The 87,997-nt window shown below is 70.6% G+C and carries 79 protein-coding genes, 1 tRNA gene and 1 pseudogene; 46 read left to right on the forward strand and 35 right to left on the reverse strand.

Features of this window, described 5'->3' with window-relative positions; translation table 11 throughout:
• Positions 1–119: 119 nt before the first annotated feature.
• The 5 genes and pseudogenes from ACZ61C_RS02750 to ACZ61C_RS02770 form a co-directional block, all read right to left on the reverse strand.
• Positions 120–947 (reverse strand): annotated as a pseudogene (locus ACZ61C_RS02750) (5-oxoprolinase subunit C family protein); the annotation flags it as partial.
• Complete coding sequence (locus tag ACZ61C_RS02755) at positions 944–1,555, reverse strand: 5-oxoprolinase subunit B family protein (RefSeq protein WP_465302082.1); 612 nt, start codon at positions 1,553–1,555, stop codon at positions 944–946. The gene ACZ61C_RS02755 and the pseudogene ACZ61C_RS02750, both read right to left, overlap by 4 nt.
• Positions 1,552–2,304, reverse strand: a complete 753-nt coding sequence (locus ACZ61C_RS02760; protein WP_465302084.1) for a LamB/YcsF family protein — start codon at positions 2,302–2,304, stop codon at positions 1,552–1,554. The genes ACZ61C_RS02755 and ACZ61C_RS02760 overlap by 4 nt, the downstream gene beginning before the upstream one ends.
• A gap of 1 nt (position 2,305) precedes the next feature.
• The gene (locus tag ACZ61C_RS02765; protein WP_465302086.1) at positions 2,306–3,100 is read right to left on the reverse strand and encodes a putative hydro-lyase; all 795 of its coding nucleotides are present in this window, start codon (positions 3,098–3,100) and stop codon (positions 2,306–2,308) included.
• Positions 3,101–3,176: 76 nt separating this feature from the next.
• A complete protein-coding gene (locus ACZ61C_RS02770) occupies positions 3,177–4,418 on the reverse strand; it encodes an MFS transporter (protein ID WP_465302088.1) in 1,242 nt (413 codons plus the stop codon).
• Positions 4,419–4,535: 117 nt separating this feature from the next.
• On the opposite strand from ACZ61C_RS02770, the gene ACZ61C_RS02775 reads away from it, so the two are divergent.
• On the forward strand, positions 4,536–5,255 hold the full coding sequence (locus ACZ61C_RS02775; protein WP_465302090.1) for a GntR family transcriptional regulator: 720 nt from the start codon (positions 4,536–4,538) through the stop codon (positions 5,253–5,255).
• 292 nt (positions 5,256–5,547) lie between these two features.
• On the forward strand, positions 5,548–5,976 hold the full coding sequence (locus ACZ61C_RS02780) for a hypothetical protein (protein WP_465302092.1): 429 nt from the start codon (positions 5,548–5,550) through the stop codon (positions 5,974–5,976).
• 10 nt (positions 5,977–5,986) lie between these two features.
• Here the strand turns inward: ACZ61C_RS02780 and ACZ61C_RS02785 are convergent, their stop codons facing one another.
• The 4 genes from ACZ61C_RS02785 to ACZ61C_RS02800 all read right to left on the reverse strand — a co-directional run bounded on the left by ACZ61C_RS02785 (position 5,987) and on the right by ACZ61C_RS02800 (position 11,578).
• Entirely contained in the window at positions 5,987–7,351 is a 1,365-nt protein-coding gene (locus tag ACZ61C_RS02785; protein ID WP_465302094.1) for a ricin-type beta-trefoil lectin domain protein, read from the reverse strand.
• Positions 7,348–9,207, reverse strand: a complete 1,860-nt coding sequence (locus ACZ61C_RS02790; protein WP_465302096.1) for a ricin-type beta-trefoil lectin domain protein — start codon at positions 9,205–9,207, stop codon at positions 7,348–7,350. Before ACZ61C_RS02790 ends, ACZ61C_RS02785 begins: the two co-directional genes overlap by 4 nt.
• Entirely contained in the window at positions 9,204–10,247 is a 1,044-nt protein-coding gene (locus ACZ61C_RS02795; RefSeq protein ID WP_465302098.1) for an RICIN domain-containing protein, read from the reverse strand. The genes ACZ61C_RS02790 and ACZ61C_RS02795 overlap by 4 nt, the downstream gene beginning before the upstream one ends.
• A gap of 104 nt (positions 10,248–10,351) precedes the next feature.
• Positions 10,352–11,578: a family 16 glycosylhydrolase gene (locus ACZ61C_RS02800; protein ID WP_465302100.1), complete on the reverse strand. Its 1,227-nt coding sequence runs from the start codon at positions 11,576–11,578 to the stop codon at positions 10,352–10,354.
• Positions 11,579–11,869: 291 nt separating this feature from the next.
• On the opposite strand from ACZ61C_RS02800, the gene ACZ61C_RS02805 reads away from it, so the two are divergent.
• Positions 11,870–12,070 carry a hypothetical protein gene (locus tag ACZ61C_RS02805; protein ID WP_465302101.1) on the forward strand — a complete coding sequence of 67 codons (201 nt, stop codon included), beginning with the start codon at positions 11,870–11,872 and terminating at the stop codon, positions 12,068–12,070.
• Here ACZ61C_RS02805 and ACZ61C_RS02810 read toward each other — a convergent pair whose 3' ends face one another.
• Positions 12,071–13,300, reverse strand: a complete 1,230-nt coding sequence (locus ACZ61C_RS02810; protein WP_465302103.1) for an ROK family transcriptional regulator — start codon at positions 13,298–13,300, stop codon at positions 12,071–12,073.
• Between the two features lie 132 nt (positions 13,301–13,432).
• On the opposite strand from ACZ61C_RS02810, the gene ACZ61C_RS02815 reads away from it, so the two are divergent.
• The 8 genes from ACZ61C_RS02815 (at position 13,433) to ACZ61C_RS02850 (ending at position 22,909) form a co-directional block, all read left to right on the forward strand.
• Positions 13,433–14,665, forward strand: coding sequence for an ROK family transcriptional regulator (locus ACZ61C_RS02815; RefSeq protein WP_465302105.1), 1,233 nt, complete (start codon positions 13,433–13,435; stop codon positions 14,663–14,665).
• A 206-nt stretch (positions 14,666–14,871) separates the two neighbouring features.
• Complete coding sequence (locus ACZ61C_RS02820; protein WP_465302107.1) at positions 14,872–16,542, forward strand: ABC transporter substrate-binding protein; 1,671 nt, start codon at positions 14,872–14,874, stop codon at positions 16,540–16,542.
• Positions 16,543–16,556: 14 nt separating this feature from the next.
• On the forward strand, positions 16,557–17,666 hold the full coding sequence (locus tag ACZ61C_RS02825) for an ABC transporter ATP-binding protein (protein WP_465302109.1): 1,110 nt from the start codon (positions 16,557–16,559) through the stop codon (positions 17,664–17,666).
• Positions 17,663–18,643, forward strand: coding sequence for an ABC transporter permease (locus ACZ61C_RS02830; protein WP_465302111.1), 981 nt, complete (start codon positions 17,663–17,665; stop codon positions 18,641–18,643). The genes ACZ61C_RS02825 and ACZ61C_RS02830 overlap by 4 nt, the downstream gene beginning before the upstream one ends.
• A 1-nt stretch (position 18,644) precedes the next feature.
• Positions 18,645–19,628 (forward strand): ABC transporter permease, encoded by a 984-nt coding sequence (locus ACZ61C_RS02835; protein ID WP_465302113.1) that lies wholly within the window; start codon positions 18,645–18,647, stop codon positions 19,626–19,628.
• Positions 19,625–20,620 carry an ABC transporter ATP-binding protein gene (locus ACZ61C_RS02840; RefSeq protein WP_465302115.1) on the forward strand — a complete coding sequence of 332 codons (996 nt, stop codon included), beginning with the start codon at positions 19,625–19,627 and terminating at the stop codon, positions 20,618–20,620. The genes ACZ61C_RS02835 and ACZ61C_RS02840 overlap by 4 nt, the downstream gene beginning before the upstream one ends.
• 41 nt (positions 20,621–20,661) lie before the next feature.
• Positions 20,662–22,065, forward strand: a complete 1,404-nt coding sequence (locus ACZ61C_RS02845) for a GH1 family beta-glucosidase (protein WP_465302117.1) — start codon at positions 20,662–20,664, stop codon at positions 22,063–22,065.
• Between the two features lie 154 nt (positions 22,066–22,219).
• A complete protein-coding gene (locus tag ACZ61C_RS02850; protein ID WP_465302119.1) occupies positions 22,220–22,909 on the forward strand; it encodes a DUF2306 domain-containing protein in 690 nt (229 codons plus the stop codon).
• On the opposite strand, the gene ACZ61C_RS02855 is transcribed toward ACZ61C_RS02850, so the two are convergent.
• Together ACZ61C_RS02855 and ACZ61C_RS02860 are read right to left on the reverse strand one after the other, a co-directional pair.
• Positions 22,860–24,023 carry an acyl-CoA dehydrogenase family protein gene (locus ACZ61C_RS02855; RefSeq protein WP_465302121.1) on the reverse strand — a complete coding sequence of 388 codons (1,164 nt, stop codon included), beginning with the start codon at positions 24,021–24,023 and terminating at the stop codon, positions 22,860–22,862. The two genes, ACZ61C_RS02850 and ACZ61C_RS02855, sit on opposite strands and share 50 nt — an antisense overlap.
• Complete coding sequence (locus tag ACZ61C_RS02860) at positions 24,020–26,362, reverse strand: bifunctional salicylyl-CoA 5-hydroxylase/oxidoreductase (RefSeq protein ID WP_465302123.1); 2,343 nt, start codon at positions 26,360–26,362, stop codon at positions 24,020–24,022. The genes ACZ61C_RS02855 and ACZ61C_RS02860 overlap by 4 nt, the downstream gene beginning before the upstream one ends.
• A 67-nt stretch (positions 26,363–26,429) precedes the next feature.
• On the opposite strand from ACZ61C_RS02860, the gene ACZ61C_RS02865 reads away from it, so the two are divergent.
• Entirely contained in the window at positions 26,430–26,825 is a 396-nt protein-coding gene (locus ACZ61C_RS02865) for a RidA family protein (protein WP_465302125.1), read from the forward strand.
• Here ACZ61C_RS02865 and ACZ61C_RS02870 read toward each other — a convergent pair.
• The 3 genes from ACZ61C_RS02870 to ACZ61C_RS02880 form a co-directional block, all read right to left on the reverse strand.
• Complete coding sequence (locus ACZ61C_RS02870) at positions 26,812–27,666, reverse strand: PaaX family transcriptional regulator (protein WP_465302127.1); 855 nt, start codon at positions 27,664–27,666, stop codon at positions 26,812–26,814. The two genes, ACZ61C_RS02865 and ACZ61C_RS02870, sit on opposite strands and share 14 nt — an antisense overlap.
• Positions 27,667–27,757: 91 nt before the next feature.
• Complete coding sequence (locus ACZ61C_RS02875) at positions 27,758–28,033, reverse strand: DUF2510 domain-containing protein (RefSeq protein ID WP_465302129.1); 276 nt, start codon at positions 28,031–28,033, stop codon at positions 27,758–27,760.
• Between the two features lie 95 nt (positions 28,034–28,128).
• Entirely contained in the window at positions 28,129–28,563 is a 435-nt protein-coding gene (locus ACZ61C_RS02880; RefSeq protein ID WP_465302131.1) for a nitroreductase family deazaflavin-dependent oxidoreductase, read from the reverse strand.
• A gap of 106 nt (positions 28,564–28,669) precedes the next feature.
• On the opposite strand from ACZ61C_RS02880, the gene ACZ61C_RS02885 reads away from it, so the two are divergent.
• On the forward strand, positions 28,670–29,134 hold the full coding sequence (locus ACZ61C_RS02885) for a MarR family winged helix-turn-helix transcriptional regulator (protein WP_465302133.1): 465 nt from the start codon (positions 28,670–28,672) through the stop codon (positions 29,132–29,134).
• 1 nt (position 29,135) lies between these two features.
• Here ACZ61C_RS02885 and ACZ61C_RS02890 read toward each other — a convergent pair whose 3' ends face one another.
• The 5 genes from ACZ61C_RS02890 to ACZ61C_RS02910 form a co-directional block, all read right to left on the reverse strand.
• A complete protein-coding gene (locus tag ACZ61C_RS02890) occupies positions 29,136–29,495 on the reverse strand; it encodes a PLDc N-terminal domain-containing protein (protein ID WP_465302135.1) in 360 nt (119 codons plus the stop codon).
• 36 nt (positions 29,496–29,531) lie between these two features.
• A complete protein-coding gene (locus tag ACZ61C_RS02895; RefSeq protein WP_465302137.1) occupies positions 29,532–30,212 on the reverse strand; it encodes a cytochrome P450 family protein in 681 nt (226 codons plus the stop codon).
• Between the two features lie 43 nt (positions 30,213–30,255).
• Positions 30,256–30,933, reverse strand: a complete 678-nt coding sequence (locus ACZ61C_RS02900; RefSeq protein WP_465302139.1) for a GNAT family N-acetyltransferase — start codon at positions 30,931–30,933, stop codon at positions 30,256–30,258.
• A gap of 151 nt (positions 30,934–31,084) precedes the next feature.
• Positions 31,085–32,254 carry an acyltransferase family protein gene (locus ACZ61C_RS02905; protein WP_465302141.1) on the reverse strand — a complete coding sequence of 390 codons (1,170 nt, stop codon included), beginning with the start codon at positions 32,252–32,254 and terminating at the stop codon, positions 31,085–31,087.
• Between the two features lie 89 nt (positions 32,255–32,343).
• Positions 32,344–33,663 (reverse strand): FAD-binding oxidoreductase, encoded by a 1,320-nt coding sequence (locus ACZ61C_RS02910; protein ID WP_465302143.1) that lies wholly within the window; start codon positions 33,661–33,663, stop codon positions 32,344–32,346.
• An 87-nt stretch (positions 33,664–33,750) separates the two neighbouring features.
• Here ACZ61C_RS02910 and ACZ61C_RS02915 point away from each other — a divergent pair, with 87 nt between their 5' ends.
• The 3 genes from ACZ61C_RS02915 to ligD all read left to right on the forward strand — a co-directional run bounded on the left by ACZ61C_RS02915 (position 33,751) and on the right by ligD (position 37,482).
• On the forward strand, positions 33,751–34,635 hold the full coding sequence (locus ACZ61C_RS02915) for a LysR family transcriptional regulator (protein WP_465302145.1): 885 nt from the start codon (positions 33,751–33,753) through the stop codon (positions 34,633–34,635).
• Positions 34,636–34,912: 277 nt separating this feature from the next.
• The gene (locus ACZ61C_RS02920) at positions 34,913–36,487 is read left to right on the forward strand and encodes a hypothetical protein (RefSeq protein WP_465302147.1); all 1,575 of its coding nucleotides are present in this window, start codon (positions 34,913–34,915) and stop codon (positions 36,485–36,487) included.
• Between the two features lie 38 nt (positions 36,488–36,525).
• A complete protein-coding gene (gene ligD, locus ACZ61C_RS02925; RefSeq protein ID WP_465302149.1) occupies positions 36,526–37,482 on the forward strand; it encodes a non-homologous end-joining DNA ligase in 957 nt (318 codons plus the stop codon).
• Between the two features lie 105 nt (positions 37,483–37,587).
• Here the strand turns inward: ligD and ACZ61C_RS02930 are convergent, their stop codons facing one another.
• Positions 37,588–38,352 carry a CDP-alcohol phosphatidyltransferase family protein gene (locus ACZ61C_RS02930; RefSeq protein WP_465302151.1) on the reverse strand — a complete coding sequence of 255 codons (765 nt, stop codon included), beginning with the start codon at positions 38,350–38,352 and terminating at the stop codon, positions 37,588–37,590.
• 77 nt (positions 38,353–38,429) lie between these two features.
• On the opposite strand from ACZ61C_RS02930, the gene ACZ61C_RS02935 reads away from it, so the two are divergent.
• From ACZ61C_RS02935 to ribA, 6 genes are read left to right on the forward strand one after another with little or no spacing between them, the layout of a single operon-like run.
• A complete protein-coding gene (locus tag ACZ61C_RS02935; protein WP_465302153.1) occupies positions 38,430–39,392 on the forward strand; it encodes a zinc-dependent alcohol dehydrogenase in 963 nt (320 codons plus the stop codon).
• Between the two features lie 31 nt (positions 39,393–39,423).
• Positions 39,424–39,822 (forward strand): 6-pyruvoyl trahydropterin synthase family protein, encoded by a 399-nt coding sequence (locus ACZ61C_RS02940; protein ID WP_465302155.1) that lies wholly within the window; start codon positions 39,424–39,426, stop codon positions 39,820–39,822.
• Positions 39,819–40,886, forward strand: a complete 1,068-nt coding sequence (locus tag ACZ61C_RS02945; RefSeq protein ID WP_465302157.1) for a glycosyltransferase family 4 protein — start codon at positions 39,819–39,821, stop codon at positions 40,884–40,886. The genes ACZ61C_RS02940 and ACZ61C_RS02945 overlap by 4 nt, the downstream gene beginning before the upstream one ends.
• Complete coding sequence (locus ACZ61C_RS02950) at positions 40,883–41,707, forward strand: methyltransferase domain-containing protein (RefSeq protein ID WP_465302159.1); 825 nt, start codon at positions 40,883–40,885, stop codon at positions 41,705–41,707. Before ACZ61C_RS02945 ends, ACZ61C_RS02950 begins: the two co-directional genes overlap by 4 nt.
• Positions 41,704–42,702: a lysylphosphatidylglycerol synthase transmembrane domain-containing protein gene (locus ACZ61C_RS02955; RefSeq protein ID WP_465302161.1), complete on the forward strand. Its 999-nt coding sequence runs from the start codon at positions 41,704–41,706 to the stop codon at positions 42,700–42,702. The genes ACZ61C_RS02950 and ACZ61C_RS02955 overlap by 4 nt, the downstream gene beginning before the upstream one ends.
• A 13-nt stretch (positions 42,703–42,715) precedes the next feature.
• Positions 42,716–43,354 carry a GTP cyclohydrolase II gene (gene ribA / locus ACZ61C_RS02960; RefSeq protein WP_465302163.1) on the forward strand — a complete coding sequence of 213 codons (639 nt, stop codon included), beginning with the start codon at positions 42,716–42,718 and terminating at the stop codon, positions 43,352–43,354.
• Here the strand turns inward: ribA and ACZ61C_RS02965 are convergent.
• A complete protein-coding gene (locus ACZ61C_RS02965) occupies positions 43,340–44,041 on the reverse strand; it encodes a creatininase family protein (RefSeq protein ID WP_465302165.1) in 702 nt (233 codons plus the stop codon). The genes ribA and ACZ61C_RS02965 overlap by 15 nt on opposite strands.
• Before the next feature lie 29 nt (positions 44,042–44,070).
• Between ACZ61C_RS02965 and ACZ61C_RS02970 the strand changes: the two genes are divergently transcribed.
• The 5 genes from ACZ61C_RS02970 to ACZ61C_RS02990 all read left to right on the forward strand — a co-directional run bounded on the left by ACZ61C_RS02970 (position 44,071) and on the right by ACZ61C_RS02990 (position 49,195).
• Entirely contained in the window at positions 44,071–44,871 is an 801-nt protein-coding gene (locus ACZ61C_RS02970) for an inositol monophosphatase family protein (protein WP_465302167.1), read from the forward strand.
• A gap of 135 nt (positions 44,872–45,006) precedes the next feature.
• Complete coding sequence (locus ACZ61C_RS02975) at positions 45,007–46,482, forward strand: serine/threonine-protein kinase (RefSeq protein WP_465302169.1); 1,476 nt, start codon at positions 45,007–45,009, stop codon at positions 46,480–46,482.
• Between the two features lie 118 nt (positions 46,483–46,600).
• Complete coding sequence (locus tag ACZ61C_RS02980; RefSeq protein WP_465302762.1) at positions 46,601–47,659, forward strand: glycosyltransferase; 1,059 nt, start codon at positions 46,601–46,603, stop codon at positions 47,657–47,659.
• 39 nt (positions 47,660–47,698) lie between these two features.
• The gene (locus ACZ61C_RS02985; protein WP_465302171.1) at positions 47,699–48,247 is read left to right on the forward strand and encodes a DUF4231 domain-containing protein; all 549 of its coding nucleotides are present in this window, start codon (positions 47,699–47,701) and stop codon (positions 48,245–48,247) included.
• Positions 48,248–48,250: 3 nt separating this feature from the next.
• Positions 48,251–49,195: an RNA polymerase subunit sigma-70 gene (locus ACZ61C_RS02990; protein WP_465302764.1), complete on the forward strand. Its 945-nt coding sequence runs from the start codon at positions 48,251–48,253 to the stop codon at positions 49,193–49,195.
• A gap of 335 nt (positions 49,196–49,530) precedes the next feature.
• On the opposite strand, the gene ACZ61C_RS02995 is transcribed toward ACZ61C_RS02990, so the two are convergent.
• Positions 49,531–52,770, reverse strand: a complete 3,240-nt coding sequence (locus ACZ61C_RS02995; protein ID WP_465302173.1) for a GH92 family glycosyl hydrolase — start codon at positions 52,768–52,770, stop codon at positions 49,531–49,533.
• 103 nt (positions 52,771–52,873) lie between these two features.
• Positions 52,874–54,193, reverse strand: a complete 1,320-nt coding sequence (gene pdxR / locus ACZ61C_RS03000; RefSeq protein ID WP_465302175.1) for a MocR-like pyridoxine biosynthesis transcription factor PdxR — start codon at positions 54,191–54,193, stop codon at positions 52,874–52,876.
• A gap of 47 nt (positions 54,194–54,240) precedes the next feature.
• On the opposite strand from pdxR, the gene ACZ61C_RS03005 reads away from it, so the two are divergent.
• Complete coding sequence (locus ACZ61C_RS03005) at positions 54,241–55,236, forward strand: aldo/keto reductase (RefSeq protein WP_465302177.1); 996 nt, start codon at positions 54,241–54,243, stop codon at positions 55,234–55,236.
• Here ACZ61C_RS03005 and ACZ61C_RS03010 read toward each other — a convergent pair.
• A complete protein-coding gene (locus ACZ61C_RS03010) occupies positions 55,164–56,072 on the reverse strand; it encodes a LysR family transcriptional regulator (RefSeq protein ID WP_465302179.1) in 909 nt (302 codons plus the stop codon). The two genes, ACZ61C_RS03005 and ACZ61C_RS03010, sit on opposite strands and share 73 nt — an antisense overlap.
• 70 nt (positions 56,073–56,142) lie before the next feature.
• On the opposite strand from ACZ61C_RS03010, the gene ACZ61C_RS03015 reads away from it, so the two are divergent.
• The 7 genes from ACZ61C_RS03015 to ACZ61C_RS03045 all read left to right on the forward strand — a co-directional run bounded on the left by ACZ61C_RS03015 (position 56,143) and on the right by ACZ61C_RS03045 (position 65,164).
• The gene (locus tag ACZ61C_RS03015) at positions 56,143–57,360 is read left to right on the forward strand and encodes an MFS transporter (RefSeq protein WP_465302181.1); all 1,218 of its coding nucleotides are present in this window, start codon (positions 56,143–56,145) and stop codon (positions 57,358–57,360) included.
• Between the two features lie 81 nt (positions 57,361–57,441).
• Entirely contained in the window at positions 57,442–58,038 is a 597-nt protein-coding gene (locus ACZ61C_RS03020; protein WP_465302183.1) for a toll/interleukin-1 receptor domain-containing protein, read from the forward strand.
• On the forward strand, positions 58,035–59,657 hold the full coding sequence (locus ACZ61C_RS03025; RefSeq protein WP_465302185.1) for a CATRA system-associated protein: 1,623 nt from the start codon (positions 58,035–58,037) through the stop codon (positions 59,655–59,657). The genes ACZ61C_RS03020 and ACZ61C_RS03025 overlap by 4 nt, the downstream gene beginning before the upstream one ends.
• Before the next feature lie 10 nt (positions 59,658–59,667).
• Entirely contained in the window at positions 59,668–60,315 is a 648-nt protein-coding gene (locus ACZ61C_RS03030; RefSeq protein WP_465302187.1) for a hypothetical protein, read from the forward strand.
• Positions 60,312–63,404, forward strand: coding sequence for an ATP-binding protein (locus tag ACZ61C_RS03035; protein WP_465302189.1), 3,093 nt, complete (start codon positions 60,312–60,314; stop codon positions 63,402–63,404). Before ACZ61C_RS03030 ends, ACZ61C_RS03035 begins: the two co-directional genes overlap by 4 nt.
• 176 nt (positions 63,405–63,580) lie before the next feature.
• Entirely contained in the window at positions 63,581–63,757 is a 177-nt protein-coding gene (locus tag ACZ61C_RS03040) for a hypothetical protein (RefSeq protein ID WP_465302191.1), read from the forward strand.
• Between the two features lie 201 nt (positions 63,758–63,958).
• Positions 63,959–65,164 carry a helix-turn-helix domain-containing protein gene (locus ACZ61C_RS03045; protein WP_465302193.1) on the forward strand — a complete coding sequence of 402 codons (1,206 nt, stop codon included), beginning with the start codon at positions 63,959–63,961 and terminating at the stop codon, positions 65,162–65,164.
• A gap of 45 nt (positions 65,165–65,209) precedes the next feature.
• Here ACZ61C_RS03045 and ACZ61C_RS03050 read toward each other — a convergent pair whose 3' ends face one another.
• A complete protein-coding gene (locus tag ACZ61C_RS03050; protein ID WP_465302195.1) occupies positions 65,210–68,140 on the reverse strand; it encodes an AfsR/SARP family transcriptional regulator in 2,931 nt (976 codons plus the stop codon).
• 149 nt (positions 68,141–68,289) lie between these two features.
• Here ACZ61C_RS03050 and ACZ61C_RS03055 point away from each other — a divergent pair, with 149 nt between their 5' ends.
• Positions 68,290–68,940 carry a vWA domain-containing protein gene (locus ACZ61C_RS03055; protein WP_465302197.1) on the forward strand — a complete coding sequence of 217 codons (651 nt, stop codon included), beginning with the start codon at positions 68,290–68,292 and terminating at the stop codon, positions 68,938–68,940.
• Positions 68,927–69,838, forward strand: a complete 912-nt coding sequence (locus tag ACZ61C_RS03060) for a hypothetical protein (RefSeq protein ID WP_465302199.1) — start codon at positions 68,927–68,929, stop codon at positions 69,836–69,838. The genes ACZ61C_RS03055 and ACZ61C_RS03060 overlap by 14 nt, the downstream gene beginning before the upstream one ends.
• Here ACZ61C_RS03060 and ACZ61C_RS03065 read toward each other — a convergent pair whose 3' ends face one another.
• Both ACZ61C_RS03065 and ACZ61C_RS03070 read right to left on the reverse strand, forming a co-directional pair.
• The gene (locus tag ACZ61C_RS03065) at positions 69,839–70,462 is read right to left on the reverse strand and encodes a response regulator (protein WP_465302201.1); all 624 of its coding nucleotides are present in this window, start codon (positions 70,460–70,462) and stop codon (positions 69,839–69,841) included.
• Entirely contained in the window at positions 70,459–71,541 is a 1,083-nt protein-coding gene (locus tag ACZ61C_RS03070; protein ID WP_465302203.1) for a sensor histidine kinase, read from the reverse strand. Before ACZ61C_RS03070 ends, ACZ61C_RS03065 begins: the two co-directional genes overlap by 4 nt.
• Before the next feature lie 157 nt (positions 71,542–71,698).
• On the opposite strand from ACZ61C_RS03070, the gene ACZ61C_RS03075 reads away from it, so the two are divergent.
• Together ACZ61C_RS03075 and ACZ61C_RS03080 are read left to right on the forward strand one after the other, a co-directional pair.
• Positions 71,699–72,199, forward strand: a complete 501-nt coding sequence (locus ACZ61C_RS03075) for a GlcG/HbpS family heme-binding protein (protein ID WP_465302205.1) — start codon at positions 71,699–71,701, stop codon at positions 72,197–72,199.
• A gap of 10 nt (positions 72,200–72,209) precedes the next feature.
• Positions 72,210–73,415, forward strand: a complete 1,206-nt coding sequence (locus ACZ61C_RS03080; RefSeq protein ID WP_465302207.1) for an amidohydrolase family protein — start codon at positions 72,210–72,212, stop codon at positions 73,413–73,415.
• Positions 73,416–73,435: 20 nt separating this feature from the next.
• Here ACZ61C_RS03080 and ACZ61C_RS03085 read toward each other — a convergent pair whose 3' ends face one another.
• The 3 genes from ACZ61C_RS03085 to ACZ61C_RS03095 all read right to left on the reverse strand — a co-directional run bounded on the left by ACZ61C_RS03085 (position 73,436) and on the right by ACZ61C_RS03095 (position 76,454).
• Positions 73,436–74,323, reverse strand: a complete 888-nt coding sequence (locus ACZ61C_RS03085) for a hypothetical protein (RefSeq protein ID WP_465302209.1) — start codon at positions 74,321–74,323, stop codon at positions 73,436–73,438.
• Positions 74,324–74,387: 64 nt separating this feature from the next.
• Complete coding sequence (locus tag ACZ61C_RS03090; RefSeq protein ID WP_465302211.1) at positions 74,388–76,049, reverse strand: N-6 DNA methylase; 1,662 nt, start codon at positions 76,047–76,049, stop codon at positions 74,388–74,390.
• Between the two features lie 329 nt (positions 76,050–76,378).
• Positions 76,379–76,454: transfer RNA gene (locus tag ACZ61C_RS03095), tRNA-Arg, on the reverse strand.
• Between the two features lie 273 nt (positions 76,455–76,727).
• Here ACZ61C_RS03095 and ACZ61C_RS03100 point away from each other — a divergent pair.
• From ACZ61C_RS03100 to ACZ61C_RS03130, 7 genes are all read left to right on the forward strand, one after another.
• Complete coding sequence (locus ACZ61C_RS03100) at positions 76,728–77,381, forward strand: response regulator (protein WP_013230063.1); 654 nt, start codon at positions 76,728–76,730, stop codon at positions 77,379–77,381.
• Positions 77,382–77,990 (forward strand): trimeric intracellular cation channel family protein, encoded by a 609-nt coding sequence (locus ACZ61C_RS03105; RefSeq protein WP_465302214.1) that lies wholly within the window; start codon positions 77,382–77,384, stop codon positions 77,988–77,990.
• Positions 77,991–78,058: 68 nt separating this feature from the next.
• Positions 78,059–78,751 (forward strand): response regulator transcription factor, encoded by a 693-nt coding sequence (locus ACZ61C_RS03110; RefSeq protein WP_465302216.1) that lies wholly within the window; start codon positions 78,059–78,061, stop codon positions 78,749–78,751.
• Complete coding sequence (locus ACZ61C_RS03115) at positions 78,748–80,157, forward strand: ATP-binding protein (protein ID WP_465302218.1); 1,410 nt, start codon at positions 78,748–78,750, stop codon at positions 80,155–80,157. The genes ACZ61C_RS03110 and ACZ61C_RS03115 overlap by 4 nt, the downstream gene beginning before the upstream one ends.
• A gap of 158 nt (positions 80,158–80,315) precedes the next feature.
• A complete protein-coding gene (locus ACZ61C_RS03120) occupies positions 80,316–81,116 on the forward strand; it encodes a DeoR/GlpR family DNA-binding transcription regulator (RefSeq protein ID WP_465302220.1) in 801 nt (266 codons plus the stop codon).
• Complete coding sequence (gene galT / locus ACZ61C_RS03125; protein WP_465302222.1) at positions 81,113–82,195, forward strand: galactose-1-phosphate uridylyltransferase; 1,083 nt, start codon at positions 81,113–81,115, stop codon at positions 82,193–82,195. Before ACZ61C_RS03120 ends, galT begins: the two co-directional genes overlap by 4 nt.
• 71 nt (positions 82,196–82,266) lie before the next feature.
• Positions 82,267–83,703 (forward strand): S1C family serine protease, encoded by a 1,437-nt coding sequence (locus ACZ61C_RS03130; RefSeq protein ID WP_465302224.1) that lies wholly within the window; start codon positions 82,267–82,269, stop codon positions 83,701–83,703.
• A gap of 827 nt (positions 83,704–84,530) precedes the next feature.
• On the opposite strand, the gene ACZ61C_RS03135 is transcribed toward ACZ61C_RS03130, so the two are convergent.
• Genes ACZ61C_RS03135 through ACZ61C_RS03150 form a run of 4 tightly spaced genes read right to left on the reverse strand, consistent with a single transcriptional unit; the run spans position 84,531 to position 87,617 of the window.
• Positions 84,531–85,664 (reverse strand): molybdopterin-dependent oxidoreductase, encoded by a 1,134-nt coding sequence (locus ACZ61C_RS03135; RefSeq protein WP_465302226.1) that lies wholly within the window; start codon positions 85,662–85,664, stop codon positions 84,531–84,533.
• Positions 85,661–86,293, reverse strand: a complete 633-nt coding sequence (locus ACZ61C_RS03140) for a class I SAM-dependent methyltransferase (RefSeq protein ID WP_465302228.1) — start codon at positions 86,291–86,293, stop codon at positions 85,661–85,663. The genes ACZ61C_RS03135 and ACZ61C_RS03140 overlap by 4 nt, the downstream gene beginning before the upstream one ends.
• On the reverse strand, positions 86,293–86,976 hold the full coding sequence (locus ACZ61C_RS03145) for a TIGR04282 family arsenosugar biosynthesis glycosyltransferase (RefSeq protein WP_465302230.1): 684 nt from the start codon (positions 86,974–86,976) through the stop codon (positions 86,293–86,295). The genes ACZ61C_RS03140 and ACZ61C_RS03145 overlap by 1 nt, the downstream gene beginning before the upstream one ends.
• Entirely contained in the window at positions 86,973–87,617 is a 645-nt protein-coding gene (locus tag ACZ61C_RS03150) for a glycosyltransferase family 2 protein (RefSeq protein WP_465302766.1), read from the reverse strand. Before ACZ61C_RS03150 ends, ACZ61C_RS03145 begins: the two co-directional genes overlap by 4 nt.
• Positions 87,618–87,997: the final 380 nt, after the last annotated feature.

Consider the following 87,997-nt stretch of genomic DNA (forward strand, 5'->3'; position numbering starts at 1 on the left):
GCCAAAGGAGGGAGGGGGAGGGGCCGTTGATTTTGTTTTTTTGGGGTGGCGCCTTCCCCCGGGGGGGTTGTGGGGGGGGGGGGGGGGGGCCACCCCCCCCCCCCCCCCCCCCCCCACGACGCTGGGCGGAAGCGCACGGTCTGGCCCGGGCGCAGCTGCGCCGCGAGGTCCAGATCTTCCTCTTCGACCACCGCGATCACCGGGTAGCCGCCGGTGGTCGGGTGGTCGGCGTGGAACAGGATCGGGCGGCCCGACGGCGGCACCTGCAGCGACCCGGGCACACACGCCTCGGACGGCAGCTCGTCCGTGCGGGTCCGCGAGAGCGGCGGCCCGGTGAGCCGGATGCCGACGCGGTCCGACTCCGGCGACACCGTGTACACAGTGGACAGCAGCTCGTCCGGGGACACGAACCAGTCGCGACGCGGTCCCGGTGTCACCCGCAGGACCGGCGCGTCAGGCAACGCCGCCCGCGGCGCCAGGTCGACCACCGGGAACGCGCCGGGGGTGCCCACCGGCAGCAGCATCCCGGCGGCGAGCGGCGGCGGGCCCAGCTTGCCGAGCGTGTCGGTCGACCGGGAACCCAGCACCGGCGCGACGTCGATCCCGCCGCGGACCGCGACGTAACACCGCAGACCCGAGGAAGCCGTGCCCAGCGCGAGTTCTTCGCCCGGCCACAGCGTGATCGGCGCGTTCAGCCCGCCCTTCGACAGCGGGCACGGCGCGCCCGTCACCGCCACCGTTGTCACGCTCGACGCGCGCAGCACCAGCCCGCCGAGCGTCACCTCCAGGGCCGCGGCGCCGGGCGGGTTGCCGACGAGCCGGTTGGCCAGCTGGAACGACCCCCGGTCCGCGGCGCCCGAGCGGCCGACGCCGAGCGCGGCGTGCCCCGGCCGGCCGAGGTCCTGGACCGTGGTCGCGAAGCCCGGCCGGACGACTTCGAGCTTCACGACGGCACCGCCGTGAACCGGACCCGCGTGCCGGGTGGCAGCAGGTTCGGTGGGTCGCGGTCGACGTCCCACACCGGCACGTCCGTCCGGCCGAGCAATCGCCAGCCGCCAGGAGACGCGCTCGGGTAGACCGCGCTGTACTCGCCGGCGATCGCCACCGAACCCGGCGGGATGCGCGTCCGGGGTGACGACCGGCGCGACACGTGCAACGCCGGGTCCAAACCGGACAGATACGCGAACCCCGGCGCGAAACCGCAGAACGCCGAGACGTACGAACCCGAGCTGTGCCGGGCGATCACCGACGCGACGGAGACATCCGCCTCGGCCGCGACGTCGGCCAGGTCCTCGCCGTCGTACACCACCGGGATCACCACCTCGGCCGAAGCGGACACCGCACTGTCCACAGGGGACACCTCACGCAGCACCGCGCCCAAGCGGTCCGCGTCCGTCACCTTCGGGTCGAAGCGCACCAGCAACGTCCGTGCCGCCGGGACCAGCTCTTCGACGCCGGGCAGTTCCAACGACGTCACGGCGGCCTGGAACCCCAGCACGTCCTCCAGCTCCACCAGCACCGCGCGCCGCCCGCACGGCAGCAGCCGGACGGTCATCCGGTGAACGCGCCGAGCGGGACGTCCGCGGCGGCCAGGCCGTCGCGAATGCGCCGGGCCAGCTCCACCGCGCCCGGCGTGTCCCCGTGCACGCACAGGGAATCCGGGCGGAGGTCGAGCTTGCCGCCGTCGGCCGTGACCACCCCGCCGCCCGACGCCATCGTCACCGCGCGCTCGGCGACGGCGGCCGCGTCGTTCAGGACGGCGCCCGGCTGCTTGCGCGACACGAGCCGCCCTTCCGGGGTGTAGGCACGGTCGGCGAACGCCTCCGCGTACGCCACCACACCCGCTTTTTCCGCCTGCCGCTGCATTTCCGAGTCCGGCAGGCAGAGCAGCGCGAGCGCCGGGTCGTACCGGCGCAGGCCGTCGACGATCGCCGCGGCCTGCTCGACGTCCACCGCCGCGGTGTTGTACAGCGCGCCATGCGGCTTCACGTACGTCACGCGGCTGCCCGCCGCGCGGGCGAACGCGTCGAGCGCGCCGATCTGGTAGAGCACCTCGTCCGCCAGGTCGGCCGGCGCGATGTCGAGCGCGCGCCGGCCGAACCCGGCCAGGTCGCGGTACCCGACGTGCGCCCCGATCGCGACGCCGCGCTCGGCCGCGAGGTCGCACACCCGCCGCATCACCGACGGGTCGCCGGCGTGGAAGCCGCAGGCGACGTTCGCGCTGGTCACGATGTCGAGCATGGCTTCGTCGTCGCCCATCTTCCAGGCGCCGAAACCCTCACCGAGATCGCTGTTCAGATCCATCTCAACCCACCCGGTATTCGCTGTCGCGGGAGTCGGTGATGAACATGTACCCCGGCGCGTGGGTGATCGCGAACGGGGGACGCGACGCCATCAGCGCCGCCTGCGGGGTGACCCCGCAGGCCCAGAACACCGGGACGTCACCGGGGCGCGCGTCCACCGGATCACCGAAGTCCGGCCGGGAAAGGTCTTCGATCCCCAGCGTACGCGGATCGCCGATGTGCACCGGAGCTCCGTGCACGGCCGGCATCGCGCGGGTGATGCGGATGGCGTCGTCGACGCGCTCCTCGGGGATCTGCCGCATCGAGACCACCATCGGGCCGAAGAGCCGCCCGGCGGGCTCGCACTGCCGGTTCGTCACGTACATCGCGACGTTGCGGCCCTGCTCGACGTGCCGCAGCGGAACACCTTCGGCGGCCAACGCCGTCTCGAAGGTGAAGCTGCAGCCAATGGAGAAGGCGACCATGTCGCTGCGCCACAGGCCGGTCGCGTCCGACACCTCGCCGGCCAGCACGCCGTTCTGCCAGATCCGGTACCGCGGCAGGTCGGTGCGCAGGTCCGCGCCCTCGGCGAGCCGCGTGGCCGGGTCGCCGGGGTCGGTGACGTCGAGCAGCGGGCACGGCTGCGGGTTGCGGGTGCAGAACAGCAGGACGTCGTAGGCCCAGTCCTGGGGCACGGCGATCAGGTTGGTCTGGGTGAAGCCGTCGGCCCAGCCCGTGGTGGGGCGGGCGTTGCCGCGGCGGAACACCGAGCGCGCCTGCGCCGGGCTGAACGTCGCGGGTTCGTCGAAAGTCGTCACGAGCTCCCCCTTGGGAGGTTTCCGGGTCCGGGGGCGGGCCCCCGGGCGGGGTGTGGGGGTTGCACCCCCACAAAAATCAGTCGACAAGTTCGATGCCCCGGGTTTCCGGGAGCCCCAGCAGAGCGAGCACGGCGATGCCGTACCCCAGCGCGCCGAACACGATCGCGCCGCCCGCGCCGAGGAAGCCGACGACGGTCGGGAAGATCGCGCCGACCGCGCGGCCGAAGTTGTAGGTGAAGCCCTGGCCCGTCCCGCGCAACGTCGTCGGGTACAGCTCGGCGAGGTACGCGCCGAAACCGCTGAAGATCGCGGACATCGAGAAGCCGAGCGGGAAGCCGAGCACGAGGATCAGGCCGTTGGCGCCCTTGGGGATCTGCGTGTACGCGACGATCAGCCCGGCCGAGAGGATCGCGAAGGTCAGGAAGGTCTTCTTGCGCCCCATCAGGTCCGTGAGGTACCCGCCGCAGACGTACCCGACAAACGCCCCGGTGATCAGGAAGGCGAGGTAACCGCCGGTGCCGATCACGGTCAGCTCGCGTGTCTTCTTCAGGTAGGACGGCAGCCACGTCGAGATCGTGTAGTAGCCGCCCTGGACGCCGGTGGCCAGCAGCGCGGCGAAGAACGTCGTGCGCAGGAGGTCACCCTTGAAGATCTGGACGAGCGTGCCCTTCGGGCGTTCGGTCTTCAGCCGCTCCTCGGCGCGCGGCGCGTCCTTGACGCTCTTGCGCACCCACAGCACGAGCAGCGCGGGGATGACACCGGTCCAGAACATGATGCGCCAGGCGACGTCGTCACTCGCGACGCTGAACACGACGGTGTAGACGATCACCGACAGGCCCCAGCCGACCGCCCACGCGCTCTGCACGAACGCCACGGTCCGGCCGCGGTAGCGGGCCGAGGAGTACTCCGCGACCAGCGCCGCGCCGGCCGCCCACTCACCACCGAAGCCCAGGCCCTGCAGGGCGCGGAAGATCAGCAGCGTCTCGAAGTTGGGCGCGAACCCGCAGAGCACGGTGAAGATCGTGTACATCGCGATGGTGATCTGGAGCGTGCGGACACGGCCGATCCGGTCGGCCAGCATGCCGGCCCCGACCCCGCCGATGGCCGACACGACCAGCGTCGTGGTGCCGAGCAGGCCGGCTTCGCCGCTCGATATGCCGAAGTACGCGGTGATCGCGGCGAGGCCGAGCGGCAGGGTCTGGTAGTCGAACGAGTCCAGGCCATAGCCGCCGAACGCGCCCGCGAAGGCGCGGCGTCCGCGTTTGCCGAGTGTGCGAAACCAGTCGAACGGCCGGGCCTCGGTTGCTGTGGCAGTCATGTCGGGCACCTCCTGGCCAGTGTCTCATCGTGGCGTGCCTCACACAGTAGGGATTGTTGAACAATTCCACAAGATGGCAATTACATCGTCCTCAGTGTGACGGGTACCATCCGTGACGTGGTCATCGAAGACAGCGTGGTTCCGGGCCTGGAGGCCGATCGTGGCCTGGTCAGCCGCAAGAGCACGGCCGAGCGGGTCGCCGGCGTCCTCCGCAAGCGCATCGCGGAGGGCTTCTTCCTGCCCGGCGGCCGGCTCTCGGAGCAGGACATCGGCAACGCGCTCGGCGTCTCGCGCAACACGCTGCGGGAGGCGTTCCGGCTGCTCACGCACGAGCGGCTGCTGGCCCACGAGCTCAACCGCGGGGTCTTCGTCCGCATCCCGAGCGTCGAGGACGTCGTCGACATCTACCGGGTGCGCAAGATCATCGAGTGCGCGGCGGTCCGCGGGGTGACGGCGAAGCCGGCGTCGTTCGCGAAGATCCGCGAGAAGGTCGAGATCGGCGACGAGGCGGCGCGCAGCGGCAACTGGAAGGACCTCGGGACGGCGAACGTCTGGTTCCACCAGGAGCTCGCCGCGCTGTCGGGCAGCGAGCGCGTCAACGAGCTGGTCGGCCGGCTGACCGCCGAACTGAGGCTGGTCTTCCACATCATGGCCGAGCCCCGGCGGTTCCACGAGCGCTACCTGCCGCGCAACCACGAGATTCTCGATCGCATCGAGGCCGGGGACGGCCCGGGCGCCGAGCAGCTGCTGATGAAGTACCTCGAAGACGCCGAAGAACAGCTGGTCGGGGCCTACGCCGACCGCGCCGCGGTGGCCCGGGCGGCGATGTCGGAGTAGTGGCAAGCGCCCCAAGGCCACATTGGGTGCGTCTAACGCACCGAAGGCCGCCTTGGGTGCGTTAGACGCACCGAAGGCCACATTGGGGCGTTTGGGGCCGGGGGTGGGAGTGGCCGTTCGGGCACCGTCCCCGTCCGGACGGGCCGAGTGCTCGTCTTCGCCGGGCCCGGCTGGATAACCTCGATGCGGTTTCGCGGCCGGAGTACCCCCAGCGGTTGCGGACCGTCCGGCTGCCGGGTCGCGGCCTCCCCAGTGTTGCGGCCCGGCAGCTCCGGGCTGGGACACTGACCGGGTGCGGATGAACTCGCGAGCGTGGCCGGGCCGGTTCGACGAGGTCCCCTGGGCGGAGATCGTCGACCGGTTCCGAGACCTGGTCGCGAAGCACCCCGAGCTCCGCGCGATGGCGGACATCGCCGACAGCGTGGCCGCCAGTGGCGGCGACCGGCTGGCCGGGCTCACCTCGATGCACGACCTCGTGGTCACGCCTCGGCCGGTGCCGGACTACCGGCCGATCGAGGTGGTGGTCGTCCGGTCGCCTTCGTCCGGTTTGGTCGGTCCCGGCGGGGTTCTGGTCGAGCACCGGTCCGTGACCGGGCACGACGACCGGATCCACCGCCCCGCCGCCGAGGCCGTGCCGCTGTTCTGGCGGTTCGTGATCGAGAAGTTCGGGGTGACGCCGGAAGGGCCCGGCCGGGAGTCCCGGCCGGGCCCTTCGGCTTGAAGAAACGCCGTCAGCCGGCGTAGCGGGCGAAGATCCTCGTGAAGTCCCACGCCTGCTGGGAAACACCCGAACACGTGTCGTCGTTCGGGTAGCCGCCCGGGCAGGGGCGGTCGCGGTTGGCCGACCAGAACGTCAACCGGGCCAGGTGGTGCTGGTTCGCGTAGGCCAGGATGGTGGTGAAGTCGTTCAGCGTGACCGTCTCGCTGTTGTCCGTGATGCCGTTCATCGACGAGATGCCCATGTGCCGGTAGGCCGCGTCGTCGTCGTAGCCGTAAGCCGACTTGACGACGTTCTTGAGGCCTTCCGCCGCGCGCTGGGTGAGCGTGCCCATGTTCTGGCCCGCGCCGCCGAAGTCGAACGGCATGATCACCCAGCCGTCGACCGTGAGGCCGGACTGGGCCGCGCGGTTGACCAGGCTGTTGTCCGGACCGGACTGTCCGGTGCCGAACGTGACGTACAGCTTGATGCCCGGGTTGTTCGCCCGGACCGTCTTCAGCGCGTCGACCGTGCGCTGCTGCACCGTCGGGTTGCTGTAGGCGTCGGCCTCGATGTCGATGTCGATCGCCTTGAGGCCGTAGGCGCTGATCACCTTCTGGTAGCCCGCCGCCAGCTCACCCGCGCTGCCGCACGACGACTCCAGCTTGTTGCCGGAGTACCCGCCGAACGACGGGATGACGTCGCCGCCGCCCGCGCGGACCGCGTTGATCGTGTTCTGGTCGACCCCGCCGGTCAGCGCGCGCCCGCCGTCCCACATCGGGTTGCAGTAGCCGTTGGACAGGATGAACGCCAGCGTGAACCACTTGACGCCGGTGGCGTTCTGGATCGTCTGCGGGCTCGGCGGGTTGCCCCAGCCGTTGTAGAGGTACGGCGCCACGGCCATCACGCCCGGGCCGGACGGCGGCGGGGTCGTGCCGCCGGACGGGAGCGTCCACTGCTGGTTGGCGCTGGTGGCGCACGTCCAGATCTGCAGCCGCGTGCCGTTCGCGCTCGAGTTGCCGGTGGCGTCGAGGCACTTGCCCGACCCGGTGTTCACGAGGTTCTTCGCCGCGTTGGCCGTCCACTTCTGGGCGGTGGAGCCGTTGCAGTCCCAGAGCTGGATCGTGGTGCCGTTGGCCGTGCCGGCGCTCGTGACGTCGAGGCACTTGCCCAGCGCCTGCAGGGATCCGTCGGACCCGACCGTCCACTGTTGAGCGCCGGAGCCGTTGCAGTCGTACAGCTGGACGGCCGTGCCGTTCGCGGTGCTCGCCGCGTTGACGTCGACGCACTTGCCGGCGAGGCCGGTGATCGGACCGGTCGCCGCCTGCGCGACACCGGGCGCGAGCACCAGGGCCGACGCGGCCGCTACGAGAGCAGCGAATGCTGCGAGCTTCTTCATGCGGGCACGTTCCACTTCTGGTTGGCGGCGCCGGTGCAGGTCCAGATCTGCAGCCGGGTGCCGTTCGCGCTGGAGTTGCCGGTCGCGTCGAGGCACTTGTTCGAAGCCGCCCCGACGATGTCCTTGGCTGCGGTCGCCGACCATCTCTGGTTGGCCGTCCCGCCGCAGTCCCACAGCTGCAGCAACGCGCCGTCCGCTGTGGACTGTCCGGTCACGTCGAGGCACTTGCCCAGCGCACGGAGCGTGCCGTCGGTGCCGACCGTCCACTGTTGAGCGCCGGAGCCGTTGCAGTCGTAGAGCTGGACCGCGGTGCCGTTGGCGCTGTTCGCGCCCGCGACGTCGAGGCACTTGCCGCCGAGGCCGGTGATCGCGCCGGTCTTGCCGCCGCCACCGCCCGTGCCCTGGTTGCCGGCCCAGGTGAACGTCGCCGACGTGTGGCCGGGCAGCGTGTAGGTGAACGACGAGTTGCCCCAGTTCACGCGCACGCTCTGGTTGCCGGTGCCGCTGTTGTACGCGATCAGCGCCTTCGAGCCGTCCGGGTTCTTCCACGCGACGTTGCGGACGGTCGAGTTGTCGTTCGAGTCGATCCGGTACGCGCCCGGCTTCACGAACTTCGTCAGGTGCCCCATCGTGTAGTACTCGACGGTGTAGTCGACCTGCCCGCTGCGCGAGTCTCCGTTGTGGACGGTGATCAGGCCGGTGCAGGTGCCGCAGCCGCCGTTGTGCGGGCCCATGTTCTGGTCGACGGCGAGGCTCCACTTGGTGACGCTCTTCGACCAGTTGCGCGTGTAGTCGACGATGTTGTTCATGTCTTCGGCCTGCTGGTTCGAGATCCAGGTGCCCCCGGAGTGCTCGGTCGAGTAGGCGTTGACGTTCGGGTACTGGTTGTGGGTGGTCGTCTGCTGGGCGATGTTCCCGCCGTACCCGTGCCAGGCGACACCGCCGAAGTTCGGGTGGTTGCGGATGGCCGAGTCGTCCAGCGTCGGCGCGCCGTAGGACGCGTAGGTGTCCCAGTTCCAGTCGAGCGCGAGGACCTTTGTGGACAGTCCGGCGCCCTGCAGGGCCGGCAGCAGGTTGTTCTTCGCGAAGTAGGCCAGGCCCGCGCCGTTCCAGTTGGTCGACGGGTAGCTCGCGCAGCACGTCGGCTCGTTCTGCATCGAGACGTAGTCGATCGGCACGCCGGCGGCCTGGTAGGCCTGGAGGTACTTGACGAAGTACTGCGCGTACGCCGGGTAGTACTGCGACTCGACCCAGCCCAGCAGGTAGCTGTCGTTGTCCTTCATCCACGGCGGCGCGCTCCACGGCGACGCCATCACCTTGGCCTGCGGGTTGAGCTGCTTGGCCTGCTTGGTCAGCGGCAGCACGTCGGCCTGGTCGTGCGCGATCGAGAAGTGCGTCAGGTTCGGGTCGGTCTGGCCGGCCGGCATGTCGTCGAAGGTGTAGCTGTAGCGGGCCAGGTCGGACGCGCCGAGCGGGTTGCGGATGAAGCTCAGCCCGATGCCGCTGTTCGGGTCGAACAGCTTGCGCATCGTGTCGTCGCGGGTGGCCTGCGACAGCGCGCCGCTGGAGTTCATCAGCCAGGCCGCGGTGTCCGTGAAGGACGCTCCGCCGCCTTCGAACTGCTGGTAGGTGGTGTTTTCGTTGACGTTGATGGTCACCCCGCCGGTGCCGGTGCCCGACGTGAAGGTGACCGGCGTCTGCTGCTGGAGACCGCGGGTGACCGTCCGGCCGCCGGAGTCGCTGGTCGTGGTCAGCCAGACGTTGACGGTCTCGCCCGCGGCCTGCGCGGGTACGGCGAAGGTGGCCGCGGCGAGCGCGGTCACGCCGAGGAGGGCGAGGAGAGAGCGTTTTCTCATGGCAGCGTCCACTTCTGGTTCGCACCGGACCCGCAGGTCCAGATCTGGAGCCGGGTGCCGTTGGCACTCGAGTTGCCGGTGGCGTCGAGGCACTTGCCGGACCCGGTGTTCACGAGGTTCTGCGAGCCGTTCGACGTCCACTTCTGGGCGTTGGAACCGTTGCAGTCCCACAGCTGGATGGGCGTGCCGTTCGTCGTGCCCGCGCTGGTGACGTCGAGGCACTTGCCGAGCGCGCGGACCGTGCCGTCGGCGCCGACCGTCCACTGTTGAGCGGTCGAGCCGTTGCAGTCGTACAGCTGCACGGCGGTGCCGTTGGCGTTGCTGGCCGCGTTCACGTCGACGCACTTGCCGCCGATGCCGGTGATCCGCCCGCCGCCGCCGGTGGGCGGGGTGGTGGTGCCGCCGGCGAACTGCGTGGCGACCTGCTCACCGAGGCTGGTGGCGTTGTTGTGGTTCTCGATCGGGTTGACGTGCGTGTTCGGGAACACGATGTAGGTCACCGGGCCCTCGGTGCCGCCGTTGGACGGGTCCGGGTTGATGCCGAGGTTGACGGCCGTCGCGTAGGACGCCTCACCGATGATGCTCGTCGGACCGGTGTCGCCGACCACGGCGTAGGTGACCTGGTTGTTGTAGATCACCGCCACGACCGAACCGCCGTCGATGCCGTAGTTGCGGTAGTCCCAGGTGGACGTCGGCTGCGGCAGCACGATGTACGGCAGCTGCGCGGCGTTGAGCGGTTGGTCCGTCGAGGTGTGGAACGCGGTGTCGGGGTAGAAGCAGCAGTCGGTCTGCTCGTTGCACTGGCTGGTCCGGACACCGTCGCAGTCGATGTCCATGTCGGCCTTGAAGAAGACCGCGCCGTTGGCCTGGCAGACGGGCACGGTGGCCGCGCCGCCTTCGTCGAAGGAGTACTTGCCGTTCGAGATCTGCTGGCAGGACGTGGTCTTGGCGAGCAGCTGGCTCGCGGACGGTCCCGCCTCGACCGCCGCTTGGGCGGAGGTGGACGTGAGGAGAGAAAGCGCTAACAGGGCACACCCCATTAGCGCGACGATGATTCGCCGCACTGGGTTTCTCCTATGGGGAAAGGGGTCGTGAGTGGTAATTCGGGTTAGAACCCGAATTACCACTCACGAGGGGGAGCGGGTCAGAGAGTGGTCCACTTCTGGTTCGCGCCGCCGCCGCAGGTCCAGATCTGCAGCCGGGTGCCGTTCGCGCTCGAGTTCCCGGTGGCGTCCAGGCACTTGTTCGCGTTGGGGTTCACGATGTCCTTGGCCCCGCTGACGACCCACTTCTGGGCCACGGTCCCGTTGCAGTCGTAGAGCTGCACCGCCGTGCCGTCCGCGGTGCCCGCGGCGTTGACGTCCATGCACTTGCCCAGCGCGCGGATCGTGCCGTCACCGGCGATCGTCCAGTTCTGCGCGGCGTTGCCGTTGCAGTCGGTGATCTGGATCGGCGTGAGGTTGGCGGTGCTGGCGCCCGCGACGTCGACGCACTTGCCGCCGATGCCGGTGATCCGCCCGGTGCGCCCGCTCGGCGGGGTGCCGCCGCCGGTGTCGTTGGTGACGTGGACGTAGTCGACGACCAGCTGCTGCGGGAACTGCGTGCTGCTGTTGGGGTCGCCCGGCCAGTACCCGCCGACGGCGAGGTTCATGATGATGAAGAAGTTGTGGTCGTAGACCCAGCGGTTGCCGTTCAGGTCGGACGGCGTGCGCGTCTGGTAGAGGTTCCCGTCGACGTACCACTTGATCTGGTTCGGGGACCAGTCGATGGCGTAGGTGTGGAAGTCGTCGGAGAAGTTGGGGCCGCTGTACCCGGCGCCGATGCCGCCGGAGCCGGAGTAGCCCGGGCCGTGGATCGTGCCGTGGACGGTGTTCGGCTCGAACCCGACGTTCTCCATGATGTCGATCTCGCCGTCGGTCGGCCAGTTGCCGCCGCCGAGCATCCAGAAGGCCGGCCACATGCCCTGGCCGCGCGGGAGCTTCATGCGCGTCTCGAAGTGGCCGTAGGCCTGGGTGAACTTGCCGGCCGTGTTCAGCCGCGCGGAGGTGTACTCGCAGCGGCCGTACCAGCAGTTGTAGTTGCCGGGGTTCTCGCGCTTGGCCGTGATCACGAGGTGGCCCTGGCCGTCGAGCTGGGCGTTGTTGGTGCCCGACGTGTAGTACTGGCGTTCGTGGTTGTTGACGTTGTCGCCGGTTTCGAGCTGCCACTTCGAGCCGTCGACGGCGGCGCCCGCGGGGCCGTTGAAGTCGTCGGTGAAGGTGGCCGCGGCTTCGGCCGCGGGGGCGGTCAGCGCCTGCTGCCCGAGCAGCAGCAGGGAGCAGGTGGCCAGGAGCGCCGCTGCTCTTCGGAACTTGCGGAACGAGGTGGACATCGTTGTCGCCTCTCTCACCGTGGGGACCGGCGTTCCGCGCGCAGCGCGAAGCGCCGGGGAGGGGGAGGTGGCCTCGCATGCCGGGGCGGCGGCAGGCGCGACCGGCTTCGCGGCCCGGGGGCGGGGGAAGGGCCGCGAGGTGGTTCAGACCTTTGTTGTGCTTGGCAACAAAGTATGCATGGTCCAGACAAGCCGGGCAACCGTCGGGCGGTCATTTTTTTTCAACCCGAATTAAGGGTGATGTGCTGACGGCCCTGGTACCGGGGAGCAGCCGCCACCGGAAGGGGAGCCGTGACCGAGGAGAAGCCGCCGTTGCCGCCGGGATCGCTCGCGGTCGCGCTGTTCATGCTGCTCGGGTCCGCCGGAGGAGCGTGGATGGCACTGGCGCACGTCAGCACGCTGTACCTGGTGCTGGGGATCCTGCTGTTCCTGGGCAGCGGGTTCCTCGGGGTGATGTTCCTGTGGGCCTGGTTCAGGAGCCGCCGCGCGTAGTCACGCCGCGTCGGAGTCGGAAGCGCTCGGCTTCACGATCCTTGTCGTCGCGCCCTGGTCCAGCAGGTCCGCCACCGGCAGTGTCGCCGCGCCGGTGGCCACCGCGTCCAGGCCCAGCGACCCCAGCTGGATCGACGTCTGGCTGAACGGGTGCCGCAGCGCGTGCTCGCTCGCCGCCTCGCGGATTCGGGGTAGCAGCTGCTCGCCCAGGGCCAGGCCGGCCCAGCCGCCGATCACTATCCGCTCGGGGTTGAACAGGTTGATCAGGTTCGCGATCCCCGCGCCGAGGTAGCCTGCCGTCTCGTCCAGCACCCGGGCCGCCGTTTTGGACTTCGCCGCCGCCTCCAGCAACGCGGAAAACTGGGCCTGCTCGTCCTCGCCGGGGACGTCCTTGCCCCGCGCGCGCCGGTACCGGGACAGCACGCCGCCCGCGCCGACGTACGCCTCCAAGCACCCCAGGGCTCCGCAGCGGCAGGGATGCCCGCCGTACGCGATCGTCGTGTGGCCCCATTCGCCCGCGCTGCTCGTCGAGCCGCGGTACGTCGTTCCGTCCGTCACCACCGCCGCGCCCACGCCTGAGCCGATCAGCGCTATCACCGCGTGCCGTGCGCCGCGCCCGGCGCCGAACCACATCTCGGCCTGGCCCTGGGTCTTCGCGCCGTTGTCCACGAACAACGGGAGGGAAACCCCGGCTTCCTGCAGCAGCGACACCAGCGGCACCGCGTCCCAGCCGACCGTCGGCGCGTGGACCAGGACCCGGGCGCCCTGCTCGACCGTGCCCGGGACGCCGATGCCCACCCCGAGCACGTTCGCGTCTTCGAAGGTCGCGAACACCTCACGCAGTCCGGATGTCACCTGCTCGACCGCCGTTGCCGGGTCCGGGGCCTTCGGGAGCGGGTGCTCGACCGTGGCCAGGCGGTTCATCGCCAGGTCGAACAGCTCGACCTTGACGCCGGTTTCGCCGATGTCCACCCCCGCGACGTGCCCGTACGCCGGGTCGACGCGGAGGAGCACCCGTGGCCGGCCGCCGTCCGACTCGACCTGGCCCGCTTCCGTGATCAGGCGTTCTTCGCCCAGTTCGGCGGTCACGTTGCTGACCGTCGCCGCACTCAATCCGGTGAGCTGGCTGAGTTCGTGCCGCGACAGCGGGCCGTCGAAGTACAGTTTCGACAGCAGCAGGGAACGGTTGTGCCGCCGCAGATCGCGGACGGTGGTGCGCTTGCTCGCCATGGGCAACCCATCTGAACTCTTACCGGCTCACTGACAGGATGCCTGATCACCGTAAGTTGTGGCTATGTATTAAGTAGTGAACTAAGTCCCGAACTGATGGTCGCACGGTCAGTCTCTGGCACAATCCCCCAGGTGACCCAGGTGGTACGCCAGACGACCCGAGACCTCCGACGGCACAACCGCGCGGCCCTCCTGTCTTCCCTCTACCTCCGCGGCCCCGTCAGCAGACTGGAACTAGTAGCTGAATCGGGACTGTCGGCCGCCACCGTTACGAACGTCGTCTCCGAGCTCATCGCGGACGGCGTCGTCGCGGAGGCCGGATCGGTCGAATCGGACGGCGGACGACCCCGGACGCTGCTGGCCGTGCGGCCGGACTTCGGGCACGTCGTCGGCGTCGACGTCAGTGAGACGCACGTCGAAGTCGGCCTGTTCGACTGCGCTCTCGGGACCCTCGGCACAGTACGGCACCCGCTCGTCGGCACCCGGCTCGATCCGGACGAAGTGGCCGGACTGGTGCGAACCGGCATCGCCGAAGTGCTCGAAGGCGGCGAACCGGGCGCGGTGTTCGGGGTCGGCATCGGGGTGCCCGGCGCGGTCCGCGACGGCGGGATCGTGCACGCGCCCACCCTCGGCTGGCGCGGGGTCGCCTTCGCCGGCCTGATCCGGCCGCACATCGACGCGCTGTTCCCGCCGGGGCCCGGGCCGCGGCCGGGGCGCGAGCTCATGGCGCTCCACCTCGACAACCGCGCGCGCACGCTCGGCCAGGCCGAGACCTGGCGCGGCGCCGGCCGGGGCGCCGAACGCGCCATCGTCGCGCTGCTCGGCGTCGGGGTCGGCGCCGCCGTCGCGACAGCCGGGCCGTCGCACCCCGGCATCACCACCAGCGAGTGGGGCCACACCGTCGTCAAGGCGGCCGGCGCGGCCTGCCGGTGCGGCTCGCGCGGCTGCCTGGAGGCCTACGTCGGCACGGAGGCGGTCGTCCGGCGCTACGCCGACCGGGTCGGCCAGGAACCGGTCATCGGGGACGAAAGCGACGCCGAGCTGGCCCGGATCGTCGCCGAGGCCGAGCGCGGCGGAGCCGCCGCCGACGTGCTCGCCGAGACCGGCGAGTACCTGGGCATCGGCATCGCGAACCTGATCAACCTGCTCAGCCCCGACCGGGTGGTGCTTTCCGGCTCCGCGGGGGCGATCATGGGACCGGCGATCCTGCCCGCGGTCCGCGGCGCGGTGGGCCGGCACGCCCTGGACTACCTCGCCGAGCGCACCGAGGTCGTCCTCGGCCGGCTCGGGCCGGAGGCGGTCGCGCTCGGCGCGGCGACGCTGCCCGTCGCGCAGCTGCTCGCGACGGGTGGCCGGACCGGCTGAATCCCTTGCGTCGCAAGGAGTAGCACCGCCAAGTGGTCCAACCATCCAGTTCTTTTAGTACTTAAACTTAGGCACAAAACGTTACCCGCGTGTTATTGACGTGACCCGAGTCACCCGGGTTGACTTCGGAACGTCGTTCGGTCGCCGGCGGTCGGGGCTCGCTACCAGTCGACATCACGCACGTCGTCGATCGCCAGGAGGAACCGATGCGAGTCAAGCGCTCCATCGTCGCAGCGCTAGTGGGACTGATGGCCGTCACCGGCCTGACCGCGTGCGGGGGAGGCAGCTCGAGCGCCGGGCAGGGCAACCCCGACGCGGTCCTCAACGTCGGCAAGCCCGACGGCCCGCAGTCGGAGAACAACAACCCGTTCCTCGAGACGTCCGCCCTGTCGAACATGGGCTACCGGTGGATGATCTACGAGCCCCTGGTCATGCTCAACCGCGTCAAGCCGCAGGAGCCCGGCAAGCCGTGGCTGGCGACGAAGTGGGACTGGTCGGACAACTACAAGAAGCTCGTCCTCACCGTCCGTGACGGCGTCAAGTTCTCCGACGGCCAGCCGATGACCGCCGAGGACGTCGCCTACACGTTCCAGCTGCTGCGCGACAACAAGGCGCTGAACGTCGACGCCGTGCCGTACAAGGACATCACCCCGGCCGGCAACCAGGTCACCCTGGCCTTCGACGGCTCCCAGTTCGTCAACCAGGTCAAGATCCTGCAGACGCTCGTCGTGCCGAAGCACGTCTGGCAGTCCATCAAGGACCCGGCGCTCGACACGGTGAAGAACCCGATCGGCACCGGCCCGTACACGCTGAAGTCGGCGACGCCGCAGACGATGATCGTCACCCGGCGCGACACCGGTTACTGGCAGGAAGCGCCGAAGGTCAAGGAGATCCGCTACACCTCCTACACCGACAACAACGCGCAGGTCAACGCGCTGGTGAGCGGGGCGTCGGAGTGGAGCTTCGTCTTCATCCCGAACTACAAGGCCGTCTACACCAACAAGGACCCGCAGCACTACAAGCTGTGGTTCCCGGCGCAGCTGGCCGTGCACGGCCTGTGGTTCAACACCGAGAAGGCGCCGTGGAACGACGCGAAGCTGCGTCAGGCCGTCAACAAGGTCATCAACCGCGACGACATCTTCAACCAGGGTGAGGCCGGGTACTTCTACCCGAAGAACGACCAGGTCACCGGCATTCCGACGCCGGCGGGCGACCCGTTCATCGCGCCGCAGTACAAGGGCCAGTCGGTCCAGGTCGACGTCCCGGGCGCGAAGTCGCTGCTCACGGGCGCGGGCTACAAGTTCAACGGCGACAAGCTGGCCGACCCGAGCGGGAAGCCGGTCACGCTGAAGCTCACCGTCCCGTCGGGCTGGTCGGACTACATCACCGACCTGGAGATCATCAAGGACAACCTGGCGCAGATCGGCATCACCGCCACGGTCGAGAAGATGAACCAGGACGCGTGGATCAAGTCGGTCGACACCGGTGACTTCGAGGGTCTGATGCACTGGACCAACGACGGCGCGACGCCGTACGACATGTACCGCGACGTGATGGACGGCTCGCGCTACAAGCCGACCGGTCAGGGTGGCATCAACGGCAACTACGGCCGGTACAAGAACGACGAGGCGACCCAGGCCCTGGCGACCTACGCCAACGCCGAGGACGACGCGTCCCGCACCGCCGCGATGGCCACGCTGCAGAAGATCATGATGGAGCAGCAGCCGATGATCCCGACGTCGGCGGCGAACTCCGGCGGCGAGTACAGCACGAAGAACTGGGTCGGCTGGCCGGACGAGGCCAACCCGTACGGCCCGGCGCAGCCCACGCTGCGCAACGCGCTGGACATCGTCCTCCACCTGAAGCCCGCGGCCTGATGGCGGATTCGGTCATGACGGAACACGGGGACGGCCGCGGCGACGCGGCCGCCCCCGCCCCCTCCGACCCCGTCGCCGTCGGGTCGGAGGGGGACCTCCCCGTCGTTCTGGAAGCGGCGGGGCTCACGAAGCACTTCCCGGTGCGGCGCAAGGGCCGCGCGGCGCTCACCGGCCCGCGGCGCGCCGTGCAGGCCGTCGACGACGTGACCCTCACACTGCGGCGGGGCCGGGTCACCGCGCTGGTCGGCGAGTCCGGCTCGGGCAAGTCGACCGTCGCGCGGCTGCTCGCGGGGCTCTACCCGCGCACCGGCGGGGACATCCGGCTGCACGGCGAGACGGTGAACGTCAAGCACGGCCGGGCGTTCCGGGCCTACTGCCGCCGGGTCCAGATGATCTTCCAGGACCCGTTCGCGTCGCTGAACCCGGTGCACACCGTGCGCTACCACCTGACGCGGGCGCTGAAGATCCACGGCCGCGCGGGTGACGACCTCGAGAAGTCGCTTCACGAGCTGCTCGCGCGGGTCCAGATGACGCCGCCGGAGCGGTACATCGACAAGTTCCCGCACGAGCTGTCCGGCGGGCAGCGCCAGCGCGTTGCGATCGCGCGGGCGCTCGGCGCGGATCCCGAGGCGCTGCTGGCCGACGAGCCGGTGTCCATGTTGGACGTCTCGATCCGGCTCGGCGTCCTGAACCTGTTGCGGGACCTCAAGGAGCGCCTGCACCTGGCGATCCTCTACATCACCCACGACATCGCGTCGGCGCGGTACTTCGCCGACGAGACGATGGTGATGTACGCGGGCCGCATGGTCGAAGGCGGCGACAGCGAGACCATCACGCAGAACCCGGCGCACCCGTACACCCGGCTGCTCATCAACTCCGCCCCCGACCCCGACCGGCTCCAGGTCGGCGCCGTGGACACCGAGCTCGCGCCCGGTGAGGTGCCGGCCGAGCGCGGGGCCGGCGAGCCGCCGAGCCTGATCGACCCGCCGCCGGGCTGCCGGTTCCACCCTCGCTGCCCGGTGGCGATGGAACGCTGCAAGACCGAGCTGCCGCCGCGGTTCGAGGTCGACGACGCGCCCGGCCACTGGGCCGCGTGCTGGCTCTACGACGGGGCCGCCCGATGAGGTTCCTGCTGCAACGGCTGGTCTTCTACGTCTTCACCGCGTGGGCCGCCGTCACCATCAACTTCTTCATCCCGCGGATGATCCCGGGTGACCCGGTGCAGTCGCTGATCGCGAAGAACCAGGGCATGATCAGCCAGGACGCCGTCCAGTCGCTGTACGTCCTCTTCGGACTCGACAAGAACGAAAGCCTGATCTCCCAGTACTTCGACTACTGGGGCCAGCTCTTCCGGGGTGACCTGGGGATCTCGTTCACGTTCTTCCCGACGCCGGTGTCCGAGCTGCTCGGCGACAGTCTGCCGTGGACGATCATCCTGGTCGGCATCACCACGATCGTCGGCTTCGCGATCGGCACCGGGCTCGGCGTGTTCGCCGGCTGGAAGCGCGGCTCCTGGGTCGACGGCCTGCTGCCGGTGACGACGTTCCTCTCGTCGATCCCGTACTTCTGGCTCGGCCTGATCGCGCTGACGCTGCTGGCCGGCCCGGGCAGCTTCTTCCCGTCGTCCGGCGGGTACGACCCGGGCACGGTGCCCGGCTGGGACGGCACGTTCATCGGCAGCGCGATCCAGCACAGCCTGCTGCCCGCGCTGACCATCCTGATCAGCTCGATGGGCAGCTGGATCCTGGGCATGCGCAACATGATGGTCACCGTCGCGTCGGAGGACTACGTCACCGTCGCGCACGCCAAGGGCCTGCCCGAACGCCGGGTGATGGTCGGGTACGCCGCCCGCAACGCGCTGCTGCCGAGCGTGTCCGGTTTCGCGCTGGCGCTCGGGTTCATCGTCGGCGGCACGCTGCTGGTGGAGATCGTCTTCTCCTACCCCGGCGTCGGTTACCAGCTGTTCCAGGCGGTCGGCTCGCAGGACTACCCGCTGATGCAGGGCATCTTCCTGATCATCACGCTGTCGGTGCTGGTGGCGAACCTGTTCGCCGACGTCGCGTACCTCGCACTCGACCCGCGCACCCGGAAGGAGGGCTGACATGGCTGTGCCCGCAGCGGACGTCAAGGCCGTGCAGGCCCTGCCGGTCGGCGCGCCGGCCCGCCGGCGCCGGTTCCGGTTCCTCACCGGCGGCAAGACGGTCACCGGCCTCGCCGTCATCGTCTTCTTCCTGGTGCTCGCGATCATCGGCGAGTGGATCGCGCCGTACGACCCGTCGGCCCGCAGCAGCGACCTGCTGGAGGCGCCGTCGGCCCGGCACTGGTTCGGCACCACCCACCTCGGCCAGGACATCTTCAGCCAGGTGGTGGTCGGCACGCGCAGCGTCATGCTGGTCGGCCTGGCCGCCGGGGTGGTGGCGACGATCCTCGCGGTGGTCGTCGGCGTGACCTCCGGCTACCTCGGCGGCACGCCGGGTGAAGGTCTTTCCGCGCTGTCCAACGTGTTCCTGGTGATCCCGGCGCTGCCGCTGATCATCATCATCGGCAGCGCGGTGCCCACCGGCGGTGACTTCCTGGTGGCGGTGATCATCGGGTTCACGTCGTGGGCGTGGGGCGCGCGGGTGCTCAGAGCGCAGACGCTTTCGTTGCGTGGCCGGGAATACGTCGAAGCGGCCCGCGCGACCGGCGAGTCGACGTGGCGGCTGATCTTCTTCGAGATCCTGCCGAACCTGACCGCGGTGATCGCGTCGAGCTTCGTCGGCACGGTGATCTTCGCCGTGATGTCGGAGATCACGCTCGCGTTCGTCGGCGTCTCGGGACTGTCCAACTGGAACTGGGGCACGATCCTGTTCTGGGCGCAGAGCCAGCAGGCCCTCGCGCAGGGCGCGTGGTGGTGGTTCGTGCCGGCCGGGCTGGCGATCGCGATCCTCGGCACCGCGTTGTCCCTGCTCAACTTCGGCATCGACGAGTTCGTCAGCCCGCGGCTGCGCGGCAGCGGCAAGGCGCGCGTCAAGGGCGCCGACGGGCGGACGCATCGCATGCGCGTGGGCTTCACGCCCGTGCTCGGGCGGGAGGAACAGCCATGATGGACCCGGTCCTGGAGATCAAGGGCCTGGACGTCGACTACGGCGTCGGCGACGAGGCCGTGCGCGCGGTCCGGGACGTGCACCTGACGCTGCACCGCGGCGAAGTCCTCGGCCTGGCCGGGGAAAGCGGCAGCGGAAAGTCCACTTTGGCCTACGGGCTGACGCGGCTGCTGGCGCCGCCGGGCGTGATCCGCGGTGGTGAGGTGATCTACCACCCCGGCGACGGCGATCCCTACGACGTGCTGAAGCTGACGGACAAGCAGCTGCGGGACTTCCGGTGGGCGGAGACGTCGATCGTGTTCCAGGGCGCGATGAACTCGCTGAACCCGGTGCACAAGGTCGTCACCCAGCTCGTCGACGTCATCAAGGCGCACGAGCCGCGGTCGACGAAGGCCGGCCGCCTGGCGCGGGCCCGGGACCTGCTCAAGCTGGTCGGGATCTCGGCCGACCGGCTGGAGGCATACCCGCACCAGCTGTCGGGCGGCATGCGGCAGCGCGTGATGATCGCGATGGCGCTGGCGCTCGAACCGCGGGTGGTCATCATGGACGAGCCGACCACCGCGCTCGACGTCGTGATGCAGCGCCAGATCCTCGGCCAGCTCGTGGAACTGCGGGAGCGGCTGGGCTTTTCGGTCCTGTTCATCACGCACGACCTTTCGCTGCTGGTCGAGTTCTCGGACCGGATCGCGATCATGTACGGCGGCCGGATCGTCGAGCAGGCGCCGGCGTCGGACCTCTACCGGGACGCGCTGCACCCGTACAGCCACGGCTTGCTGAACTCGTTCCCGGCCTTGCGCGGTCCGCGCCGCGAGCTGGCCGGGATCCCGGGCTCACCGCCGGACACGCGGGGCATGCCGGCCGGCTGCGCGTTCCACCCGCGGTGTCCCAAGGCCTTCGAGCCGTGCGACTCGAAGGTGCCCGAGCTGGGCTTGCCCGGCGGTGACCCGTCGCGCGAAGTGGCGTGTTTCCTGCATCCCGTCGCTACTCCCTGAACGCCGTCTGCCCTGTCCGGTACCACTGGAGGAGACCTGCCTTGACCGAGACCACAGCCGCGACCGCCGAGCAGCAGGCGTTGATCGACAGCCTGCCGCAGGACTTCCGCTGGGGCGTGGCCACCGCCGCGTACCAGATCGAAGGCGCGGTCTCCGAAGACGGGCGCACACCGTCCATCTGGGACACTTTCTGCCAGGTCCCGTGGGCGATCGACAACAATGACACCGGCGACGTGGCGTGCGACCACTACCACCGGATGCCCGCGGACATCGGGCTCGTCGGCGAGCTGGGCGCGGACACCTACCGGTTTTCCGTGGCGTGGCCCCGGATCCAGCCGCGCGGGCGCGGCGGGGTCAACGAAGCGGGCATGGGGTTCTACGAGCGGCTGGTCGACGAGACGCTCGAGCGCGGCATCACGCCGTGGCTGACGCTGTACCACTGGGACCTGCCGCAGGAGCTCGAAGACGCGGGCGGCTGGCCGGCGCGCGACACGGCGTACCGCTTCGCCGACTACGCGATGCTGGTGTTCGACCGGTTGTCCGATCGCGTGCGCCACTGGACGACGCTGAACGAGCCGTGGTGCTCGGCCATGCACGGGTACGTCCACGGCGTGATGGCGCCGGGCCGGCGTGACTACGCGGCGGGGTTGCACGCGGTCCACCACCTGCTGCTCGGCCACGGTCTCGCGACCCAGCGGATGCGGGAGGCCGCGCCGCCGGACACGGAGTTCGGCATCACGCTCAACATGTGCACGGCGGACCCGGCTACGGAGTCCGAAGAGGACGTTCGCGCGGCCCGGCAGGCCGACGGCCTCGGCGTCCGGATCTACCTGGACCCGCTGGTTCGCGGGGAGTACCCGGCCGACGTGGTCGAGGACCTGGAGGCCCGCGGCGTGCGCCTCCCGATCCAGGACGGCGACCTGTCGATCATTTCGACCCCGCTGGACTTCCTGGGCGTGAACTACTACTTCGGCCAGCAGTTCTCGGGCGTCGACGAGAAAGGCTCTTCCGTGGACGAGGAGGGGGCACCGGCATCCCGGGTGGTCCCGTTCGGCGAGCCGACGACGGCGATGGGCTGGGAGATCCTGCCGGACAAGTTCACCGAGCTGCTGACCCGCCTCGGGCGTGACTACCCGGGCCTCCCTATGTACATCACGGAGAACGGCTCGGCTTTCGAAGACGACCCGGACTCGTCCGGTTTCGTCCGCGACGAGCAGCGGACGGCCTACCTGGCCTCGCACATCGCCGCGGTCGCGGCGGCGCGCAACGCGGGTGCGGACGTGCGCGGGTACTTCGCTTGGTCCCTTTTGGACAACTTCGAGTGGGCTTACGGCTACGCGAAGCGGTTCGGGCTGATCCGTGTGGACTACGAGACGCAGGAGCGGACGATCAAGCAGAGCGGGTACTTCTACCGCGACACCGTGCGGCGGGTCCGCGGCAGCTGACTCAGGTTCGTGAAGGCCACCTCGAAACCTCGGGGTGGCCTTCACGGCTTTCCGGCGGTAGGGCGAGCCCCACCGCGTGGCCGGTGGTGCGCCGGATGGTTCCGGGTGGGGCACGCCCCTAGCGTCGGACGGGTAGCCGACTTGGGGGTTAGCCATGACCGTCCGGACCGAGATCAGACCTGCGCCCGCCCAGGAGAGACCAAGGTGGTGGCGACGGCCCTGGCTGGCGCCGCTCGCCGTGGTCGTCGCTGTTTTCCTCGCGTACTCGCTCCCGCCGTACCTCACCTTCGATCCCGCGCAGTCGCGGGTGCCCGCGCCGGCCGGGTTCGCCGCGCACTACTGGTTCCTCGTCGGGCACATCCTCTTCGGCAGCATCGCCATCATCGGCGTGCTCCTGCAGGTCTGGCCGTGGCTGCGGCGCACCCATCCGGTGGTGCACCGCCGGGTCGGCCGGATCTACGTCTTCGCCGGCGCCATCCCGTCCGCGCTGATGGCGCTGACCATCGCGCTGTTCAGCACGTTCGGCCCGGCCGCCGGTGCCTTCAACGTCTTCGCGGCGCTGCTGTGGCTCGGCTTCACGGTCGCCGGCTGGCGCGCGATCCGGCAGCGGCGGTACGCCGACCACCGGAAGTGGATGATCCGCAGTTTCGCGATGACGATGAACACGTTGCTCAGCCGCGTCTACGCGCCGCTCGCGTTCCTGGGTCTCGGCCCGTTCTACCCGGACCAGACCTCGCTCATCCAGGCCGCGTCGACGTTGTCGGGCACGATGAGCCTGCTCAGCCTGCTGCTGCTCAGCCAGTGGTGGCTCGACCGGAAGCCGAAGCCAGCCATCGCGCGATGATCGTCCGCTGGATCTCCGACGCGCCTTCGTAGATGCGCGGTGCGCGGACCTCGCGGTAGAGGTGCTCGAGGAGGTGCCCTCGCCGCAGGGCTCGCGCGCCGTGCAGCTGCACCGCGGAGTCGACGACGAACTGCGCGGCTTCGGTGGCGAACAGCTTCGCCATCGCCGCGCGGCCGCCGAGGTTCGGCTCACCCGCGTCGTAGGCGGCCGCGGCGGCGTACACGAGTAACCGCGCGGCTTCCGTCCGGGTCGCCATCTCGGCGAGCGCGTGCGCCACCGCCTGCTGCTTGATCAGTGGGCCACCAAAGGCTTCCCGCTCGCCCGTGTGGTCCACAGTGGCGTCGAGCGCGGCCTGCGCCATCCCGACGGCGAACGCACCGACGCTCGGCCGGAAGAGGTCGAGGGTCCGCATCGCCACCGCGAAGCCGCGGTTTTCCTCACCCAGCAGCTCCTCGCGCCGGACCTCGACACCGTCGAACGTCACCGTGCCGATCGGGTGCGGGCTGACCAGGTCGAGGTGTTCACCGCTCAGCCCGGGCCGGTCGCCGGGGACGACAAACGCGCTGACCCCGCGGGAACCCAGGCCTTCGGCCGTGCGCGCGAACACCGTGTAGAAGTCGGCCTCGGGTGCGTTGGAGATCCACATCTTCTCGCCGGTGAGCCGCCAGCCGTCGCCGTCGGGCTCCGCGGCGAGCGACAGCGCGGCCGCGTCCGAACCGGCGTCCGGCTCGGTCAGGGCGAACGCGGCGACGGCGTCCCCGGCCGCGACGGCGGGCAGCCACCTGTCGACCTGAGCGTCCTGTCCGGACTGCAGGACCGGGTAGCTTCCCAGGCCCTGCAACGCCAACGCCGTCTCGGCTTCGGTGCTTACCGTGGCGAGGGTCTCCCGCAGGATGCAGAGATCCGTCGCAGCCGCCTGGCGTGACGGCTTTCCGTCGGCGACCCCGGGGAAGAGCCGCGCGAGCAGGCCGAGCGCGCCCATCGCCTTGAGCAACGGGCGGTTGACCGCACCCTCCACACCGGACTCGGCGAGCGGGCGCAACTGCTCCTCGCCCAGCCGCCGGACCTCACCGGCGAACTCCTGCTGATCCGGTGTCAACGAGAACGCGGTCATGACGAGGCTCCCGGTCGCCAGCGGGCATGGGCGGTGCCGGTGGGCCCGGACCGGACGAGGTCGAGCCGCGGCTCCGGGCCGTCGCTCCGGCCGGTCTGCGGCTTGCGGCTGCCGGCGGCGAACGGCTTCGGCCACGGCATCGGATACCCCTGCTCGGCCGCCGCGTGCAACGTCCACTGTGGATCGTAGAGGTGCGTGCGGCCCAGTGCGCAGAGGTCCGCGCGCCCGGCGAGGATCAGCGCGTTCACGTCGTCGTAGGAAGAGATCGCGCCGACCGCGATCACCGCGATGCCGTACTCCTGCCCGATCTCGTTGCGGATCCGGTCGGCGTAGGGCGTCTGGTAGCTGCGGCCGTACTGCGGTTTCTCGTCGCAGACGACCTGCCCGGTCGAGACGTCGATGCCGGCCGCGCCGTGCTCGGCGAAGGCCCGGGCGATCTCGACGGCGTCGTCGGCGGTGATGCCGCCCTCGGCCCAGTCGGTCGCCGAGATCCGGACGGTCATCGGCCGCCCGGCCGGCCACACCGCGCGGACCGCGTCGAAGACCTCGAGCGGGAACCGCAGCCGGTTGTCGAGCGAGCCGCCGTACTCGTCACGACGCTGGTTCGTCAGCGGGGAAAGGAAAGACGACAGCAGGTAGCCGTGTGCGCAGTGCAGTTCGAGGACGTCGAACCCGGCACGCGCGGCGGCCTCCGCGCAGGCGACGAACTCGTCCCTGATCCCGGCCATGTCCGTTGTGGACAGTTCACGCGGGACCTGGTTCCGGTCGGAGTAGGCCAGCGCCGAAGGCGCGCTGATCTCCCAGTTGCCGTCCGGAAGCGGCTCGTCGATGCCGTCCCACATGAGCTTGGTCGAGCCCTTGCGGCCGGAGTGTCCCAGCTGGACACCGATGCGCGCAGGTGACTGCGTGTGCACGAAGTCCACGATGCGCTTCCAGGCCGCCTCTTGTTCGGCGGTGTACAACCCGCCACAGCCCGGCGTGATCCGGCCTTCCGGGGAGACGCAGACCATCTCGGTCATCACCAGCCCGGCGCCGCCGAGCGCTTTGCTGCCCAGGTGCACGAGGTGGAAGTCGCCCGGCACACCGTCGACCGCGGAGTACATGTCCATCGGGGACACGATGATCCGGTTGGCCAGCTCGAGCTCACCGAGCTTGAACGGCTGGAACATCGGCGGCCGCGACGTCGTCCCGAGCGACCGCGCGAACCAGTGGTCGAGCTCGGTGGCGAACTCCGGGTCACGCAGGCGGAGGTTGTCGTAGGTGACGCGGCGGCTGCGCGTGAGGATGTTGAACGCGAACTGCGGCGGCTCCTGGTGGGCGTACTGCGCGATGTTCTCGAACCACTCCAGGCTCGCCTGCGCGGCACGCTGCGTCGACGTGACGACCGGGCGCCGTTCCAGCTCGTAGGCCTTGAGCGCCTCCGCGACGCCTTCGTGTTCGTGCAGGCAGGCGGCCAGCGCGAGCGCGTCCTCCATCGCCAGCTTCGTGCCGGAGCCGATCGAGAAGTGCGCGGTGTGCGCCGCGTCGCCGAGGAGGACGACGTTGTCGTGCACCCAGCTCTCGCAGCGCACGGTGCCGAACGAGACCCACTTCGAGTTGTTGGCCATGACGCCGTGGCCGTCGAGGACGTCGGCGCACAGCTCGCGGATCAATGCGATCGACTTCTCGTCGCTCTCGCCCGGCTTGAGGTTCGTGGCCGCGATGGGCCCGAACGTCCGCTGCCAGACGTCCTCCTGCACCTCGAGGATGAACGTGCTGCCGTCGCGGCCGTAGGGGTAGCCGTGGATCTGCATGATCCCGGCCGGCGTCTCGAGGACGTAGAACTTGAAGGCCTCGAACACGAGGTCCGTGCCGAGCCAGATGTAGCGGCACCGGCGCGTCTCGACGCTCGGCCGGAAGTGCTCGGCGTGCCGCGCGCGCACCGCGGAGTTGACCCCGTCGGCGGCGATGACCAGGTCGTAACCGGACAGGTCGGTGGGCGCCTCCTCGCGGAAGCGCAGCGCCACGCCCAGCTCGGCGCAGCGGTGCTGCAGGATGCCGAGCAAACGTTTGCGGCTCATCGCGGCGAAGCCGTGGCCGCCCGAGGTGGTGACCGTGCCGCGGTAGTGGACGTCGATGTCGTCCCAGCGCGCGAACTCGGCGCGCATGGCCTCGTGCACGGCCGCGTCGGCGTGCTCGATGCCGCCGAGCGTCTCGTCGGAGAAGACGACCCCGAAGCCGAACGTGTCGTCCGGGGCGTTGCGCTCCCAGACGGTGATGTCGTGCCCGGGACCGAGCTGTTTCGCCAGCGCGGCGAAGTACAGGCCCGCCGGGCCGCCGCCGATCACACCGATTCGCACGCCGCCCAGGGTATGTCGTCGGCGGTACGACCGTCAATGAGGCGAAAGATGGGTTACGGTGTCGGGCATGGAACGCATCAACCCGCCCGAACTCGGCAAGCCGTCCGGGTTCTCGCACGCGGTGGTGGCGGAGGGGCGGGTCGTCTTCCTCGCCGGGCAGACCGCGCTGGACGCGTCGAACAAGATCGCCGGCGACGGCGTGGTGGAGCAGTTCGAACGCGCGCTCGGCAACCTGCTGACGTCGCTGCGCGCGGCCGGCGGTTCGCCCGAAGACCTCTGCAGCGTGACGATCTACATCGTCGACATGCCTGACTACCGGACGCACGCGCGCGAGATCGGCGCGGTCTGGCGGCGGCTCGCGGGCACGGAGTACCCGGCGATGGCCGGCATCGGCGTCTCGCGGCTGTGGGACGACGAGGCCCTGGTCGAGGTGCAGGGCTTCGCGGTCGTCAGCCCACGTTGATCGACTTCGCGACGTACGCGCGCGCCGGGGTCTCGAGCCGGGAGTGCAGCTCGAAGAACAGCTCGGCCGCGCGGATCCCCGACCAGCCGGCCGGCAGGAACTCCGCGGGCAGGCCGGGGTCGAGGTAGGGCATCCGCCGCCAGCCGGTGAGCACCCGGACGTAGTCGGCGAAGGCCTCGTCTTCGGCGACGGACTTGCGGCGCTGCCAGCGGCGTAGCGCCGGGCCGTGCTCGTCGAGGAAGGTCGTGTAGAGCTCGTCGAGCCGCTCGAGGTCCCACCAGTCCCGGACCTTCGCGGCGACGTCACCGAAGGCCAGGTGGTCGGCGCGGAAGAGGTCGGCGTACCCGGCGAGGCCGAGCCGGGTCAGGGCTTCGGCGGCGACGTCGTGGAGGTGGGCCGGCGCGATCCAGACGCCGGAGGCGGCGGTGCCGAAGCCCATCCGCGCGAGCTGGGTGCGCAGCAGGTGCCGCTTGTGCCGCTCGGTCTCGGGCACGGAGAAGACGGCGAGCAGCCAGCCGTCGGCGGGAGTCGCGCGCTCGCGGCGGAAGATGCGCTCGTCGCCCTCACGCAGGATCTCGCGGGCTTCGTCGGACAGCTCGTACCCGGCGGTGGCGTCCCGGCGCACGGCTTCGAGGATGCCGCGCCGCTTCAGCCGGGAGATGGAGGACCGCACGGCGGGCTCGTCCACCCCGACGGCGGCCAGCAGGTCGATGAGCGAGGCGACGGAGAGCCAGCCGCCTTCGGTGCGCGAGTAGAGGCCGTACACCGTCACGATGAGCTGACGAGGCTGCGCCGCACGGCCGGAGCCGTCCAGGTCGGTCGCCTCGGGTACGACCGTCATCGGGCCACAATAACGGCTGGGCCGCCCCGGGGAAGAGCACGTTTTGGGCGCGCGGTTGTGCAGGGGGCGTTTCAGCTGGTCGAGGTGCCTGCTAGTCGACCGGCTTGATGTGCTCGGTCCACCGCGATCCGTCCCACCACTGCGTCGCGCTCGGCTGCTGCGGTGAGGGGTACCAGCCGGCGGGCGGCCCGGCGGGCGCCGGAGGCTGAGCGGCGGGCGCCTGAGCCTGTTGAGCGAGAGCCTGGCGCTGGAGCCGGGTCTGGGCCTGCAGCTCGCGAAGCGACTTCTTGGCGACACGCTGCTTCTTGCTGCTGCCGCGCACGAGCCCGGCCGTGCCGATCATGAGGAACTTGCGGATGAGACCCACGCGGGCCGCCGGAGCCCCGGCTCTGCCGAGATCAGAGCCGGGATGGTGCCGGTGCTCGGCCGCCGACAGTTCCGCGCCGAGCCCCGGCAACCGTCCTAGCGCTCCAGGACCACGATCGGGATGATCCGCGTGGTCTTCTTCTCGTAGTCCGCAAAGCCCTCGGCGTGGGCGATCATCCCCGCGTACAGGCGGTCGCGCTCGGCGCGGTCCTCGATCACCGTGGCCGTCGCCTCGAAGGTCTCTTCGCCGACCTCGACCGTGACCTTCGGGTTCGCCACCAGGTTGTGGAACCACGCCGGGTTCTTCGGCGCGCCGCCCATGGACGCCGCGATCACGAGGCGGTCGCCGTCACGGGTGTAGACCAGCGGCGAAAGGCGCGCCTCACCGCTCTTGGCGCCGGTGGTCGTGAGCAGGAGCACGTTCTTGCCCGCGAACATGCCGCCGACCACGCCCTTGTTCGCGCGGAACTCCTCGGTGACGCCCTTGTTCATCTCGCGAACGTCGTTCAGGCTCGGGACCTCGGATGTCATCTCAACCCCTGTTTCCAGCCGGTACGCTCGATCGGTGCCCCGAGGTAGGCTCGGGAGCGGTCGAAGCGTTTGCTTTGCAAACAAAGCTACCGACGGGACGAGCGTCATGTCAACGGAAGCCGGGCCGAGTGTCGAGGACGGCGTGCGTCAGCTGCTGCTCCTGATGCCACGCCTGGTCGGCCGGGCGAAGCGCACCCCGGTCCCCGACGAGCTGAACGGCTGCACGCTGGCGCCTCGGCACCTGTCGCTGCTGTCGTACCTGCTCTTCGACGGCCCGATGACGGTCACCGAGCTGGCCACCCGCCTCCAGGTGGCGCCGACGACGGCGAGCCTGATGGTCGGCGACCTCAGCCGCCAGGGGGTGCTGAACCGCGACGAGGACCCGGCCGACCGCCGCCGCACCATCGTCAGCATCACCCCGGACCGCCGCCCGGCGGTCGACGCCTGGCTGGCCCGGGGCGCGAAGGCCTGGAGTGACGCGCTGGCGCCGTTGAGCCCGGCCGAGCGGCAGCTGGTGATCTCGACGCTGGAGGCCTACGAGCGCGGCACCTGCGAGGGCCCCGGCTGCTAGCTCAGTCCTCGGCGGGCTTTTCGCGGGCCAGCTTGCGCTGCGCCTCCGCGCGTTCACGGCACTTGCGGAGGAACTCCTCGTCGTCGTCCGCGCTCGTCGCCGCGAACCGGCCCGGGCGGTCGTACTCCGGGTACGCGGGCGCGTTGCGCTCGTACGCCCCGCGGGCCCGCGTCGTGTGCTGCGGCCGGCCCGCGACCAGCCATACGATCGACCCGACCAGCGGCACCACCAGCACGAGCAGCAGCCACAGCAGCTTCGGGAGGTTGCGGCAGGACGACTCGTCGGTCGTGATCACGTCGACGAGACAGAAGATCCACAACCCGAGCGTGACGAAGCCCAGCAGGCCATCCATGTACAGCAACTACCGCACCTTCCCCAGAAGTGAACGCGGTAAGTCTTAGCAGAGGCCCCCGCCGGTCGTGGCGCGGGTCACCCGCAGCGCTTCGAGCACGCCGGTCGCGATCGCGAAGGCGTGCGCCGGCCCCGGACATTCGCGCGGCCCTTCGCCGAACGGCCTGCCGGTCAACGGAACCGAGACGTCCTCGCCGTTGATCCGGCGGCGCGTCTGCGCCACCGGCGGGTCCTCGCGCAGCACGTCCGCAACCGCCTCCTCGGGCGGCTTTCCCGCCAGCACCAACGGAACCGCGGCGCCGATCAGCCCGGCGGTGGCCTCACAGGCCTGGACCAGCAGGCAGATCCGCGCGGCCACGAGCTCGTCGGCGGTCCCGCCGCACGCCGTGACCAGCCGCCCCACCGCGGCTTCCGCTTCGGCGGACGGCGTCACGTGCGGGTGGTAGGCGGCCGCGACCGCCACGACGTCCGAGGCCACCACCGGCAGGCCCAGCTCTCCCGCCAGCACGCCGACGACGACCAGGCGGTGATTGTCACCGCCTGCCTTAGAAGCCTTGCGCCGCAACACTTCCGGATCGACGCGGGCCAGCAGCCCGACGGCGAGGGCGCGCCGCCGGGTGTGATCGGAGCCGTTGCTGAAGCGGGCGACGGACGCGCGCAGCCAGGCGACGCTCCTTTCGGGACCGTCGGCGGGAACGGGCGGAACCGGGGCGGCCAGCGAAGTCATGGCGTGAAGGTAGCCACCGGAAACGTCGGCGGTGGCCGAAGTTTCAGAGCAGCCGCGGCGGCGGGAACCACGTCGCCTGCGGGCCGCCGCACTGGTCCGGCCGCGGGACGTCGTGCTGGAACCACCACGCCGCGGTGACGCGGCCGTCGGGCAGCCGGTAGGTCGGCGGCCCGGCTACGCGGGCGAGCCCGGCGGCCTGCAGCGACCGCGCGCTCGCGATGTTCCCGACCTCGGCGCCGGCGCGCACGCGCGGCAGGCCGAGGTGCTCGTGGGCCAGGACGAGCCCGGCCGCGAAGAGCACCCGGCCGTTACCGCGCCCGCGGTAGTCCGGCGCGAGGTAGCCGCCGGTCTCGGGGCCGCCGTCCTCCCCGGTGTGGACGCTCACCAGGCCGACGCACCGGTTGGCCTCGACGTCGATCATGACCAGGTCGAGCGACTGCGGATCCGGGGAAACCCAGTCCGGGCCGGTCCCGGGCACCACCCGCATGGCATCGGCCCGCGCCCCCCGCGCGACGATGGAGTCCTGCTGCCACCCGAGCCACCGCTGAGCGGCCGGATCACTCCCACACGCCACGGCGGCGGCGTACTCCCAGGCGGTCGGGGTCCGGAAGAGGAAGCGCCCGCTGCGCACCACATGGCCCTGCCGGTCGCAGGCCCGCTTGGTCATCAGGCGCCCGCGCCGGGTGAGCCGGTCGAAGATCCCCTTGGTGGCTGGCAGCATCGCGGCGAAATCGTAGCGGAGCGGCGGTGGCCCGGTCCGCGAACGGGAAGACCGGGCGGCGGCTTGGCGGTCGAGGTCGGTCCGGCCGGGACAGCGCGGAGTCCGGAGACCGGACCGCGGAAGGGGAGAACCGCAGGCCCGGTCCGGAGCGCTAAGACGCCGACGACGCCACAGGAGCGGGCTCCGCGCGCGTCTCAGCCGGCGGAGCCACAGCCTCCCGAGACTCCCTCCGGGCTTCCTTCCGCGTGATGATCCGCTTCCCGACGCCGATCAGCGGCTTCTCCACCCACCGGTGGATCAGGTCCGCGATCGCCAACCCGACGAGGAACACCGTCAGCCCCGACACCGTCCGGTGCTCCGCGAGCCCGGGCACCGCCTGCACGACGACGAAGTGCACCGGCCCCTGCAGCAGGTACAGCGAGTACGACCGCTCGCCGACGAACCGCATCGGCGCCGTGCCCAGCAGCCAGCGCAGCGGGCCCGGGCTGACCAGCACGATCAGCAGCAGCATCGTCAGCACCGCGTACCCGACGAGCAGGAACAGGTTCTGGTCCGTCTCGGTCCAGAGCCGGTCGAGGTTCGCAGTCATCAGGGCGAACGCCGCCACGATCGGGATCGCCGCCAGGGGGTGCGTCAACGGCTTGAGGACCGCGTAGCCGCGGCGGTAGTGCAGCAGGATCGCCAGCAAGCAGCCGCCCGCGAGGATGAAGTAGTGGATCGTGGACCGGTAGATCGCGGTCTTCGAGCCGTCGAGCGTCCAGCCGCCGGTGGTCAGCGGGACCAGGGCCAGCAGGATCACCATCGCGGACCCGACCAGCAGGAACTTGCGCTTCGCCGCGCCGATCCCGATCGCGACCAGCAGGAACGGCCAGACGAGGTAGAACTTCTCCTCGATGCCCAGCGTCCACGAGCCGCTGAAGAAGTTGTCCTCGCCGGTGGTCACCTTGGGCAGGAACTCGTTCAGGAACGTCAGGTAGTACTTCAGCGCCTGCGGGAAGTCGCGCGAAAGGAACTCGGCGCGCAGCAGCACGAACGCCACGATCCCGCCGAGGATCACCAGGTACGGCGGCAGGATCCGGAACACCCGCCGGATGTAGAAGTTGGACAGCGAGATCCGGCCGGTCCGGTCCTGCTCACGCAGCAGCAGCGTCGTGATCAGGAACCCGGACAGCACGAAGAAGATGTAAACGCCGACCCAGCCCGACAGGAAGGTCCAGTTCGGACCGCCGAAGTGGTAGAAGATGACCATGGTCGCCGCGATCGCGCGCAGGCCGTCGAGCCCCGGGAACCTGCGGCTGCCGAGGTAGTCCTCGTGGCTCATCGTGCGCAAGGCGGTTCCCCCGTCAGTGTGATCGTCGGGGCGAGTATATGGCCTGGTTTACCGGTCCTTTGCCGACGGTCACCGGGTGCTCAGCCGACCGGGCGGAAGGCGCCGCCGGCGTCTTCACTGCGCTTGAGCTCCCGCAGCTTCCGGAGGTCGGCGGCCGGGTGGACGCTCTCGGCGACCTCCGCCGGCGCGTGCTCGCCGTACACGAACGGCAGCAGCCGCCCGGTCGTCCACGGCGCCAGCGCGTCGAACAGCTTTGCGTGCGCGCGCCGGATCGACGGCACGTCGTCGTCGCCGACGACCGACAGCGTCCGGACGACGAACTCGGCTTCGCGGTCCCAGCCGACGCCCGGCGTTTCCGGCGGCCGGGTGAGCGCGCCGCCCAGGCGGTCGATGATCAGGACGGTCGGCACGGGCGCGCCGGGGCCCGCGTGCTCGAGGACGGCGTCGAGCATGGCGTCGTTGAGCTGCGACACCGTCGCGTTGCCGCCCTGGTACCCGTGCGGCTGCCGCGGCTCGGCCGCGATCGAGCCGGACTCGGTGAACGGCATCGGCTTCAGCGTGTCCATCAGGGTGGGCGCGGCGGCCCGCAGCGGCGCGACCAGGTCGTCGCCGTCCTCGCCGAGGTAGGCGATCCGGATCTGCGCGATGTGCTTGCCACGCAGCGGTTCCGGCAGCACCGGCAGGTCGGGGTACTCGATCATGGCGAGGGACGTCGTCAGCGTGTCGGGCGCGGCCGCCGACCACGTGCGCCAGGCCCGCAGCGCCGTGGCGAGGTCGGCGGTGTCGAACGTGAGGCTGCCGCCGTAGAGGCCGGTGACCGGGACCAGGTCGAACTCGATCGCCGTGACGACGCCGAAGCTGTCGCGCCCGCCGCGCAGCGCCCAGAACAGGTCGGACCCCGGCTCGGCGCGCCGGAGCTCACCGTCGGCGGTGACGACGTCGAGGGCGCGGACGTGGTCGGCGGCGCGGCCGTACCGGCGGGCCATCAGCCCGAAGCCGCCGCTGAGCGTGTACCCGATCACACCGACGTCCGGTGACGAGCCGCTGAGCGGCGCCAGCCCGTGCGCCCCGGCGGCTTCGAGCACCGCGCCCCAGCGGACCCCGGCCTCGACGCGCGCGGTCCGGGCCTCGGCGTCGACCTCGACGCCGGTCAGCCGGCGGGTGCTGATCAGCAGCCCGCCGTCGGTGGCGGTGGTCCGGCCGTGCCCGGTGGCCTGCACCGCGACCGGCAGCCCGTGCGCGGTGGCGAACCGGACGGCGGTGACGACGTTCTCGGTCGTGGTGGCGCCGACCACCACCGCGGGCCGGCTGGGGACGGCGAGCTGGAAGCCCGCGACCTCCTCGTCGTAACCGTCCTGGCCGGGCTGGAAGATCTCGCCGGTGAGCGGGGTGACGTCCATGGTGGCTCCTTTCGTCTGCGTCCAGCTTCGGGCGGTTTCGATCAGAAGTCCAAGATCTGGTTTTTATACAGACTAGAATCAACGCTTATGGAACTGCATCAGCTCGCGTACTTCGTCGCCGTCGCCGAGGAAGGCAACTTCACGCGCGCGGCGGAACGGCTGCACGTCGCGCAGCCCGGGGTGAGCGCGCAGGTCCGGCGGCTGGAGCGCGAGCTGGGGCAGGAGCTGCTGGACCGGTCGGGCCGCGCGGTCCGGCTCACCGACGTCGGCGCCGCGGCCCTGCCGCACGCCCGGGCCGCGCTCGCGGCGGTGCAGGGGGTGCGCGAAGCCGTCGACGAGCTGGCCGGGCTGGTCCGCGGTCAGGTCGCGATCGGCGCGGTGACGTCGGCGGGCCCGGTCGGGCTGCCGGACCTGCTGGCCGGCTTCCACGAGCGGTACCCGGCGGTCGAGATCACGCTGTCGGAAGCCAACTCCGACACGATGCTGGCGGGGCTGCTCGAAGGACGGCTGGACCTGGCCGTCGTCGGCCTGGCCACCGATCCGCCGGCCGGCATCGCGACGCAGGTGCTGCTCGACGAGCCGTTCCTGGCCGTGACGGCGCCCGGCGGCCCGCTCGCCGACCGGACGGCGGTCTCGATCCCCGATCTCGCGGGCCGGCCGCTGATGGCGCTGCCGAAGGGAACGGGCCTGCGGACGGCGTTGGACACCGCGTTCGCGCGGGCGGGGCTGACCCCGCGGATCGCGTTCGAGGCGGCCGACCCGAACGTGCTGGTGCAGCTGGCGATGCGGGGCCTGGGTGTCGCCGTCGTGCCGGAGTCGCTGGCCCGGTACCACCAGGCGGAGCTGCGGGTGGTCGAGATCGAGGGGCCGGGGCTGCGGGGCGCGCTGGCGCTGGCGTGGCGGACCGACGGCCCGCTGAGCCCGGCCGCGCGGGCGCTGATCGCGTTCGCCCGGGCCGCCTACCGCTCTTGACATGACGTCAACAGGCGCGCGCCGCGTACCGAAGGGGCGTCCGCCCCGACAGCCATGTGTGTTCCATGTAAAGCGTTGCATCTTTCTCGGGGAAAGCTCCGCCTCCGGGGCCGAAAGCGCATCTTTCTCGGCGAAAGTGGCGGGCCACGCTGCAGGTGCGTCCGGAGAGGTGGCCGGTGCCTCTGGGACCTGCGCCGGCGGCTGCGCACCGGGCGTCCCCTGGGCTGAGCCACCCCGGTTAGAGTGTCGGGTCGGCACAGCCACCCGAGGGGATTCCATGACGGCGATCCAGGCGGACGTCGAGTCCGGCCAGCCTGCCCCGGTCCGTTCCGCCCGCCGCGCGCCGCTGGTCGTCGTGTCGGTGGTGCTGCTCGCGGTGTTTCTCGTCGGTGCCTGGGCGGCCTGGTTCTTCACGATCGACGACGCGTTCATCAGCTTCCGCTACTCGGCGAACCTCGCCGACGGCCACGGGCCGGTGTGGAACGTCGACGGGCCGCGCGTCGAAGGCTTCACCAACTTCGCCTGGGTGGTCTGGTCCGGCCTCGGCGCGGTGCTGGGTGTCGCGCTGCCGCTGTTCACCAAGGTGACGTCGCTGCTGCTCGGGCTGGGGACGCTGTACCTGCTGATCCGCGAGGGCCACAAGCGCGCCGGGCTCACCGGTGTCCTGGTCGGCGCGGGCGCGTACGTCGTGTTCCTGCCGACCTACTTCCACATCACCGCGGGCCTGGAGACGGCCGCGTTCGCCGCGGTGCTGCTGCGGGTCGTCGTGCTCGGGCTGCGCGTGCTGAACGGCGAGCGGGTGCGCGTCTGGGAGCCGCCGGTGCTGCTGCTCCTGCTCGGCATGCTGCGGCCGGAAGGCGTGCTGGCCGCGTTGCCGGTGTTCCTGCTCTGGTTCTCGCGCACGCGGGGGCCGGCGCGCTGGTGGTGGAGCGGCGCGGCGGTCGTCGTCGGCGCCGGGTACTTCGTGTGGCGCTGGCAGTACTACGGCCAGCTGCTGCCGAACACCTTCTACGTCAAGTTCGGCAACCTCGACTCCGGCTGGGTGTGGACGAAGCACACGACGCTGCTGCTCCTCCCGCTCCTGCTGCTGACGCTGTCGCTCGTGTTCCGCAAGGCGACGCGGGCGATGGGCGTGCTGCTGGTGGTGACCGTCGCGGTCACGTACGTCACCTACGCCGTTTCCGGTCCGACCATGGACTACCTCGACCGCTTCGCCGACCACGCGATTCCCGTGCTGTGCCTGGGTGCCGGGCTCGCCGCCGGGACACTGGCGCCGCGCGTGCTCGGCGCGCTGCTCGGGCTGGTGGCCGTCGGCTGGTCGGCCGTCGCCGGCGCGACCGCGCCCGACCTCGGCGTGATCGCCAACTACGGGCCCGACCTGCAGCGCGCGCACATCGCGATCGGCAAGGGGCTGGCCGAGGCCGACGTCCCGGCGCCGGCCCGCAGCCTCGCCGTCACCGACGCGGGCGCGATCCCGTACTACAGCGGCTGGCGGTCGATCGACTACATCGGCCTCAACGACGCCGCGATCGCCCGCGGCGCCGACCCGACTCAGGTCGTCATGCAGGCGCGGCCGACGGTGATCGTCGTGACGGCGAACGGCCCGGACCCGGTCGGCAAGCGCTACGGCTTCGACTTCGCCGCGGCGACCGCGGGGTACCAGGAGGTCGCGACGGTCGAGATGCGCGCCGGGTACTGGCAGGACGTCTACGCGCTGCCGCAGTACGCGTCGACGATCGGGGAGCACGTCCGCGCCAGTGCGGACGCCGCCCGGCAGGTCAACGACCGGGACCACGCGGAGGACACCGTCGAGCGCTGGCTGGACCGGCTGCGCTCGCAGCTGCCTTTCTGAGAGTTGACCGCTTCGCGCGGGAACGCGAAGGTGGGCCGATGAGCAGCGACGAACAGCGCCACGGCGTCAAACTGAGCAGCCTCGACCAGGAAATCTTCGCCGACGCCGGAGTCACCAAGCGCGAGCTGCTCGACTACCTCGAAGCCGTCGCCGACCGGATGCTGCCGGAGCTGCGCGACCGGCCGCTGACCGTGCTGCGGGTGCTGCGCGGGCAAGGGCCGTTCATGCAGAAGAACCTGCCGAAGTACACCCCGGACTGGGTCGAGCGGACCACGATGTGGTCGTACTCGTCCAAGCGGGACGTGTCGTACGCGCTGTGCAACGACCTGCGCACGCTGGTGTGGTTCGGCAACCAGCGGGCGATCGAGTACCACACGGCGCTGTACCGCGGTGAGCCCGAGAACGGCCCGACGCACCTGATCCTCGACCTCGACCCGCCCGAGGACGGCGCGTTCTCGCTGGCCATCGCGGCCGCGCAGCTGGTGCGGGAGGCGTTGCGCAACGACGGCCTGGACGGCGCGGTGAAGACCAGCGGTTCGAAGGGACTCCACGTGTTCGTGCCGCTGGCGCCGGGCCAGTCGACCGAGGACATCGCGGCGGCGACCCGCGCGCTCACGGCCCGCGCCGAGCGGATCGACCCGTCCCGCGGGACGACGGAGTTCGTGAAGGAACGCCGCGAGGGCAAGGTGTTCCTGGACTCGACCCGCGCGGGCGGCGCGACGGTGGTGTCGGTCTACAGCCCCCGCCACCGCCCGGGCGTCCCGGTGTCGTTCCCGGTCCGCTGGGCCGACCTCGAGGGCGTCAAGCCGGCCGACTTCACGGTCCACACGGCGACGGACCTCCTCGCCGACGGCGACCCGTGGACCGACGAGATGCCGGAGCCGTTCGTGCTGCCGGAGGACCTGGTGGCGGAGGGCCACACGATCCCGATCGCCCGGGTGGTGGCGATGCACGAAGGCAAGCGACGGGCCCGGGAGGCGCGCGAAGCGGACTGAGCCCAGCGCCCCAATGTGGCCTTGGTTGCGTTCAACGCACCGAAGGCCACATTGGGTGCGTTCAACGCACCGAAGGCCACATTGGGGCGCTGGGGCCGGGGCCCGCTATGCCGCCTGGTTGTGGCCGTGCCGCGCGGTTCCGGCGCCGGGCGAACGCCGCAGCGTCGCGCGGCTCAGCTCGACGATCCGGCCCGGCGCCTGCCGGACGCGGTGCCGGGCCAGCCACCCGACGTCGCGGCCGAACGACCACACCAGCGCGGCCAGCGCCGCCGCCACGAAGGCGAAATCCAGAGCCGAAGGCAGCAGCCCGGACACCGCGACCACCAGGACCACACCCTGGACGGCCGCCACCGTCTTGCGGGCCATGCTCGGGTACAGCGGCGCGGTCAGCCACGGCAGCGCCCACGACACCGCGACGAACGCGTACCGCATCAGGCCGATCGCCAGCACCCACAGCCCCAGCGTGCGGGACACCTGAAGGCAGAGCAGCAGGATCAGGAACGCGTCGACCTCCATGTCGAAGCGCGCGCCGAACTCGGACGCCGTTCCCGTGCGGCGGGCGACCTGGCCGTCGAAGCCGTCCATCGCCAGTGCCACCGCGGTCAGCCCGACCAGGAGCCAGAGCGGGTGCCCGCCGTCGGCGATGAGCTCGGCCGCGCAGCCGACCAGGACCGCCCGGGCGAACGTGATCCAGTCCGCCGGCCCGAACTTGCCGCGGCCGCTCTGCCGCAGGCCCCAGCCCGTCAGCAGCACCAGCGCGACGCCGTACACGGCCCCGGTCGTCCAGGCGAGCGGGGAAAGGAACCCGGCCCCGGCGGCGAGCGCCCACGCCGGGACCGCCGAGCGCAGGAGAAGTCCGTTCTTGATCATCTTTAACTCCGTGAATCGGCACGGCTGCTCATAGGGTGGCGGCGACACAGCCTCCGGTCGCCTGCAAGGGAGAACACGTGGAACAGGCTTTCTGGGTTCAAAGTCCCGACGAAGGCGCGCTCCGGCCGGTGACGCTGCGTGAGCCGGAACACGGTGAAGTCCGCGTCCGCACGCTCTTCTCCGGCGTCTCCCGCGGGACCGAAACCCTCGTCTTCCGCGGCGGGGTCCCGGCGAGCCAGCACGACGTCATGCGCGCGCCGTTCCAGGAGGGCGACTTCCCCAGGCCGGTCAAGTACGGCTACCTCAACGTCGGGGTGGTCGAAGCCGGCCCGGATGACCTCGTAGGCAAGACGGTCTTCTGCCTCTACCCGCACCAGACCGCGTACGTCGTCCCCGCGACCGCCGTGACGCTGGTGCCCGACGCGGTCCCGGCGAGCCGCGCGATCCTCGCCGGCACCGTCGAGACCGCGGTCAACGCCGTCTGGGACGCGCGGCCGCGGCTCGGCGACCGCATCGCCGTGATCGGCGCCGGCATGGTCGGCTGCAGCGTCGCGAAACTCCTCAGCGGCTTCCCGGCCACGCGGGTGCAGCTGATCGACGTCGACCCGGCGAAAGCCGAGACCGCCGAAGCCCTCGGCGTCGGCTTCTCGACCCCCGAAGCCGCGGAAACCGACTGTGACCTCGTGGTGCACGCGAGCGCCAGTGAAGCCGGGCTCACCAAGGCCCTCGAACTGCTCGCGCCGGAAGGCGAGGTCGTCGAGCTGTCCTGGTACGGCGACCGAAAGGTGAGCGTGCCGCTCGGCGAGAACTTCCATTCACGGCGGCTGACGATCCGCAGCAGCCAGGTCGGGACGGTCGCGCGTCCGGACCGCAGTTACGCCCAGCGGCTCGGCGTCGCCCTGGAGCTGCTCGCCGATCCGGCGTTCGAAGCACTGGTCAGCGCCGAGTGCGAGTTTGAAGACCTTCCGTCCGTGTTACCCCGGTTGGCCGCGAATGAACTTTCCGCCCTCTGCCTCCGTGTCATGTATCAGCCGCAGTGACCACGTCCACCCGAACGCATCGGAGGTCTTGGTGTTCAGCATCACCGTCCGTGACCACGTGATGGTCGCCCACAGCTTCCGCGGGGAGGTCTTCGGACCCGCGCAACGCCTGCACGGCGCGACCTTCGTGGTGGATGCCACCTTCCGCCGCACCGACCTCGACGAAGACAACATCGTCGTCGACATCGGCAAGGCCACGGAAGAGCTCGGGGCGGTGCTGAGCGACCTGAACTACCGCAACCTCGACGACGAGCCGGTGTTCAAGGGCATCAACACCTCGACCGAGTTCCTCGCGAAGGTCATCGCCGACCGCCTCGCCGACGGCGTCCACGCCGGACGCCTCGGCGAAGGCGCACGCGGCCTCGAAGGCATCGCCGTCTCGCTGAAGGAATCGCACGTCGCCTGGGCGAGTTACGAGCGTGCGCTGTGAACAGCCTTTACGTGGTCCTCCCCGGGGACATCGACGACGCGTCGGTCCCGAGCGGCGGCAACACCTACGACCGCCGGATGTGCGACCGGCTGACCGAAGCCGGCCTCGACGTGCACGAGATCGCCGTCTCCGGCAGCTGGCCGCGGCCGGACACCGAGGCCCGCGCGGTGCTCGGGCACCTGCTCTCGGCGCTGCCGACCGGGTCCGCGGTGCTGCTCGACGGCCTGGTCGCGTGCGGTGTCCCCGAGGTGATCGTCCCGCAGGCGCGCCGGCTGTCGCTCTCGGTCCTGGTGCACCTGCCGCTGGCCGACGAGACCGGCCTGCCGCCCGCGCTCGCCGCCGAGCTCGACGCCCTCGAGCGCGAGACGCTCAAGGCGGTGGGCTCGGTCGTGGCGACCAGCGAGTGGGCCGCGCGCCGGCTGATCGGCCACCACGGCCTCGCGCCGCACCGCGTCCACGCCGTGCCGCCGGGGGTCGACCCCGTGCCGCCGGCCATCGGCACCGACGGGGTGTCCCGCCTGGTCTGCGTGGCCAACGTGACCCCGCGCAAGGGCCAGGGAGTGCTCGCCCAGGCCCTCGAAACCGTCGCCGACCTGCGCTGGACCTGCGAATGTGTCGGCGGGATCCGCCGTGAGACCAAGTACGTCGAGCGGCTGCGCGAGCACCGGCTCGGCGCCCGCTTCACGCTCACCGGCCCGCGCACCGGCGCGGCGCTGGCCGCGACCTACCACACCGCCGACCTGCTCGTGCTGCCTTCGCGCGCCGAGACCTTCGGCATGGTCGTCACCGAAGCCCTCGCCCACGGCGTGCCGGTGCTGACCACCGACGTCGACGCGCTGCCGGACACCGTCGGCGTCGCGCCGGACGGCTCGGTGCCCGGCATGCTCGTGCCCGGTGACGACGTCGCCGCGCTCGGCGCGGCCCTGCGCCGCTGGCTGACCGAGCCGGCCCTGCGGACGCGGCTGCGCGCGTCGGCGAAGCTGCGCCGCGAGACCCTGACCGGCTGGGACGACACTGCCCGCCGGATCGCCGAGATCCTGCAGCGGCAGGAGGCGGCGGCATGACCGCTTTCGCCCCGGACTGGCTCTACCTGCGGGAACCCGCCGACGCCGCGGCCCGCGCGCCGCAGCTGCTGGACCCGCTGCGCGACTTCCTGCCGGCCGACTTCGTCGTGCGCGACCTCGGCTGCGGCACCGGCTCGCTCGGCCGCTGGCTGGCCGCCCGGCTGCCGGGCACGCAGCACTGGATCCTGCACGACCACGACAGCGAACTGCTCGCGCACGCCCGGGCCACCCTGCCGGCCACTGCGCTCGACGGCAGCCCGGTCGACGTCGAAACCGAGCAGCGGGACGTCACCGCGCTGCGCGCCGCGGACCTCGCCGGGACGTCGCTGGTCACCGCGTCGGCGCTGCTCGACCTGCTGACCAGGGACGAGGTCACGACGCTGGCCACGGCGATCGTCGAAGCGGGCTGCGCGGCGCTGCTGATGCTCTCGGTCACCGGCCGGGTGGAGCTCTCGCCCGCCGACCCGCTCGACCCCACCGTCTCCGCGTCGTTCAACGCCCACCAGCGCCGCCTCACCGGCGGGCGCCGGCTGCTCGGCCCCACCGCGGTGGACGTCGCCGCGACCGCGTTCGGCCGGCTCGGCGCTACCGTCGTCCGCGCCGAGAGCGCGTGGCGGCTCGGACCGGACCAGGCCGAACTGCAGCGGCAGTGGCTCGAAGGCTGGGTCGGCGCCGCCGTCGAGCAGCTGCCGGAGCTGCGCCCGGCCGCCGACGTCTACCTGCAGCGACGGCGGGAAATGGCGGCGGCCGGCGAGCTGCACGCGGTGATCCACCACGGCGACCTGCTGGTCCTGCCGCCGAGCCTGGAGGTGGCGGCGTGAAGCGCTTGTTCGCGTGGCTGCGCGTCCTCGGCGCGTTCGCGATCCTCGGGGTGCTCGTCTGGCAGCTCGGCAGCGGCGCCTTCCTCGACGGCTTGAGCCGGATCGACACCGTCGGCGTGCTGGCCGCGCTCGGCATCGGCTTCGCGACGACGTTGTTCAGCGCGGGCCGCTGGCAGATCGTCGCCACCCGCCTCGGCCTGCGGCTTTCCCTGCGCACCGCCGTCGCGGACTACTACCGCGCGCTGTTCCTCAACGGCGTGCTGCCCGCGGGTGTGCTCGGTGACGTCCACCGCGCGGTGCAGCACGGCCGCGACTCGGGGGACGTGCCGCGCGGCGTGCGCGCCGTCGTCCTGGAGCGCACCGCCGGGCAGCTCGTGCTGATCGCGTCCGCGGTCGCCGTCGTGCTGGCCGCGCCGGAGGTCGTCCCGGGCGCGTTCCGCGAGGTCGTCACCATCGCCGGGATCGTCGTCGTGCTGGCCACCGTCACCGCGCTGGTCGCCGGCCGGCTGTTCGGCGGGCGCTGGATCCACAGCGGGTCGAAGGTCCGCCGCGGCTTCGCCGTCACCCTCGCCGACCTGCGGCTGGGCCTGTTCACCCGGGAGACCTGGCCCGGCGTGGGCTTCTTTTCGGTCGCGACGCTGGCCGGGCACCTGGCGCTGTTCGTCGTCGCCGCCCGCGTCGCCGGGGTCGACGCGCCGGTGGGGCAGCTCGTGCCCCTGATGATCCTCGCGCTGCTCGCGATGGGTCTCCCGCTCAACGTCGGCGGCTTCGGCCCGCGCGAGGGCGTCTGCGCCCTGCTCTTCGGCGCGGCCGGTCTGGGCGCCGCCCAAGGCGTCACCGTCGCCGTGGTCTACGGCGTGCTCACGCTCGTCGCGAGCCTTCCCGGCGCCGGTGTCCTGCTCGTCCGGAGTGTCGCCGCGATGCGCCGGACGGAGCTTTCACATGAAAGCTCCGCACGACCAACCCCGCACTTTCACGTGAAAGTGCGGGGTTAGAGAGGTGGAAGGCATGACCGCAAGCGAAATCGTCGGGGACCTGCCGCACCGGCCCGTGGTCGAGCGGGTGGTCGACACCCGGCTGCCGACCCGGCACGGGGTCTTCCGCGCGGTCGGGTACCTCGACCGCGCCGGCACCGAGCAGGTCGCCCTGGTCCACGGCGAGATCACCGAGCTGGGGACGCTGACCCGCGTGCACAGCGAGTGCCTGACCGGCGACGTCTTCGGCTCGACGCACTGCGAATGCGGCGACCAGCTGGCGGCGGCGCTCGAGCGGATCGTCGAAGAGGGCTCGGGCGTGCTGGTGTACGTCCAGGGCCACGAGGGCCGCGGGATTGGCCTGCTCGCGAAGCTCAAGGCGATGCGGCTGCAGGACGAGGGCCTCGACACGGTGGACGCGAACGTGGCGCTCGGCCTGCCGGTCGACGCCCGCGACTACCACGCGGCTGCGGGCATCCTGCAGGACCTGGGGGTCCGGTCGGTGCGGCTGCTGTCGAACAACCCGCAGAAGGTCGAACAGCTCACCCGCTACGGAATCCGGATCAGCGAGCAGGTTCCGCTGCTGGTTCCGCCGAACCCGGAGAGCCTGCGCTACCTCCGGACGAAGGCCGAGCGGATGGACCACCTGCTCCCGCACCTATCCGGCGCCTAGCACCGCCAGCACTTCGGCGAAGCGCTGGACCAGCGTGTCCAGCACGACGTGCCCCTTCGCGGCGCTCGCCAGCGAAGGACGGCCGACCACCCCCGACTCCGTGTACGCCCGCAGGCCCAGCGTCAGCAGGTGGTCCCGGCCGGTGACGTGGTCGGCCGTCTCGTAGCCGGGGGTCACCAGGTGCGGGTGCGCGTGCAGCAGGATCGACGTCTCCAGCTCGCCCGCGTGCATGTCGTCGTCCAGCGACGTGCGCAGGCCGGCCGCCGTGTGCGCCGCCTGCCAGTCCGCGACCCCCGGGAACAGGGCCATCGACCCGCCCGCCTCCTGGACCACATTGGACAGTACGTAGTTGCCGCCGTGCCCGTTGACCAGCACGAGCCGGTCGATCCCGGACGCCTTCAGCGAGGCGGCGACGTCGGTGACCACCGCGTGCAACGTGCGCGCCGAGACGCTCACGGTGCCGGCCCACGCGGCGTGCTCCTGGGAGCAGGAGATCGGCAGCGGCGGCAGGTGGAGGACGGGGTAGGCCTCGGCGACGGCTTTCGCGAGGGTCGCCGCGATCACCGTGTCGGTCACCAGGGGGAGGTGCGCGCCGTGCTGCTCGAAGCTGCCGACCGGCAGCACCGCGACCGCCGCGCCCCGCCGCCGCTCGTCTTCGGTGGTCGCGAGCGGGAAGAGGTCGGTCATGCGCACGTCCCTTCACTAGGTTGGAGTCCATGAGCGAGCATGCCGCACTACTCGACGTCGCGCGCGAAGCCGTGGCGAAGGCGACCGCGATCATCCGGTCGCGCCCGAGTTTTTCCGTTTCCGCCAAAGGCGATCGTGACCTGGTGACCGACGTCGACATGGCGGTCGAGGACGCGCTGCGCGAGTTCCTCGCGGCCGAGACGCCGGAGATCGGGATCCTCGGCGAGGAGCGCGGCCGCAGCGGCGACGGCGGCGGGCGCTGGTGGGCCCTCGACCCCATCGACGGGACGGCGAACTTCGCCCGCGGAATTCCGCTCTGCGGTATTTCCCTGGCCCTGGTGGACGGTGAGCACAGCACGGTCGCCGCGATCACGCTGCCGTACCTCGACGTCACGTATACGGCTTCACGCGGGGAAGGCGCCTTCGCGAACGGAAAGCGGATCGCCGCTTCGACGGCGACGGAAATGTCCGACGCGATGATCGCCGTCGGTGACTTCGCGATCGGCGAGCTCGCCGACGAGAAGAACCGCGCGCGGCTCCTGCTGCTGTCCGATCTCGGCGCGCGGGCGCAGAAGATCAGGATGTACGGCAGCGCGGCGGTCGACCTCGCCTGGGTCGCGGACGGAAAGCTCGACGCCGCACTGATCCTGGCGAACAAACCGTGGGACACCATGGCGGGTGTGCTGCTCGTGCGCGAGGCCGGCGGGGCCGTCGTCGACCGCGACGGCAGCGAGCACACGGTGGGTTCGTCGGCGACGATCGCCGTCGGCGCCGGGCTGCGCAAGGAGATCGTGGATGCGCTTGACCGTGCGTACGGGGTTGTTCGTTAAGCTTCCGGGGTACACGGTGGGCAGCGCCACAGCGCGCGATTGCGCTGTCCGCGCAAGGTTTTCGGTTACGTTGGTACCGGTCGGCGCGTGAGCCTGGCATGCTGACCGGATCTCGGCCGCTTCGGAGAATGGTGGATGCTCGTGGAAAGTCGCCGGATCCGCGATCGGTACCGGCTGATCGAGCCGATCGGCGGCGGCGCGATGGGCACGGTGTGGCGCGCGCAGGACGAACGGCTCGACCGCACGGTGGCGATCAAGGAACTCCTGCTGCCGCACGACCACGACGAGCACCGCACCGAAGAAGCGAAGAACCGCGCGATGCGCGAGGCGCGGATCGCCGCCCGGTTGCAGCATTCCCACGCGATCACCGTGTTCGCCGTCCTCGAAGAAGAGGACCGGCCGTGGCTGGTGATGGAGTACCTGGCGTCGAAGAGCCTCGCCGTCGTGATCGGCGAGGAACCCGTCTCGGTCGACGACACGATCCGCGTCGGCGCGCAGATCAGCTCGGCGCTGGCCGGCGCGCACCGCGCCGGGATCGTGCACCGCGACGTGAAGCCGGCCAACATCCTCGTCTCCGACGACGGCACGGCGAAGATCACCGACTTCGGCATCTCCCGCGCGATCGGTGACGTGAAGCTCACGGCCACCGGCGAGATCGCGGGCACCCCCGCGTACCTCGCGCCGGAGGTGGCCCGCGGCGAGGACGCGGACTTCGCCTCCGACGTCTTCTCCCTCGGCGCCACGCTGTACGCCGCCGTCGAGGGGCAGCCGCCGTACGGCACGGCCGACAACCCGATCGCCTTGCTCTACAAGGCCTCCAGCGGCGAGATCGAGCCGCCGGCCAAGGCGGAGCGGCTGACCCCGCTGCTCGAGCGGATGCTCGCCACCGACCCGGCCGGGCGGCCGTCGATGGACGAGGTCGAGCGTGAGCTGCGCGCGCTGCTGAACGACGCCGAGCCGGGGGAGTCGGTGCTCGCGCCGACGGTCCCGGACGCCGACGTCGCGCCCGCCCCCGTGCTGATGCCGACAGTGCCCGCCGCGGTCACCGTGCCGGCCGGGCCGGGTCAGGTCAGCGCGGTCTCGCCGGGCGCGCGCAAGGGCATGATCGCCGTCGGGGCGGGCGCGGCGCTGCTGTGCGTCGCGGTCGTCGTCGCGATCCTGCTGGTCGTGCGTCAGAGACCCCCGCAGGACAACGCCGCCCCGCCGGCCTCGCCGGTGCCCTCCACGTCTGCTTCCGTGACCCCGTCCGCGACGCCGTCGCCCACCCCGGCCTCGTCGTCGGCCCCGCCGACCACGTCACCGACGGTCTCGTCCGTCGCCCAGACGAAGTCCGCCGCGGACGCGCTGTCCGCTTACTACGCGTTGCTGCCGGGCAACCCCGCGGAGGCGTGGAAGCTGCTCACCGAGAAGTTCAAGGCGTCGCGGAGCCAGACGTACGAGAAGTACACGAGCTTCTGGGGCCGGTACAAGGTCGTGACCGCGACCAGCGTCAAGGAAGCCGGGCCCGGCCGGGTCACGGCGCACGTCGTCTACGACGGCGGCAACGCCGAGAACGACACCTTCACCATGGTCCAGGTGAACGGTGTTTGGATGATCGACGCGCAGAACTGAACCGTTCGGCGCCGGGGCGCGTGTGACGTATGAGCCGTCACCGCCGTCGACCCGCGCTGGAGGTAGCCGTGTCCGTTCCCACCCTGTTCGGGCGCGTGCGATGAGGCCCGCCGACCCGATGGTGTTCATCCTCCCGGCCGCGCCGCCGGGCAGTGACACCTACGACAAGCGGATGTGCCAGAACCTCCCGGCCGTCGGCCAGCCGGTGCTGGAGCTGCCGATCGCCGGGGACTGGCCGGAGCCGGACGCGACGTCCCGGCGCCGGCTGGCGAGATCCCTGGCCGCCCTGCCGGACCGGACGGTCGTGCTGCTCGACGGCACGATCGCTTCGGGCGTGCCGGAGATCGTCGTCCCGCACGCGCGGCGGCTGCGCCTGGCCGTGCTGGTCCACCAGGCCCTGGCCGACGAGCCCGGCCTCGACCCGGCGCACGCCGCCGAGCTGGACGCGTGTGAGCGCGAAACGCTGCGGATGGCCGGCATGGTCGTCGCGACCAGCCCGTGGCTGGCCCGGCTGCTGATCGACCGTCACGACCTGGACCCGGGCCGTGTGTTCGTCGCCAAGCCCGGCACCGACGCGGCCCCGCTCGCGGCCGGCGCCGACGGCGTGTCGCGGCTGCTGTGCGTCGGGGACGTCACCCGCCGCAACGGCCACGACCTGCTGGTCCAGGCCCTCGGCGAGATCGACCACCTGGCGCTGTCCTGCGTTTTCGCCGGGTCGCTGGAGGCGGACCCCGGGTTCGTCGACGAGCTCGGCTGGTCGATCGAACGCCTCGGCCTGGGCGGCCGCATCACGCTGGCCGGCGACTCGGTGGACCTCGGCGCCGCGTACAACGCCGCGGACCTGCTGGTCGTCCCGGCTCGCGCGGCGACCCCGGGGATGTTCGTCGCGCAGGCGCTGGCCCGGGGCATCCCGGTGCTGGCGACCGAGGTCGGCGGGGTCTACGACGCACTCGGCGTGGACGCCGACGGCGAGGTGCCCGGCCTGCTCGTCGAGCCGAACGACCCGTTCGCACTGGCCGACGCGCTGCACCGCTGGTATGCGGACCCGGAGCTGAGGCGCTCCCTGCGCACGGCGGCGCTGGGCCGCGGCAGCGCGCTGGAGGAGTGGGACGTCGCGGCCCGGCGGCTCACGAACGTGCTCTCGCGGCTGGCGTCGGAACCCCGCATCGTCGCCTGAGGCTTGCCGCGGCGGCCGCGGCTCCGCCAACCTGACGCGATGTGGCCCCGACACCGGACCTCGTCGCCGACCGAACTCGCCTCCGAGCGCGGATTCCTGGAGCTGGCCGGGCGGGCGCCCGACCTCCCCCTCCGAGATGTCTTCCTCGGCTTCCGCGACCTCGTTTCCGCGGACATCGACTGGATCGATTCGCGGAAGAAGCGCTTCAAGGAGCCCGCTTCGCGGGTGCGGATCTCCGCTCTGGTCCTCACCGCGCTGTCCACGATCGTGCTCGGCATCCCCGAGATCCCCCTGCGCGCCTCGATCGCCCTGCCGCTGGTCGCGGCGGTCACGGTGCTGACCGGCCTCGAGACCTTCTTCACCTGGCGCTCGCGCTGGCTGCTCATGGAAGAGACGCAGTACCGGATGAACCGGCTGCGCGACGACATGGACTATTACCTGGTCACCACCCCCGCCTCAGACCTCCGGCGGGATCGGCTCGATCGCTTCTACACAGAGCAGCAGGACCTGTGGGCCGATGTGAGCCGCCGGTGGGTCGAGTTCCGGAAGCACGACCGGGCGCCGCAGCCGGAAATCCGGCCGTCCTGACCGATTCCTTTTGCCCGCCCGGCCGGTCGAAGGAAGGTGACCGTGGATTTCGAGCCGTACCGGCGTGAGCTGCTCGCCCACTGCTACCGCATGCTCGGCACGCCCGACGAGGCCGAGGACGTCGTCCAGGAGACCTACCTGCGCGCCTGGCGGGCGTTCGACGCTTTCGAGGGCCGCGCGTCGGTGCGGTCGTGGCTCTACCGGATCGCGACGAACGCCTGCCTGACGGCGCTGGAGCAGCGCGGCCGCCGGCCGATGCCGTCCGGGCTGGGCGCGCCCGCCACCGACCCGGACGCGCCCCCGGTCCCGGCCGAGCCCGGCGACCGCTGGCCCCGGCCGATCCCGGACGCGCTGGTGACCCCGGAGTCGGCGGACCCGGCGGCGATCGCGGTGGCCCGCGACGGCGTCCGGCTCGCGCTGATCGCCGGTCTGCAGTTGCTCCCGCCGAGGCAGCGAGCGGTGCTGATCCTGCGCGAGGTCCTGGCGTTCCCGGCGGCGGAGGTCGCGGAGATGCTCGGCACGACGGTCCCGGCGGTGAAGAGCACCCTCCAGCGCGCCCGCGCCACCCTCGGCGACGCCCCGGCCGTGACCGAGCCGACCGAGCCGGAGCAGCGGGCGTTGCTGGAGCGGTACATGAGCGCGTTCGTCAACGCGGACCTGGCGGCCCTGGAGCAGATCCTGCGCGACGACGCGGTGATCGAGCCGGTGCCGGCGCGGACGTGGTTCGCGGGGAAGCGGACGTGTGTCGCGTTCTTGAAGAACGTGATCGGCTCGCGGGGTGACTGGCAGATGACCCCGACCCGCGCGAACGGCCAGCCCGCGGCGGTGACCCGCTACCGCGGCGAGCCGTACGGCATCGCCGTGCTGACGCTCGCCGGCGGCGGCATTGCGCGGATCACCGTCTTCGGCTTCCCTGACCTGGTGGAACGGTTCGCCGGCCGCGTCTGAAGGCGGCCGGCTACTCGTCGAGCGCGATCCGGCCGGTGCGGCGGTACCTCGTGGCGGGGTTCCGGACGTTCTCCTCTCGACCTTTCGCTGTCGCCGAGAGCCGCCAGTACCTCTCCGCGGCGGTTCGCTCGCCGCCGGGCCGGAGGGCGGGCGAGGAGGGTCCGCCGCCCCGCGTGTTGGCGAACGCGACGAGCGATTCCCGCGCCGACCGGGGAGGCCCCCGGCACCATGTCAGCGGACATGCATGTCAACATGCTACGCGGGGTAGCGGATCATCACGGAACGCTTCCCTGACCTGGTGGAACGGTTCGCCGGTACCCCGGCGAACCGAACCATCACGCCAGGGTGAGCGCGTAGACCTCGACTCGCGGGTCGTTCGGCAGGCTCACCGACTGCAGCGTCTTGCCGCCGTCCAAAGCGGCCGAGATGCCGAACAGTCGGACCGGCGGGCCGTCGACGCCGCTGCCCGCCTTGATTCGGTGCGGCATGTCGAGCACCACCGGGGAACCCGAGCCCGCCCAGTCGCCGAACGTTGCGGCCAGGTCGGCGCTCGTGCCGTCCGTGTAGTGCGCCGTCAGCGTTGTGGTCACCGGTCCGTTGTGCGACGACCCGACCAGCCGAAGCGCCGTGTGCTGTCCCGCCGGGAGCAGCAGCGACTGCCCGCGCGCTTCGACGAAGTTCGCCGCCGTGCCCGACGCGTCCGGGGCCGCGTACGTGACGCCGTCCCAGGTCACCGGGCCGGCCGCCGGGAGGAGTGACGCGTCGTAGCTCCAGCCGCCGCCGTCGAAGTTGCCCTCCGTCGACGCCGAAACCGTTGCCGTGCCGTCGTGGTTGTAGTCGCGGCCGAGGTCGACCGCGCACTGCGTCCCGGAGGTCACACACGCCGACGGCGTCCGCACCTCGATCGTCGCCGACCGCGAAACGCTGTTCGCGCCCAGCCCGGACACCTTGACCTGCACCGGGTACGTCCCGGCGGCGGCGCCGGCCGGCACCGTCACCGTGATCGGCACCGTCTTCTGCACCGGCAGCCGTCCCGACCAGACCAGCTGAAGCTGGTCCGCGCGAACCTTCCACCCGGCCGGCGCGGTCGCGGAGATCGTCACCGGCTGCAGGAGCGGGTTCTGCGCGAGGACGTCCAGGTCGAGGTGCACCTGCTGCGCCGCGCCCGCCGGGATCACCACGGACGTCTGCCGCAGCGACGCGTCGACGTGCCGCCGCAGGTCACCGACGGCGTTGTTCACCGAAGGCGGCTCGGAACCGGTTCCCCACGAAGAGGGCTTCGACCCGAGCTTGTGGTTCAGGACACCGCCGTGCGCGACGGCCGACCAGTCGAGCGACGGCTGCCGGACGTCCCGGCCGTTCAGCGACACGCTCTGGACGTACCGGTTCGCGTCCGAAGCCCCCGGCGCGTTCACGGTCAGCGTGCCGCCCTGCGAACGCCCGTACTGTCCGATCCGGACGGTCGCCGACTCGAACTGCGGGCTCGACACGGCGAGGAAGTTCGCGCCGCTCATCGTCGGGTACAGCCCGAGCGACGAGAAGACGTACCACGCGGACATCGTGCCGAGGTCGTCGTTGCCGGTCATGCCGTCGGGGCCGGTGGTGAACAGCGTCATCGCCGCGCGGACGACGGTCGCGGTCTTAGCGGGCGCGCCGACCCAGTTGTACATGTACGGCGCGAGCAGGTCGGGCTCGTTGTTCGGGTTGTACGTCGCCTTGCCGTAGTAGTCGTACGGGCTGGAGATCCAGTCGTTGCGCGCGGTGCCCGCCGGGTCCTTCAGCAGGTTGCCGTAGGCGAAGAAGGAGTCGAGCCGCTTCTCGGTCGTCTTCTTGCCGCCCATCAGCGACACGAGCCCGGCCGGGTCCTGCGGCGCGAGCCACTGGTACTGGTAGGCGCCGCCCTCGTGGAACTGGTGGTCGGCGTCGACCGGGTTGTACGGCGTGAGGAACGTGCCCTCGGTCGTGCGCGGCCGGAACTGCTGCGTGGAGGAGTCCCAGAGGTTCTTGTACCACTGGCCGCGGTCGGCGAACATCCGCGCGTCGGCCTGGTGGCCGAGCCCACGGGCCATCAGCGCGAGCGCCGCGTCGGCCGCCGAGTACTCCATCGTCGCGGACGCGGGGTGCTCGCAGTCGTTGTCACCGCCCTTGGCCGCGCAGTCCTTGCCGAGCACGAGGCCGCTCGGGATGTACCCGCGGTCGTTGTAGTAGTTGACGCCGGAACGCCCGTTGTACGGCGAATCGGCGGGCGGCGTGCTCGTCGCGTTCTTCTTGAGCAGCCCGTACGCCTCTTCTTCGTGCCCGGCGAGCAGGCCCTTCGACCACGCCTCGACGAGGAACGGCGTCACGGGATCGCCGGTCATGATGTTGGTTTCGCTCTCGGCCAGCGCCCAGCGCGGCAGCCACCCGCCGTCACGTCCGATCGCGACGACCGACAGCGCGACGTCCCGCGCGACCTGTGGTTCCAGCATTTCGAGCAGCTGGTTCTGCGGGCGGTAGGTGTCCCAGAGCGAGAAGTTCTGGTACGGGGTGTAGCCACTCGCGGTGTGGACCTTGCCGTCGAAGCCGGTGTACGCGCCGTCGGTGTCGCCGGCGAGGTTCGGGTGCAGCTGCGAGTGGTAGAGCGCGGTGTAGAACGCCGTCTGCCGCTCGGTCGTGCCGCCGCCGATCTTGATCGCGCCGAGCCGGTCGGCCCACTGCTGGTGCAGCGCGGTCTTCGTGGCGTCGAAGTCGAAGTCCTTGGTCTCCGCCGCGAGGTTCTTCCGGGCGCCGTCGAGCCCGGTGTAGGACAGGCCGACCTTGAGGACGACGTCGTGGTCGGTGGACGCGTCGAAGCTCGCCCAGGCGCCGTTGCCGCCGGTGCCCGCGGCGTCACGGCTGTCCGGTGTGCGCGTCGAGCCGCGCCAGGTGCCGTACGAGCTGAACGGCCGGTCGAAGGTGGCGGTGAAGTAGACGGTGTGCTCGTCGTGCCCGGCGCAGAACCCGCCGGCCTTGACCCGCCCTTCGAGCGTCCGGTCGCCGACGACGTGGATCTCGGAGTCCTTCACCGACTGGTTGGCCTGACCGGTGTTGAACAGGACGTTCGCCTGCCCGGTCGAGGGGAAGGTGTAGCGCTGCCAGCCGGTGCGCGCGGTCGCCGTCAGCTCGGCGTTCACGCCGTACTTCTTGAGGCCGACGCGGTAGTAGCCGGGCTCGGCGTGCTCGTCGTCGTGGCTGTACTCGGACTTGTAGGCGTCTTTGTCAACGTTGTCGACGGCCCCGGTGGTCGGCATGATCGGCAGTTCGCCCATCACCCCGCAGCCGACGCCGGACAGGTGCGTCTGGCTGAAGCCGTAGATCGCGTTCTGCAGGTAGTCGTAGCCGCCCTGACCACCGGTGTCCGGGCTGACCTGCACCATTCCGAACGGCGCGCTCGCGCCGGGGAACGTGTTGCCGAAGTTCTGCGTGCCGACGAAGGGGTTGACCAGGCTCACCGGATCCGCGCTTTGCGGGGCGGCGGCCGCCACCGCAGGCGCAAGCCCGGTGACGACCACCCCCACGGTCACCGCGGCGGCCAACCGTCTGCTCTGCGACCACATGGGCGCACCTCCCAGGAGATGACAACGTTGTCAGAAGCGGACCTTTGGTCAGGCCCTCGGTTCGGTCAGCAGCTTTCCACCTCGATGGGCGTTTGAGAAGCCCTCAACCGGCAGCTTCGCGCAGTAACCGGGCAGCGTCACTGACAGCGTTGTCGGCGAGATTGCCGTAACCGAGCACCAGTGCGGGCTCGCCGGGAGCCACGCGGTAGCCGTCGAGGTCCGCCACCTTGACGCCGTTTTCCGCGGCCTTGCGCACCACCGCGCCGGCGTCGCGCTCCAGGTGCAGCACGAGGTGCAGCCCGGCGGCGACGCCGGAAAGCCGCGCGGGCCCGAGCGCCTCGACGAGCCGGTCGCGCCGCGCGCAGTACCGCAGCCGCGCGGCCCGCAGGTGCCGGTCGTAGCCGCCGCTCTCGACGAACGCGGCGAGCGCCAGCTGGTCGAGCACAGGCGGCGCGTGACCCTGGATCGTCCACTGTGGAGGGAGTGCGACCCAGCCGAGCCCGAGCGCCGGGCTGAGCGTCTTGCTGACCGAGCCGAAGAGCGCGACCCGTGCCGGATCCATGCCCTGGACGGTGCCGACCGGTCGCCGGTCGTACCGGAACTCGGCATCGTAGTCGTCCTCGAGGATCAGCCCGTCGACGTCCTGCGCCCAGGTGAGGAGCTCGGCACGCCGTCGCGGGGAAAGGACGGTGCCGGTGGGGAACTGGTGGGCCGGCGTGACGAGCACGGCCCGCGTCCCGCGCGGGATCCGTCCGGGGTCAATGCCTTCTTCGTCGACCGGCACCGGATCGATCACCATCCCGGTCGCCGCGGCGGCCTGCCGCAACCGCGTCCAGCCGGGATCTTCGACGGCCAGCCGCGTGACGCCGTTCTCTTGCAGAGTCCGGCAGACGCGGGTCACGCCGTCGGTGACGCCACCGCAGATCACGACGTCGTCCGTTTCGGCGCCCCGGACCCGCCGCAGGTACCCGGCGAGGGTGGCGCGCAGCCTCGGGTGACCGGCCCGGTCGGGGAGTCCGAAGTCGGCGTGCGGCGCGGTGGTGAGCACCCCGCGCACGGCGTCCGCCCACCGCTGCCGCGGGAAGTGCCGCAGGTCGGGAAGTCCGGGCGCGAGGTCGTATCGAGGCGGCAGTGCTTTCCTCGCGGGGGCTTTCGGCGGCTGTTCGCGCGCGACGCGGCGCACGCGGGTGGCCGACCCGGTGCGCCCGTCGAGGTAGCCCTCGGCGACCAGTTGGGCGTAGGCCTGGGTGACGACCCACCGCGAGCAGCCGAGGTCGGCGGCGAGCTGACGGCTGGGTGGCACGGCGACGCCGTCGTCGAGCCCGCGGATCGCCCGGCGCAGGGCACGGGCGAGCTGGTCGTGCTTCGGCCCTGGCCCGCTCAGGTCCAGCAGGACGCCCCAATTGGTCTGTGATCCGGCCACAGGATTGGACTGTAGTACCGGACCGATTCTCTTTTAGGTTCGTAGGCATGAAGAAGGTGGAACTGGGCAGGACCGGTCAGCAGGTGAGCCAGGTGTCGCTGGGCTGCATGACGATGGGGACGTCGACGGACGAACAGACCTCGGCGCGGATCCTGGACGCTTACCTCGACGCCGGCGGCGACTTCCTGGACACGGCGAACTGCTACGCGTGGTGGGCGGGGCCGTCGTTCACCGGCGGCGAAAGCGAAGCTGTCCTCGGCCGTCTCCTGGAGGGCCGCCGGGACCGGGTTTTCCTGGCGACGAAGGTGTCGGCGCAGCCCACGGACCTCCCGGCGGCGCGCGCGGCGGCCCGCCCGGACGGCACGACGGACTGGGAAGCGCGGGAACGCACCTACGAGGGTGCGAGCGCCGCGGTGATCCGGCGTTCGGTGGAGGAAAGCCTGCGGCGCTTGGGAACGGACCACATCGACCTGTACTACGTCCACGTCGATCTCCGGCGTGAGCCGCTGGAAGAGACACTGTCTGCTTTGGACACTCTGGTGCGCGACGGCAAGGTTCGCTACACGGGCTGGAGCAATGTCCGCACGTGGCGCCTGGAGCAGATCCACACACTGGCGTCGACCCACGGGTGGTCGCCACCGGTGGCGGTGCAGGTCCAGCACTCGTACCTGCGCCCGACCGGCGGCGACACGTCGTCCATCGCCGGCGGCGAGCTGCTGGACTGGCTGGCGGCCCACCCGGACGTCTCCCTCGCGGCGTACTCCGCTCTACTGCGAGGAATCTACGACGACGCGACCTACCGCGAATCCACGCCGGTGTGGCGCGCGTACGCCGGACCGGATTCCGAGGCACGGCTGGCCGCGGTGGCCAAGGTGGCGTCGTCTCTGGGCGCGACGGGCAACCAGGTCGCACTGGCGTGGTTGCTCCACAAGGGAGTGATCCCGCTGGTCGGCCCGCGCACCTGGGAGCACTACGCGTCGATCGCCCCGGCGTTCACTTTGGAGCTTCCGGAGGAGCAGTTGTCCATATTGGACAACGCGTAGGTGAGCAGTGCGGCGATGCCCGGCTTGTGCTCGTCGCGCCGCCGCCAGGTCATGGTGACGGTCGTCGTCTCGCCCGCCAGCGGCACGGCGACCGCCCCCGGGTGATCAACAACGGCGGGCACGATCCCGCACCCCATCCCGGCGGCAGCACACCGCGCGAGCGCGGCGAGGCTGCCGACCTCGGTGTCGACCACGGGCCCGTCGAGCCGGTCGAGCATCTCCCGGAAGCCGCAGCCTTGCGGGGTGGCCAGGAAACCGACTCCGCGGAGATCGCTCGTCCGGATCTCTTCCAGGCCCGCCAACGGATGCGCGGGCGGAACGATGACCACGAGCGGCTCGTCACCGAGCGTCGCGCTGGCGAGCGCGGGATCGTCCGGCGCGTCCCCGAAGGTGAAGCAGACGTCCATTTCGGACGTTCGCACGGCTTGGTAGAGCTCGCCGCGTCCACCTTCCTTGAGGGACAGCCGCACGCGCGGCCACCGGTCCCGGTAGGCGCTGAGGAGCCCGGGCATCCGGTGCGCACAAAGGGTTTCGAGCGCGCCGACGGTCAGGTCGCCCTCGGGTTCACCGCGTTCTTCGTCCACGGCGGCCTTGGCTTCCTCGACGAGCGAAAGCACCTGACCGGCGTACCCGACCAGCCGTTCCCCGGCGGCGGTGAGCCGCAGCCGCCGACCGCGTTCGAAGAGCTTCGACCCGAGCTCGGCTTCGAGGGCCTGGATCTGTTCGGTGACGCTGGACTGCGCGTAGTGCAGCTCGGCCGCGGCGTGGGTGAAGTTGAGCGTCCGCGCGACGACGCGGAAGGTGCGCAGGTGGCGCAGTTCCATGGTGTCCCCCATCGGAGTTCCCGATACCGGCCATCGTAACTCCCTGCTTCCGCGGTTGTCACGGAGCGTCCAGGGTCGGGGTGTGGCAAGACTCCTCATCGGCCTTTCCCTGGGCTACTTCCTGGTCATGCTGGACACGACGATCGTGACGGTGGCGCTCCCGTCGCTGTCGCCCTCGTTGGCGGCGCAGCAATGGATTTCGAACGGCTACACGCTGACGTTCGCGGCGTTCCTGCTGACGGCGGGAGCGTGGTCCGACCGCCTCGGCGCCCGCCGGGTGTTCTTCACGGGCCTGATCTCGTTCGCGGCGCTGTCGTTGTTGTCGGCGCTGTCGGTTTCCGCCGCGATGCTGATCGCCTTGCGCGCGTTGCTGGGAGTCGCCGGAGCGCTGTTGGTGCCTTCGTCGCTGTCCCTGATCACCGCGGCGTACCCGGCACCGGCGTCACGCGCGAAGGCGATGGGCGTGTGGGCGGCACTGAGCGGAACGGGCCTGGTGGCGGGCCCGTTGCTGGGCGGCGTGCTCACGGAGGTGTTCGGCTGGCGGGCGATCTTCCTGGTGAACGTCCCGGTGGCCTTGACCGCCCTGGCTCTGTCTTCGGCGGCCCCGCGCACGCCGGCTCGCCCGACCCGCACTGACCTGACCGGCCAGCTCTCGGCAATAGTCGCTTTATCGACACTGACGTACGCGCTGGTGGAGCACGCGTGGTGGGCCTTGGCGCTGTCGGCTTTGGCGGCAGCGGTGTTGGCCATCTCCCAGCGCCGCCCGGGCGCAATGCTCCCGCCAGGTCTGGTCTCCCGAAACCTCCTGGCGGGCGCGATCGTGAACTTCGGACTGTCAGGGGTGTTGTTCGTACTGTCCCTGTATTTCCAGGAGACGCGCGGCTACTCCCCATCGGCGACAGGCTTGGCATTCCTCCCACTGACGATCCCCACGGCGTTCAACCCGATCTTCACCGGCCGCTTGGTGGCCAGGATCGGCCCCCGCACCCCAGCGGTGTCCGGCTTCCTCCTGATGGCGCTGGGCACGCTGCTTCAAGCGTTCGTCCCGGCGTTGTCGGTGGTGGCGTTGGCCGCACTGGGATTCGGGGTCTCACTGGCCATCCCGGCCCTCCTGACCACGGTGGTCGGCTCGGCCCCACCAGAGCTGGCCGGCATCGCGGGAGGGGCGTTGAACGCATCCCGCCAGACGGGCGCGGCCTTGGGCGTGGCGATCCTCGGAGCCCTGGCGCCCACGGGCTGGGCCCTCCCGGTCGCCGCGGCGGCACTCGCAGCCGGAGCGGCGATCGTGTCCACTTTTTAGCCCGTTTTTGGACATTCCCGCGGTTATTGGCCACTTTTTTGTCCTGGTGCCGCCGTGTTCGGCCTGCTTATCATCGTCCGCGTGTCCGGCTACAAGTACGATGTGTTCATCAGTTACAGCCGTCATGGAACCGTCCGCAATTGGCTGCTGAACCACTTCTATCCCCGGCTGGCCGAGTGCCTGGTCGACGAGATGGAAGACACGCCCAAGATGTTCCTCGACAAGGAGATGTCGCGCGGCGTCCACTGGCCGTCCCAGTTGGAAAACGCCCTGCGGGGCAGCAAGGTTCTCGTCGCGGTCCTGTCCGCGCCCTACTTCCGGTCGAAGTGGTGCATGACGGAGCTGGACAACATGCGAGCGCGGGAAAAAGTGCTCGGACTGGCCAGTCCGCAGCGGCCGCAGGGGCTGATCTACCCGATTCGGTTTGCCGACTCGAGCAGTTTCGAGAACGAGGGCCGGATGCGTTCGTGGTGGGACTTCAAGGGGTTGGACAATCCCGACCGGGGATTCCAGGAGAGCCGGGACTGGCACCCCTTCCAGCAACGGGTCCGGGAGTGCGCGCAGGACCTCGCCGAGCTGCTCAAGCAGGTGCCGCCCTGGCGGCCGGACTGGCCGGCCGTCGAGTCTCCCGAGCCGCCCCTGCCTCCGCCGCCACCGCTGCCGAGGTTCGACCGATGACGGGCACCGTCGTCACCTTCTACTCCTACAAGGGCGGTGTCGGGCGCAGCTTCACGCTGGCCAACGTCGCCGTGCTGCTGGCCCGCTGGGGTTACCGCGTCCTCACCATCGACTGGGATCTCGAAGCGCCCGGCCTGCACCACTACTTCCGGCCGCTGCTGCCGAAGAGCCCCAAGGGCGGGGTCGTCGACCTCGCCGCCGACTTCCTGGCCGGCGCCAAACGCCCGAGCCGCCACGCCGTCCGGCTCGACCTCCCGGGCGGGGAGCTGTCGCTGCTGGCCGCGGGCCGCGACGACGCGAACTACACCGGCCGCGTCCAGGACATCAACTGGGAAGACCTGTACCAGCAGGGGTTCGCCGACTTCCTGGAGGTCTGCCGGGCCGAGTGGACCGACCACTACGACTTCGTCCTGATCGACAGCCGCACCGGCATCTCCGACATCGGCGGCATCTGCACCGCGCACCTGCCCGACCGGCTGGTCGTGCTCTTCACCGCCAACCAGCAGAGTGTCGAAGGGGTGGTGGACATCGCGCAGCGCGCCAACGTGGCGCGTGACCGGATGCCCTACGACCGGCCGCCGCACCTCGTGCTGCCGGTCCTGTCCCGGCTGGACAACCGGGTCGAGTACGAACGGGCGGAGGCCTGGCAGCAGCGGTGCGCCGAGCTCGCCTCGCCGCTGTTCCGGAACTGGCTGGCCAAGACCGTGACGCAGGACCTGATGCTGCGGCACACGACGGTGCCGTACGTCTCGTACTGGAGTTTCGGCGAGCAGCTGCCGGTGCTGGACGAACCCGTCCCGTCGGCGGACCAGATCTCTTTCGCCCTCGAGACGGTCGCCGCGGTCATCGCGCAGCAGTTCGACCGCACGGACCTGCTCGCGGACAACCGCGACGCCTACGTCGCCGCCGCCCGGACGCAGCGGCGGTCGTACAGCCTGGACCTGCTGGTTTCGGTGCCGCGCTCGCAGCCGCGCGCGGCCGGCGAGCTCCTCACGAAGCTCGCGGCGCTCGGGCTCAAGGTCGACCGGTCGCTGTCGGGTGACCCGGAGTTCCTCGAGCACACCAGCGATCCGGCCAAGCACCTGTGCCTCGTCGTGGACGGCGAGGTCAGCCGCTGGCAGGCCACCGAGGCCGAGCGGTTCCTCCGCCACACCCTCGACGCCGACAGCGACCGGCAGCTGTTCTGCGTCCTCACCGGCCGGACGGACCCCGAGCGGCTGCCCGCTTTCCTGCGCAACCTGCGGTACTTCCAGCTGGCCACGGACCAGCGGCCGAGCCAGGTGGCGCGGCAGCTGCACGAGATCATCACGGCAGCGGCGCCCAGCCACGCGGACTCCGACCACGCGGCACTCCAGGAAGCGGCGGCCGCGCTGCGCACGGTCCCGGACGAGGTGTCCCACACCGGCCGCTGGGCGCTCATCGACCAGACGGTCACGGACATGACGGCCGCCCTCGACAGCGGCGACATGCCGCTGCTCAAGGACCTGACGGTGGACCTGGACCAGCTGAACCAGGTCCGCGCCAACGGCAACCACATCCCGGCGCCGGGCGACCTCCGTCCGCGGATCCGCAAGCTGCTCGGCCGGATCGATCGCCGCACCAAGAGCTCGACCAAGTGAGGAGTGGGGAATGGCGAAGAAGTACGGGATTCCGGAGCAGTCGACGCTGCTCGTGCTACTGGTGCACGGCGGTGAGCTGCCGAACGCGAACCTGAGGAAGGACTACGGCATCAGCCTGAGCCCGGCCGGCCGGGACAAGCTGAACACGGACGGCTTGCTCGAAACCACCAAGGAGCGCGGCCGGCTCTTCCACAAGATCACGCCCGCCGGTGCCGACTGGTGCGAAGACACGTTGGTCGAAATCGAAGCCCCGCAACGGTCCGGCCCCCTGGTTCGCATCGGCTTCCACGTGCTCCGGCTCTACATCCTCAACAGCGGTGCCCGCCTCCGCGACATCATCAACCCCGACGGCGGGATCCCGGAGCCCGCGACTCCGGAGGAGATCTCGGACGAAGAGACCCTGGACGAGGTGATCCGCCGGGTCTACCAGGAGCTGGCGACCAAGCCGCGAGACTGGGTCCGGCTGGCGATCCTCCGCCCGAAGCTCAACGGCGCCGAGAAGGCAGAAGTCGACCAGACCCTGGTGACCATGACCAAGACCGGTCTCGTCCACCTCTCCCCGGACTCCGACCGACGGGGGCTCACCGACGCCGACCACGCCGCGGCGATCCGGATCGGCAAAGAGGACAAGCACCTCGTGGCGATCGAGGAGTCATGACCGAGGACCAGCGCCGGCAGGCGCTCGCCGCGGTCCGGTTCAACTCCGCGGAGACCCCGGACGACGTGTGGGGGACCTCGCCGTTCCACGTCGACGGCATGCACACCCGGGCCGAGGACCGGATTCGCGACAGCATCCTCGACGCGAAGCGCAGCAAGGGGCCCAGCCCCATCGGGCTCACGCTGCAGGGGCAGAAGGGCGTCGGCAAGACCCACCTGCTCGGCGGGGTCCGCCGCACGGTTCAGGAGGAGGGCGGCTACTTCTTCCTGATCGACCTCACGACCGGCATCGCGTTCTGGGACGACGTCGTGCGGGCCATGCGGATGGAGCTGTGGCAACAGGACGACAACGGTGAGCTCCAGCTGTTCAAGCTCCTCAACCGCCTCTGCGACCAGGCGCGGGTTCCCGAGCAGCTGGCGGACAAGGTCCTCGGCGGCGCCGCCCTGACCGTCGACGACCTGAACCGCTTCGTCGGCTCCCTGCGGACCGTCGACCCGCAGGTCGCGGTGGAGTGCGGGGACACGATCCGGGCGCTCGTGCTCTACGCGTCACCCGAAAACACGCAGTCGATGATCGGCAAGGACTACCTCTCGGGGATCTTCGAGGCCAATGAGGGAGAGCGGCACGCCTGGGGGCTGCACACGGAACCGCGGCCACAGCGCGAGCTCGCCACCCAGATCTCCCGCGTCCTGGCTCTGACCGGGCCGAGTGTGGCTGCTGTCGACCAGCTGGACTCACTGATCAACAAGGCGGCCGAAGAACCGTCGGCGGAAACGAACGGTGAGCTCGCGGTCATCGCGGACGGCCTGATGCAGCTGCGCGAGCGGACCCGGCGGACCCTGTCCATCGTGGCCTGCCTGCCCACCACCTGGATGCTGCTGCAGAAGGCGGCGACCGACTCGTTCGAAGACCGGTTCACCGAAACGCCGATCCTCGGCGCGATCGTCGATCCGCGGCTCGGCCGGGCGTTGGTCGAGAAGTGGTTGAGCGTGATCTACCACGACATCGGCTTCGTGCCACCGCACGCAAGCTGGCCGGTCGCCGCCGGGGCCTTCGGTGCCGCGTGGAGCGGCTACACCCCGCGTCAGCTGCTTCGCAAGGTCCAGGAGCACGCCGAAGCCTGCCGCTACGGCCAGGTCCGTGAGCTGACTTCGTTCGACGAGGAGCCACTGGAAGTCATCGAGGAGGTGCCGGCGCAGCAGTCACCCGGCGCGGAACCGCCCTACTTCGCCGATCTCGACGGCCAGTTCGCCGAGCTGCGCAAGAACGCCGACGTCAACGCGGTGCTGAGCTACCACAACGAAGACGAGCTGATGCCCGGTCTCCTGCAGGCGGGCCTGCGTTCGTGGATCACCGAGTTCGGCAACGACGACCGGTCCTGGGAGACCGAGCCGACGCGGGGCGGCACCCAGGGCCTGCACGCCGGCCTGATCCGGTTGCTGAACGAAGAAGACGACGTCAAGGAACACTGGATGTTCCGGGCGTTCGCCCCCCAGCACGGCAACCGGGTGCTGCGGAGAGTGAACAGTGCCATCGACGCAGCCGGCATCCGCGAAGGGGTGCGCAACCGGCACCTGGTCCTGATCCACCACGGCGAGAAGGGCTGGAACGGCGACAAGACCCAGGGCGTGGTCGGTGAACTGGCCCGGGCGGGCAGTCCGAAGGTCGAGATGAGCAAGGACGACATCCGGACGCTCTGGGCCCTCAAACAGATGCTCACCCAGCAGAGTTACGAGCTGCTGAACTGGCTCGTCGCCCGGAAGCCGGCGAGCGGGACGAGCCTGCTGCGGCACATCCTGCCCGACCCCGGGCAAGGCCGCAGCAACCAGCGGGAAACCCGCCCTCCGCCGGAACCGGTGGCCCACCAGGAGAACGCTTTCACCCTCGGCCTCGACGGTGAGATCCGCATCGAGCTCGAGTCCCTCCGCAAGCACGCCGTGATCTTCGCCGGTTCCGGCACCGGCAAAACCGTCCTCCTCCGCCGGATCATCGAGGAGTGCGCCCTTCACGGGGTTTCCGCCATCGTGCTGGATCCGAACAACGACCTCGCCCGGCTCGGGGATGCCTGGCCGCAGGCGCCCGACGGGTGGCGGGACGGGGACGCCGACAGCGCCGCCGATTACCTCGCCCACACCGAAGTCGTCATCTGGACTCCCGGACGCGCCGGGGGGCGGCCGCTCAGTTTTCACCCCCTGCCGGACTTCGCCGGTGTTCGGGACGACGAAGACGAGTTCACCGCCGCTGTCGAGGCGGCTGTGGCGCGGCTCGTGCCGCACGCCCGTCTGAGCGGCAGCACCAAAGGCGCCCTTCGGGGGCAGGCCGTCCTGCGCGAGGCGCTCACGCACTTCGCGCAGGAGGAGTCGCGCAGCCTGTCCGGGTTCGTCGACCTGCTCGCCGACCTGCCCGTCGGGGTCAGCAAGCTCGCCACCGGCACGAAGACCGCCGCCGACCTGGCCGAGACGTTGCGGGCCGCGATGGTCAACGATCCGCTGCTCGGCGGGAGCGGTGAACCGGCCGATCCCGCCGTGCTGCTGACGCCGTCGCCCGGCAAACGGGCGCGGATCTCGGTCGTCAGCTTTGTCGGGTTGGCGTCCGAAGAGCAGCGGCAGGGCTTTGTCAGCCAGCTGCAGCTGGAGGTCTTCGCCTGGATCAAGCGCCACCCCGCGGCCGACCGGCCGCTCGGCGGGCTGTTCGTCATGGACGAGGCCCAGACGATCGCCCCGTCCGGGAGCCGGACGGCCAGCACCCAGAGCACCATCCTGCTCGCGTCGCAGGCCCGCAAGTACGGGCTCGGCCTGCTGCTCGCGACCCAGGCGCCGAAAGGCCTGCACAACCAGGTCACCGGCAACGCGACGACGCAGTTCTTCGGCCGGCTCAACAGCCCGGCCCAGGTCGCCGCGGCGAACGAGATGGCGAGGGCCAAGGGCAGCACCGTCGGGGACATCTCGCGGCTGGAACGCGGGCAGTTCTACGTCACCGGCGAGACGTTCGGGTTCCGCATCATGCGGGCCCCGCTGTGCCTGAGCCACCACCCACCCAGCCCGTTGCGCCTGGAAGAGGTACTCGACCGGGCCCGCGACGGTCGCTGACGGAGAAGGCCGCGTTCCGAGGGGGAACGCGGCCTTCTTTGTGCGTTGACCGTTTCCCAGCGCAGTGGGAAACGGTCAACTCCTTGTTGCCGAATAGCGCATGACGAATCCTGGTTGCAGGGCGCGGAAATACCGCGAAAGCCCTGAACAATCACCCTCTCCAAGGAGGATTCGCCATGTCCAAAAAGCTGGCCAAAATCGGTGGTCCGATCCTCGCCCTCTGCATCCTCGCGGCGGCCCCGGTGATCGGCGCGACCTCGGCGTACGCGGACGGCGACGGCGGCACCCCGCCGCCGCCCACCACCAGCACGCCGCCCCCGGCGGGCACCAACGGCAACCCCTGGCACGGCTGACGCGTCACCGGGCCGGCCGTGCCGGGTTCACGGTCGGTCCGGTGTCAATCCGGCCAAAAGCAGGCCGACCCTCACGCGGCACGCAACCGTTGAAGCGGAGCCATTCGGCCGTGGCTGTGGCCGGATTGGCGCCAATCGGCACAGTATTGCGTATAGGGCTCGAAAATGGTGTACTCGGAGGTGGCAGGAATGGAGGTCCGCATGGCCGGGACATTCGGCGCGCAGTTGCGGGAATGCCGGGCTTCGGCCGGGATCTCGATGGGGGAACTGGCCAGGCGGGTCAACTACAGCAAGAGTTACATCAGCAAGATCGAAAACGACCTCAAGCCGCCGAACGCGACACTGGCCCGGCTCTGCGACCGCGTGCTGGACGCCGGCGGCGCGCTCGTCGACTCGGCGCAGGAGGCGCTCGCGCGGAGCCGGGCGGCCAACACGCTGGACCGCCGCCAGATGCTCGCCGGCGCGGGCGGGGCGGTGCTCGGCATCGCGCTGTCCGGCGGCCCGAGACCGATCCTCGACGACCACGTCGTCACCGGGCTGCGCGCGTCCTTCGAGCACCTGCGCACGCTCGGCATGCAGACCAGCCCCGCGGTCATCCTCGAATCCCTGGTGACACAGACGCATACCGTGCACGCGCTGGCCAGGGGGAACCCCGAGCCCGTCCGATCGCGGCTGCTGCTGCTCGCTGCCCGGATGGCCGAATACACCGGCTGGCAAAGTCAGGAGGCCGGGAGCGAGCAGGACGCCCTGAAGTGGACGAAGCACGCTTCGGAACTGGCCCGAGCCGGCGGGGACCAAGAAATCGCGGGTTATGCGTTCAGCCGGGAGGCCGGGCTGGCGCTGTACCGGCAGGATCCGATCGCGACGATCGACCTGGCCCAGCAGGCACAGCGCCGGGGGCGGCCCGGAACGCGGACGTTCGGCTTGGCGGTGCGACGGGAGGCTCAGGGGCACGCGCTCGCCGGTGACCACGATGCCTTCGAACGCGCGCTCGACCGAGCGGCCGGACCGTTGTACTCACCGACCGCGGACGATGCCGACTACCCGGCACTCGGACCGTCCGCACCGGATCCGCTCGCGCTGGCCCGCGGTTGGTCGCTGGTCGATCTCGGCCGGTCCGGTGAAGCGGCGGCCCTGCTGGACGCGGCGCTTTCCGATGTGCCCGAGGCCAACCATCGCACCAGAGCGAGGTTCGGTGTCCGCCGTTCACTCGCGCACGCCCTCGACGGCGAGATCGACGAAAGCTGCCGGACGCTCACCGGAGTGATCGACGACGTGGCGAGAGTCGACTCCGCCACGGTGCGCATCGACCTGCGAGAGCTCGGCCGGTGTCTCAGCCGGTGGCGCGGGCACCAGTCTGTCCGGGAGGTATATCCGGAGCTCAGCCGGGTCTTGCACCGGTACTGACCTGCCTGAGTGGCCGATGTGAGCGGCCGGGTCGCGGACCCGAGCTCAGCCGCGTCCTGCACCTGCCCTGACGTCTCCGCAGGCGCATGTCAGCGCCGCGCGTTCGTCGTGCGCCTGCGCTGCTTCCGGCAGGTCGAGCTCGGCGAACCCCTCCTCGGCCGCTTTCCAATGCGCCACGGCTTTTTCGTGCGCACCCATCGCGTGCAACGTCTTCGCGACGTCGTGGTGCGCGCGAGCCTCATAAGCGCGGTTCCCATGGCCCGCGGCCAGGTCGAGCGCCGACTTGCCGGCGTTGAGCGCGTCCCGGTGGGCGCCCTGGGCGAAAGCCGTTGCGCCGCGGTCGAGGTAGAGCTGGGTGCGCAGGTCGGCGTCGGGCACGTTCGCCGCCACCTCGCGGGCCTTGTCGTGGTAGCGCACGGCTTGCGTGAACCGGCCCTGCTGGCGGTGGACGTTGCCGATGTTGTTGAGCGCGTAGGCCTCGACGCAGTGGTCGCCGACCTCGGCCGCGTGGCCGTGCGCCTCCGTGTAGCTGGCCAGCGCCTCCGTGAGCAACCCCAGTTTCTCCTGCGCGGCACCGAGGTTGTTCAACGCATGCGCGACGCCCTGGATGTGCCCGACCTCGCGCAGCATCCGCGCGGCCGCCGCATTCTGCTCCAGCGCGACGGCGAAGTTGCCGTGCTGCTCGTTGAGGTACCCGAGCATGCTCAACGCGTGGGCCTCGCCCCGCCGGTCTTCGGTCTGCTCGTACTTCTCGCGCGCGGCCTCGAGGTGGGCCATCGCCTGGTCGTGGCGGCCCAGCTCCATCGTCGGGATGGCGAGCGCGCACAACGTCGCCGCCTCACCCCGGACGTCACCGAGGCGGCGCCACTTCGGCAGGGCCTGGGCCGCGAGCTCGAGCGCTTCGGACAGCTGCCCGCGCCGGTCGTTCGCGGTCGCGAGCCGCAACAGCACGTGTGCCTGGCCGTAGTTGTTGCCCGCGTCGGCGGCGACGGTCTCCCACGCGAGCTCGAGCGTGCCGATCCAGTCCTCGAACTGGTTCGTCGTGTTGAAGTAGCGCCACAGCAGCACCGCCAGCCGCCAGGTGTGCTCGGGCAGCTCGTGCTTGGCGGCGTACCGGATCGCGGCGACGAGGTTGTCGCGCTCGGCGACGATCCACCGCAGCCCCGCGGCGGAGTCGGCGAACACCGGCGTCACCGGGGAAGTCCGGTCCGTCTCCGGGAGCTGAGCCCGGTCGAACGGATAAGCGGCGCCGACCGCGGCCGCCAGCGTGACCAGGTAGAAGTCGAGCAGCCGCACCAGCGCCTGCCGGGACGCCGGCTCCGCGCCGGCGAACTCCTTGAGCGGGTCGAGCATCAGGTACCGCTCGGGCGCGGCCTCCTCCAGGAGGCTGACCTCGTGCAGGTCGTCGAGCAGCGACCGGGCCTCCCCGACGTCGCAGCCCGCGAGCGCCGCGCCGCCGGTGACGTCGACGTCCGGCCCGGGCAGGCTGCCGAGCAGCCGGAACATCGCCCGCTGCGGCTCCCCGAGCTGCTGGAACGACACCCGCACGGCGGCGATGCCGTCGTCCTCGCCCCACGGCCCGCTCTCTTCGAGCAGGTGGAGCAGGTGCTCCAGCGGCCACCCGCCGTGCCGCCGGAACAGCGCGGCCGCCACCCGGATCGGCATCGGCAGGTACCCGCACCGCTTGACGACCTCGGCAACCGCGGCCGCCCGGCCGCGCACCCGCTGCGGCTCGGTCAGCGCGACGAACAGGTCGACGGCTTCTTCCGGGGACAGCGGGGAAAGCCGGACGGAGTCGCCGGTGTCGGCGTCGCCCATCCGGCGGCTGGTGACGACGGCGAGGCAGCCGTCCGCCTCGGGCAGCAGCGGCCGGATCTGCTCGGGCGACGCCGCGTTGTCCAGCACGATCATCGTGCGCGTGCCCCACAACGTCGTCTGGTAGAGCGTGGCCTTCCGGCCGACGGTGGCCGGGATCTGCTCGGCCGGCACGCCGAGCTCGACGAGCAGTTCGGTCAGCGCGTCGCCGACGCTCGTCTGGGCCACGCCGGGCGTGAAGCCGTTCAGGCGGGCGAGGAGCTGGCCGTCGGGGAACCGGTCGCGCAGGCGGTGGGCGGCCTCGATCGCCAGCCCGGACTTGCCGACGCCGGGGGCGCCGCTGACCCAGACCGCGCGGCGCCCGGTCGCCGCGGCCGTCTCGATCGCGGCGAGCTCGGCGGCGCGGCCGGTGAACCCGCCGGGCCGCGACGGCAGTGAGCTGGGCGGCTCGCCGTGCTCGGCCCGCGCGGCGAGGTTGCGCAGCACCGGACCCGGCTCCATGCGCAGCTCGGCGAGGGCGTCACGGGTGCCGTTGAAGACGCGCAGCGCGCCGACCCGGTCACCACCGGCGACCAGGGCGCGCATGAGCAGTTCGGCGTGCTTCTGCCCGGCCGGGTCCGAGCGGACGAGCGGCCGCAGCCGGTCACGCGCCGAGCGGTGGTCACCGGTTTCCAGCTCCAGCTCGGCCAGGTCACCGACGGCGTCGGGCAGGCTCTCCTCGGGGAAGACGACCTCCGGGCCGCCGACGCGGTCGATGTCGATGTCCTCGAGGAAGGTCCCGCGCCAGAGGCCGACGGCTTCCCGCAGGAGCCCGATCTTCCGGCGCGGGTCGTCGGTGCGCCCGGCTTCGGCGCGGAGCCGCGCGAACCGGATGGTGTCGAGCTGGGCGTCGCCGATCCGCAGCAGATAGCCGGTGGGCGTGGTCTCGATGGTGACGTCGGTGTCCTGGACGACGTCGCGCAAGCGTTTGATGTAGCCGCGCACCAGGGTGGGCTTGGTTTCCCGGCCGGTCCAGACGATCTCGGTGAGCCGCGCGGTCGACACCGGCTTGTTCGCGTTCAAGAGCAGCACGACGAGGACGAACCGCTGCTGCTGGTCGCCCAGCGGCACCGGGACGCCGTCGTGCCACGCCTCCAGCGGGCCGAGCATCCGAAACTCCACGCAGCCTCCCCGGCCGTCAGCTTGCTGTCCGTAATGGACATCGCGCAATCGGCCGTAAGGGTTTCGAAAATCCGCATTTCTTCCACGTTCGATACACACCGGCTTGCCACCCTGCACCGGTGAACCAGGGGCGTGAAGGAGAAACCGGAATGGGGTCCGATGTGTTGCCGTGCTACGTCGCTTGTGATGTGTCGCTTTCGATGGCCGACCACATCGACGAGCTGAACACCGGGCTGCGGGAGTTCCGCGGCGCGGTGCACGCCGACGCGTCGGTCACCGGCCGGGTCCTCTGCAGCGTGGTCGGCTTCGGGGAGACGCCGCACGTGGTCCAGTCGCTGCTGCCGATGGACGACCTCGCCGAGCTCCCCGCGCCCCGCGCGTGCGCCGGCACCAACTTCGGACCGGCGTTCACGTTCCTGCGCGAGGTCATCGACGGCGACGTCGGCGCGCTGGAGAAGCATCGGATGCGAGTGCGCCGCCCGGTCGTGTTCTTCCTGTCCGACGGCCAGCCGACCGACCCGGTGACCTGGCCGGCGGCGTTCGCGACGCTCGACGACCCGGCGTGGGCGCGCCGCCCGCACGTGGTCGCCTTCGGCGTCGGCGACGCGGACGAGGACGCGCTCGGCCGCATCGGCACCTACCGCACCTACCTCGGCCGCGACGGCGTCCGCATGGGAACCGCGCTGATCGCGTCGGTGATGCACGTTCTGTCCACTTCCCGTCCACCGGCCGAACGCACCCTGCGCGGAGAGGAGACGTCATGGAAACGCACTGAAGGAGACCATCGTGGAGCGTTCTGAGCTGGTTCAGGAGCTGAAGACCCTCCGCAAAGGGCGTGGCCTGCAGGGCCGGATCGAGGAACGGGTGGGCCCGGGTCTCCGCACGGCGTGCTCGGTTTCGGAGGAAGACGGCCTGGTGGCGATCCGGAACAAGGTGGCGGGCCGGCTGTCCGAGCTGGCCGCACACCTGCCGGAGGACCTGCGCCTGGCGGCGTTGGCGGCCTTCGCGATCGCCGCGGAGGCCAACCAGCCGCTGTACCAGGACCGCGTCCGCTGGGCCGCGCGCCGCGTCGACCGCGACCCGCGCACGGTCCGCCGCCGCGTCGACGAGGCGATCGACCTGCTCGCCGAGCTGGCGGCGGGATCACCGGAGGCCCCGGTCGTCGTGCCGGCCGACCGCTGGCACACGACGTCGCTGGCGGTGGCGATGGTGCTCGACCAGCCGCGGCCGTCGGTGCTGGAGCAACGCAAGATCGTCGCGGACCAGGACGGCCTCCGGTCGCTCGACCTCGCGATCTCCCTCCCGGCCGGGCGCGCGGACCTCGAGGTCACGGTGCTCTACGGCGGCACGCTGGTGGACCGCGGCATGGAGGCGACCGACCGGTGGGGCTACGGCCTGGAGCTGCCGCGGCCGCTGTCGCGCGGCGAGTCGTGGGAGGTGGCGATCCTGTTCCAGCCGCCGTCCCTGCGGCCGTACATGGTGTCGGTGCCGCGGCACGCGTGTGACCTGTTCGACCTGCGGGTCCGGTTCGGTCCCGAGCGCCCGCGGGAGGTGTGGGCGCTGGACGGGGCGTTCCAGCGCGACGTGTCCGACTCGGGTTATCGCGGACGCCGTCACGACGTCGACCCGGCGGGGGAGGTGCACCTGCGGTTCCAGCACCTCACGCCGGGGATGGCCTACGGCGCGCGGTGGGCGTGATCAGTCCAGCAGCCGTTGTTCCTTGGCCACCGCGACCGCGCCGGACCGGGTGTCGACGTCGAGCTTGCCGTAGATCCGGCTCAGGTGGGTCTTGACCGTCGCCTCGCTGATGAACAGCGCGCGGGCGATCTCGCGGTTGCCCAGGCCCTGGGCGAGCTGCCGCAAGATGTCCCGCTCACGATCGGTGAGCGCGGGCCGCGGGGTGCGCAGCTGCGCCATCATCCGGTCGGCGACCGGCGGCGACACCGCGGTGCGCCCGGCCGCCGCGGCCTCGATCGCGGCGTACAGCTCGTGGGCGGACCCGGCCTTGAGCAGGTAACCGGTGGCGCCGGCCGCGATGGCGCGGGTGATGTCCGCGTCGGTGTCGTAGGTGGTCAGCACGAGAATCCGGGGCGTGCCGGGACCGGTGCGGATCCGCCAGGTCGCCTCGATCCCGTCGATGCCGGCGCCGAGCTGCAGGTCCATCAGCACGACGTCCGGGTGGGTGGTCGCCGCGGTCGCGACGGCCTCCTCGCCGGTCGCCGTCTCCGCGACGACCTCGATGCCGTCCGCGCCCGCGAGGAGGGCGCGCAGCCCGGCGCGGACGACGGCGTGGTCGTCGCAGACCAGGACACGAATGCTCATGAGGCAGTCTCCACCGGGATGGCGGCCGAGATCACGGTGCCCTGGCCGGGGGCGGATTCGACGGTGAGCCGGCCGCCGAGCTGCTGTGCCCTGGCCCGCATGGCCGGGAGTCCGTGGCCTCGTTCGCCTGCGGGCGCCGATTCGAGGAAACCCTTGCCGTCGTCGGCGACGTCGAGCACGACCTGGTCGTCGAGGTAGGTGAGGGTGAGGACGGCGCGGCCGGCGTCGGCGTGCTCGAGGGCGTTGGCGAGCGCGCCCTGGGCGATCCGGACCAGCGCGGACTCGACGCGCTCGGGCAGCGGCCGCCCGGTTCCGTCGACCCGCACCTCGACCGGCAGGTCGGCCTGCCGCCCGGCCACGGCGTGGAGCGCCTCTTCGAGGGTGGCGTCGGCGAGGTCGGCGGGCGCCAGGTCCTGGACGAGCCGGCGTGCTTCCGACAGGTTCCCGACGCCGACGCGTTGCGCGGACCGCAGGTGTTCGCGGGCCAGCTCGGGCCGGTCCCAGGCCTGGTCGGCGGCCTGCAGCAGCATCGCCTGGCTGGACAGGCCCTGCGCGAGAGCGTCGTGGATCTCCCGGGACACGCGGTGCCGCTCGGCCAGCACGCCGGCCTGCCGTTCGGACTCGCGCAGCCGCGCGGCCTGCCGCCGCATGAAGGTGATCACCGCCGCCGTGACCACGGCGATGGCGATCGGCACGACGGTCAGGTTCGGGTCGAAGCCGTCGGACAGCCGGTTCTGCGAGACGACCACGAGCGCGGTGACCACGGCGACCAGCGCGAGGGCCGGGCCGGTCGGCAGGGTGCGCAGGCCGGTGACGAAGAGCGGGATCGCCGACCAGGCGAAGCTCGGCGCGAGCAGGACCAGGACGACCCAGATCACCAGGACCAGCCAGAGCACGTTCCGGGACCTGATCCCCACGCCGTAGGCGAGGACCAGTGCCGCGGTCAGCCCGATCACCCAAGGGGCGAGCGCCGTGCCTTCGTGGCGCGTCAGGTATCGCACGGCCGAAGCGAGAACGAGCACGAAGAAGGCCGAATGCATGACGGCGGCGAGCCACCGCGCGTCGGCCGTGCCGTCCATGCTCGCTCCTTCCACGTCTGTGACCAGCGTCAACCGGGCTTCGCGGCCACGCATCAGCCGATCGGATGACCCGGTTGTCGTCCGGGACGACGACCGGATCGGCCCCGCGGCGGGGTGAAGCTGGAGTCAGCCAACCCCCGTACTCAAGGAGTCTCACATGATCTCGACCCGCACTCGCATCGCCGCCGCGGTCGCCGGCCTCGCCGCTGTTTCGATCGTCGCGGTCCCGGCCAGTGCGGCGCCGTCGCGTGCCCTCGTGCAGACGTCGCACCTGACGATCGCTTCGGCGCAGAAGGCGGCTTCGGCGGCACTGGACGCCGCGACCAAAGCGGGCCAGCACGTCTCGGTGGCGGTGGTGGACCGCGACGGCAACACGGTGGTGACCTTGCGCGGCGACGGCGCGGGCCCGCAGTCCTACAGCTCGGCGCAGCAGAAGGCGTTCACGGCGGTCTCGTGGAACGCGAAGACGTCGGAGCTGGTCGGCCGCCTGCAGCAGAACCCGACGCTGAAGGACATCGACGGCACGCTGTTCCTGGCCGGCGCGGTGCCGTTCGCGGCGGGCTCCACCCCGGTCGCGGCGGTGGGCGTCGCGGGCGCGCCGTCGGGTGCGCAGGACGAGTCGTTCGCTCAGGCCGGCGTGGACGCGTTGGGCAAGTAACGTGGCCCCGGTGTTGATCAGTGACGTCCGCCCCTGGGGCGGCCCCCGCAGCGACGTCCTGCTGGACGGCGACCGGATCGCCTCGATCGGGCCGCACTCGCCCGGCGCGCCGGCGTCGGTCGAGGGCCGCGGCCGCCTGCTGTTCCCGGCGTTCAGCGACGTCCACGTCCACCTCGATTCGACGCGCATCGGCCTCCCGTTCCGCCCCCACACGGGCGGCCCGGGAGTGGTGGCGATGATGGAGAACGACCGCGCCAACTGGCGTTCCGCCGAGGTGCCGCTGCCGGAGCGGGTAGCGGGCACCTTGTCGCGGATGATCGCTCACGGAACGACCCGGGTACGCAGCTACGCCCAGGTGGACGTGGACTGCGGGTTGGAGAAGCTGGACGCGGTCCTGGCGGCGCGCGAGAAGTTCGCCACCCAGGCCGAGGTCCAGGTGATGGCGTTCGCCCAGGCGGGCATCCTGCGCGAGCGAGGCACGTTCGAGCTCCTGGACGCGGCAATGCGCGCGGGCGCAACGGTGATCGGCGGCATCGACCCGTGCACCCTGGACCGCGACCCGAAGGGGCATTTGGACGCGGTGTTCGCCCTGGCGGAGAAGCACCAGGCGGAGATCGACATCCACCTGCACGAGCCGGGCCACCTGGGTTTGTTCTCGGCGGACCTGGTGATCGAGCGAGTCCGCGCCCTGGACATGCGCGGCCGGGTGACGATGTCCCACGCGTACGACCTGGGCTCGATCTCGGAGTCGGTGAGCCGCCGGGTGATCGAGGACTTCGCGTCGTTGGACATCGCGATGACGACAGTCGCTCCTTCTGCCGCCGGCCAGCTGTCCCTACTGGATCTGGTCTCTTCCGGAGTCCGAATCGGCCTGGGCGAGGACGGCCAGAGGGATTACTGGAGCCCGTACGGCAACTGCGACATGCTGGACCGGACGTGGCAGCTGGCGTTCACGCGCGGCTTCCGTCTCGATTCACATGTGGAGCTGGCACTCGCGGTGGCGACGATGGGTGGGGCGTCGATCATGAGCCACGCCGTTCCGCGGCTGTCCGGTGTTGCGGATCGCCCGGGTTTGGCGGTGGGTGACCGGGCAGACCTGGTCCTCGTGGACGGGGAGACCCCGACGAGCGCGGTGATGGACCGGGGTAAGGACCGCACGGTGCTCCACAACGGAATCGTGGTGGCGGACGGTCTCGAGGTGCTTAATCAATTGTGATGTGCTGTCGCCTGGACGTCCTAAGTTGTGGGGGTCGCTTCTTCGACGGGAAGTAGTCGATTTTCGCGACATTGACGAACTTCCACATGCATGTTGATGGGGGTGCGATCGAGGACGGAATCCACCAGTGTTGCGATGAACGAATCCGCGCCGAGATCGTCAGGAACTGCATCGTTCAAGATTCGAATCTTCGTCGGCTCACTGTCTTTCCATGCTGCAACTATCAGGCAGGTTGCGTCATAAACGTCTTTCTCGGCGCGCAGTTTTCGAAGCATGTCCATGGCGCGTTCAAAGGAGCTTTGACTATTCAAAATCGTCGAACGTAGAACGAAGAGAAATCCCATTGCTGCAAGTGGGTATCTTCCGCGAAGGTTCTTGGCGTCGCCGTAAGCTTCTTCAAATCTATTCGGCAGGTTCTTGCCGAAGGATGAGGCCATGCTTTTTGTCGAAACAAGAAGTTCTGGGCCTCGTGCCCACTGGGCAATCAAGACATCGATCTGCTTTTCGTAGGCTCGACCGAGGATACGGGCATCTGCTGGTGCTGCGGCAGAGTTGCGAAGGAGATGCTTGTAGGCATCCTCCTGCATTCCGCGAGGTAATCTTTCGATGTACAGGGCGACCTCGCGGGGCAGGACTCGGGGTGCCTTCACACGTGGCCATACTTCGTCGGAGCCGAAACCGGACCGCCTCAGCTCGTAAGCCACCCATGCATCGATTGCCTTGGCGAATCTTCCGGACTGGGTTGTGGCGCCCTCTGCGATGGGTACGGCAAGCATCTGGGCGAGCAGATCAAAGTTTGCTCTATATCTGACCCGGTCGCTGCCGTGCTCCCAGGGGGCGGTGCGAGGAGTCCCCTTGATCAGTGGCTCAAGTAGTTCAAAGATATCGGGCGGCTCAGGCTTGCTCATTGCATTGATCCGTCTTTGTCGGTGTGCTGGCGTGTTACAACTGACGATCGTTTCCCGACGTCGGCTAGGAGCCCTTCGTGGCCCTCGAAGAACGTCGCTTTCGTAGTGTGATGTGAGCTTGGCGAAGTGCTTCTACTTGAGGATGGTTGAGACCTGCGTGTTTATTGAGAAGGACTTCATCGACTTTTTGAACGGCGTTAAGCAAGTTGCCTTGTTGTAGATGTCCTTCGACTTCGGCGTGGATGAGTGCCAGCTCCTTCTCGGCTGCCTTTATTAACTGCTTTGATGGAACAGGTAGCCGATCGGCCTCGCGAGGCTCAATCTTGAGCATTCCGCCACCGTATGCCCGACCCACGACCTCGGCTCCCAAAAGTGTCATCGAGTTTAGGCTTGCCAAGGGGAGGAATTCTTTGCCGGATTTCCTGAATCCGGGGTTGAGGTAAATGCCGTGCACGGAGTTCAAGTTATTCACCTGTGCGGAATTCCGGCAAATGCGAACAGTGTCTGCATTCATGTAGGTGAGAAATAGGTCGGCCACGGGCACGAGAGGAACGCGCCACCAGGGCTTGCGCACTCGGCACTTATAGGCTTTATCTACGTCATTCTTTTCGCCTAGCTGGAAGTATTTTTCGGCCGACCTGGATGGGTTACCCCCGGGTCGGACTAGATATGTCGCCGAACCTTCCCTGCCAAGGGTGGACCACGCTTCTTTGGTGAACTCTAGGCCGCGGAGGTGGCGTGATCCGGGGGGAGACATCCGAAGTAGTTCGCTTTCAGGTAACCCGAACTCGACTGCCTTTAGCGGTGACATCATAAAGTATTTGTTGTTGCCGGTGACCATCCCCAAAGTGGTTTCGCCCCAGGTTTGGAGGCGGCAAAAGGAGCTGCTAACTGAAAGAGACTCGTAGGCTTCCAGTGCTTCTCGGGTCAACAGTGACGGTGACCACTTCCCCTGAGGTGCTGCAGGTGTCCACTTCTGCTCAACTGCAAGGTTCAAGTCTTCAGTATTCAAAGCTTGAAGTATCTCGCAATGTTTTGACGGTCCGCTCCGAAAACCATCAGCGAGCACAAGAATAACCTCTTCTTGAACTCCGGGAAATACCCGTTCGGTGAACATCACGAGTCTCACCTTGGAGAACTTCTCGATCAGGAATTGTCTGACAGGTGCAGCATAATTTACGCTTAGAAGTTCGGCGGGGAGTACCAGTCCGAGTCGCCCGCCTGGCCTGAGAAATAATGCCGAATGTACGGTAAATGCTGCCCAGGATGACGCTAGACTGGTAAGTGAGACGCCGGCGCTAAGTGCCGCTTCGCGAGATCGCAGTCGCGCTTCGCCTGTAAAGTCCTGGTAGCGAATGTAAGGGGGGTTACCGATTACTGCATCGTAGATGGGGCTGGGTGTAAAGGTGAAGAAGTCTCCAACCTCGACATCGACCTCGGAGCCTCGTTCGCGAACTGCTGATTCCGCTTGGAGGGCACTTTCTTCGTGGAGTTCGATGCCATGGAGCCTCGCCGGACGCTCGCCGTCATTTGCCGCGAGCTTCGCAAGTCGCTCGCCCGCTGCAAGTAGGAAGGCGGCTTCGCCGCATGATGGCTCCAGTACGCGATCGGCGGGCGTTCGAATGGCCCACTCGGCGACGTAGTCGCACAGGACGGCCGGCGTGAAGAACGCTCCTCGCGCTTTGCGGAGCTGAGGGCTGTCCTTGACATGCTCGGGGGTGCTCACACTGCCATCCTGTCGTACGAGTGTTCGAACTGGTGGGAGGCGCGCCTCTGCGACTCTGGAGGTGATCCTAGTTGTCGCTGCTGGTCCGGCTTGATGACACTGCGGGGCTAGGATCGCTGAGTGACTGAGTGGTGGCGCTGTGTTATCGCGCTCGCTTGCTCTTACGCATTGGCTCGGGACTGCGAAACCGATTCCACGGCCACCGTCGTGATGGGAACGAGTGCTGCTGTCCAGAGTGCTAAGCGCGCAGACCAATATCGATCTGGGGCAGTTTTGGCGGCAAGTACCGAGAGGATGATGCGTAGTGCCCTCGTGTACCGGGTCGATTTTGGTGCCCCCGGCAGGATTCGAACCTGCGACACCCGCTTTAGGAGAGCGGTGCTCTATCCCCTGAGCTACGAGGGCATGTACTGCCGAGCCCAGCTTAGCGGGCCCAGGGCGGTTGCAGCACGAGGGGCACGGATGGACCAGCACGACCTCCGTCGTCACCCAGGTGAGTGGTTCTCGGCTCTGCGGGGAACCTGGGGTACACCCGGCCGGACGGGCCACCGCACCTGACCTGGACGGACCAGTCGGTCACCTGGTCGTGTCTGGTTTCGAACTGCTGAACAACAGTAGGTAACCTTCGTTAACGGGACGCGGGGAGCCGCCTCCTACTGGCTGTTGCGGAGGGCTTCGTTGATCAAGCTCATGTTCGCCGACGACGAGGAACTGGTGCGCTCGGGGCTGCGCGCGATGATGTCCGGGGCCCAGGACATCGAGATCGTGGGCGAAGCCTCCGACGGCAGATCCGCGGTCGAGGTCGCCCGGCGGTACCACCCTGACGTCGCCCTGCTCGACATCAAGATGCGCGCCCCCGACGACGGCATTCGCGCGCTCCGGGCCATCCTCGCGCTCCCCGATCCGCCCACCGTTGCCATGCTGACCACCTTCGACATCGACGAGTACGTCAGCCTCGCGCTGCGGCTCGGGGCCAACGGCTTCCTGCTCAAGGACATCGACCCCGCCGCGCTGCTGCGGGCCGTGCGGGACCTGAGCCGGGGTGGGGCCGTGCTCGATCCCGGGGTTGCCGCTCGGATGGTCCAGTCGCACCGGGACGAACAACGCGCTGCTCAGCCCGCTCGCAAGCTGCTCGCCTCGCTGTCCGAACGGGAACGCGAGGTCGTCGCGCTGATCGGGCAGGGACTGAGCAACGCCGAGATCGGCGGGCGGCTGCACCTGTCCGAGGCCACCGTTAAGGGGTACGTCTCCGCCGTGCTCTCCAAGATCGGGGCGGCGAACCGCGTGCAGGCCGCCCTGCTGGCCTACCGCGGCGGCCTGCTCGACCAGTAGATGCTGCTCACGGCGCTGGAGTTCCTCGGGCTCGTCGCCTTCGCGGCGTCCGGGGCGCTCGCCGCCGTGCGGGCTCGCCTGGACGTCTTCGGCGTGGTCGTCGTCGGGCTCACCACCGCGCTCGGCGGCGGGGTCATCCGGGACGTCCTGCTCGGCATCCACCCGCCGACGACGCTGCGGAACTGGCCCTACCTCGCCGTCTGCGCCGCGACCGCCCTGGTCGTCTTCGTCTTCCACCCGCAGGTCGCGCGGCTGCGGCGGGGCGTGCTGCTCGCCGACGCGCTCGGGCTCGGCGTCTTCGCCACCGCCGGGACGACGATCGCGCTCAATGCCGGCGCGACCGTCTACGCCGCGTGTCTGATCGGCATGACGACCGGGATCGGCGGCGGCGCCGTGCGCGACCTGCTGCTCCGGGAAATCCCCCTCGTCCTGCGCAAAGAGATCTACGCCGTGGCCGCGCTGGCCGGCTCGGTGCTCGTCGCCATCGGTCACGCTGTGCGACTGCCCGAAGGTCCGGTCACCGTTGTCGCGGCCGCCGCGGTGGTCACCGTCAGGATGGTCGCGCTCTGGCGGCACTGGAACGCGCCGGTCGCGCGGGCGCCGGAGTAAGGGAATCTCTTTGTTAGTTCTGTGTGTGTTCTTAGGCGAGTCTCAGCACGCTGAGTAAAACTACAGCCATGCGCATCCTTGTGGTGGACGACGACCGCGCCGTCCGTGAGTCGCTCCGGCGGTCCCTGGAGTTCAACGGCTACCAGGTCGAGCTGGCCAGTGACGGTGCGCAGGCCCTGGAAGCGATCATCGCCGACCGGCCGGACGCCATGGTCCTCGACGTCATGATGCCGCGGCTCGACGGCCTGGAGGTGGCGCGCCGGCTGCGCAGCACCGGCGACGACCTGCCGATCCTCGTGCTCACCGCCCGCGACACCGTCTCCGACCGGGTGTCCGGGCTGGACGCCGGCGCCGACGACTACCTACCGAAGCCGTTCGCGCTGGAAGAGCTGCTCGCCCGGCTGCGCGCGCTGCTGCGCCGCGCCGTCCCGGAGGGCCAGAACGGCCAGGCGTCCGAGATGCTGTCCTTCGCGGACCTGACGCTCGACCCGGGCACCCGGGAAGTGCGCCGCGGCGGGCGCGAGATCAGCCTGACCCGGACCGAGTTCGCACTGCTGGAGCTGTTCCTTTCCTACCCGAAGCACGTCCTCACGCGGGGCCGGATACTGGAGGAAGTATGGGGTTACGACTTCCCGACGTCGGGCAACGCGCTGGAGGTCTACGTCGGCTACTTGCGCCGCAAGACGGAGGCCGAGGGGGAGCCGAGGCTGATCCACACGGTGCGGGGGGTGGGCTACGTCCTGAGGGAAACCCCGCCGTGACCGAACCCGGCGACCCCCGGGGCACGCGGTGGGGGACACGCCGGTTCTCGCTGCGCGGCCGGGTGACGCTGCTCGCCGCCGCCTGTGTCGCCGGCGCCGTCGCGCTCGTCTCGCTGGGCGCCTACATGGTCGTGCGCAGCAACCTGTACCAGCAGCTCGACGACAGCCTGATGGCGCGCGCGCAGGCGGCCGCCGACTCGCCGCAGGTGCAGACCGAGCTGCGGCAGGTCCCCGGCGCCTTCCTGGCCAGCGCCGACCTGCAGATCGGCCAGCTCAACGCCGCTCCCGACGTCGCGCACGCCGTGATGACCTACCCGCTGTCGAGCTCGGCGCCGCCGTTCGGCCAGGCCGAGCTGGACGTCGCGAACGGTGACTCGCCGGAGTCGCTCCGGACGGACTTCCGCACCGACAGCCGCGTCGTCGCGCTGCCGACCGGGCACGGCGAGGCCATCGTGCTCGCCCAGTCGATGAGCCCGACCAAGCGCACGTTGAACGAGCTCGCGCTGGTGCTGTTCCTGATCGGCGGCGCCGGCATCCTGGTCGCCGCCGCGGCGGGCACCGCGGTCGCGCGGACCGGCCTGCGCCCGGTCGACCGGCTGACCTCGGCCGCCGAGCGGGTCGCCAAGACCGGCGACCTGCGCCCGATCCCGGTCAGCGGCGACGACGAGCTGGCCCGCCTCACCCAGACCTTCAACACGATGCTCGGCACGGTCGCGGACTCGCAGGAGCGGCAGCGCCAGCTGGTCGCGGACGCCGGCCACGAGCTGCGCACGCCGTTGACGTCCCTGCGCACCAACCTCGAGCTGCTGCTCGCCGCGAGCAAACCCGGCGCGCCGCCGCTGCCGGACGCCGACCGCGTCGACATCGTCGCGGACATCAGCGGCCAGCTCGACGAGCTGACGCAGCTCATCGGCGACCTCGTCGAGCTCGCCCGCCAGGACGAGCCGCGCGAGCGCTTCGAGCGCGTCGACCTGCTGGACGTCGTCGAACGGGCCCTGGACCGGGCGCGGCGGCGCGCGGGCGAGATCAACTTCGACGTCTCGCTGCAGCCGTGGGTGCTCACCGGGGACAACAGCTCGATCGAACGCGCGGTCCTGAACCTGCTGGACAACGCCGTGAAGTTCTCGCCGCCGGACGCGACGGTCTGGGTGCGGCTCTACCCGCTCGGCGACGGCACCGCCGTGGTCGAGGTCGCGGACGCCGGCCCGGGCATCGCCGAGGAGGACCTGCCGAAGGTGTTCGACCGCTTCTACCGCTCTTCGGAAGCGCGGACGCTGCCCGGTTCGGGCCTCGGCCTGGCGATCGTGAAGCACGCGGCCGAGCGGCACGGCGGGGCCGTGTACGCGGCGCGGGCGCCCGAGGGTGGCGCGCTCATGACGGTCCGGCTGCCGGGGGCGCCCGGCTGACCGGTTCTCCGTCGCGGTGTTGTTCGCCCGGAGCGTGCCGCCCCGGGCGTGACCTGGTCATTCGAAGTTCACCCCCGTCGGCCCTGCGGATGCCGTGTTGAATCGTGTAGGATTTTGTGTGGTTGGGGCTCGAGGTTCAGCGGGGACGGAGTTGAACGGTGCTGGCGCGTCAGCGACAGGCGGTGATCCTGGAAGAGGCACGCCGGACCGGCGCGGTCCGGGTCAGTGACCTCGTGACCAGGCTGGGCGTGTCCGATATGACGGTCCGCCGCGATCTGGACGTCCTGGCCGGGCGCGGGCTCGTCGAGAAGGTGTACGGCGGCGCCACCTCGGTCATCGGCAAGAGCACCGACGAGCCCGGCTTCGAGGCGAAGTCCGTGCGCCAGCGCGCGCAGAAGGAAGCCATCGCCGAGCTCGCCGCGACGCTCGTCCGGCCCGGCACCGCGATCGGCATCTCCGCCGGCACTACGACGTGGACGCTCGCGCGGGCGCTCGACGCCATTCCCGGGCTCACCATCGTGACCAACTCGATCCAGGTCGCGGACGTGCTCCGCGGGTCGACCCAGCCGGATCGCACCGTCGTGCTGACCGGCGGCGTGCGGACGCCGTCGGACGCGCTGGTCGGGCCGGTCGCCGTGCACAGCCTGCGGTCGCTGCACCTCGACGTCGTCTTCCTCGGGGTGCACGGGATGGCCGACGGGCCGGGGTTCACGACGCCGAACCTCACCGAGAGCGAGACCGACCGCGCGCTGGTCGAGGCCGGGCGCAAGCTCGTCGTGCTCGCCGACCACACCAAGTGGGGCACCGTCGGGATCTCCACGATCGCCGACCTGGACGAGGCCGACGTCGTGGTCACCGACGACGGGATTTCCGACGAAGCCAAGGAAATGCTCGCCGAAAGGGCAGGGGAACTCATGATCGCCGAAACGGCGGAGACGGTCGAGGCCGAGGAAGCGTGAAGCGCACCGTACGACACCTGGCCGACGGCCGGGAGATCATCTACTTCGACCAGCCCGGCGCGCCCGACCGCGTCGCCGAGGACACCCGTGACCTGCCGCCGGTTTCGGCCGCGTCGGAGATCCGGCTCGACCCGCTGACCCACGAGTGGGTCGCGATGGCCGCGCACCGGCAGACGCGGACGTACAAGCCGCCGGCCGACCTCTGCCCGCTGTGCCCGAGCAAGCCCGGCAAGCCGAGTGAAATCCCCGAAAGCGACTACGACGTCGTCGTCTTCGAGAACCGGTTCCCGTCGTTCGCCGAGGATGTTGTCGGCGAGCCGTCCACTGTGGATGGTCTCGGGCTGGTGCCGGTGCGGCCCGGGCGTGGACGGTGTGAGGTCGTCTGCTTCACCAGCGACCACGACGGCGCTTTCTCACGGCTGAGCGCGAAGCAGGTGCGGGCGGTGGTGGACGCGTGGGCCGACCGCACGGCCGGACTGTCCGAAGTGCCCGGTGTGGAGCAGGTCTTCCCGTTCGAGAACCGCGGTGAGGAAATCGGCGTCACGCTTTCGCACCCGCACGGCCAGATCTACGGGTACCCGTTCGTCACGCCTAAGACGGCGCGGATGCTCGACGTCGCCCGCGCCTACCAGGCCGAACACGGCCGCCCGGTGCTCGGCGACGTGCTCGCCGCGGAAATCAAGTCCGGCGCGCGGGTCGTGGCGTCCGGCGAGCACTGGACGGCGTTCGTGCCGCCGGCGGCGCGCTGGCCGGTCCAGGTGCAGATCGTGCCGCACCGGCAGGTTCCGGACATCCCGGCGCTGACCGACGCCGAGCGCGACGACTTCGCCGACGTCTACCTGGACGTGCTGCGCCGCTGCGACGCGCTGTACGACCGGCCGCTGCCCTACATCGCGGGGTGGCACCAGGCGCCGGTGCGCCGTGACCGCGAGCTCGGCTGGCTCCACCTGGAGCTGTTCTCCGTGTTGCGCGCCAAGGACAAGCTGAAGTACCTGGCGGGGTCCGAATCGGGCATGGCGGTGTGGATCAACGACGCGACGCCGGAACAGATCGCGGAACGGCTCCGCGCGGCGGGCTGAGCGGCCATACTCATCTCCGATGCACAGGTTCGGCTCAGGAACCTCTCAGGACCATCGCGCAAGGTGAGGGCATGACCGAGAACGACCCCAACGCGCACGACGCGGCGGCGCCGCGGCACCCCGCGGACGCCCAGCCCGGCCAGGAGGCCGCTCAAGGCGGGTGGGCGGGTACGCCGTACGGCGAGCAGGCCGCGCCCGAGTCCGGCGGCACGCCGCAGTACTCCGAGCCGTCCTACCACGCGGTGACCGGGGCCGATCCGGCGTACGGAGCGCAGCAGGCGAACCCGTGGTCCGCCCCGGGTGCGCAGGTGCCGTCCGGCCAGACCCAGCAGAGCGTCTACCCGCCGCCGAACCCGTACGCGCAGTCCGGCATGCTCGGCACGTCCGTCTACAACGCACCGGCGCCGCAGCCGAAGCGCACCGGCGGGAAGCTCCTCGCCGGCGTCGCGCTGGTGGCGCTGCTCGTCGGGGGCGTCGCGGGCGGGGCCGTCGGGTACCTGACCGGCGGGTCGTCCGGCGGCCCGGCCGGCAACGCGCTCGACGCGCCGAAGCCGGCCCAGCAGACCGGTAACGCTCCGGCCGGTTCGGTCGAGTCGGTCGCGCAGAAGCTGTCGCCGAGCGTCGTCGAGCTGCAGGTGAGCGGGCAGCAGGGGGCCGGTGAGGGCTCCGGGTTCGTCATCAGCACCGACGGCTACATCCTGACCAACAACCACGTCGTCGAGGTCGCCGCGAACGGCGGGCAGATCCAGGCCGTGTTCCAGGACGGCAAGAAGGCCGCCGCCAAGGTCATCGGCCGAGACCCGACCACCGACATCGCCGTGGTCAAGGTCGACGGCATCGGCAACCTGACCCCGGTCGAGATCGGCCGGTCCGACGACCTGCGCGTCGGCCAGTCCGTCGTCGCCATCGGGTCGCCGTTCGAGCTGGCCGGCACGGTCACCTCGGGCATCGTCAGCTCGCTGCACCGGCCGGTGCGCGCGGGCGGCAGCAGCGGCGGCCAGGAGACGGTGATGGACGCCGTCCAGACCGACGCGGCGATCAACCCGGGCAACTCGGGCGGTCCGCTGTCGAACATGTCCGGCCAGGTCATCGGCATCAACTCGGCGATCTACAGCCCGCAGTCGGCTTCGGGCGGCCAGGGCCAGGGCGGTTCCGAGAGCGGCAACGTCGGCATCGGGTTCGCCATCCCGATCGACCAGGCCCGCCGCACCGCGGACACGATCATCAAGACCGGCCAGGCGATCCAGACCTACATCGGCGCGCAGGTGAAGGACGCCCCGCAGGGCGGCGCCGAGCTGGGCGCCATCACCGCCGGCAGCCCCGCGGAGAAGGCCGGCCTGAAGGCGGGCGACGTCGTCACCAAGATCGACGACCGCGCCATCGACAAGTCCGACACGCTCGTCGCGGCGATCCGCACCCGCGCGCCGGACGAGAAGGCGAAGTTCACCCTCGCCGACGGCCGCACGGTCGAGGTGACCCTCGGCGGGCAGCCCGTCCCGGCCAACTGATCCATTCCAGACGCTCGGCCGCCTTGGCGCGGCCGAGACCAGCTATGGCTCGACCCCCGTGATCCGGGGCCGGACCCACTAGGCCACGCGCGACCTGGCACTTGATGCCGGTCGCGCGTGGCCGTTTTTGTGGCCGGGTCAGGCGGCGGGTGGGTCGGTTCGCGCGCTTGGACGGTCGGCTGGTGTGCCGGGTGGGTCGGTTCGCGCGCCTGGAGAGGCGACTGGCCTGGCCGGTGGGTCGGCTGGCGTGCCTGGGGAGTCGGTTAGCGCGCCAGGAGGGTGGACTGGGGTGCCGGGCGGGGCGGTTGTCGTGTCTCGCGGGGCATCTCGTGTGTCTGGCGGGGCATCACGCGTGATTGAGGGGGCATCTTGCGTGATTGGAGGGGCATCACGTGTGTTTGGAGGGTCGACAGGTGTGATTCGGGGGACGACACGGCGGGCCAGTGGGGTCAGGAGGGCTACCAGCCAGACTGCGGCCAGGGTGAGGGTCAGGCCCAAGGCCGGGTTGCCGTCGTGGAGGCCGGGCATGGGCGGGGTGCCGTACGGGCGCCAGAGCAGCGGGAACGCCAGGATCGCCAGGACCCCGGTGAGCACCGTCGCGACGACCACCGGGACCTTCCACGGGTGCGGCAGGAGACGGCCGAGGAGGATGCCGAGCACTGCTGTCAGCGGGGCGACCACGCCGTCGTTCAAGAGCGGGCCGCCGATGATCCAGGCGATCGTGCCGTAGACGTCCGGGCGTAGCGGTAGTGCGTATTCCGCGAACAGCACCACACCCCACGCGAGCGCGGCGAGGCCCGGCAACGCGAGCAAAGCGCGGGTGACCTTCACAGCACCTCCAGCTTCGAGACCCACTTCGTCTGCAGGACACCCGGCCGGTTCGGGGCGATGATCCGGCACGGGAAGCCGTGGTCGATGTTGAGCACTTCGCCGTTCAGCTCCAGCGCGAGCAACGTCAGCTCGTCGGCCGTGTGCTCGCCGGGGAGCACACTGACGCCGTACAACCCGGAACGCTCCAAAGAGGACACCCGGACCGTCGCGCCAGGTTGCGCGCCGATGGCTTTCAGCAGGGCCGGCAGGGAAACCCCGCGCCAGATCGCCGACTGGCTCCAGCCCTCGACGCACGCGATCGGTAGTTCCGCCGTCGTCTGGGGCAGCGCGCGCAGCTGGTCGAGTGAAAGCGCCGTCGTGCCGCGTGGTGTCAGGATCGAGAGCCGCCAGTCCGCGGCACGAGCCGACTGCGTGACGCCCGCGGCCAGCGCCGTGCGGTTCACCGGGAGGTCCTGCGTGCCCTTGCTCGTCTTCCACGCCAGACCGGAAACGCCGCGAAGGAACGGAACCGTGGCACCGGCGGTGGCGACCACCGCGACACCCGTCGCGAGTCCCGTTGTCACCAGGAAACCCCGCCGGGACAAGCCGGCGGACGGCTCGCTCTTCTCCTCTTCGACGGTTGCGCGGCCCAGCGCGCGGCGGACGACCGGCAGCTTCACCGCGACGTGCACCAGGATCGACCCGATCGCCAGCCACGCCACCGCGTAGTGCACCTGCGGGAAGTAGAACCCCCACGGGTAGTTCTGCGCGAGGTTCAGCAGCCCGGTCGTCAGTTCGAAGAACGCCGCGCCGGAGAGCACGAGGATCGAAAGGCGCTCCAGCGCGTGCGGCAGCGAGCGGACGAGCGGCCGGCCGAACAGCTTCGGGTAGACGCTCCACAGCTTCGCCAGCAGCAGCGGGATCGACGCCACCCCGGAGATCACGTGCAGTCCCTGCGTGACGCGGTAGAGCCCGACCGGTCGGCTGGGCCAGAAGAACCACGTCGGCGGGTGCTGGATGAGGTGGCTGATCAGGCCGGTGATGAAGCACGTCGTGAACGTGACCGCGAGCGCCAGCCCGATCTTCGACGTCACGCGCTCGTTGTGCGCCGCCGCCTTGAACTGTTCTTCACTGGGAATCGGCAGCTTCACGGCCGGTCCAACCGCGCGAACCAGCGGTGGCCGTGCCGGGTCGTCCAGTCGACCCGCAAGCCGGCGGGCAACGCGACCTCGGCGATCGCGTCCACGCCGACCCACGCCCAGGTGAACCACGCGACGTCGGCGTGCCCGGGCCGCAGCCGGACGCGCTCGTGCCGCAGGCCGTGGCCGGGCGGCTCCAGCTCGACGAGGACGTCACCGCCCGCGCCGAGCAGCCGGGCAGTGCGGCGCAGCAGCTCCACCGGATCGCCGCCGATGCCGATGTTGCCGTCGGCGAGCAGGGCGTGCCGCCACCGGCCTTCGCCGGGCAGCCGGTCGAAGATGTTGCGGCGCAACGCACTCCCGCCGCGACGGCGGGTCAGGCCGACGGCCGTGCGTGAGCTGTCCACGCCCAGTGCGAGGACCCCGCGTTCGGCCAGCGCGGCGGTGAGCCTGCCGGGCCCGCAGCCGAGGTCGATCGTCGGGCCGGAACAGGCGTCGAGCAGCACGTCGTCCCCATCGGACGGCTCGGTCCAGCGTTCGACCGGCAGCTCGATCCGCTCGCCGCTGGCCAGTTCGAGCCAGCACTGGTGGCCGAGCAGGCCGTGGTCGAACTCGTTTCCGGTGGTCGCCGGGGCCGTCATCACGCGACCGCCCGGCCGTCGACCGCCGCGACGGCGCGGGCGAACCGGCCACCCGGGCACAGCGCCGCCACCGCGCGGGCGTCCGCCATCGTGTCCACATCGGACAGTTCGGCGCCCCGCCGCGGCCGCAGCCCGCACGCGGTGAGCGCGCGCAAGGTGCGTTCGCCGGTGTCGTCGCGGGACATCGGGACGCCCGCGAGGACCTGCGCGTGCGCCGGTTCGGCGAGACCCAGCGCCCACCAGCCGCCGTCCATCGCGGGGGCGACCACCGAGTCGTGCCCGTCGTGGACGACCGGTGCGGCCGCCGCGGCGAGCGACTCCGGCGTGACCTGCGGGGTGTCCATGCCGATCTGCACGATCGGCAGGCCGGTGTGCACCGCGGCTGCGTCCGCGTGGGCGTTCGCGAGGCGGGCACCGAAGTCCCAGCCACGCTGGGGGATCACGGTGGCCCGCCGCAGCGCGAGCCCGATCTCGGCCGAGCGGGCCGCGGCGCCGAGCTGGCCGGTCATGGCGACGACGGGCGCGGCGCCGGGCACCGCGCAGACGGCGTCCAGGGTGTCGAGCAGCGCGGCCGCGGCGATCTCCGCCGCCTGGGCCGGTGTCGCGGGCGGGCAGAGACGGGTCTTGGCGAGCCCGGGCACCGGCGCCTTGGCCACGACCAGCAGCACGAACGGGGTGGTCATCGCGCCAGCACCCGCCCGAAGTCGCGGACCGCACGCAGCGTGCCCCGCACCGAGCCGGACACCTTCGACTTGGTCCCCTTGGCACGCTCGCCGTAGCGGACGTCGAACTCGCGGACCCGCCAGCCGGCCCGCTGGGCCTTGATCAGCAGCTCGAGCGGGTAGCCGAACGCCCGGTCGGCGACGCCGAGGCCGAGCAGCGCCCGCCGGTCCGCGGCGCGCAGCGGCGCGATGTCCCGCACCGGCAGCCCCCGCCCGCGCAGCAGCAACGCCAGCACGACGTTGCCCGCTCGCGCGTGCCAGGGCCACACCCCCGGGCCGGTCGGCACCCGGCGCCCGACGGCGAGGTCGGCGCCGCTTTCGACCGCGGTCACCAGCCGCGGCAGGTCGCCGAGGTCCAGGGACCCGTCGGCGTCGGCGAAGCACACGATGTCCGCGGTGGCGGCTTCCAGGCCCGCGTGCACGGCCGCGCCGTACCCGCGACGCGGTTCGTGGACGACCTTCGCGCCCAGCGAGGCCGCCACTTCGGGCGAGCCGTCGGCCGAGCCGTTGTCGACCACGATCGCGCGGTAGCCCGGCGGCAGGCCGGCCAGCACACCGGGGAGCGCACCCGCTTCGTCGAGGCAAGGGAGGACGACGTCCACTTCCGAGTAAGTCACGCGCCGACCGTAGGTCCACGATGGACAACGGAGAACCCTTACGGCTATTACTGAATCATGACGTGTGACGAGTTCTTACCGCGTCGTTACGGCTCCCGTTCCGACAGCGCGGAACACCGCCGGAGGCCCTAGGGTGGACGGCGATGAGCGAGCCGAACCCGGCGGCGCGGCTCGCCGAGCCGCCCGTGCGCGAACCCGAACCCCCGGCACTCGATCGACCCGGGCGCCGCGCCCGCCGGGCCGATCTCCTCGCCGTCGGGGGGGGGGGGGGGGGGGGGGGGGGGGGGGGGGGGGGGGGGGGGGGGGGGGGGGGGAGGGGGGGGCAGGGGTCGGGCGGGGGGGCGGTATGGTGTCCGTGGTTGTTT

The sequence above is a fragment of the Amycolatopsis sp. NPDC104587 genome (genome assembly GCF_055583645.1).

Bases quoted from the DNA above. Each gene is read 5' to 3' on its own strand.
- ACZ61C_RS02755 (WP_465302082.1), bottom strand. From the start codon at position 1,555: ATGACCGTCCGGCTGCTGCCGTGCGGGCGGCGCGCGGTGCTGGTGGAG.
- ACZ61C_RS02760 (WP_465302084.1), bottom strand. From the start codon at position 2,304: ATGGATCTGAACAGCGATCTCGGTGAGGGTTTCGGCGCCTGGAAGATG.
- ACZ61C_RS02770 (WP_465302088.1), bottom strand. From the start codon at position 4,418: ATGACTGCCACAGCAACCGAGGCCCGGCCGTTCGACTGGTTTCGCACA.
- ACZ61C_RS02785 (WP_465302094.1), bottom strand. From the start codon at position 7,351: ATGAAGAAGCTCGCAGCATTCGCTGCTCTCGTAGCGGCCGCGTCGGCC.
- ACZ61C_RS02790 (WP_465302096.1), bottom strand. From the start codon at position 9,207: ATGAGAAAACGCTCTCTCCTCGCCCTCCTCGGCGTGACCGCGCTCGCC.
- ACZ61C_RS02795 (WP_465302098.1), bottom strand. From the start codon at position 10,247: ATGGGGTGTGCCCTGTTAGCGCTTTCTCTCCTCACGTCCACCTCCGCC.
- ACZ61C_RS02800 (WP_465302100.1), bottom strand. From the start codon at position 11,578: ATGTCCACCTCGTTCCGCAAGTTCCGAAGAGCAGCGGCGCTCCTGGCC.
- ACZ61C_RS02810 (WP_465302103.1), bottom strand. From the start codon at position 13,300: ATGGCGAGCAAGCGCACCACCGTCCGCGATCTGCGGCGGCACAACCGT.
- ACZ61C_RS02820 (WP_465302107.1), top strand. From the start codon at position 14,872: ATGCGAGTCAAGCGCTCCATCGTCGCAGCGCTAGTGGGACTGATGGCC.
- ACZ61C_RS02825 (WP_465302109.1), top strand. From the start codon at position 16,557: ATGACGGAACACGGGGACGGCCGCGGCGACGCGGCCGCCCCCGCCCCC.
- ACZ61C_RS02830 (WP_465302111.1), top strand. From the start codon at position 17,663: ATGAGGTTCCTGCTGCAACGGCTGGTCTTCTACGTCTTCACCGCGTGG.
- ACZ61C_RS02835 (WP_465302113.1), top strand. From the start codon at position 18,645: ATGGCTGTGCCCGCAGCGGACGTCAAGGCCGTGCAGGCCCTGCCGGTC.
- ACZ61C_RS02840 (WP_465302115.1), top strand. From the start codon at position 19,625: ATGATGGACCCGGTCCTGGAGATCAAGGGCCTGGACGTCGACTACGGC.
- ACZ61C_RS02850 (WP_465302119.1), top strand. From the start codon at position 22,220: ATGACCGTCCGGACCGAGATCAGACCTGCGCCCGCCCAGGAGAGACCA.
- ACZ61C_RS02855 (WP_465302121.1), bottom strand. From the start codon at position 24,023: ATGACCGCGTTCTCGTTGACACCGGATCAGCAGGAGTTCGCCGGTGAG.
- ACZ61C_RS02865 (WP_465302125.1), top strand. From the start codon at position 26,430: ATGGAACGCATCAACCCGCCCGAACTCGGCAAGCCGTCCGGGTTCTCG.
- ACZ61C_RS02870 (WP_465302127.1), bottom strand. From the start codon at position 27,666: ATGACGGTCGTACCCGAGGCGACCGACCTGGACGGCTCCGGCCGTGCG.
- ACZ61C_RS02880 (WP_465302131.1), bottom strand. From the start codon at position 28,563: ATGACATCCGAGGTCCCGAGCCTGAACGACGTTCGCGAGATGAACAAG.
- ACZ61C_RS02885 (WP_465302133.1), top strand. From the start codon at position 28,670: ATGTCAACGGAAGCCGGGCCGAGTGTCGAGGACGGCGTGCGTCAGCTG.
- ACZ61C_RS02895 (WP_465302137.1), bottom strand. From the start codon at position 30,212: ATGACTTCGCTGGCCGCCCCGGTTCCGCCCGTTCCCGCCGACGGTCCC.
- ACZ61C_RS02900 (WP_465302139.1), bottom strand. From the start codon at position 30,933: ATGCTGCCAGCCACCAAGGGGATCTTCGACCGGCTCACCCGGCGCGGG.
- ACZ61C_RS02905 (WP_465302141.1), bottom strand. From the start codon at position 32,254: ATGAGCCACGAGGACTACCTCGGCAGCCGCAGGTTCCCGGGGCTCGAC.
- ACZ61C_RS02910 (WP_465302143.1), bottom strand. From the start codon at position 33,663: ATGGACGTCACCCCGCTCACCGGCGAGATCTTCCAGCCCGGCCAGGAC.
- ACZ61C_RS02915 (WP_465302145.1), top strand. From the start codon at position 33,751: ATGGAACTGCATCAGCTCGCGTACTTCGTCGCCGTCGCCGAGGAAGGC.
- ACZ61C_RS02920 (WP_465302147.1), top strand. From the start codon at position 34,913: ATGACGGCGATCCAGGCGGACGTCGAGTCCGGCCAGCCTGCCCCGGTC.
- ligD (WP_465302149.1), top strand. From the start codon at position 36,526: ATGAGCAGCGACGAACAGCGCCACGGCGTCAAACTGAGCAGCCTCGAC.
- ACZ61C_RS02930 (WP_465302151.1), bottom strand. From the start codon at position 38,352: ATGATCAAGAACGGACTTCTCCTGCGCTCGGCGGTCCCGGCGTGGGCG.
- ACZ61C_RS02950 (WP_465302159.1), top strand. From the start codon at position 40,883: ATGACCGCTTTCGCCCCGGACTGGCTCTACCTGCGGGAACCCGCCGAC.
- ribA (WP_465302163.1), top strand. From the start codon at position 42,716: ATGACCGCAAGCGAAATCGTCGGGGACCTGCCGCACCGGCCCGTGGTC.
- ACZ61C_RS02965 (WP_465302165.1), bottom strand. From the start codon at position 44,041: ATGACCGACCTCTTCCCGCTCGCGACCACCGAAGACGAGCGGCGGCGG.
- ACZ61C_RS02970 (WP_465302167.1), top strand. From the start codon at position 44,071: ATGAGCGAGCATGCCGCACTACTCGACGTCGCGCGCGAAGCCGTGGCG.
- ACZ61C_RS02975 (WP_465302169.1), top strand. From the start codon at position 45,007: ATGCTCGTGGAAAGTCGCCGGATCCGCGATCGGTACCGGCTGATCGAG.
- ACZ61C_RS02980 (WP_465302762.1), top strand. From the start codon at position 46,601: ATGGTGTTCATCCTCCCGGCCGCGCCGCCGGGCAGTGACACCTACGAC.
- ACZ61C_RS02985 (WP_465302171.1), top strand. From the start codon at position 47,699: ATGTGGCCCCGACACCGGACCTCGTCGCCGACCGAACTCGCCTCCGAG.
- ACZ61C_RS02995 (WP_465302173.1), bottom strand. From the start codon at position 52,770: ATGTGGTCGCAGAGCAGACGGTTGGCCGCCGCGGTGACCGTGGGGGTG.
- ACZ61C_RS03005 (WP_465302177.1), top strand. From the start codon at position 54,241: ATGAAGAAGGTGGAACTGGGCAGGACCGGTCAGCAGGTGAGCCAGGTG.
- ACZ61C_RS03010 (WP_465302179.1), bottom strand. From the start codon at position 56,072: ATGGGGGACACCATGGAACTGCGCCACCTGCGCACCTTCCGCGTCGTC.
- ACZ61C_RS03025 (WP_465302185.1), top strand. From the start codon at position 58,035: ATGACGGGCACCGTCGTCACCTTCTACTCCTACAAGGGCGGTGTCGGG.
- ACZ61C_RS03030 (WP_465302187.1), top strand. From the start codon at position 59,668: ATGGCGAAGAAGTACGGGATTCCGGAGCAGTCGACGCTGCTCGTGCTA.
- ACZ61C_RS03035 (WP_465302189.1), top strand. From the start codon at position 60,312: ATGACCGAGGACCAGCGCCGGCAGGCGCTCGCCGCGGTCCGGTTCAAC.
- ACZ61C_RS03040 (WP_465302191.1), top strand. From the start codon at position 63,581: ATGTCCAAAAAGCTGGCCAAAATCGGTGGTCCGATCCTCGCCCTCTGC.
- ACZ61C_RS03045 (WP_465302193.1), top strand. From the start codon at position 63,959: ATGGCCGGGACATTCGGCGCGCAGTTGCGGGAATGCCGGGCTTCGGCC.
- ACZ61C_RS03055 (WP_465302197.1), top strand. From the start codon at position 68,290: ATGGGGTCCGATGTGTTGCCGTGCTACGTCGCTTGTGATGTGTCGCTT.
- ACZ61C_RS03065 (WP_465302201.1), bottom strand. From the start codon at position 70,462: ATGAGCATTCGTGTCCTGGTCTGCGACGACCACGCCGTCGTCCGCGCC.
- ACZ61C_RS03070 (WP_465302203.1), bottom strand. From the start codon at position 71,541: ATGGACGGCACGGCCGACGCGCGGTGGCTCGCCGCCGTCATGCATTCG.
- ACZ61C_RS03075 (WP_465302205.1), top strand. From the start codon at position 71,699: ATGATCTCGACCCGCACTCGCATCGCCGCCGCGGTCGCCGGCCTCGCC.
- ACZ61C_RS03085 (WP_465302209.1), bottom strand. From the start codon at position 74,323: ATGAGCAAGCCTGAGCCGCCCGATATCTTTGAACTACTTGAGCCACTG.
- ACZ61C_RS03105 (WP_465302214.1), top strand. From the start codon at position 77,382: ATGCTGCTCACGGCGCTGGAGTTCCTCGGGCTCGTCGCCTTCGCGGCG.
- ACZ61C_RS03110 (WP_465302216.1), top strand. From the start codon at position 78,059: ATGCGCATCCTTGTGGTGGACGACGACCGCGCCGTCCGTGAGTCGCTC.
- ACZ61C_RS03130 (WP_465302224.1), top strand. From the start codon at position 82,267: ATGACCGAGAACGACCCCAACGCGCACGACGCGGCGGCGCCGCGGCAC.
- ACZ61C_RS03140 (WP_465302228.1), bottom strand. From the start codon at position 86,293: ATGACGGCCCCGGCGACCACCGGAAACGAGTTCGACCACGGCCTGCTC.
- ACZ61C_RS03145 (WP_465302230.1), bottom strand. From the start codon at position 86,976: ATGACCACCCCGTTCGTGCTGCTGGTCGTGGCCAAGGCGCCGGTGCCC.